The organism is Georgenia sp. AZ-5 (assembly GCF_043952095.1).
Classification (GTDB): domain Bacteria; phylum Actinomycetota; class Actinomycetes; order Actinomycetales; family Actinomycetaceae; genus Georgenia.
Map to the genome: position 1 here is coordinate 2,712,247 of NZ_JBINOU010000001.1, position 114,021 is coordinate 2,826,267.

General features: G+C 71.9%; 103 protein-coding genes and 5 tRNA genes (2 of these 108 cut by a window edge). 45 read left to right on the forward strand and 63 right to left on the reverse strand.

The genetic code is table 11. The annotated features are described in order from the left end of the window. The 3 genes from uidA to ACF0H8_RS12710 all read left to right on the forward strand — a co-directional run. Positions 1-362 carry the end of a beta-glucuronidase gene (gene uidA / locus ACF0H8_RS12700; protein WP_395289268.1) on the forward strand. It extends 1,408 nt beyond the left edge of the window, so the window shows 362 of its 1,770 coding nt (coding positions 1,409-1,770); its start codon lies beyond the left edge, outside the window; it ends in the stop codon at positions 360-362. A gap of 76 nt (positions 363-438) precedes the next feature. Further along, complete coding sequence (locus ACF0H8_RS12705; protein ID WP_395289269.1) at positions 439-981, forward strand: hypothetical protein; 543 nt, start codon at positions 439-441, stop codon at positions 979-981. Further along, the gene (locus ACF0H8_RS12710; RefSeq protein WP_395289270.1) at positions 978-1,385 is read left to right on the forward strand and encodes a hypothetical protein; all 408 of its coding nucleotides are present in this window, start codon (positions 978-980) and stop codon (positions 1,383-1,385) included. Before ACF0H8_RS12705 ends, ACF0H8_RS12710 begins: the two co-directional genes overlap by 4 nt. A gap of 159 nt (positions 1,386-1,544) precedes the next feature. Here the strand turns inward: ACF0H8_RS12710 and ACF0H8_RS12715 are convergent, their stop codons facing one another. Continuing rightward, positions 1,545-2,687, reverse strand: coding sequence for a hypothetical protein (locus ACF0H8_RS12715; protein WP_395289271.1), 1,143 nt, complete (start codon positions 2,685-2,687; stop codon positions 1,545-1,547). Next, positions 2,684-3,055 carry a DUF2784 domain-containing protein gene (locus ACF0H8_RS12720; RefSeq protein ID WP_395289272.1) on the reverse strand — a complete coding sequence of 124 codons (372 nt, stop codon included), beginning with the start codon at positions 3,053-3,055 and terminating at the stop codon, positions 2,684-2,686. Before ACF0H8_RS12720 ends, ACF0H8_RS12715 begins: the two co-directional genes overlap by 4 nt. 261 nt (positions 3,056-3,316) lie before the next feature. On the opposite strand from ACF0H8_RS12720, the gene ACF0H8_RS12725 reads away from it, so the two are divergent. The 4 genes from ACF0H8_RS12725 (at position 3,317) to ACF0H8_RS12740 (ending at position 6,701) form a co-directional block, all read left to right on the forward strand. Then, a complete protein-coding gene (locus ACF0H8_RS12725; RefSeq protein ID WP_395289273.1) occupies positions 3,317-4,732 on the forward strand; it encodes a hypothetical protein in 1,416 nt (471 codons plus the stop codon). A 117-nt stretch (positions 4,733-4,849) separates the two neighbouring features. Further along, complete coding sequence (locus ACF0H8_RS12730) at positions 4,850-5,356, forward strand: phosphatase PAP2 family protein (RefSeq protein WP_395289274.1); 507 nt, start codon at positions 4,850-4,852, stop codon at positions 5,354-5,356. Then, positions 5,353-6,234, forward strand: a complete 882-nt coding sequence (locus ACF0H8_RS12735; RefSeq protein ID WP_395289275.1) for a decaprenyl-phosphate phosphoribosyltransferase — start codon at positions 5,353-5,355, stop codon at positions 6,232-6,234. The genes ACF0H8_RS12730 and ACF0H8_RS12735 overlap by 4 nt, the downstream gene beginning before the upstream one ends. Beyond that, entirely contained in the window at positions 6,231-6,701 is a 471-nt protein-coding gene (locus tag ACF0H8_RS12740) for a GtrA family protein (protein WP_395289276.1), read from the forward strand. The genes ACF0H8_RS12735 and ACF0H8_RS12740 overlap by 4 nt, the downstream gene beginning before the upstream one ends. On the opposite strand, the gene ACF0H8_RS12745 is transcribed toward ACF0H8_RS12740, so the two are convergent. The 4 genes from ACF0H8_RS12745 to ACF0H8_RS12760 are packed head-to-tail and all read right to left on the reverse strand — an operon-like array spanning position 6,646 to position 11,640. Next, complete coding sequence (locus ACF0H8_RS12745; protein WP_395289277.1) at positions 6,646-7,401, reverse strand: decaprenylphospho-beta-D-erythro-pentofuranosid-2-ulose 2-reductase; 756 nt, start codon at positions 7,399-7,401, stop codon at positions 6,646-6,648. The genes ACF0H8_RS12740 and ACF0H8_RS12745 overlap by 56 nt on opposite strands. After that, positions 7,398-8,747 carry an FAD-binding protein gene (locus ACF0H8_RS12750; protein WP_395289278.1) on the reverse strand — a complete coding sequence of 450 codons (1,350 nt, stop codon included), beginning with the start codon at positions 8,745-8,747 and terminating at the stop codon, positions 7,398-7,400. The genes ACF0H8_RS12745 and ACF0H8_RS12750 overlap by 4 nt, the downstream gene beginning before the upstream one ends. Continuing rightward, on the reverse strand, positions 8,744-10,060 hold the full coding sequence (locus ACF0H8_RS12755) for a glycosyltransferase family 87 protein (RefSeq protein ID WP_395289279.1): 1,317 nt from the start codon (positions 10,058-10,060) through the stop codon (positions 8,744-8,746). Before ACF0H8_RS12755 ends, ACF0H8_RS12750 begins: the two co-directional genes overlap by 4 nt. A 56-nt stretch (positions 10,061-10,116) precedes the next feature. Further along, positions 10,117-11,640, reverse strand: coding sequence for a hypothetical protein (locus tag ACF0H8_RS12760; protein ID WP_395289280.1), 1,524 nt, complete (start codon positions 11,638-11,640; stop codon positions 10,117-10,119). 128 nt (positions 11,641-11,768) lie between these two features. On the opposite strand from ACF0H8_RS12760, the gene ACF0H8_RS12765 reads away from it, so the two are divergent. Continuing rightward, complete coding sequence (locus ACF0H8_RS12765) at positions 11,769-12,830, forward strand: phosphatase PAP2 family protein (RefSeq protein WP_395289281.1); 1,062 nt, start codon at positions 11,769-11,771, stop codon at positions 12,828-12,830. A 201-nt stretch (positions 12,831-13,031) separates the two neighbouring features. Here the strand turns inward: ACF0H8_RS12765 and ACF0H8_RS12770 are convergent, their stop codons facing one another. The 3 genes from ACF0H8_RS12770 to ACF0H8_RS12780 all read right to left on the reverse strand — a co-directional run bounded on the left by ACF0H8_RS12770 (position 13,032) and on the right by ACF0H8_RS12780 (position 17,524). Then, entirely contained in the window at positions 13,032-14,276 is a 1,245-nt protein-coding gene (locus ACF0H8_RS12770; protein ID WP_395289282.1) for a heparan-alpha-glucosaminide N-acetyltransferase domain-containing protein, read from the reverse strand. 523 nt (positions 14,277-14,799) lie between these two features. Further along, positions 14,800-16,218, reverse strand: a complete 1,419-nt coding sequence (locus tag ACF0H8_RS12775; protein ID WP_395289283.1) for a M1 family metallopeptidase — start codon at positions 16,216-16,218, stop codon at positions 14,800-14,802. Positions 16,219-16,636: 418 nt separating this feature from the next. Then, positions 16,637-17,524, reverse strand: coding sequence for an SGNH/GDSL hydrolase family protein (locus tag ACF0H8_RS12780; protein ID WP_395289284.1), 888 nt, complete (start codon positions 17,522-17,524; stop codon positions 16,637-16,639). 633 nt (positions 17,525-18,157) lie between these two features. On the opposite strand from ACF0H8_RS12780, the gene ACF0H8_RS12785 reads away from it, so the two are divergent. Then, positions 18,158-18,892: a hypothetical protein gene (locus ACF0H8_RS12785; protein ID WP_395289285.1), complete on the forward strand. Its 735-nt coding sequence runs from the start codon at positions 18,158-18,160 to the stop codon at positions 18,890-18,892. A 51-nt stretch (positions 18,893-18,943) separates the two neighbouring features. On the opposite strand, the gene ACF0H8_RS12790 is transcribed toward ACF0H8_RS12785, so the two are convergent. The 10 genes from ACF0H8_RS12790 to ACF0H8_RS12835 all read right to left on the reverse strand — a co-directional run bounded on the left by ACF0H8_RS12790 (position 18,944) and on the right by ACF0H8_RS12835 (position 30,656). Continuing rightward, entirely contained in the window at positions 18,944-19,105 is a 162-nt protein-coding gene (locus ACF0H8_RS12790) for a hypothetical protein (RefSeq protein WP_395289286.1), read from the reverse strand. Then, positions 19,099-19,734, reverse strand: a complete 636-nt coding sequence (locus ACF0H8_RS12795; RefSeq protein ID WP_395289287.1) for a class I fructose-bisphosphate aldolase — start codon at positions 19,732-19,734, stop codon at positions 19,099-19,101. Before ACF0H8_RS12795 ends, ACF0H8_RS12790 begins: the two co-directional genes overlap by 7 nt. 170 nt (positions 19,735-19,904) lie before the next feature. Further along, positions 19,905-21,266 (reverse strand): MFS transporter, encoded by a 1,362-nt coding sequence (locus tag ACF0H8_RS12800; RefSeq protein WP_395290884.1) that lies wholly within the window; start codon positions 21,264-21,266, stop codon positions 19,905-19,907. A 537-nt stretch (positions 21,267-21,803) separates the two neighbouring features. After that, positions 21,804-23,300 (reverse strand): glucose-6-phosphate dehydrogenase, encoded by a 1,497-nt coding sequence (locus tag ACF0H8_RS12805; RefSeq protein WP_395289288.1) that lies wholly within the window; start codon positions 23,298-23,300, stop codon positions 21,804-21,806. A gap of 53 nt (positions 23,301-23,353) precedes the next feature. Next, positions 23,354-24,673, reverse strand: a complete 1,320-nt coding sequence (locus tag ACF0H8_RS12810) for a M20/M25/M40 family metallo-hydrolase (protein WP_395289289.1) — start codon at positions 24,671-24,673, stop codon at positions 23,354-23,356. A 58-nt stretch (positions 24,674-24,731) separates the two neighbouring features. Then, entirely contained in the window at positions 24,732-26,474 is a 1,743-nt protein-coding gene (locus ACF0H8_RS12815) for a multicopper oxidase family protein (protein ID WP_395289290.1), read from the reverse strand. A gap of 343 nt (positions 26,475-26,817) precedes the next feature. Continuing rightward, complete coding sequence (locus tag ACF0H8_RS12820) at positions 26,818-27,711, reverse strand: F510_1955 family glycosylhydrolase (RefSeq protein WP_395289291.1); 894 nt, start codon at positions 27,709-27,711, stop codon at positions 26,818-26,820. Between the two features lie 79 nt (positions 27,712-27,790). Further along, entirely contained in the window at positions 27,791-28,429 is a 639-nt protein-coding gene (locus ACF0H8_RS12825) for a DUF305 domain-containing protein (protein ID WP_395289292.1), read from the reverse strand. Positions 28,430-28,818: 389 nt separating this feature from the next. Beyond that, entirely contained in the window at positions 28,819-29,946 is a 1,128-nt protein-coding gene (locus ACF0H8_RS12830; RefSeq protein ID WP_395289293.1) for a sensor histidine kinase, read from the reverse strand. Further along, positions 29,943-30,656 (reverse strand): response regulator, encoded by a 714-nt coding sequence (locus ACF0H8_RS12835; RefSeq protein WP_395289294.1) that lies wholly within the window; start codon positions 30,654-30,656, stop codon positions 29,943-29,945. Before ACF0H8_RS12835 ends, ACF0H8_RS12830 begins: the two co-directional genes overlap by 4 nt. 303 nt (positions 30,657-30,959) lie before the next feature. Here ACF0H8_RS12835 and ACF0H8_RS12840 point away from each other — a divergent pair, with 303 nt between their 5' ends. Further along, positions 30,960-31,361, forward strand: coding sequence for a four-helix bundle copper-binding protein (locus tag ACF0H8_RS12840; RefSeq protein ID WP_395289295.1), 402 nt, complete (start codon positions 30,960-30,962; stop codon positions 31,359-31,361). A 433-nt stretch (positions 31,362-31,794) separates the two neighbouring features. On the opposite strand, the gene ACF0H8_RS12845 is transcribed toward ACF0H8_RS12840, so the two are convergent. Continuing rightward, positions 31,795-32,235 (reverse strand): C40 family peptidase, encoded by a 441-nt coding sequence (locus ACF0H8_RS12845; protein ID WP_395289296.1) that lies wholly within the window; start codon positions 32,233-32,235, stop codon positions 31,795-31,797. A 536-nt stretch (positions 32,236-32,771) separates the two neighbouring features. Here ACF0H8_RS12845 and ACF0H8_RS12850 point away from each other — a divergent pair. The 5 genes from ACF0H8_RS12850 (at position 32,772) to ACF0H8_RS12870 (ending at position 37,778) form a co-directional block, all read left to right on the forward strand. Further along, a complete protein-coding gene (locus ACF0H8_RS12850; protein WP_395289297.1) occupies positions 32,772-33,872 on the forward strand; it encodes a DUF418 domain-containing protein in 1,101 nt (366 codons plus the stop codon). Positions 33,873-34,231: 359 nt separating this feature from the next. After that, the gene (locus ACF0H8_RS12855; protein ID WP_395289298.1) at positions 34,232-35,698 is read left to right on the forward strand and encodes a gamma-glutamyltransferase; all 1,467 of its coding nucleotides are present in this window, start codon (positions 34,232-34,234) and stop codon (positions 35,696-35,698) included. A 419-nt stretch (positions 35,699-36,117) separates the two neighbouring features. Continuing rightward, positions 36,118-36,444: a DUF2382 domain-containing protein gene (locus ACF0H8_RS12860; RefSeq protein ID WP_395289299.1), complete on the forward strand. Its 327-nt coding sequence runs from the start codon at positions 36,118-36,120 to the stop codon at positions 36,442-36,444. A gap of 184 nt (positions 36,445-36,628) precedes the next feature. After that, complete coding sequence (locus ACF0H8_RS12865) at positions 36,629-36,874, forward strand: hypothetical protein (protein WP_395289300.1); 246 nt, start codon at positions 36,629-36,631, stop codon at positions 36,872-36,874. Positions 36,875-37,406: 532 nt separating this feature from the next. Continuing rightward, positions 37,407-37,778 carry a CBS domain-containing protein gene (locus ACF0H8_RS12870; protein WP_395289301.1) on the forward strand — a complete coding sequence of 124 codons (372 nt, stop codon included), beginning with the start codon at positions 37,407-37,409 and terminating at the stop codon, positions 37,776-37,778. Between the two features lie 449 nt (positions 37,779-38,227). On the opposite strand, the gene ACF0H8_RS12875 is transcribed toward ACF0H8_RS12870, so the two are convergent. Then, on the reverse strand, positions 38,228-39,418 hold the full coding sequence (locus ACF0H8_RS12875) for an N-acetylmuramoyl-L-alanine amidase (protein ID WP_395289302.1): 1,191 nt from the start codon (positions 39,416-39,418) through the stop codon (positions 38,228-38,230). A 307-nt stretch (positions 39,419-39,725) separates the two neighbouring features. On the opposite strand from ACF0H8_RS12875, the gene ACF0H8_RS12880 reads away from it, so the two are divergent. Together ACF0H8_RS12880 and ACF0H8_RS12885 are read left to right on the forward strand one after the other, a co-directional pair. Beyond that, the gene (locus ACF0H8_RS12880) at positions 39,726-39,989 is read left to right on the forward strand and encodes a hypothetical protein (RefSeq protein WP_395289303.1); all 264 of its coding nucleotides are present in this window, start codon (positions 39,726-39,728) and stop codon (positions 39,987-39,989) included. A 10-nt stretch (positions 39,990-39,999) separates the two neighbouring features. After that, positions 40,000-40,278, forward strand: coding sequence for a hypothetical protein (locus tag ACF0H8_RS12885; RefSeq protein ID WP_395289304.1), 279 nt, complete (start codon positions 40,000-40,002; stop codon positions 40,276-40,278). Here the strand turns inward: ACF0H8_RS12885 and ACF0H8_RS12890 are convergent. The 3 genes from ACF0H8_RS12890 to ACF0H8_RS12900 form a co-directional block, all read right to left on the reverse strand. Beyond that, positions 40,275-40,514 carry a hypothetical protein gene (locus tag ACF0H8_RS12890; RefSeq protein ID WP_395289305.1) on the reverse strand — a complete coding sequence of 80 codons (240 nt, stop codon included), beginning with the start codon at positions 40,512-40,514 and terminating at the stop codon, positions 40,275-40,277. The two genes, ACF0H8_RS12885 and ACF0H8_RS12890, sit on opposite strands and share 4 nt — an antisense overlap. A 567-nt stretch (positions 40,515-41,081) precedes the next feature. After that, positions 41,082-41,789, reverse strand: a complete 708-nt coding sequence (locus ACF0H8_RS12895) for an SGNH/GDSL hydrolase family protein (RefSeq protein WP_395289306.1) — start codon at positions 41,787-41,789, stop codon at positions 41,082-41,084. Then, positions 41,789-41,911 carry a hypothetical protein gene (locus ACF0H8_RS12900; RefSeq protein WP_395289307.1) on the reverse strand — a complete coding sequence of 41 codons (123 nt, stop codon included), beginning with the start codon at positions 41,909-41,911 and terminating at the stop codon, positions 41,789-41,791. The genes ACF0H8_RS12895 and ACF0H8_RS12900 overlap by 1 nt, the downstream gene beginning before the upstream one ends. A gap of 583 nt (positions 41,912-42,494) precedes the next feature. Between ACF0H8_RS12900 and ACF0H8_RS12905 the strand changes: the two genes are divergently transcribed. After that, entirely contained in the window at positions 42,495-42,821 is a 327-nt protein-coding gene (locus tag ACF0H8_RS12905; protein ID WP_395289308.1) for a DUF2277 domain-containing protein, read from the forward strand. 14 nt (positions 42,822-42,835) lie between these two features. Here ACF0H8_RS12905 and ACF0H8_RS12910 read toward each other — a convergent pair. From ACF0H8_RS12910 to ACF0H8_RS12925, 4 genes are all read right to left on the reverse strand, one after another. Then, a tRNA-Thr gene (locus ACF0H8_RS12910) sits at positions 42,836-42,913 on the reverse strand. Between the two features lies 1 nt (position 42,914). Then, positions 42,915-42,983 (reverse strand) — tRNA-Gln (locus ACF0H8_RS12915). Positions 42,984-42,993: 10 nt separating this feature from the next. After that, positions 42,994-43,066: transfer RNA gene (locus tag ACF0H8_RS12920), tRNA-Arg, on the reverse strand. Positions 43,067-43,443: 377 nt separating this feature from the next. After that, positions 43,444-44,190, reverse strand: a complete 747-nt coding sequence (locus ACF0H8_RS12925; RefSeq protein ID WP_395289309.1) for a DUF4386 domain-containing protein — start codon at positions 44,188-44,190, stop codon at positions 43,444-43,446. Positions 44,191-44,204: 14 nt separating this feature from the next. Between ACF0H8_RS12925 and ACF0H8_RS12930 the strand changes: the two genes are divergently transcribed. The 6 genes from ACF0H8_RS12930 (at position 44,205) to ACF0H8_RS12955 (ending at position 50,490) form a co-directional block, all read left to right on the forward strand. After that, positions 44,205-44,828 (forward strand): malonic semialdehyde reductase, encoded by a 624-nt coding sequence (locus ACF0H8_RS12930; protein WP_395289310.1) that lies wholly within the window; start codon positions 44,205-44,207, stop codon positions 44,826-44,828. 716 nt (positions 44,829-45,544) lie between these two features. Continuing rightward, the gene (locus ACF0H8_RS12935; RefSeq protein ID WP_395289311.1) at positions 45,545-45,787 is read left to right on the forward strand and encodes a hypothetical protein; all 243 of its coding nucleotides are present in this window, start codon (positions 45,545-45,547) and stop codon (positions 45,785-45,787) included. Between the two features lie 506 nt (positions 45,788-46,293). Beyond that, complete coding sequence (locus ACF0H8_RS12940) at positions 46,294-47,271, forward strand: glucosyl-3-phosphoglycerate synthase (protein WP_395289312.1); 978 nt, start codon at positions 46,294-46,296, stop codon at positions 47,269-47,271. Further along, on the forward strand, positions 47,268-48,401 hold the full coding sequence (locus tag ACF0H8_RS12945; RefSeq protein ID WP_395289313.1) for a glycosyltransferase: 1,134 nt from the start codon (positions 47,268-47,270) through the stop codon (positions 48,399-48,401). The genes ACF0H8_RS12940 and ACF0H8_RS12945 overlap by 4 nt, the downstream gene beginning before the upstream one ends. Continuing rightward, complete coding sequence (locus ACF0H8_RS12950; RefSeq protein ID WP_395289314.1) at positions 48,398-49,393, forward strand: Gfo/Idh/MocA family protein; 996 nt, start codon at positions 48,398-48,400, stop codon at positions 49,391-49,393. The genes ACF0H8_RS12945 and ACF0H8_RS12950 overlap by 4 nt, the downstream gene beginning before the upstream one ends. Next, positions 49,390-50,490: a zinc-binding dehydrogenase gene (locus ACF0H8_RS12955; RefSeq protein WP_395289315.1), complete on the forward strand. Its 1,101-nt coding sequence runs from the start codon at positions 49,390-49,392 to the stop codon at positions 50,488-50,490. The genes ACF0H8_RS12950 and ACF0H8_RS12955 overlap by 4 nt, the downstream gene beginning before the upstream one ends. An 8-nt stretch (positions 50,491-50,498) precedes the next feature. Here the strand turns inward: ACF0H8_RS12955 and ACF0H8_RS12960 are convergent, their stop codons facing one another. Continuing rightward, positions 50,499-51,116, reverse strand: coding sequence for a histidine phosphatase family protein (locus tag ACF0H8_RS12960; protein ID WP_395289316.1), 618 nt, complete (start codon positions 51,114-51,116; stop codon positions 50,499-50,501). Between the two features lie 867 nt (positions 51,117-51,983). On the opposite strand from ACF0H8_RS12960, the gene ACF0H8_RS12965 reads away from it, so the two are divergent. Next, positions 51,984-52,646, forward strand: a complete 663-nt coding sequence (locus ACF0H8_RS12965; RefSeq protein WP_395289317.1) for an HNH endonuclease family protein — start codon at positions 51,984-51,986, stop codon at positions 52,644-52,646. Positions 52,647-52,803: 157 nt separating this feature from the next. On the opposite strand, the gene ACF0H8_RS12970 is transcribed toward ACF0H8_RS12965, so the two are convergent. Next, positions 52,804-52,877, reverse strand: a tRNA-Ile gene (locus ACF0H8_RS12970). A gap of 68 nt (positions 52,878-52,945) precedes the next feature. Between ACF0H8_RS12970 and ACF0H8_RS12975 the strand changes: the two genes are divergently transcribed. From ACF0H8_RS12975 to ACF0H8_RS13000, 6 genes are all read left to right on the forward strand, one after another. After that, positions 52,946-53,446, forward strand: coding sequence for a hypothetical protein (locus ACF0H8_RS12975; protein WP_395289318.1), 501 nt, complete (start codon positions 52,946-52,948; stop codon positions 53,444-53,446). Between the two features lie 64 nt (positions 53,447-53,510). Then, positions 53,511-53,586: transfer RNA gene (locus tag ACF0H8_RS12980), tRNA-Asn, on the forward strand. Between the two features lie 990 nt (positions 53,587-54,576). Continuing rightward, complete coding sequence (locus tag ACF0H8_RS12985) at positions 54,577-54,987, forward strand: PRC-barrel domain-containing protein (RefSeq protein WP_395289319.1); 411 nt, start codon at positions 54,577-54,579, stop codon at positions 54,985-54,987. A 423-nt stretch (positions 54,988-55,410) separates the two neighbouring features. Beyond that, complete coding sequence (locus ACF0H8_RS12990; RefSeq protein ID WP_395289320.1) at positions 55,411-55,806, forward strand: hypothetical protein; 396 nt, start codon at positions 55,411-55,413, stop codon at positions 55,804-55,806. Between the two features lie 46 nt (positions 55,807-55,852). After that, positions 55,853-56,750, forward strand: a protein-coding gene (locus ACF0H8_RS12995) for an IS5 family transposase (RefSeq protein ID WP_395290875.1) whose coding sequence is annotated in 2 segments (ribosomal slippage) — positions 55,853-56,188 and positions 56,190-56,750 — 897 coding nt in all. Because the reading frame shifts where the segments join, the coding sequence is not laid out codon by codon here. A 193-nt stretch (positions 56,751-56,943) separates the two neighbouring features. Next, positions 56,944-57,787, forward strand: a protein-coding gene (locus tag ACF0H8_RS13000; protein ID WP_395290885.1) for an IS5 family transposase whose coding sequence is annotated in 2 segments (ribosomal slippage) — positions 56,944-57,275 and positions 57,274-57,787 — 846 coding nt in all. Because the reading frame shifts where the segments join, the coding sequence is not laid out codon by codon here. Here the strand turns inward: ACF0H8_RS13000 and ACF0H8_RS13005 are convergent. The 6 genes from ACF0H8_RS13005 to ACF0H8_RS13030 all read right to left on the reverse strand — a co-directional run bounded on the left by ACF0H8_RS13005 (position 57,784) and on the right by ACF0H8_RS13030 (position 62,916). Beyond that, positions 57,784-58,305 (reverse strand): hypothetical protein, encoded by a 522-nt coding sequence (locus tag ACF0H8_RS13005; protein ID WP_395289321.1) that lies wholly within the window; start codon positions 58,303-58,305, stop codon positions 57,784-57,786. The two genes, ACF0H8_RS13000 and ACF0H8_RS13005, sit on opposite strands and share 4 nt — an antisense overlap. Before the next feature lie 50 nt (positions 58,306-58,355). Further along, positions 58,356-59,894 (reverse strand): phosphatase PAP2 family protein, encoded by a 1,539-nt coding sequence (locus tag ACF0H8_RS13010; protein WP_395289322.1) that lies wholly within the window; start codon positions 59,892-59,894, stop codon positions 58,356-58,358. 13 nt (positions 59,895-59,907) lie between these two features. Further along, the gene (locus tag ACF0H8_RS13015; RefSeq protein ID WP_395289323.1) at positions 59,908-60,801 is read right to left on the reverse strand and encodes a metallophosphoesterase; all 894 of its coding nucleotides are present in this window, start codon (positions 60,799-60,801) and stop codon (positions 59,908-59,910) included. 85 nt (positions 60,802-60,886) lie between these two features. Further along, complete coding sequence (locus tag ACF0H8_RS13020) at positions 60,887-61,651, reverse strand: hypothetical protein (protein WP_395289324.1); 765 nt, start codon at positions 61,649-61,651, stop codon at positions 60,887-60,889. A 64-nt stretch (positions 61,652-61,715) separates the two neighbouring features. After that, entirely contained in the window at positions 61,716-62,195 is a 480-nt protein-coding gene (locus ACF0H8_RS13025; RefSeq protein ID WP_395289325.1) for a hypothetical protein, read from the reverse strand. Between the two features lie 211 nt (positions 62,196-62,406). Continuing rightward, complete coding sequence (locus tag ACF0H8_RS13030; protein ID WP_395289326.1) at positions 62,407-62,916, reverse strand: hypothetical protein; 510 nt, start codon at positions 62,914-62,916, stop codon at positions 62,407-62,409. Positions 62,917-63,219: 303 nt separating this feature from the next. On the opposite strand from ACF0H8_RS13030, the gene ACF0H8_RS13035 reads away from it, so the two are divergent. The 3 genes from ACF0H8_RS13035 to ACF0H8_RS13045 all read left to right on the forward strand — a co-directional run bounded on the left by ACF0H8_RS13035 (position 63,220) and on the right by ACF0H8_RS13045 (position 65,899). Next, positions 63,220-63,888: a response regulator gene (locus tag ACF0H8_RS13035; RefSeq protein ID WP_395289327.1), complete on the forward strand. Its 669-nt coding sequence runs from the start codon at positions 63,220-63,222 to the stop codon at positions 63,886-63,888. Between the two features lie 131 nt (positions 63,889-64,019). Next, on the forward strand, positions 64,020-65,336 hold the full coding sequence (locus ACF0H8_RS13040) for a sensor histidine kinase (RefSeq protein ID WP_395289328.1): 1,317 nt from the start codon (positions 64,020-64,022) through the stop codon (positions 65,334-65,336). Continuing rightward, positions 65,333-65,899, forward strand: coding sequence for a GerMN domain-containing protein (locus ACF0H8_RS13045; RefSeq protein WP_395289329.1), 567 nt, complete (start codon positions 65,333-65,335; stop codon positions 65,897-65,899). Before ACF0H8_RS13040 ends, ACF0H8_RS13045 begins: the two co-directional genes overlap by 4 nt. Positions 65,900-66,007: 108 nt before the next feature. Here the strand turns inward: ACF0H8_RS13045 and ACF0H8_RS13050 are convergent, their stop codons facing one another. Then, positions 66,008-66,376, reverse strand: coding sequence for a PRC-barrel domain-containing protein (locus tag ACF0H8_RS13050; protein ID WP_395289330.1), 369 nt, complete (start codon positions 66,374-66,376; stop codon positions 66,008-66,010). A 22-nt stretch (positions 66,377-66,398) separates the two neighbouring features. Between ACF0H8_RS13050 and ACF0H8_RS13055 the strand changes: the two genes are divergently transcribed. The 3 genes from ACF0H8_RS13055 (at position 66,399) to ACF0H8_RS13065 (ending at position 68,430) form a co-directional block, all read left to right on the forward strand. Continuing rightward, positions 66,399-66,890: a DUF6328 family protein gene (locus ACF0H8_RS13055; protein WP_395289331.1), complete on the forward strand. Its 492-nt coding sequence runs from the start codon at positions 66,399-66,401 to the stop codon at positions 66,888-66,890. 80 nt (positions 66,891-66,970) lie between these two features. Then, positions 66,971-67,270 carry a DUF4193 domain-containing protein gene (locus ACF0H8_RS13060; protein WP_395289332.1) on the forward strand — a complete coding sequence of 100 codons (300 nt, stop codon included), beginning with the start codon at positions 66,971-66,973 and terminating at the stop codon, positions 67,268-67,270. Positions 67,271-67,635: 365 nt separating this feature from the next. Beyond that, positions 67,636-68,430, forward strand: a complete 795-nt coding sequence (locus ACF0H8_RS13065) for a DUF2382 domain-containing protein (RefSeq protein WP_395289333.1) — start codon at positions 67,636-67,638, stop codon at positions 68,428-68,430. On the opposite strand, the gene ACF0H8_RS13070 is transcribed toward ACF0H8_RS13065, so the two are convergent. From ACF0H8_RS13070 to ACF0H8_RS13090, 5 genes are all read right to left on the reverse strand, one after another. Continuing rightward, the gene (locus ACF0H8_RS13070) at positions 68,427-69,275 is read right to left on the reverse strand and encodes a DUF2254 family protein (protein WP_395289334.1); all 849 of its coding nucleotides are present in this window, start codon (positions 69,273-69,275) and stop codon (positions 68,427-68,429) included. The genes ACF0H8_RS13065 and ACF0H8_RS13070 overlap by 4 nt on opposite strands. Positions 69,276-69,373: 98 nt before the next feature. After that, positions 69,374-69,985, reverse strand: a complete 612-nt coding sequence (locus ACF0H8_RS13075) for a hypothetical protein (protein ID WP_395289335.1) — start codon at positions 69,983-69,985, stop codon at positions 69,374-69,376. Positions 69,986-70,442: 457 nt separating this feature from the next. After that, positions 70,443-70,877 carry a YetF domain-containing protein gene (locus ACF0H8_RS13080; protein WP_395289336.1) on the reverse strand — a complete coding sequence of 145 codons (435 nt, stop codon included), beginning with the start codon at positions 70,875-70,877 and terminating at the stop codon, positions 70,443-70,445. 26 nt (positions 70,878-70,903) lie between these two features. Further along, positions 70,904-73,081, reverse strand: coding sequence for a DNA primase (gene dnaG / locus ACF0H8_RS13085; protein WP_395289337.1), 2,178 nt, complete (start codon positions 73,079-73,081; stop codon positions 70,904-70,906). Between the two features lie 43 nt (positions 73,082-73,124). Next, entirely contained in the window at positions 73,125-74,438 is a 1,314-nt protein-coding gene (locus ACF0H8_RS13090; RefSeq protein WP_395289338.1) for a deoxyguanosinetriphosphate triphosphohydrolase, read from the reverse strand. A gap of 56 nt (positions 74,439-74,494) precedes the next feature. Between ACF0H8_RS13090 and ACF0H8_RS13095 the strand changes: the two genes are divergently transcribed. Continuing rightward, positions 74,495-75,727 (forward strand): hypothetical protein, encoded by a 1,233-nt coding sequence (locus ACF0H8_RS13095; RefSeq protein WP_395289339.1) that lies wholly within the window; start codon positions 74,495-74,497, stop codon positions 75,725-75,727. A 7-nt stretch (positions 75,728-75,734) separates the two neighbouring features. Here the strand turns inward: ACF0H8_RS13095 and ACF0H8_RS13100 are convergent, their stop codons facing one another. The 4 genes from ACF0H8_RS13100 to ACF0H8_RS13115 all read right to left on the reverse strand — a co-directional run bounded on the left by ACF0H8_RS13100 (position 75,735) and on the right by ACF0H8_RS13115 (position 81,162). Continuing rightward, positions 75,735-77,351 (reverse strand): glycoside hydrolase family 13 protein, encoded by a 1,617-nt coding sequence (locus ACF0H8_RS13100; RefSeq protein ID WP_395289340.1) that lies wholly within the window; start codon positions 77,349-77,351, stop codon positions 75,735-75,737. After that, positions 77,348-78,223 carry a sugar ABC transporter permease gene (locus ACF0H8_RS13105; RefSeq protein WP_395289341.1) on the reverse strand — a complete coding sequence of 292 codons (876 nt, stop codon included), beginning with the start codon at positions 78,221-78,223 and terminating at the stop codon, positions 77,348-77,350. The genes ACF0H8_RS13100 and ACF0H8_RS13105 overlap by 4 nt, the downstream gene beginning before the upstream one ends. Before the next feature lies 1 nt (position 78,224). Further along, positions 78,225-79,829, reverse strand: coding sequence for an ABC transporter permease subunit (locus tag ACF0H8_RS13110; protein ID WP_395289342.1), 1,605 nt, complete (start codon positions 79,827-79,829; stop codon positions 78,225-78,227). Between the two features lie 91 nt (positions 79,830-79,920). Next, the gene (locus ACF0H8_RS13115; RefSeq protein WP_395289343.1) at positions 79,921-81,162 is read right to left on the reverse strand and encodes an extracellular solute-binding protein; all 1,242 of its coding nucleotides are present in this window, start codon (positions 81,160-81,162) and stop codon (positions 79,921-79,923) included. A gap of 194 nt (positions 81,163-81,356) precedes the next feature. Here ACF0H8_RS13115 and ACF0H8_RS13120 point away from each other — a divergent pair, with 194 nt between their 5' ends. Together ACF0H8_RS13120 and ACF0H8_RS13125 are read left to right on the forward strand one after the other, a co-directional pair. Then, the gene (locus ACF0H8_RS13120; protein ID WP_395289344.1) at positions 81,357-82,415 is read left to right on the forward strand and encodes a LacI family DNA-binding transcriptional regulator; all 1,059 of its coding nucleotides are present in this window, start codon (positions 81,357-81,359) and stop codon (positions 82,413-82,415) included. A 195-nt stretch (positions 82,416-82,610) separates the two neighbouring features. Continuing rightward, entirely contained in the window at positions 82,611-84,392 is a 1,782-nt protein-coding gene (locus ACF0H8_RS13125; protein WP_395289345.1) for a glycoside hydrolase family 13 protein, read from the forward strand. Between the two features lie 25 nt (positions 84,393-84,417). Here the strand turns inward: ACF0H8_RS13125 and ACF0H8_RS13130 are convergent, their stop codons facing one another. From ACF0H8_RS13130 to ACF0H8_RS13145, 4 genes are all read right to left on the reverse strand, one after another. Then, on the reverse strand, positions 84,418-85,341 hold the full coding sequence (locus ACF0H8_RS13130) for an ornithine cyclodeaminase family protein (RefSeq protein ID WP_395289346.1): 924 nt from the start codon (positions 85,339-85,341) through the stop codon (positions 84,418-84,420). A gap of 31 nt (positions 85,342-85,372) precedes the next feature. Further along, positions 85,373-86,593, reverse strand: coding sequence for a tRNA dihydrouridine synthase DusB (dusB, locus tag ACF0H8_RS13135; RefSeq protein ID WP_395289347.1), 1,221 nt, complete (start codon positions 86,591-86,593; stop codon positions 85,373-85,375). Between the two features lie 4 nt (positions 86,594-86,597). Further along, positions 86,598-87,869, reverse strand: coding sequence for a YibE/F family protein (locus ACF0H8_RS13140; RefSeq protein WP_395289348.1), 1,272 nt, complete (start codon positions 87,867-87,869; stop codon positions 86,598-86,600). A 112-nt stretch (positions 87,870-87,981) separates the two neighbouring features. Continuing rightward, positions 87,982-89,367, reverse strand: a complete 1,386-nt coding sequence (locus ACF0H8_RS13145) for a glycine--tRNA ligase (protein ID WP_395289349.1) — start codon at positions 89,365-89,367, stop codon at positions 87,982-87,984. A 258-nt stretch (positions 89,368-89,625) separates the two neighbouring features. Here ACF0H8_RS13145 and ACF0H8_RS13150 point away from each other — a divergent pair, with 258 nt between their 5' ends. The 5 genes from ACF0H8_RS13150 to ACF0H8_RS13170 all read left to right on the forward strand — a co-directional run bounded on the left by ACF0H8_RS13150 (position 89,626) and on the right by ACF0H8_RS13170 (position 93,412). Then, entirely contained in the window at positions 89,626-90,627 is a 1,002-nt protein-coding gene (locus tag ACF0H8_RS13150) for a metal ABC transporter substrate-binding protein (RefSeq protein WP_395289350.1), read from the forward strand. Between the two features lie 32 nt (positions 90,628-90,659). Continuing rightward, on the forward strand, positions 90,660-91,460 hold the full coding sequence (locus ACF0H8_RS13155) for a metal ABC transporter ATP-binding protein (RefSeq protein WP_395289351.1): 801 nt from the start codon (positions 90,660-90,662) through the stop codon (positions 91,458-91,460). A 23-nt stretch (positions 91,461-91,483) separates the two neighbouring features. Then, positions 91,484-92,371, forward strand: coding sequence for a metal ABC transporter permease (locus ACF0H8_RS13160; RefSeq protein ID WP_395290886.1), 888 nt, complete (start codon positions 91,484-91,486; stop codon positions 92,369-92,371). Next, entirely contained in the window at positions 92,372-92,770 is a 399-nt protein-coding gene (locus ACF0H8_RS13165; protein ID WP_395289352.1) for a Fur family transcriptional regulator, read from the forward strand. 66 nt (positions 92,771-92,836) lie between these two features. Beyond that, positions 92,837-93,412, forward strand: a complete 576-nt coding sequence (locus tag ACF0H8_RS13170) for a DedA family protein (protein WP_395289353.1) — start codon at positions 92,837-92,839, stop codon at positions 93,410-93,412. A gap of 11 nt (positions 93,413-93,423) precedes the next feature. Here ACF0H8_RS13170 and ACF0H8_RS13175 read toward each other — a convergent pair whose 3' ends face one another. From ACF0H8_RS13175 to ACF0H8_RS13235, 13 genes are all read right to left on the reverse strand, one after another. Then, positions 93,424-94,737 carry an ArgE/DapE family deacylase gene (locus ACF0H8_RS13175; protein ID WP_395289354.1) on the reverse strand — a complete coding sequence of 438 codons (1,314 nt, stop codon included), beginning with the start codon at positions 94,735-94,737 and terminating at the stop codon, positions 93,424-93,426. 4 nt (positions 94,738-94,741) lie between these two features. Beyond that, the gene (locus ACF0H8_RS13180) at positions 94,742-95,893 is read right to left on the reverse strand and encodes a substrate-binding domain-containing protein (protein WP_395289355.1); all 1,152 of its coding nucleotides are present in this window, start codon (positions 95,891-95,893) and stop codon (positions 94,742-94,744) included. Next, a complete protein-coding gene (locus ACF0H8_RS13185; RefSeq protein WP_395289356.1) occupies positions 95,890-96,723 on the reverse strand; it encodes an ATP-binding cassette domain-containing protein in 834 nt (277 codons plus the stop codon). The genes ACF0H8_RS13180 and ACF0H8_RS13185 overlap by 4 nt, the downstream gene beginning before the upstream one ends. Next, positions 96,720-97,925 carry an alanine racemase gene (locus ACF0H8_RS13190; RefSeq protein WP_395289357.1) on the reverse strand — a complete coding sequence of 402 codons (1,206 nt, stop codon included), beginning with the start codon at positions 97,923-97,925 and terminating at the stop codon, positions 96,720-96,722. Before ACF0H8_RS13190 ends, ACF0H8_RS13185 begins: the two co-directional genes overlap by 4 nt. 11 nt (positions 97,926-97,936) lie before the next feature. Continuing rightward, entirely contained in the window at positions 97,937-98,908 is a 972-nt protein-coding gene (locus tag ACF0H8_RS13195) for an ABC transporter permease (RefSeq protein WP_395289358.1), read from the reverse strand. Positions 98,909-98,934: 26 nt separating this feature from the next. Continuing rightward, positions 98,935-100,062, reverse strand: a complete 1,128-nt coding sequence (locus ACF0H8_RS13200; RefSeq protein ID WP_395289359.1) for a substrate-binding domain-containing protein — start codon at positions 100,060-100,062, stop codon at positions 98,935-98,937. 110 nt (positions 100,063-100,172) lie between these two features. Next, positions 100,173-101,036, reverse strand: coding sequence for an isoprenyl transferase (locus ACF0H8_RS13205; protein WP_395289360.1), 864 nt, complete (start codon positions 101,034-101,036; stop codon positions 100,173-100,175). Continuing rightward, complete coding sequence (recO, locus tag ACF0H8_RS13210) at positions 101,033-101,764, reverse strand: DNA repair protein RecO (protein WP_395289361.1); 732 nt, start codon at positions 101,762-101,764, stop codon at positions 101,033-101,035. The genes ACF0H8_RS13205 and recO overlap by 4 nt, the downstream gene beginning before the upstream one ends. 61 nt (positions 101,765-101,825) lie before the next feature. Then, positions 101,826-103,583, reverse strand: coding sequence for a 2-isopropylmalate synthase (gene leuA / locus ACF0H8_RS13215; protein ID WP_395289362.1), 1,758 nt, complete (start codon positions 103,581-103,583; stop codon positions 101,826-101,828). A gap of 358 nt (positions 103,584-103,941) precedes the next feature. Next, positions 103,942-106,263, reverse strand: a complete 2,322-nt coding sequence (locus tag ACF0H8_RS13220; RefSeq protein ID WP_395289363.1) for a transglutaminase-like domain-containing protein — start codon at positions 106,261-106,263, stop codon at positions 103,942-103,944. Continuing rightward, the gene (locus ACF0H8_RS13225) at positions 106,260-107,516 is read right to left on the reverse strand and encodes a DUF58 domain-containing protein (protein WP_395289364.1); all 1,257 of its coding nucleotides are present in this window, start codon (positions 107,514-107,516) and stop codon (positions 106,260-106,262) included. Before ACF0H8_RS13225 ends, ACF0H8_RS13220 begins: the two co-directional genes overlap by 4 nt. After that, positions 107,513-108,502, reverse strand: a complete 990-nt coding sequence (locus ACF0H8_RS13230) for an AAA family ATPase (RefSeq protein ID WP_395289365.1) — start codon at positions 108,500-108,502, stop codon at positions 107,513-107,515. The genes ACF0H8_RS13225 and ACF0H8_RS13230 overlap by 4 nt, the downstream gene beginning before the upstream one ends. 35 nt (positions 108,503-108,537) lie before the next feature. Continuing rightward, positions 108,538-114,021, reverse strand: the 3' portion of a protein-coding gene (locus tag ACF0H8_RS13235) for an Ig-like domain-containing protein (protein WP_395289366.1). Its footprint extends 672 nt past the window's final position; the window shows 5,484 of its 6,156 coding nt (coding positions 673-6,156); its start codon lies beyond the right edge, outside the window; it ends in the stop codon at positions 108,538-108,540.

Here is a 114,021-nt window from a genome sequence, read left to right on the forward strand (position 1 = left end):
GCTGGTACGTCGACACCGGCGACCTCGAGGCGGCCGCCAAGAACTTCAAGGCCGAGCTCGACGGCTGGGCGGGTGAGGGCAAGCCGATCATCATCACCGAGTACGGCGCCGACACCTACTCGGGCCAGCACAGCATCCTTCCCGAGCCGTGGTCGGAGGAGTACCAGGTCGCCTACCTCGACACCAACCACGCCGTGTTCGACAGCGTGGAGGCGGTCGTGGGCGAGCACGTCTGGAACTTCGCCGACTTCGCCACCACCTCCGGCATCATGCGGGTGGGCGGCAACAAGAAGGGCGCCTTCACCCGCGACCGCCAGCCCAAGGCCGCCGCGCACGCGCTGCGCAGACGGTGGCAGCGCTGACACCGGCCGTGGTCCGGTGCCATCGGCAGCATCGGCAGCCTTGTCCAGTCGAACGTGTGTTCGATACGATGACCCGGTGTCCCCCGGGCCCACGATCCTGCATGCCGATCTCGATGCCTTCTACGCCTCGGTCGAGCAGCTGCTGGACCCGGGCCTGCGTGGCCGTCCCGTGGCGGTGGACATCCTCGGCGACGTCACACCCGCGATCCAGCGCATCTCGATCGACGAGGCGTTCCTCGACGTCTCCGGCTCCACGCACCTGTTCGGCCCGCCCTCGGCGATCGGTGCCCGGCTCCGTCAGCGCGTGCGCGTGGAGGTCGGCCTGCCGATCTCGGTCGGCGCCGCCCGGACGAAGCACCTGGCCAAGATCGCCTCTCAAGTGGCCAAGCCGGACGGTCTGGTCGTCGTCGAGCCCGAGCGGGAGCGCGAGTTCCTCGATCCGTTGCCGGTCGGCCTGATGTGGGGCGTGGGCCCGGTGACGCAACGTCGCCTGGCCGACCGCGGCATCTGCACCCTCGGCGACCTCGCGCATTCACAGGCCTCCACGTTGGAGCGACTCCTGGGGCACGCGACCGGCGCCTGCACGCCCTCGCGCTCAACGAGGACCCGCGCCGAGTGACGACCGCCCGCCGGGCGGGATCGCTCGGCGCGCAGTCGGCGATGGGGCGCTGCCGGCCCACGCCCGAGCTCGTCCGCACCATCCTCGGGCACCTGGCCGAGCGCGTGGCGGGCCGACTTCGGGCCAAGGCCCGGGCGGGGCGCACGATCACGGTGCGGGTCCGGTTTCCCGGGATGCGTTCGGTCACCCGTTCCCACACCCTGCGGGCCGCCGTCTCGGCGACGCTCACCATCACCGAGGTGGCCGAACAGCTCGCCTGGCAGGCCATCCGAGACCAGCGCGCGGCCGCCGTCGAGATCACCCTGCTTGCCGTGTCCGTCTCGAACCTCACCCTCGAGCGCGGCGTCCAGCTCGAGCTCGACCTGCCGCCCCAGGACCCGTGGCGCCCCGGCTCGACGGAGTGATCGGCACGGCGGGCCCTCGACCGATCCATGGACGACCTGCGCGCCCGGTTCGGGCGCGAGGCGGTGGGCTACCTGCCCTCCACCCTGCGGCGCCCGGGCGGCGTCCCCGAGGGCTTCCGCGAGCTCGCCGAACGCGATCTCTGACGGGCGCGTCCCGAGCTACGACCGTCGGCCGCCGCGGACGGATGCTGCGGCACCGCGCTCAGGCGGGGCTTCGTGTGGCCGAGCTGCAGCGCGCGCCCACCGTCTGGCATCGATGGGGAACACCCACCGGCGCCCCGGCCACTCGGTGACGCACCACAGCTCCTCGCCAGGGCGCGACCAGTCCAGGTCCTCCGGGCCCGTCGGCAGCACACCTCGATGGCGGTGGAGGTGCCCCGGGGAGCCGACGTGGAGGTCACCGGGGTTGCCCTCGCCGGTGCTGGCGGTGACGAACCAGGTGGTCCCGTGGACGGCGACGCCCTGCATGCGGTGCGGCTGGTGCTCGTACACGTCCAGCGGCGCCCAGCGGCCGTGGTCGTCGAACGCGGGCGACCCGGTCACGGGGTCCAGAGGGTACCTGGCCAGCCGCGGCATCGTGCCCGTGCGGCCGTACTCCCCGACGACCAGGTTCAGGCGTCCCTCGACCTGCCCCACGGACAGGAACGAGTAGCGCAGCCGCCGCGGTCCGGCACGCGGCCGGACCCGCAGGCGCAGCGCCTCCGGCAGCACGTAGTCGTACCCGAGGGCCCCGCCGGTGGGTCGCAGCCCCAGCGTGCGGGTCCCCGCGCCCGACCAGGGCAGCACCTCGTCCAGGCGGCGCCGGGGCGCGCGCATGACGTCGTCGAGCCGGAAGATGCGCACCCCGTGCAGCGTGTCCGCGACGTACAGCAGGCCGCCGACGACGGCGATCCCGCCCGCGTGGACCCGGACGCCGCCCAGGGTCAGGACCCGCAGCCGCCGGCGCGCCGAGACGAGCAGGACGTGCCGGTACCGGGGCCACTGGGGGTCGCGCCGGTCGACCACCGAGATGCGTGAGCCTTGGGTGCGGACGAGCCACCGGCGCCGGGCGTACCAGCTGACGAGCAGCACATCACCCGACCGGGTGCATGCCACGCCCTGCGGTGTCCACGACGGGTCGTCGCCGTCCCGGTCGGCCCAGGTGAACCCGTCTCCGGCCGCCCCACCCGGCACCTCGCAGGGTCGCGCGGCCTGGTTCAGGTCGCCCAGCACGCCGTCGAGCCCGACCCGCGGCAACCGCCCCGACAGCGCGGCCACCGTGCGGTCCCGCGGCGAGGTGCGCCGCAGGGCGTACCGGTTCACGCAGGGCCGGCTGGTGAGCCACGCCCGTGCCGACGTCTCAGCACGACGACGTACGACGTCAGAACGAGGGCAAGCATCGTCAGCCACACGGCGACCTCGTACTGCGCAGGGTAGAGGGCGTCCCGCAGGTAGTGGGCGGTGAAGCTGCCCTCGTACGGTGTCCGGCCGGCGCGGCCGAGCAGCCACTTCTCGGCTGCGGTCAGCGGGCATCCGATCTGCGTCGTCGTGACCACCACCGACCAGACGGTCGAGACGATGTGCGGCCACAGCCAGGCACGCCGGCGCAGCGCCAGGAAGCCGCCGAACGCGGCGTAGGCGAGGTAGGCCAGGTGCAGGACCACGACTCCCGCTGCCAGCGACGCTGCCACAACTGGAAATGTACGCCTGTGGCCGCCCGGGACCCAGACCCACGATCGGTGGGCCGACCGACCGATGACCCGAGCGCGGCACGGCTCGTCGCGGCGGACCCGGGGCGCTTAGATCGGGGTGTGACCGCGCCGAGGCGACCATCCGCCGTCGGGCTGCCGTCAGGGCCCGCTGTGCGGCCCGGGCGCCCGGTGGCCGGCGCCACCACGCCCCGGTTCCTCGTACCGCTGTGCCTCTGCGTGGTGCTGGCGCGGGCAACGTACGTGCTGCAGCCGCTCCGCAACGACGAGGCGGGATACCTGCTGGTGGCGCGCCAGTGGCACGCGGGCGGGGAGTTCCTGTACGGCGACTACTTCGTTGACCGGCCGCCGCTGCTCATGGCGATCTTCCGGCTGGCTGCGCTCACCCAGTGGGACGCCGCGATCCGGGTGTTCGCCATCCCCTTCACCCTGCTGTTCGTGCTGGCCGCCTGGCACGCGGGCACGCTGCTCGCCGGCCGGTCCGGTGGGCGCTGGGCGGCGTCCGCCGGCGCCGCGGTGATGTGCTGCCCGATGATGGCCGCCGACCACGCGGACGGCGAGCTGTTCGGCGCCGCGCTGGTGATGGCGAGCCTGGCGCTGGGGCTCGCGGCGTGGCGGTCGGGCCCGACGAGGCGTCAGCCGTGGCTCGCCGGATGGGCCGGTGCGCTCGCGGCGGCGGCCCCCCTCGTCAAGCAGAACCTCCTCGAGGGCGTGCTGTTCCTGACCCTCCTCGTCGTCGTCGCCGCCGTGGCGCGGCGCCGGGTCGGGCGGCGCGAGCTGCGCGTCGCGACGGCGGCGGTCCTGGGAGCGCTCGTCCCGACCGGCGTCGCGGGCCTGCTCGTGGTGGCCGCCGGCGTCGACCCTGGCGCGCTGTGGCACGACCTGGCCGGGTTCCGTCGTGCCGCGCTCGAGGTGATCTGGTCCAACCGGCCCCGGGCCACGATCGACCGCGCAGTCATGCTCGTCGCCGTCGGTGTCGTCACCGGGCTCCTGGGCATCGTCGGGACCTGGTGTGCCGCGGCTCGCCCGGCACTGCGCCGAGCCTCGCCGGAGCACTGGGCCGTCACCGGGCTCCTGCTGTTCGGGCTCGCCGCGATCGCCGCCGGCGGGAGCTACTGGCCGTCGTACCTGCTGCAGCTGGGGCCCGCAGCGGTGCTCGCCGTCGCGATGGTCGCCCCCTCCCCGTCCCGCGGCGGCCGCTGGATGCGGACCACGGCCCGGATGCTGGTCGGCGCCGCCGTCCTGGGGACGCTGGTAGCGGTCGTGGCCTACGCGGTCGTCCCCCGCCTCTGGTTCCAGCAGCGGACGGGCGAGTGGCTGGCCGCCTCCGCGTCGCCCGGGGACACGGCGTTCGTGGCCTACGGGAGCCCGTCGGTGCTCGAGGCGGCGGACCTCGCGTCGCCCTATCCCTATCTGTGGAGCTTGCCGATGCGCACGCTCGACCCCGACCAGGAGCGCCTGCGAGCCACGCTTCGCGGCCCACAGGCACCGGCGTGGATCGTGGAGATCAACGGCTTCAACTCCTGGGGCATCGACGCCGGCTCGAGGCTGCGCGACCTGGTCACCGAGCGCTACCGCGTCGTGGCGGACGTCTGCGCCAGTCCGGTGTGGCTGCGGGAGGACCTGACCAGGCGGCTGGCGCCACCACCGCGCTGCTGAGCCGCGGGCGCGGCTACGGGCCGCGACACCTCCCGCCGGCGCCGGCGAGGCATCGAGACTGACGGGCGGCCGGCCGCCGGACGTGCGATATCCGCCGGGAGGGCCGATGGTTGGTGCGTGTCCGACGACGGGGTCAACACGGAGCTGCGGCTTCTGCTGGGCGTCCAGCGTGTGCTCGGCGTGCCCGGCGCTCTCACCGCCGCGCGCGTCCTCGGCGCGGCGGGGGAGCACGCCGCAGTCTGGCTCGCCGTGGGGACCCTCGGCGCGCTCGCGGACGCCCCACGCCGGGCGGAGTGGGTGCGTGGGACGGGCGTCGTTCTCGCCGCCCACGCCGTCAGCGTCCTGGCCAAGCGGCTGGTCCGGCGGGCCCGCCCGGTGCACGCGGACCTGCGGGTCCACCCCGGTCCGGGCGGGCGCTGGGGCATGCCGTCGTCCCACGCGGCCTCGACGACCGCGGCCGCCGTCGTGTTCGGGCGCCTCCTGGGCACGCGCGCCACGCTGGCCCTGCCCCCGGTGATGGGTCTGTCGCGGCTGCTGGTAGGCGCGCACTTCCCCAGCGACGTGCTGGTCGGGTCTGCCGTCGGCGCGCTGGCCGCCGCCGCCCGCGGGACGGTGACCCGGTGACCGCCACCGGCTTGCAGGTCACGAGCGGGCTCCTCGCGGCGGTGCGCGTCCGGCACTGGACCAAGAACGCACTCGTGCTGGCGCCGCTGCTGCCGGCTGCCGACCGGCTCAGCCCCCAGGCCCTGCTCGGCGCGGCGGGTGCGTTCGTCATATTCTGCCTGATCTCCTCGGCGATCTACCTGGTCAACGACGTCGTGGACGTCCAGACGGACCGGGCGCACCCGGTCAAGCGGCACCGGCCCATCGCGGCCGGCACCGTCTCCCCCCGGACGGCGCTCGGGGCAGCCGGCGCACTCGCGGTCGCCGGCCTCGCCCTGGCGTCCGTGCACAGCGTGGAGCTGCTGCTCGTGGCAGCGACCTACGTGGCCGTCCTGCTGGCCTACTGCCTGTGGCTCAAGCGGGAGCCGGTGGTCGAGCTCGGGATCGTGGCCTCCGGCTTCCTGCTCCGCGCCCTCGCCGGAGCCGTCGCCGCGAGCATCCCGCTGTCGCCCTGGTTCCTGCTGGCCGCCGGCTTCGGTTCCCTCTTCGTCGCCGCCGGCAAGCGCTACGCCGAGGCACAGCGGGCCTACCAGGGCGCGGAGACAGTACGCACGGTCGTGCGGGCCTACAGCCGCAGCTACCTGCGGTTCGTGTGGACGACGGCGGCCGCCCTCGTCATCGCCACCTACGCGCTGTGGGCGTTCCAGGTGCACAACCAGCGGGACTCCGCGTGGAGCATGGTCTCGACGGTTCCGTTCGTGGTCGCCGTCCTGCGCTACGCGATCAACGTCGATGCCGGGCACGCGGAGGAGCCGGAGGACGTCATCCTCCACGACCGCATGCTGCTGGCACTCGGGGCGCTGTGGGTGGTGCTGCTCCTCCTGGCGGTCTTCGCGTGATCACGGGCCGTCTCGCCGGGGAGGCCGGCCGCTTCTGGGTGGTAGGCGGGCTCGCCTACGCCGCCGACCTGCTCGTGTTCAACGTCCTCCTCCTCCAGGCGCACGCGCCCTCCGTCCCGGCGAAGGTCGTCTCCAGCGTGGTCGCGATCGCCGTGGCGTACTCCGGCAGCCGCTGGTGGACCTGGCGTGACCGGCGCAGCCCCGACCTGGCCGGCGAGCTGCTGCGCTTCGTGCTCGTCAGCGCGGTCGGGGCGGGCCTGCAGGTGCTCTGCCTGGTCCTGGCCCGGGAGCTCCTGGGCCTGCGCAGCCCGGTCGCGGACAACATCTCCGGCAACGTGGTGGGCATGGCGGTCGCGACCGCTTTCCGCTTCTGGGCCTTCCGGACCGTCGTCTTCCGCGGAGGAGACGAGCTCAGACCGGCAGACGGCGGAACACCGGTCCGGGAAGGTGGCGCAGCAGGGCCATGACGGCCCGCAGCGCCGGGGGCGCCCAGATCGTCTCCGGCCCGTGCTGCAGGCGCCGCACCACGAGCGCCGCCACGTCATCGGGGTCCACGGCGAGGGGGGCCGGCCTCCGCCCCCGCGTCATCGCGCTGCGGACGAACCCCGGCCGGACCACGAGCACCCGCACCCCCGCCGGGCGCAGCGCCTCCCGCAGCCCCGTGTAGAAGGCGTCCATCCCGGCCTTGCTCGCCCCGTAGACGAAGTTCGAGCGACGGGGCCGTTCCGCCGCGACCGACGACATGGCCACGACGACGCCGTGCCCCTGCGCCTCCAGCCGGCGGGCGAGCAGGACTCCGACGCTCACCGCCGCGGTGGTGTTGACCCCGACCAGCCGGACCGCTGCGGCGTGATCGCGCCAGGCGAGCTCCTGGTCCCCCAGGATGCCGAAGGCCACGAGGGCGACGTCGATGTCCCCGCCGGCGAAGGCCGCCTCGATCACGGCCGGGTGGGACGCGACGTCCTCGGCGTCGAAGTCGAGCGCTACCACCTCGTGCCCGGCGCCGGACAGCGCCGCCACCGCCTCGTCCCGGCGCGGGGAGGGGCGCGCGGCCAGCACGACCCGGGCCGGACGCCGCGCGACGAGCGCCCGCACCAGCGCCAGCCCGATGTCGGAGGTCCCGCCCAGGAGCAGGACGGACTGCGGGGTGCCCACGGAGTCGATCACAGGCCCAGTCTCCTCGACAGGTCGGAGGCGAACACGCCGTCGGGGTCGACCTGCCGGCGCACCTGTCGCCAGCGGTCGACGTCGGGGTACATGCGCTCGAAGGTTCCCGGGGCGACCCGGGAGTCCTTGGCGAGGTACAGCCGGCCACCGGCACCGAGAACCAGGTCGTCGAACCGGTCCAGGAGCGTGGCCAGCCCCGGTACGACCGGCAGGTCCAGGGCGAGCGTCCAGCCGGGTGCGGGGAAGGACAGCGGAGCGGGGCTGCCCTCCCCGAACCGCTTGAGCACCGCGAGGGAGACGACCACGCGTTCGCGGTGGAGCAGCTCCAGGACGTGCCGGACGACGGCGTGCCGTTCGAACGGGACGACGAACTGGTACTGCACGAACCCGCGCGGGCCGTACAGCCGCGGCCAGGACTGCACGACGTCCAGGGGGTGGAAGAACGGTCCGATGCCCTGGAGGGCGCGTCGTCGTCGAGCGGGAGCCTTGTGGTACCAGGTCTCGTTCAGCGCGCGCACGCTGGCCCGGTTGACCAGCGGGGTCGGGACTGTCACCGGCACCGCCGGCGCCCGGCGCGGACCGAACCCGAGCGCACGGTCCTGCAGTCGGGCGGGCAGCTGGTCCCGTCGGGCCGGCCAGCCACGTGTCAGGACCGACCGGCCCATCGACGCCCCCCGCGCCAGGCAGTCCACCCAGGCGACGGAGTAGGTGTAGCGCTCGTCGTCGTCGGTCATGCGGACCATGAGGTCCTCCAGGTTCGCGGCGCGCTCGGAGTCCACGACCACCCAGGAGGTCTCCACCGGCATCATCCGCAGGGTCGCACGCAGGATCACCCCGGTCAGCCCCATCCCGCCGACCGTGGCCCAGAACAGATCGGCGTCCTCGTGCGGGCCCACGTGCCGCACCGAGCCGTCCGCGAGCAGCAGGTCCAACCCCTCGACGTGGCGGGAGAAGCTGCCGCGGACGTGGTGGTCCTTGCCGTGGATGTCCGCGGCGATCGCCCCCCCGACGGTCACCTGCCGCGTCCCTGGGGTGACCGGGACGAACAGCCCCAGCGGCAGCAGTGCGCGCAGGAGGTGCTCCAGGGTGACGCCCGCCTGCACGGTGACCACGGCGTGCTCGACGTCGACCGACAGCACGCGGTCCAGGCCCACGAGGCTGACCACGGTGCCGCCGGCGTTCTGGGCGGCATCACCGTAGCTGCGCCCCAGGCCCCGGAGCGCCACCCCGCGTTCGCCACGCTCCCCCAGCGCGGCGACGACGTCGTCGACGTTCCGCGGGTGCACGACCCGCGCGACGCTCGGCGCCGTCCGGCCCCACCCCGTGAGGCTCTGCCTGGTCGTCATCCCTCTCCTCGTTCCCGCGCCACGCCCTCGTCCGGGGGCTGCCGGGGACCTCGTCCCGCCGACCACCCGAGCCCCAGCATGGCCGGACCAGCCCGGACGGCAACCCATGCGCACGTGAGCAGGAGCAGGAGCCAGCCCCACAGGGGCCGCAGCGCCAGCACGGAGTCGAAGGTTCCGCCAAGGCCTGGCGAGGGCCACTCCCCGGCGCTCCAGAGCGCGTAGACGCCCGCCCAGGCGGGCCAGGCCCGGACCAGGCTCCCGGGCAGTACGACGGTCACCAGGAGCGGCAGCAGGTACAGAGAGTAGTTCGCCCAGCTGAACGACGACGCCAGCAGGCCGCCGAGCAGCAGCAGCGGCATCACCTCCAGGGGCGCCAGCGGGCCGTGACGACGCCGCCAGCCGAGGCCCACGGCGACGGCGAACGCTGCGACCCTCAGCACGCCACCCACCGGTCCAGGCAGACCCAGCTCCTCGACGGCGGCTTGCAGGGAGCGGTCGTAGCGGTGCAGCTCGGGGCGGTTGCCGTCGCCCAGCATCGGCAGCACGTCGGTGAGGAAGACCCTGCCGTCCGGGACGAGCAGGAACCCGAGCACCGTCAGGACGGCCCCGACGCCGACGGCCACCAGCGTCACCCGCACCCGCCGCAGCAGGAGCGCGCCGAGGACCAACGGCGTCAGGGTGGGCTTGACCGCGCAGACCACCCCCAGGAGGGCGCCGGCCGCGACGTCCCGGCGGGCGACGAGCGCCCGGATCATGACCACCTGGGCGAGCGTGAGGAGGACGTCGAGGTTGCCCTGGTGCAGCAGGCCCTGGACGGGACGGCTGAGTGCGGCGGCCAGGAGCACGCCGGCGGTCAACGGGGACCGCCACGCGACGCCCACCAGGCCGAGGACCAGCACGACCGCCGCGACCAGGGCCGCGAGGCTGACCAGCGTCATCACGACGACCGCACCGCGGAAGGGCAGGACGCCCAAGGGCGCGAGGGCCCAGCCCGCCAGCGGCGGGTAGATGAAAGCCAGGTCGGGGTCGTACAGGGGCCCGCCGGACAGCAGCCGGCGCGAGCCGCTCCACAGGATGTGCAGGTCGTGGGCCGGGCCGACGGCCCCCACCCAGCCCGCGTGCAGCAGGACGAGCACCGCCGTCGGCCAGAGCACGACGCCGGCAGCCCGCCGCCCGCCGGTCCCGACCTTGGGCTCGGGTCCCGCCCTCCGGTCGGACTCGGCCCGCCCGCTCGCCGCCGTCCGCCGGCCCGCTGCCCCCGGGGAGCTGACGTCGGTCGGGGCGGTCCCGGGACCCTGCCCTTGGCCCTTCATGCGGCGACGTCCGTGCCCAGCGGGCCGTGCGCCCCCCTTACCTCCGAGCCCCGCACTCACCGGGCGAACACCATGAGGTGGTAGCCGCAGCGGAGGTCCCCGCTGGCGACGTGCACCAGCGAGAAGTCCTCGCCCTCGGGGTGCGTCCGCAGGGCGTTCTCCGTGGGGTACGCGGGGTCGAACCGGTACGGGTCCCGGCTGGCCAGGATCAGCAGGTCCGGCCGGCGTTCGTGGACGACCTCGGCCCGCTGCCGGGGAGTGAGCGGCCCGGTCCGCTGGATGAGCGGGTCGTTGAGCATGAAGTTGTCGATGGCCGTCCTGCCGCCGGCCCGGGCGGGCACGTAGCCGGCGTCGGAGATCGCGAAGGTGGTGTCCGGCGGGGTGCTGGTGACCAGCCAGCCGACGACGTCCTCGCGGGCGCCGACCCGGCAGGACATGTAGCCCTGCTGCCAGCGGTCGACGTCGCGGAGCGCGCCGGGCAGCACGACCGATGCCGCCGCGGCCACCACAGCGGCCAGGGCCGCCGCTGCCGCCGTCCGGCGGCGCGCATCCATGACCAGGCGAGCGGCCAGGGCAGCGACGGCGACCCCGGCAAGTAGCGCCACCTGGGGCCAGACCGGCATGAAGAAGCGGCTGAACGCGTTGGCGCTGTCCCGGGTGCCGATGGAGCCGGCGAGGTAGACGACGACCGGGACCGCCAGCAAGAGCCGGCGTCCACGCAGCAGGACCGCCCCCGCGAGCGCGAGCACGAGGACCAGGATCGAGTGATCGAGGAACTTCTGCAGGACGCCGAAGGTCTCCCCCGTGCCGGACTTGTACAGCACCGAGTTGGGCAGGAGGTGACCGTAGACGCCGAGCCGGACCGCCTCCAGGACCGCCTGGGAGAGCACCGGCAGACCGCCGACGACGGCGAGGTGGCGCATCGCCGTGCCGCGGGTGCCGCGCCGCAGGAGCCCGGGTGCCTCCCCCAGCGCGGCCAGGGCGAGCCCGGCGACGAGCCCCTCCGGTCGTAACCAGGGCAGCACCGCCAGCAGGGCACCGGCGAGGAGGGGCCGGCCGCCGTCGGGACGAGCCAGCTGGATCGCGGCCGCGGTGAGCACGGCGGCGGTCATCGTGGTCTCCAGGCCGCCGACCGCCCACAGCGCGAACGGGGCGCTGACCCCCGTCAGGACGGCGCCGGACACCGCGGCCGGCTCTCCGACCACCGCCCGTCCGGCCCGGTGCACCAGCACGATGCACGCCAGCCCCGCCAGCACACCCAAGGCCCGCGCCGCGGACACGGCGGACCACCCGGCGACGTCGGCCAGTGCCTCGACGTAGACCAGGAGCGGGTTGCTGAAACCCTCGACGCGCGGGCCGTCAGGGTTCCACGCCGCTCCGGCGCCGGCAGCGAGGTTCTCGGCGTAGCGCACGGAGATCCAGGAGTCGTCGGTGACGAAGCCGCGCAGCACCCAGCAATAGACCGCGAAGACCGCGCAGGACAGCGCCGTGACCGCCGGGGCCAGGAGCGGCCGAGGTGGGCCGGGCCCGGGCGTGGCGCTCCGGGACGACCCTTCGCGGGCTGCGGAGACAGCGTGCACGGCGGCTCCTGCTGGTGGCGCCCTCCCGCCCGTGCAGGATCTCGGCGGTGACGGGAAGGTCGAGAAACTGGTAACCGGATCGCGTTGTAGTGGCCGTCTTCCGGCCGTCGACGGGATACAACTTAACCATGGTGATCCAGACCGGGCCTGAGCGCCTGTCGTGGAGGCGGCTGTTCGGCGTGGGGCTGCTGGTGGCGTCGACCTTCGGGGGGCTCACCCTGACCACGGCCGCCCTGACCGGTCTGCCCCTGCGGGACCCCGAGGGGCTGTTCGGCCCGAGCTACGTCCGCCTGCCGTTGATCGTGCTCGGGATGATGGCGCTGGACGTCCTCCCCCGCGTGCTCCTGAGGCGACCCGGCGCTCGGGGTCTCCTCACAGCGACCCGGCAGGTGGTGCGCGAGCGGTGGCACGGGTCCCGGCTCGCGATCGTCGCCGCCGGTCTGGCCACCTTCTACGTGGCGTACGTCGCCTACCGCAACCTCAAGAGCTACCTGCCGTTCCTGCGGACCCACCTCGAGGACACCTGGCTGCTGGTCTCGGACCGCTGGCTCACCGGGGGCATCCATCCGGGGGACCTGCTCCACGAGCTGCTGGGCACCGGCGTGGCCGCCGAGGTCCTGTCGTTCGTGTACATGTTCTTCCTGTTCTTCGTCCCGTTCTCGCTCGGCCTGGCCCTGGTGTGGTCCGACCACCTGTCCCGGGGTGCCTGGTACGTCAACGCGCTGAGCTTCAACTGGATCATCGGCACGCTCACCTACTACGCGCTGCCCTCCCTCGGCCCGATCTACGTGGAGTCATTCCGGTTCGCCGACCTCCCCGAGACCGAGGTGTCAGCCCTGCAGCGGGGCTTGTGGAACAACCGGTACGAGGTGCTCGCCGACCCCCACGCAACACTGTCCGTGCACGGCATCGCGGCGTTCGCCTCGCTGCACGTCTCGATCGTCTTCACCGCCGCGGTCGTGGCGCAGCTCGCCCGCCTGCCGCGAGTCGTGCGGTGGGCCATGTGGCTGTTCGTCGTGCTCACCGCCCTGGCCACGGTCTACTTCGGCTGGCACTACCTGCTCGACGTCGTGGCCGGCTTCGCGGTCGGCGCGCTGGCGGTGTGGCTGTCGGCGCTGGCGGTGGGATGGCGACCGGGACGACCTCTGCCCGGCCGTGAGAAGGAGCTGCCGGTCGCCGCTCAGAGGTGAGGAGCGCCGAGCCGGCGACGTAGGGCCGGCGCCCGGCGCTGGCCGTGCGGCCCAGGTCCACCTCCGCACCCGCCTCGTGCAGCGGCCGCGCAAGCGCTGCAGGGCCGACGGCCGACGGGGCAACGAGGTCGGGGACGGGCAGCGGCATCGGCTCGCCCCCTTCCCGTTGTCGATCGACGCTGCTGGCGGGGCGGTGGGCGTTCAGGCTGGCCGCGGTCCGGTGCCGGCGGAGGTGCCCATGATGCGCTCGCGGGCCCGCGTCGTGGTCCACCACACCGCGTGCTCGAGCGGTCCGCGGCTGAACCGTCGGGTCCACAGCAGCGCGAAGGCCACCACCGCGAGCACCTGGAGGGCGTACTCGGCGGCGTCGTGCTCGGGCAGGGACACTGCGACGAGCAGGAGCAGGTGGGCGGTGTAGAGGGTGAAGGTCATGGCACCCGCCTTGGCGAGCGGTGTGAGGAGCCCGCCGACCATCCGGCCCAGCAGGATCGCCCCGCCCAGCACGGCCAGTGAGGTGCCGATCGTGTACACCAGGTCCACCGGCGTGGTCGCGTGGGGCGCGAGGACCGCGAGCCACCACGGCGAGGACGTCGGGAGGGTGCCGCTGGCTCCCCACACCAGCAGCTCGGCGTAGTCCTCGAGGCTCATGTTCATCTCGCCGAGGGCGTCGGCCTCGAGCTGGGCGCGCCCGCCCAGACCGTCCAGCAGGACCCAGGAGGCGGTCGAGGCGGCCAGGGCGAGGCCGACACCGATGGCCGTGATGCGCAGGACGACCCCGCGAGAAGACAGCCGGGACCGGCCCACCGCCATGCCGACGCACAGGTAGGCGACCCAGGGCAGCGCGGGGTACATCCCGGTGAGCAAGAGCTGTGTCGCCACGCCCGCCGGGTCGGCGAGGAGCTGGTCGAAGGTCGGGTTGACCTTGGGCCACGGCGGCAGGCCGGCGCGCCAGACGTGGCTCAGCACGGGGACGGCGACCGCCGAGAGCGCGCCCAGCAACGCCAGCCAGCCCACCCGCAGCCGCAGCAGCGGGATCGCCAGGACGAAGAGCACGGCGTAATAGGGCAGGATCACGGCGGCGGTGGGGAGCCGGACCACCGCGCCGAGCGCGAGCCCGACCGCGCCGATGATCAGCGCGCGGACCACCAGCGACACGGCCGCGGCCGTCCAGCGCCGTCCGCGCGGCAGCCGGTGACGCCCGCTGGCGAAGGCGATGCCCACGCCGGCGACCACGGCGAACAGGGCGGCGGACTTCCCGGCGGCGATGACCCAGGGCAGCGACATGTTCCCGTCGGGGGAGGCGGGGTCGAGGATGTGGATGGCCATCATGCCCAGCAGGGCGATGCCGCGGGCGATGTCGATGCCGACAAGCCTCCCGGTGGACCGGTCCTTGCTGGGCTCCTCGACCGCACCGGTCGCGGGATCGCACGCGTGCGGAATGTCCACGCCGACGGCCGGCGGAGCCGCAGGCTCAGGCCCGGCGTGCGGCGGCGTGCCCGGCCGCGTGGCCGACGTCGGATGCGGCCCCATCAACGCGCCGCCTCCGGTTCGCCGATGCGGCCGTAGCCGCCGACGACCACCCCGATCCGCCGTACCGAGCCGCTCACCGGCGGCTCCACACGGGGTGCGTCGAAACCCCGCCCATAGCCTGGCACTGCATGTAGCTCCGTCACGGCCGCCTCCCGTCTCCAGGCCGTCGGCAGGAGCCAGCAGTGATCCCCGGAGCCGCCGACAGTGCCTCGTGGTTTTCCGAGTCCGTCACGAAAGATAGATGGCACGGCTGGCGATTTGAGTAAAAGCTGCAGAAGATTAGGGCCGCATTACGGGGTGAAGGTTAGGGGTGACCGGGAAATCGTGCTCCCAACCCAGCATGTGTTGAGGACCCCAACGAGGCAGCGAGGGACCACGGTGTGCTCGGCCTTCGGCGACCGATGAAGGGAGCGTCGTGCTAAGAGGGCCTGGCACTCGGTCAACCCTCGCGCGCGCCGCCGAGGACGGAGGGCTTCTCGGCGGTGAAGAGCCACATCTCGAAGAAGTCGTCCAGCTCCTTTCCCGAGACGCGCTCGGCGAGCTTGGTGAACTCGGCGGTGCTGACGCGGCTCCCGCGCTGGTCGCTGATCCACTCGTGCAGGATGTCGAAGAAGACGTCATCGCCGACCTCGGTCCGGAGGCCGTGGAGCGTCATCGCGCCGCGCTGGTACACCGAGACGTCGGCCATGAGGTCAGCGCCGGGGTCGCCGATCGTCACGTGCCAGAACGGATCGTCCGGCGGGAGGGCCGAGATCTCGTCGAAGATCTCCTGAGCGGTGATGACGCCCTCTTCCTCGACCCACAGCCACTCGGTGTACGTGGCGAAGCCCTCGTTGAGCCACATGTGCCGCCAGTCCCTGACCCGCAGGAGGTTGCCCACCCACTGGTGCGCCAGCTCGTGCACGACGACGGCCTTGGCGCTCATCTCTTCCGAGAAGATGGCCGGGCCGTAGATGGGCCGGGTCTGGGTCTCGAGGGCGAACTCCAACTCGCGGTCATCGACGATCGCGCCGGCGGCCTCGAACGGGTAGGGGCCGAACAGCTCCTCCAGGAAGGCGATGAGGTCCGGCTGGCTATCCAGTGACGCCTCGATGACCGCACCGCTCGGCTCAATGCTCCCTCGGCCGCGGTTATCCTCGTCAAGGAGGTCCGGATCCACGGCGTCCCAGTACCGCAGCCCGTCTGTCGTGTACTCCCGCACGTCGAACTCCCCGACCGCGAGCACCGTGAGGTACGGGGCCATCGGCTCCCTCGCCCGCCACATCCAGGTGGTCCAGCCCTCCCTGGTGGCGCTTCCGGTGAGCACACCGTTGGAGATCGCCTCCAGGCCCTGCGGCACGGTCACCTCGATGGTGTACGCGGCCTTGTCGACGGGGTGGTCGTTCACCGGGAACCACATGGCCGCCGCGTGGGGCTCACCCGCCACGATGGCGCCGTCGTCGGTGTGCATGAATCCGGACGTCCCGAGCAAGTCACTCTCGAACGTGCGTGGCACGCCGTCGTAGGTCACGGCGACCTCGAACCTGCGGTCTTTCTTCAGGCCCTCGGCGGGCGTCACCGTGAGCTCTTGGCCGTCGCGCCTCCACCTGACGTCCCGGCCGTCGACGTTGACGGACCGCACCTCCATCCCGTCGAGGTCGAGGTTGAAGCGTGAGAGATTGTGGGTTGCCGTCGCGGTGATGGTGGCCTCGCCGGTCAATACGTCGGTCGCCGGGTCATAACCAACTTCGAGGTCGTAACGCCGCACGTCGTAGCCGCCGTTGCCGCTCTGCGGGAAGTACGGATCCCCTATGCCCGGCGCGCCCGCGGTGAACTTCGGCCGATCGTCCGCCAGCGCGGCGGCCGGCAGCGACAGCAATGGGATGATAAGACCCGCGAGAACCGCTGTGGGAAGTCTGGCCCGTGACATGGTTGCCCCCTCGCAGGACGGGCTGCCCCACCGTAGGAACGGCGCTCTCGACCGCACAAGCCCCATTCGTCGCCACGCTGGGTTGGGGCAGTTTCTGTTAAGGCGCCACCATGATGAAGTCGCAATACGCCGCAACAGACGACCACCGATCCGCCCAGGCCCAGGGCGACGCACCGCTCCCCCACCTCGGTCCCGTACCTGGGCCGTCGGTCGCCGCACCGTGAACCGCGTCGCGTACGTGTTCGGCTCAGACGGCCGGTGGCCGCCGAACCCGCCACCGGTGAGACGATCCGGTGACGACCTGGACCGCCGACCGCCTACGCCTGGCCGCCCGCCCCCGCTCGCTGAGGCCAGGGCGGTGCGGCGATCAGTCGGGGCGCGCCCCGGCCATCACCTCGTCCAGGTATGCCTGGGCCACCGCGGCCCCGATGACCGCGTAGCCGGCGTCGTTGGGGTGGATGTCCTGGTCGGTGCACATCCAGGTCCACGCGCAGATGAGGTTGACGTTCCGGGGCAGGGGCGCGGACTCGGCGGTCACGCTGAGGTCTGTGGAGGAGAAAGCGCCGCCCACGTCAGCGACCGCGGCGCCTACCGCGGCCGCCTCGGCGGCGATCACCGCGTTGAGTGCGCCCTGGAGCGCCACCGAGGCCGTGGCGGCCTGCTGCCCGGCGGCGCCGAGCAGCCAGGAGGCAAGGACCGGGTTGTAGTAGTTGAGCACCACGATGTCGGTCTTCGCCGCCGCCGTTCGCAGGGAGTCGAGGATGACGGCCAGTCCGGCGGCGTAGGCCTCGAGCGGGGCGGCGAGACACTCCACGGTGGCGCATCCCCCCCGGACGAGGGGCAGGATGTCGTTGGCTCCGACGACGACGGTGACCAGCCGGGTCGTGCGCGCGTGAGCGTCGAGAAACTCCACCGCCTGGGCGAGCTGGCTCCCCGCGTCGTAGCGGCAGGCGCCGCCGCCCTCGATCATCGTGACCGTGGTGGCGCCGGGGCAGCCCAGATTCACCAGTGAGGTCTCTGGCTCCCGGGACCGCACCGCCCGGAGGACCTCGTCCGCGTACCCGCCGGCAGGGTCGACGCTCGAGGCGCCCGGGGCGGGCTGGAACCCGGCAGCGAGGGAGTCACCGAGCTGCACGTACCACCCGCCGGCGCCCGCGTCGGGGGGCGCATAACCCTCCGTTGCCGGGACGACGAAGAGCAGAAGGAACGCCAGCGCCGCCACACGCGCGCCGGCGAACAGTCGGGTCTGCGTCATGCCTGTCCTTGTACCGATACCCCGGGCGGAGCCGGACTCCTGCATCCAGCGCGTCGAGCGTCGCGCCGCCGGAAATCATCGTCGCAACGCTGGCGCTCCCAGGCCACCGCCACAGGAGCCGAGCCCATCCGAGCCACCTCGCTGCTGGTCTGCGGCGAGGGCTCCGCGAAGTGGGCAAGCCAAGGAACTCGGCGTCACGATCGTCAGCCGGACGACTTCGCCCGACGGTTCGGACGCTGACCTGTCGCTACGTGACCGACCGGGCGCCCCCTCACGCCCGGTCGGTCAGTCTCCGTAACGCTCCAGTAACACACGAGTGGTCATGGTGACGCGGCCAGAGCGATGTCGTCGGCAGCGTGGTCGCGGCACCGCTAGAGACGGCGCAGCGCTCGCCTCCGGTGGGACGCCGCGTGGCGACACCCTGGAGCCCTCATGGTGCGAAAGCGCATCTACCTCTTCGTCAGCGGGCTCGCCGTACTCGCAGCGGGGGCGTGTGGTGGCAGTCCGGAAACCGGCGGCGGAGGCGGACCCGGACCCGAGCCCCCGGCGCAGCAGGAGCCCACAACCGTCGAACCCGCACCCACGACGGCCGAGCCGACTGCCGATCCCTCTCCCACAACGACAACGCACATCGTGCTCGAGGGAGAGAAGGCTCCCAGCGATGCTCCCGCCCCGGACACGACCAGCACCCTCGAGCCCGTCCCACTGTCTGATACCGCTCCACCGCCCGCGGCGAGCAGCACCACGCAGTACACCCCAGAGGAGTTTTATCAGGACTACAACACCGCCTTGCAGGTGGTGAACGGCTACTGGGCCAACCGCTGGTCCGACTTCTTCACCGGAACCTACAGCCCACCACAGCTCATCACCGGCTCGGAGTTCGGTACCGGGATGTACCTGGGCGGCTCCGACCAGATCCTCTGCGGGAACGGTGCCCGAGCCATCTTCCTCGGCCCGCAGAACGCCTACTACTGCGGGCTGCCGTACGACCCGGACGATGACTACCTCGCCTTCGACGTGAACTTCCTCTGGAGGGCCCGGGAGAACGGAGACATGTTCGTATACATGATCGTCGCCCACGAGTGGGGCCATGCGATCCAGGCCCGGCTCGACACCGCACTGCAACGCGTGGAGTACGAGCTCCAGGCCGACTGCCTCGCGGGCGCCACGCTTCAAGGTGCCGTCAACGACGGGACACTCGTGCTCGAGCAGGGAGACATCGAAGAGGTCAGCATCGGGCTGTCCGACATCGCCGACGAGGGTCCGTGGGGAAAGCCGGGTGACCACGGGAGCCCGGACCAGCGCATCGAGAACTTCACCACCGGCGCTGACAACGGCGTTCTCGCCTGCCTCCCGCAGTTGCAATGACCCTGTTGGTTGGAAGGGCCACGCGCCAGGAACGCGCGGGGACAGACTGATCTAGAAGGAGAAGCTGGCGATGACCCCGTTGTTGCGGGTGAGCCGGCCGTTGGCCTCCGCGCGGCTGTAGCCACCGGAGAAGGCCAGTACGCGGAGCACACTTGGGTGCTCGACGAGGTCCTTGTACGAATTGTCCTTCTCGGGCAACGTCAGCTTCAGCATGACCACCTGGTCGGGAGCCAGCCGGTCGAGCTCGGCGAGGAGAGCGGCCGTGAGTCGCTCTTCCGTCTCGGCCTTGCGCGGGCTCCTGATCTCGACCTCCGGCTCGATGATGGGCACCAGACCCGTCGCAAGAACTGTCCTGGCAATCGCGAGAACTGCTGCTCCACGACCGCGTCCAGGCCCGGCCCCGGCAACGTGATCACCGAGCGGATCTTGGTGCCGAGGACGCCGTGGTCGAGCGCGCCAGCCAACCGGTCCTCAAGGTCCGGGACCGGCCTCATGACCTGGGCGCCCTCAGCGGCATCGGCCAAGCCGTCGTCGATCTTCAGGAACGGCACGACGCCCTTGACGTTCCACAGATAGTCGACCGACGACCGCCCATCGATCTCCCGGTACATCGTGTCCTGGAACAGGATCGCCCCCAGGACCCGGTTCCCGTCAAAGCTGGGGCTGGTAATGATGCGGCTGCGCATCTGGTGCACCAGGGCGAACATCTCCTGTTCGCTGGAATAGGCGCTCTCCTCGATGCCGTACAGGCGCAGCGCGTTGGGGGTGCTGCCCCCGCTCTGGTCCAGAGCGGCGACGAACCCGGCACCGCTTCTGATCTTCTCGAACTGCTGAGCGTTCATCTCATCTCAGCTCCTTATGCGCGAAGTCCGGTTCCTGAAGACCGGGCGATTGTCGTGCCACCCGCAGGCCGGACCCACGCCGCGGGTGGCTTTATCCAGGAGGGTGAGCCCGGTGGGCCGGACGGGCGGCCCGCTCGTGGCAGGTGACCGCCCGTCCGGCCCACGCTCCCTCAGTGGTGGCGGTGGTCGACACGCGCCGACTCGGTGACGAGCCCGTGATCATGCTCAGCGGGCTGATCTACCTTGCCCGCGCGGTCGGCAGCCGACTCCCCGTGGCCGCCGCGGCTCGCGTGCCCGTCGGGGGCGGTGGAGCGGCGATCCAGCAGGGCCCAGGTCAGGACGGCCACGATGAGTCCGGCCGTGGTGATCAGGCCCCCGACCCAGTTCACCGATGTCAGGCCGAGGCCTCCGTCGATGGCCGCGCCGCCGAGGCTGATGCCGATGGCACTGCCGAGCGTGAAGGCCGAGATGTTGGCCGCCGAGGCCACGTCGAGGGCGTGCCCGGCGGCGTTCATGACGCGCAGCTGCAGCGGGGCCACGACGGAGAACGCGGCCACCCCGAAGAGGAACATCCCCATCACGGTGGCAACCGGGTTGTGGAGAGCCATCGTCATCGCGAACAGCACCAGCGCCAGGACGGTGAGGGTGCCCAGCACGGCGGGCATGACGGCCCTGTCGGCCAGCTTGCCGCCGAGGGTGTTGCCCAGGAACAGGCCCACGCCGAACAGCAGGAGCAGCGGGGTGATCCAGACCGTGTCGAAGCCGGTGACCTCGGTCAGCTGAGGGGCGATGTACACGTAGCTGGTGAAGACGCCGCCGTAGCCGAGCATGGTGGTCAGCAGCGCACCCCAGGCCGCCGGGCGCGTCAGGGCCGCCAGCTGCTCGCGCATGGTCGGGCCCTGCCCGGCCCCGCCGAGGTGGGCCAGGGCGTGGGCGTCCAGGCCCTCGAACTCACTCCCCGCGGCGCTACCGTGGCCGGTGTGGTGCCCTTGGCCAGTGGTGAGCGCCGCCGCGTGAGCGTGCTCGGCGTGGGCGTGCTCCGCGTGGGCCCCCGAGCCGTGCGCCGACACGTGCTGGTGGTCCTCCACAGACTGGTCGGCCGTGGTGGCGGCAGCGGCGCGTGGAAGGGACGCGAGCAGGCCCAGCAGGGCGATGCCCCCGAAGACCACCAGGGTCCAGAAGGTGTAGCGCCAGCCGAGGGCCTGGCCCACCGCCGCACCCAGCGGGGCGCCCAGCACCGTGGAGGCGGTCAGTCCCGAGAACACGATCGCCACGGCACGGCCCTTGCGTGCCGGGTCGACCAGCTCGGCGGCGAAGACCGCGGCGATGCCGAGGAACGCGCCGTGCGCCGTGGCCGAGACGACGCGCCCGGCCATGATCACCTCGTACGTCGGGCCCAGCGCGGAGATCGCGTTACCGACCAGGAAGATCCCGGTGGTCAGCAGCAGCATCGACCGGCGCCCGAAGCGGGTACCGATCGCGGTGAGGACAGGAGCGCCGACCGCGACGCCGAGCGCGTAGACGCTCTCCAGTGCGCCACCTGGCCGTAGGTGACGCCGAGATCGTCAGCGATCTCCCGAACGACCCCAGCGACGATGAACTCGTCGGCTCCCATCGCGAACGCACCGATGACCATCGCCCAGATGGCCAGTGGCAGCTTCTTCATCGGAGGACTCCCTCCTGTGACGCAGCGTGGTGGTGGCCGGGTCGACGTCGATCGGCTCAGCGCGCCAATGACGCCGCCGTCAACGGCATACCCCCCTGGGGTATTCCCGCGAGCCGCGGCCGGTCGAGAACCGTCCCCGGGGTATGTTCCCGGCGACGCGAAGGAGCTACCAGCGATCTCCGAGAAGCCGTTATGGCACACGTCATCCGCAGGCCGGGCCTCATCGCCGGGCCCTGGCCAGCGGGCTTGTCTATGCCAGCCAGCCCCTGCTCATCGTCGCCGCCCAGGAGGCCCCTGCCCACGCTCCGGCCGCAGCCGCCGGGTCATCGGCGTCGGCCACGCCCTGGCCTGCCTGCTCCACATCACCTGCAGCGCCGTGCAGGACCTGTCCCCGCTGCCTTGATCACCGCTCGCGCGCCGAGGGGGAGGCAATGACGGGTGCGCCGCTGGTCGACGCGGCGGGACCTCCGCGGAGCAGCCGAGGGCCGTTGCTCCCGGCTGGGTACTCCTCCAGCGGCACCGTTCCGGCCTGCCATGCGGCCAGGACCGGCTCGACGATGCGCCAGCATTCGTCGACGATGTCGCCGCGGACGGAGAGCAACGGGTCGCCCTCGAGGACGCCGAGGAGCACCTCGCCGTAGGCGGGCAGCTCACCGCTGCCGAAGTCGGTCGACAAGACCACTCGGTCGAGGGTCCACGGGTCCCCTGAGCCGTTCACATCCAGCTCGAGGTCGAGGCACTCCGGGCCGAGTCCCAGCCGCAACCGCGTCGGCTGGGACGTCCCCCGGAACCCGGCGGGCAGGTGCGGCACAGCCTTGAAGGTGATGAGCGCCTCTTTGCGGGCCACGCTCACCCCCTTGCCCGACCGGAGCCGGAACGGCACGCCCTTCCAGCGCCAGCTGTCGATGAAGCACGTGACCTCGGCCAGCGTCTCGGTGCCGCGAGCGGGGTCGACCCCCGGTTCGTCGGTGTACGACGGCAGCTCCCGATCACCGAGAACGCCCGCGGTGTACCGCGCCCGACAGCTGTGATGCTGCGGGTCCCCCGCCCTCGTCGCCCGCAGCACCTCGGCGATGCAGTCCCGGACATTGCGCTCCCCCATCGTGGCGGGCGGGTCCATCGCAATCAGGGCCAGCACCTGTAGCAGGTGGCTCTGGATCATGTCGCGCAGGGCCCCGGCGGAGTCGTAGTAGCGGGCACGGTCCTCAAGCCCGAGGTTCTCGTCGTAGACGATGTCGACCCGGTCGATGTGCGAGGCGCTCCACACCGGCTCAAAAATGCGGTTCGCGAAGCGGAATCCCAAAATGTTCAGCACCGTGCTCTTCCCCAGGAAGTGATCCACGCGGTGGACCTGTTCCTCAGGCACGAGCCGGCCGACGACCCCGTTGAGCCGGCGCGCCGACTCCGCGTCCGTTCCGAACGGCTTCTCCATGATCAGGCGAGTGCCGTCGGGGACACCGATCTCCTGCAGGGCGAGGCAGGCCCGCTCCGTCACGGCTGGCGGAAGGGCGAAGTAGATGGCAACCGGGGGCCGGCACGTAGCCAGGGCCCGGCGCAGGTCGTCGGCCCGGGTGACGTCCGCCCGCAGGTAGACCGACTCGCGCTCCAGCCGCCGCAGCGTGTCGGCCCCGGGGTCCTCCCGGGTGGGTGGAGCAAGGGATTCCCACGGCGCCACCTCGATGCTCGGCGCGACGGTGAATGCCCGGCGCAGCCGGTCGCGCCAACGCTCGTCGTCCCAGTCGTCAGCGCCCGCCCCGACCAGCCGCAGGTGCGGGGCCCCGCCGCTTGCGAGCAGCCGCCCCAGTCCCGGGAGCAGCAGCCGGCCCGCAAGGTCACCGCTGCCACCCAGGACCAACAAGGTGCGGACCCCTTGACCAAGAGTGGCGTCCACGTGCGCCATGAAAGTCTTCCCCTCCTCGTGGCCCCGCCGTCACCGGGCGCCCTCGTCGGACCTCAACCACTCGTGGCCTGTCGAACGACGTCCGTCATCACCGCCACGGCGCGACGGAAGTCCTCCAGAGGCACACGCTCGTCGTCGCCGTGGATGGTCCCGAGCAGGTCCTGGTCCAGGACCAGGGGGCACCAGCCGTACGCCGTCGCGCCGCGAGCCCGGAAGAAGCGCAGGTCTGTGATCGCGGGCGTCAAGGAGATGGTCGGCACGGCACGCGGGGCCAGCTCCGCCGACGCCCGGACCAGGGTCTCGTACAGGGGCCCTTTCCCGCTGACCGGACCGTGGCCCTTCTGCACGGCGGTGGCCACCCGCGCTCCCCGACGGTGGGCGCGCCGGTCCACCGCCCGGACGAAGGCCCGCACGTCCGTGTCGGGCAGGAGCCGGCAGTCCAGCAAGGCGCGCGCCTGCGCCGGGACGACGTTGGCCTTGTAGCCGGCCGACACCATGGTGGGCGTGAGGGAGTCCGCGAGGAGCATGCCCAGGCTGCTCCGCCTACGCAGTTGCGGTGCCACCGCCCGGGCCACGGCGCCGCCGAACCGGGAGGCCAGCGCACGGAGGACTGCGGCGAAGCCTCCAGAGGTCACTCCCGCCAGAGTCCCGAACTGCTCGCGGATGACGGGATGGACCCGTGGCGTGCCAAACCCGGCGACTGCCTCGAGGGCCCCGGCGAGCGAGACCACCGCCTGCCGGGACGGTGGCAGACCACCGTGCCCGGATCCGCCCTCGGCGACGATCTCCAGCCAGACGGCCGTCTTCTCCCCCGCCGCGATGGGGATCACGGGGCGCTCGAGCGTTCCGGCGATCCCGTACGCGCCCTCGCCCAGCACTTCGGGCGGCGGGCGCCCCTCGCCCAGACCGACGCGCTCGGCGTGGCTGTCGATGAGCCATCGGGCACCCTCGCCGCCGCCGTCCTCCTCGTCGGCCGTCATCGCCACGACGATCTCCCGCTCCGGTGTCCGGCCGGACCGGGCCTGCTCGGCGGCCGCCACCGCGTGCATGACGGCGATGCCCTTCATGTCCAGGGTCCCGCGGCCCCACAGCACCCCGTCGGCAACCTCTGCGCCGAACGGGTCGTGGCTCCATGCCTCCTCCCGGACCGGCACGACGTCGCTGTGGGAGAGCAGCACCAGGGCCGGGCGGTCCCGGGGGCCGGGCAGCCGGGCGACGAGATTCACCCGTCCCGTGGGAGACACCAGGGTCTCGGTCCCCAGGCCGGCTCCGGACAGGTAGGCGCCCAGCCGGTCGGCGACCTCGGCCTCGTCACCAGGAGGGTTGACCGAGCGCACCCTGACGAGGTCCCGCAGGAGCTCGACCGCGTCCATCAGCGGGCCCCGATGTTCTGAACGGCCCCCTGCTCTCCACCGTTCGCCCGGCGCGTCGTCATCGCTGCGCCCGCGCGCGCACCTCGAAGGTGAACATCATCCCGCTGCCCATGTGCTCCGGGATGTGGCAGTGCGCCATCCACCGTCCCGGGTTCGAGGCCTCCAGCAGCAGATCGACGGTCTGACCGGTGCGGATGAGCACGGTGTCCTTCCACACCAGGTTCGGCTCGACAACGCCGTCGCGGGCCAGGACCAAGAAGCGCTGACCGTGGACGTGGAACGGGTGGTGCATCGGATGGTCGGACTCCATCTCGTTCACCAGCTGGATCTTCACGAAGTCCCCGACCGTGAGAACCCAGTCGATCGCCGCGTTGGCCTTGCCCGAGTCCCGGTCCACGATCATCCAGCGCACGCTCGCCGGGGTCGTCGCCCGGTTCAGATCCGGCATCAGGTCTTCCCACTCGATGCCGTCGGCCATCCCGGCGGAGTGATCGTGCCCAGCAGATGCGGGCATGCGCTCGTGGTGGGCGGGGGCAGCGGCGTGGTCGTGGCCGGCGAAGTGGCTCCCGGGAGCATCGCCGTGTCCATGACGAGCAGCGGCGGACGCGCCCGCGCCCGTCGTGTACCCATGGCCGTGGTGACCGGCAGGCGCCCCGGAGACCAGCTTCATCCCGCACCGCGGGCACCGCCCCGGTTCGTCGCTGACTACCTCCGGGTGCATGGGGCAGACGTAGCGGACCGGCCCGGCCGGCTCCTCGACGTCCATCTCGGCCACCAGGGCGAGGTTCCTGCCTGGCGGCGCGTGCAGGCACCGCTGTGCCCGCTTGCGCTCGGCGGCCATCTCCGGGTTGGCCCGCAAGCTCAGGAAGATCTCCGCAGCGTGCCCGTGCCCCCCGCCGTCGACGTCGATCGTCGCCAGCGCGTAGATCCGCTCAGGGGTGACGTGCTCGAGGGCGAACGTCCCGGGCTCCTCGAAGAGCACGTCGACGATCATGCGTTCGGACGGTGCGATCACGACGTCGTCGACCCACTCCTCCCGCTCGTAGCGCCCAGCGTCGCCGCCCACCAGCTTCGTCCGCGCACCGGCCACCCGCACGCGGAAGACCCGGGTGTTGGCGGTGTTGGTCAGGTACAGCCGGACGACCTCCCCGCGGTGGGCTCGCAGCCGCTTCTCGGTCTCACCGTCGACGAGGAGGACGTTCCCGAACCGGCCCATCGCGGCGTGCGTCGGGCCGTGGGGGTCGAAGGGGGCCACCCTGCCGCCCTCGACGAGGATGTCGTCGAGCGTCAGGACGACCTCCCGGTCGGCCGGAGGCCAGTAGGAGGGGTCCGCCGGCTCCACCAGGATGTTCCCGTACAGGCCCAGCTCCTGGGCGACGTCCTCCCGGATGTGCGGGTGGTACCAGTACAGCCCCGCGTCGGGAAAAGTCAGGCGGTGAGTGTAGCGCCCGCCCGGCGGGATCGGCGCCTGCGTCTCGTGCGGGACACCGTCGTAGCGGTTGTCCACCCGCAGCCCGTGCCAGTGGACGGTCGTCGCCATCGCGGTCTGGTTGACGACGTCGAGAAGGACCTCGGAGCCCTGGCGCACCCGGAGGGTGGGCCCCGGGATCGAGCCGTTGTACGAGAGCATGGGCAGGACCGCGTCACCGATCCGCTTGGCCACGCCCTGGACGCGCATCTCGAACGTCCCGCCGGGACCCACGTCCACGACGGCGGGGCGGGCGGCCCCCGGCAGACCCATCGCGTCGGCCGGGAGGGCGTCCGGCCCGTGGCCGATGTCCGTGTGGTGGGCCTCTGCCACGACGCCACCTCCGTGCGCTGGATACTCCGTCGGGTCCGCCGGACGACGACGTGCGGCGGACGGCAGGCGCGTGCGCCGCCATTGTCTGCCCCGGCTGAAGCGGTGATCAATACCCGTCCGCCCAGCAACCGCGTCACCGTGCCCAGTTCAATGGACCGGCACGCCGCGCCCGACCCTTCTCGAGGACCTTGGTCGAGGCAGACTCCAGCCCTGGTGCTGGAGTCAGCGCGGCTGGAGCGGGGTGAACCGGTACACGCGGCATGGACGATGGCGTGATGGCCGCACTGGAGCCACCGCTTCGCTTCACGGACGACACGCACGCCCGGCGAAGGCCGGCGCGCTGCTAGTCCTGCGCTGCGGAGATGGACTCCCAAGACCTGCCGCCGTCCTCGGTGCGGTAGACCACCATGTTGAAGGCGGCGAGATAGGTGTCCTCGTCCACGGCGGTGAAGGCTTCGGGGGCTCCGTTCTCCGGTCCGGCCGACACCCAGCCGCCCCCTCCCGTGCGCCACAGCACCCCGGCAGCGTCAAGACCGACGACCGTGCTGCTCGTGTCCGTGGTACCGGGAAGGTGGTCGATGACAACCAGTGGCTTGGGCGGTTGGCTCTCTGCCGGCCGGAATGAGGCTCCGGCGTCCTCACTGATCGCCAGGCCATCGGCGGTCGTGGCCAGGACGCGCTCGGGTGAGGACGGGTCCGCGTCGATGTCGCGGGCCTGGATGACCGCCATCTCGCGCCACGTACTTCCTCCGTCGGCGCTGTGCTTGACCGCGCCGGTCGTGGAGTCAAGACCGTAGATCTTGTCGTCGACCGCCGTCAGGGCGTGGAAGTCGCTCTGCCCACCCAGAGACACTTCCGTCCAGGTCTCACCAGCGTCTGTGCTGCGCAGCAACCCAAGGTTCGCGGGCGCATCGTCGTCGGGCGCGGGGTGCCCGCTGGCTAGGAAGGTGTCCGGGCCGACGACGGTGAACCCCATCGTGTCGTATCGAGCCTCGCCCGCAGGGTGCGCCATCTTCCCCTCGAGGAAGTACAGCCCGTGATGGGTAGCGACGTAGACCCGGCCCTCGGCGGGGTTGAGGCCGAGATCGTGGATGTGCCCGAACGAGACCGCTCCCCCTGCGTCTACCCTCTCGCCGGCGGTGTCTTGGTCGGTGGTGGCGGGGGCGGAGCAGGCGGTGAGGAGCAGGCTCAGCGCGAGGACGGATCCTGGGCGCAGCGAGGCGGAGAGGGGCGACACGGCTTCCTTCGTTGGCGCGAGGAGACGTGCCGGTGACTGGCCTGAGGGAGGGTCCGTCACCGGCACGTCGAGGGTGGGCTTACAGGCTCTGGAGCATCTGCTCCATCTGCGTGATCTCGGCCTGCTGGTCGCCGATGATCTTCTGTGCGAGCTCCAGCGCCTGGGGGTTCTCGCCGTCGGCAAGCTCGGTCTGGGCCATCTCGACGGCGCCCTTGTGGTGCTCGATCATCAGCTCGAGGAAGCGGCGGTCGAACTCGGTACCGGAGAGGCCCTCCAACTCGGCCATGGCCTCCTCCTGGCTCATGCCGCCCATGTCCATGCCGCCGTGGTCCATGTGCCCCGTGTCGCCGGATGTGTCCTCGCCCCACACCTCGAGCCAGGACGTCATCTGTTCGATCTCGGGGCCCTGCGCGGCGGAGATGCCCTCCGCGAGGTTGCGCACCTCCTCGGACTCAGCCTTCTCCACGGCCAGGTCGGCCATCTCGATGGCGCCCTTGTGGTGGACGATCATCATCTGGGCGAACATCGTGTCGGCGTCGTTGTGCTGCTCATCTACCTCGCCTCCCGTCGACTCAGCAGTGGTCGTCTCCTGAGCCGCCGTCGTCTCGGCGGTGGTGTCGCCGGGCTCGGCTGCCTCCTCGCCGGTGCCGCAGCCGGCAAGCACGAGGGCGAGGACGACGGCGCCGCTGGCGCTGGTCAGGCGGGTCTTGAGCTTCACAGGTCCCTCTCCGAAAGCGGTCTTCATGGCCCTGCGAGTCAACAAAACCGTGAGGTGCCGCCGCCAGCCAGGACGGCGATCTTCATCGACTCTTCATCAATTCCATCGATTCTTCAGGGCTGGTCCATGCGGTAACTGGGACGCACGACCACACTCGGTAAAGCAGCGATCGGAGGTGGCAGGTGGTGGCTCAGGTGTGGCTCGTCCTGGCGTGCATGTCCGCGCTCTTCCTCGCCCTGGCCGTCTGGGCGGTCTCATCGCTCTTCCCGGGCCCTCGCCACGACGGCGGTGCCGAACACCCCCAACGCTGCCGCCCGCGGCGAGACGAGTAGCTTGCCGGGCACCGCGGGCTCCTACCCGTCACCGGAGCGGCGAGACGCTGACCCAGGTCAGCGGCGTTCCCGCTCGGCCACGGGGAGCTCGACGGTGAAAATCGCACCGCGGCCCGGTCCCGGACTGCTCGCGGTCACGTCGCCACCGTGCGCCCGGACGATCGACCTGGCGATGGCCAGGCCGACGCCCGACCCGCCGTGCGCCCGATCGCGCGCGGTGTCGGCGCGGTAGAAGCGCTCGAAGACGTGCGGCAGGTGCTCGGCGGCGATCCCCTCCCCGTCGTCGCCGACCCGAATCCGCACGCCGCCGTCCACCCGATCTGCGCCCAGGCGTACGGTGCCACCCGCCGGGGTGTGGCGCAGCGCGTTGTCGAGCAGGTTGGTCAGGACCTGGCCGATCCGGTCCACGTCTGCGGACAGGAGAACCTTCTTGGCGTCGTCGGGCATCTTCGCGACCAGGCGCACCTGCTGGGCGGCATAGCGGGCTGAGGCCTGGGCGAGCGCGGCGTCAACGATCTGGCCGACCTCGACCGGCTCCCGGTTCATCGTCAGGCGCCCCTCCTCCGCCGTCGTGACCAGGGCGATGTCCTCCGCCAGGCGGGCCAGCCGCGAGACCTGGTCGCGCAGCATCGCCATCGTCCCTTCGTCCGCCGGCACGACACCGTCCTGGATCCCCTCCAGATAGCCGTCGAGGGTGGCCACCGGTGTGCGCATCTCGTGAGCGAGATCGCCCAGCAACCGCGTGCGGGTCTCCTCGATCCGGCCCAGGTCGGCCGCCATCGTGTTGAACGCGGTGGCCATGTCGTCGAACTCCGCGCCCATGCTCACCGCTGGCACCCGCACCGTGTAGTCACCGGCGGCAAGCCGCCCCGCGGCCTGGCGGACGCGAGCCAGGGACCGGCCGATCCGCCGGGTCAGGAACACGCTGACGATCACCGACGTCACCAGCGCCGCCAGCAGGGCAAAGCCCAGGGAGTACCCCGAGGCGGTGGCGAAGGCCTCCTCGGAGTGGCGGAGAACGCCGGGATCCGACGTCCCGCTTCGTTCGATGATGTGGACGTGGAAGACGGCCGGGCCGATCACCGAGGCGACCGCCCACGCCGTTGCCGAGCCCGCGAGGACGACCACCACGATGGCCGCGAGGAGCCGCGCGGCCAGGCCCCAGCTCGCCCGCGAGTGGGTCATCGCCCGGGACCCATCCGGTAGCCGACACCCCGGACCGTGCGGATGAAGGCGGGGTCGGCCGGGTCGTCGCCAAGCTTGCGGCGTACATGTCCGACGTGGACGTCAACCAGGTGCTCATCTCCCACCCAGCCCGGTCCCCAGACCTCTTCGATCAGGCGCTGCCGGGAGAACACCATCCGTGGCCGGGCGGCGAGTGCGGCCAGGACGTCGAACTCGGTGCGCGTGAGCTCGACCGGCGCCCCATCGAGGTGAACCTCCCGGGCCGCGACATCGATCGTCAGCGGCCCGAAGGAGGTGGTCGTGTTCTGAGCGACTCCCTCCGATGGTCCCCTTCTTGGGCGGCGCAGGAGCACATGCACGCGAGCGACGAGCTCACGGGGGCTGAACGGCTTGGTGAGATAGTCGTCCGCCCCCACCGACAACCCGATGAGCTTGTCCACCTCCTCGGCACGGGCGGTGAGCATGATGATGTAGCAGTCGGAGAACGTGCGAACGCGCCGGCACACCTCGACCCCGTCCACGCCGGGCAGACCGAGGTCCAGCACGACCACGTCCGGGTCCCACTCCAGCGTAAGGCTGAGCGCATTCGCGCCGTCTCCCGTGGCCTGGACGTCGAACCGGTCTCGCTCGAGGTAGGTCGCCACCAGCCGTGCCAGCGGTTCCTCGTCCTCGACGACAAGAACACGAGGAGCAGGATCGGTCGGGTTCATGGGCTCATCCTGCCCGTGCCGCTGTCGCACATGCGGCAGCGTTCCGACCACTGTCGTCCCCGCCCGGACATCGGTGTGGCTAGCACGTCGGACCTGTTCGCTGTGCCGTTCACCCTTCTGCCCGGCGGTACGTGGGTGGAGGGCCACCCTTCCTGCAGGCCGGCGGGATTTTCGCCTTCATCAGATCTTCATACTTTGGGCCCACGTCGTCAGGTGCGGGCATGGATTGGTCTCGTTAACGTCAAGGGCGCCCGGACGGCGGTCCGAGAGCCCGCCGTCGCCCGCGAAGGACCGGAGGAAGCGATGAAGACCACCGAGATGATGGAGACCTATCCCGCGGAGATCAACCTCGACCGGGAGCTGCTCGCCCGTGCCGTCGAGACGCTGGTCACCTGTTCCCAGGCCTGTACCGCCTGCGCGGATGCCTGTTTGAGCGAGGAGATGGTGGCGGAGCTGCGCAAGTGCGTCCGCTCCAACCTGGACTGCGCCGACATCTGCGACGCCACCGCTCGGGTGCTGTCCCGGCACACCGGCTACGACGCCAACATCACCCGGGCCCAGCTCCAGGCCTGCGTGCAGGCCTGCAGGTCCTGCGGTGATGAGTGCGAGCAGCACGCCGGGATGCACGAGCACTGCCGGGTGTGCGCCGAAGCGTGCCGCAGCTGCGAGCAGGCCTGCAACGAGCTGCTCGCCGCCATCGGCTGACAAGCATCAGGGGCTGTAAGCGTCCCCAAGGCCGGGCTGCGGGTGAGGTGCCCGTGCGCCTCACCCGCAGCTTCGAGCGCTGAAGAGAGGATGGGCCGAGGCGTGGGTGGCTGGCGTCCGTGCTCGGCGGCAGTGTCGTGGCCACCGTGCCGTGGGACGTCCTCGACACCCCGTGGCACCCCGCGGACAAGGCCGCATCAGTCACGCGGGTCCGGGCAACCGTCTGGTGGCTCACCCGCCGACTCGGGCACCGGGTGCGCCAGCTCTCCGGCCCGCTCACCATGGTGGGCCTCATCGGTACCTGGGGCGCCCTGGACGTGCTCGGCGGGGCACTGCTCCACTGGCCGCACCTGCCAGCGGCGTTTCAGCTACGGCGCCGGCCTCGGCCCGCTGGCCCCGGGGAGGGTTCCCTGACGCCGTCCATCTTCCTTGATCACGGGAATCCTCCGTCCGCGGTGGCGACTCCCGCCGGTGCCATGGACACCCGACTCCTTCCTTGTTTCGGACACCACTGGCAGTGCAAGTCGGGGCGGGAGACGTGGTCGCTGTCGCGCCTCGGCAGCGGACACTCGCTTCCCGACGGTGGACGGGCACTGGAGGAGCGCGGCAAGTTGATGCCGGACGTGGCGTAGACGTGCTGAGTGAACCCCGAGCAGTCGAAGCCGGCCGGCGTGGACCCACCCCACACATACGGCGTACCCGGGAACTGGCGAGCGTAGTCAACGATGGCGCTCCCCGACGCCGCCGGTGCGGGGGCCGGTGCTGTGGCCGGCTCGGCCACGGCGGCAGTGGCCAGTTCGGCGACTTCACCCCAAGCTGTCGGGCCGCGAGCACTGGTTCCCCCGCCCCTGCCGCTTGGTCGAGCTGGACCCATGGGCGGCGGCAGCGTTCGGACTGCGCCCAGAAACTTCCGGGCGGGGGGTGCCCAGAAGCGCGGCCACGTTACAGAACGGCAAATGACAAAGTCACGTCCCGATAAGGGTCTTCGTCCGATGTTCAGTTGACCGCGCCACCCTGCTGGGGGCGGTCCCTCACAGCGGCCGAGAAGCCCGTTGTGCACGCCGAGTTCATGAAGAATCGATGAAGGTCGTTACTCGAACGTGACATTCGAGGCGAGCACGACCTACCTTGTCAGCGCCTGCGTCGTTCCGCCGCGGAGCGGTCGGCACACACCCCTATCGGCCGCAGCGCTTCCCCGCTACGCCTGCAACGGCACAGGAGCAGCAGGGCCGATCAGCGCCTCGAAGGCAGCGCCATCCAGGTCGGTGCACGGCTGTCCCGCGTGCGCCGGCCCGCGTGCGCCGGCTACAGCGGCCACACAGCCGAAGAATCGGAGTCAGAGTGACGGCAGGCAGTTCAGCCTCCGCGGTCCCCGCAGGCGCGGGCGCCGTGCACGGTGATCGGCGGATCTTGGCGATCGATGCGGCACGTGCGGTGGCTGTCATCGGCATGATCATCGTCAATGTCGGTCCCCGAAGCGGCGAGGGTCTGGCTGACGTCCTTCACCGGATCCCTCTTGGCCGAGCGTCACTACTCTTCGTGTTGCTCGCCGGGATAGGCATCTCGTTGTTGACCCGAGGGGCCCGCCGACCCGGCTGCAGCCTTCGGTCGGGCACCTTGCTGTGGCGGGCAGGTCTTCTGCTGGTGAGTGGTCTAGCGCTCCAACTGCTGGATCACGGGGTCAGCGTGATCCTGCCAACCTATGCGCTGCTCTTCCTCATAGCCTTGCCCCTGGTCCGCGCGACGGAACGCTTGCTAGCGATCCTTACGGTGGTCCTGCTGGCGCTCGGTCCGCTGGTCTGGATCGCCGTGCAGATGTTGCAGGGGGTGAGCTATACCGTTGAAACGCCTACGCTCGTCGACCCGCCGTTGAGCATCTTGCACAGCGTGCTCCTCTCGAGCCCCTATCCGGTGATCACCTGGGTTGGGCCTTTCGTGCTCGGTATGTGGCTGGGTCGGCAGGACCTTAGCGACCGGGCTCTTCAGGTGCGGATGATCGCTGCGGGAGCAATAGCCACTGTTGGGGGTCGTGCGGTCTCTCTCGTCCTCGTAGCGCTGTTGGGTGAACCGGCACGTGAGGTGGGGTTCGATCGTCTCGTGACGTCCGTGGCGCACTCACAGATGCCGTTGTGGCTGTTGAGTGGGACCGGCAGCGCGGCCCTTGTTCTTGGCTTGCTCTTGCGCGCCGGTGGTTTCGTTGACCGGTGGCTCTGGCCGCTCGTGGCGACTGGACAGCTGGCATTGACAATCTATGTCGCCCACCTGCTGGTTCTGGACCTGGTCGTCAGGCCCGAGCCGCAGGTCCTCATCGAAGGCGTGCTCATCAGCATGGCTCTGTGTGCGGGTGCGGTTGTTTTCGCCACGGTCTGGCGTCGCCACTTCGACCGGGGGCCTCTGGAGGTGCTGCTTCGCGCTCCCCGGTTGAAGGGAGCTGGGCTCCATGACAGGCGGAGCACCGCCTGGCATCCGCGCGTTTCGCCGCGGCCAAGGAGGGCCCAGCTCACCAAATGATCGGCCCGTCGGAAGAAATCGTCCCCGAGCAGGACAGCACCGGACACCGAAGGCCAACCCCTTCTAGGCACCAAGGACCTCATGCCGTGGGCAAGCGAGTGCTTCATCGTCGGTGGCGAGCAGTGATGACCCTGCTTCGGGGTGGAGCAACCACTCGTACAGCCGGAGCCGTCGCGAGCCTGGTTCTGCTCGCGGGATGTTCCGACGGCCTGGCGCCGACCGCGCCGCCCATTGCTTCGGGTGCTACGGACGCACCCACCACGTCGGGTGTGCCGGCGCCCCCCGAACCGACAGCCATGGACGCCGCACTTGGCCAGCACGGCGTAAGTGCGGCGCATCCAGCCGCTGTGGAAGCTGGGATGAGTGTGCTGGACGGCGGCGGGAACGCCGTCGACGCCGCGATCGCGACTGCCTTCGCCGTGGCGGTGGTCGAGCCCTTCGCCTCTGGCCTCGGCGGGGGCGGCGCCGCGATCGTGGCACCCACGGGCGGAAGGCCGCAGGCCTACGACTACCGGGAGGTCGTCGCCCGGGACGGGGTCATCCCTAGGTCCGGCACCGGCATCCCCGGCTTCGTCGCCGGCATGGCCGCGCTGCACGAGGACCATGGCGAGATGGAATGGGCCGAACTATTGAGTCCCGCCATCACCTTGGCTTCGCAGGGCTTCGAGGTCTCGGAGTTCCTCGCCCTGCGCCTGCGCAGCGACAGTGGCCCCGACGCTATCTCTGGATTGCCGCAGTTCATCGGCCCGGATGGTCTCCCGCTCGAAGCGGGCGACCAGCTCGTGCAGATGGACCTCGCCGCCACCATGACGGCCCTCGCGGAGAAGGGGTCGCAGGACTTCTACACAGGAGAGGTCGCCGCCCGGCTCGACGCGGTCGACGGTATCGACGCCGCCTCTCTGGCTGCCTACGAGGTGGTGCGGGCAGAGCCGGTTCGCGGCCCCGTTGGCGACTATGAGATCGTCTCGGCCGCTCCTGCCTTGCCGGGAGTGGCCTTGATCCAGATGCTCCAGGTCGCTGAGGCCCTCGGCATCGCTGGAGTCGAACCGGGCTCAGCGGATTACGTCGAGAAACTCTCCACCAGCTGGCAGGTCGCCGACGCGGCCGTGACGGAAAAGCTCGGAGACCCTGCCTTCGTCTCCGTCCCGGTTGATGAACTGACCGACCCCGCCCGCAACGCGGCCCTCGCCACGGCGCTCGACGCATCCGCGGCGCCGGCCCCTGGTGACGGTGGCGGCGGTTCCGGCGAAGCCGTCACCCCGGGGAACACCACGCACCTGACCGTGGTGGACTCCGACGGCCTGATGGTGTCGATGACGAACACCATCACCAACTTCTGGGGTGGTAGCAATGCGCAGGTCGTTGGAGGCTTCTTCCTCAACAATCAACTCTCGAGATTCGCTTCCCTGGCCACCCCGCAGAACCAGCCCGAGCCTGGCCGACGGTCGGTGAGCTGGGCTGCTCCGACAGTTGTGCTGGACGACCAGGGACGCCCTGTTCTCGGGATGGGCTCCCCCGGTGGGCGCCAGATCCCCAACATCCTTGCCAACGTGCTCGTCCGGTGGGGCCTTCACGATCAGCCGCTCGCCGCCGCCGTCACGGCAACCCGGTTCCACCTTCAGGAAGGCGAGCTCTCCACGGAGGAAGAGCCCTCCGAGCCGGTTGCCGCGCGGTTGCAGGAACTGGGCTGGGCCGTGGATGTCGTCGCTGGCGAGGAGGCCGTTTTCGGGTCCGTCCAAGCCCTCGAGGTCAACCACGAAACGGGCGAGATCACCGGCGCGATAGACACGCGCCGCGAGGCGACGTTCAAGGTCGACCAGCCCTAGGTGGTTGCCCCGCGTCAGGGCGGAGCAGTCCCCGGTGGTGTGGGCCTCGGTCCGGGCCCTGCGCTCCGCCAGAGTTCTCCCACCGCCCTGGACACCGGACCCATCCTCGCCGCCGCAGCCCAACGAGACGAGTTCTGACGTGTGAGCTCTCGGTGATCGTCCTTTTCGGAGGTAGTGGTCCCGATGCGGCGGCGCCGATGCCGCCCTTACGTTGGCCGTCCGACGGCCACCCCAGGGGAGGACCATGCCCACCAACGACCAGGTTCAAGACCTCATCAGCAGCAAGGCCACCGTTGTCGGCAGCGACGGGGACAAGCTCGGAGCGGTCGGCCTGGTTTGCCTCGACGACGTCAGTGGCCAGCCGGCGTGGAACATAGAACACCGTCAAGACCGGCCTGTTCGGCTCCTCCGAGTCCTTCGTGCGGCTGCGGCCGGCCACGGTCGAGGGCGACACCGTCCGCGTGCCCTACGACAAGGACATCGTCAAGGGCGTACCGCGCGTCGACGACGACGGCAACCTTCACCCGCCGAGGAGGAGCAGCTCTGCCGCCGGCACGCTGACGCTCTGCTGCCGCGAGGAGGTCCGCCTCGAGCGCGAGCCCATCACCGACGCGAACGTGGGCGCCGCGATGGACGGCCCCGCCATCTCCGAGGAGGAGCACGAGGTCGTCCTGCACCAGGAGGTCCCCGTGGTCTCCAAAGAGGCACGCCCGGTCGAGGCGTCCGGCTGGACACCGAGACCGTGACCAGCGAGCAGCAGGTCACCGAGGGCGTCCGCAAGGAGCAGATCGAGATGGAGGGCGACGAGGGCACCAGACGCAGCGACTGACACCGACTCCCGAGGTGCGGCGCACCCAAGGCAGCGGTGCCGCACCTCGGGTCTACTCCGTCCGCGGAGCAGGGCCGAGAGGGTACGGAAGGGGAAGAGAAATGCCAGCTGGTCAGGGCAAGAACATCCGGCGCGTCACCAGCGTGGACGTGGTGCGCAGCAAGCAGGAGGAAGGAGCACCGGGCAGTTACACCTTCGAGCTGACTCTGGACGACGGCGTGGAGGAGTACCTGTTGGTCGTCCCGGACAGCGAGGCCAGCACCGTGGCCCGGCTGATCCAGCACAGCAGCTCCATGCAGCTGGACAAGAACACCGACGACCTCATCTTCGAGAACTACGGCAGCTGACCGGAGGACGCGGGGCTGGTGCCGCGGTGCGGCACCAGCCCTGATCGTCGCGTCGTGTCGCCCGCCGGGACGCCACGCCGGCCAGGGACAGCTGGTGTCTTGAACGAGTGCGCGCCGGTGAGAACTAGCGCCGCGGCCGCCGCCCGGCGACGGGGCGCTGCTGCTCCCCTTGCTGAGCACCCAGGATGACCAGCGTGCCGACCAGGAGCGGGATCGCCCCCTGCAAGGCATCGAGCTGCTTTTGCGCCGCCGTCAGGCATGGCCGTGGCGCCCCCTGACCGCCAGACTCTCGTACGAGCGGGGGCGGGATCACTCGCCCTGCCTGCCCTCTGGGCCGCTCCGACACCTCCGGCTCCTTCGAGATGGCGACGAGCAGTGCTCGCGCGACACGAAGCCGGAGGCCGGACACCCTTCCCTACCGCACGCTGAGCAGCCGGCGGTAAAATTTGTGTCGCCCAGAAATCGAAGCCGGTGAGCGACTTTTCACCGGCCCGCGGAGATTGGGGACGTCATGCCACAGGTCAAAGATCTGATGACGGAGAACGTGATCACCGTCGAACCGTCCACCACCATCGTCGACGCGGCCAAGAAGATGGTCGAGTCCCGGCACGGGCCACTCCCGGTCGTCGAGGGAGAGCGCCTGGTCGGCATCATCACCGACCGCGACCTGGTTGCTCGGGTGGTCGCCGAGGGACGTGACCCCACCGGCCTCACGGTCAACGACATCGAGACCCGCGAGCTGGTCACGATCGCGCCAGACGCGGACCTCGAAGAAGCCATAGTGCAGATGCGCAAGCATCAGCTGGATCGGCTGCTGGTCGTGGAGGGCGAGCGGCTCGTCGGAATCATTTCCGAGGCCGACCTTCCCGGCAAGGACGAGGTCCGCCCTGGGGGTGCTCCGTAAGTCGGCGCGAAGCTCGGGGCGCCGATCCCGCCTGCGCCTGACCTTCCACCGCGCCGTGCGGAGCTGGCGGTGCGGCGGCTCCTCCGTGCTCGTCCTCCTTCAGCCGCTCGAGCACGATGCGCACGTTCTGCTTCGGGGGCGACGTTCCACGACGGCTCGAGCTCGGGGTCGCGCGCGTCCTGGACGTGAAAGGCCTGCGATCAGGTCGGAGAGTGGCGCCGGAAGTTCGCGTAGCGGCCACAGATGAAACCGGGTCTGTCGCGCCCGTGCCGGACAACAACGGCTCGTGACCGGTTCGAAGACGGGGTAGCCCGCGGGGGCGGACGACCGCTACTGCCCGACGGTCGCGCTGCGGCGTTCGAGGAGGGTGTCGCGCCACTGTCCGGCCAGGAGGGCCGGTGGTCATGCGGGCGACGCGGCCCTGGTGCCGATCGCCGCGACCGTTCCACTCACTGTCGGGCCGCCGCCGGGACGCTCGGGGCATTGTCCCTAGACATCGCCATCTTGGTGGCGACGTTCTCCCTGATGCCGGGAAGCTGACCGTAGAGGCGCTCGCCCGGGCAGTCCGTGCCCGCATGGTCCCGGTGGCCCCCGATCGTGTCGACCGTCGCCCGCCCGCCGCTGACCGGGTTCACGTAGTCGACCTTGGCCAGGGGGTCGAGACCATGGCGCAGCGCCAGCTCGGCGAGCAGGTCCTCCAGGGCGTTGACCGCCCCGGGCGTGGGATCGGCACCGCGGCTGGGATGGTCGGTGAACTCCCCGAGCAGGGCGACGCCGAGATGCCCGGCGTTCCGGCCGGCGGTGTGCGCTGCGGTCACCACGCGGTCGGTACCGTCCTCATGGGCGAAGTCGGAGCCGTCGGCGCCCACGGCGCCTTCGCACGACGCGCTCGTCGTGCCCGACCATCGGCCCTCGTAGACGACACCAGCCTCGTCGATCAGATAGTGGTAGCCGATGTCGCCCCAGCCCCGGTCGACCGCGTGGTACCGGTAGATCGCCCGAACGGTGGCCTCGGGGTCCGGATCGTCATTGCTGGTGACGGTGTGGTGAACGGTCATCACCTGGGTGTCATGGAACTCCGGTGGCCACTTCGCATCGCCGTCGGCGCCCAGGCGCAGGGTCTCGTCGGCGCCCCAGTCAGCGCGGGACCGGCACATGGCAGAGTCGATCGCCCGCGCCGCGCCGCCCGCTTGCTCCCCCACCTGCACGAGCGGCCCGCTCGTGGTGTTGATCGGCACCGCCTGCGGGTCGACCGCCTCGGGCGGGATGCCTCGCACCTGGTAGGCATCGGCGCCGCCTCCCGGCATCAGGGCGCTCGCCCACTGGCCGTCGTCTTCAAGGCCGTCCCCTGTCAAAGGAATCCACGGTCCCCATCCGCCGCCCGTGCGGAAGCGAACCTCCCCGTGGGGCGTGGTGGCGCCGGCGGCCGCCGCGTTGTCATCGCCGCCGGCGGCGTCCCAAAGCACGCCGAGGTAGTCGATCGGGAAGCCGGGTTCCACCGGACCGGCCCGCACGGGTTCGCGATCGGCGAGCGTCTCCGGCGCCATCCGGGCCATCGCGGGTTCTGGCCACACCACTAGCAGCGAGGCGACGAAGCCGATGACCGCGATGTGCGCAGCGGGTTTCCGGAACAGGTGCATTGGGAGGTTCCTCTCGGGAGGTGTTGTTCCGACGCGGACCGTGCGCCCGAATCCCTCCGCGCCGAGGATCCCCGCCCCATCCGTCAGACCAGTCTGAGCGGATGGCCCGCCTGGGGCAACCCTCCGCTGCTTGCTCGACCGGGCTTTGTCCGCCGCGGCCCTGAAGCCTCGACACCCTGCTCATGGGCTGCTGCGCATGCAGGAGGCCGCTCGCGCGCCTGCACTCTGAGAGGAATATGCACGGCTCCCGACAACTGGCGCCGTAGGCGGGCAGGCCCGCCTGCGTGGGAGTCACTGACGGGATCGGGTGCCGTACGACAAGGACACCATCAAGGACGCTCCGCGCGCCGATGACGACGGCCACCTCGATCTCGCCAAGGATGAGGCGGCTCTACCGCTGCTGCGGCGTGAGGGACGACTACACGCGAGCGGTATCGGCGAACTGGCCACCGACACCACGGACGTAGGCAGCAGCGAACGTGAGGGCTGGCACTCCGGACGTGGAATCACCGCCGGGGGGATGGGTCACCATGCGGACAACCCCTCCCGCTCGTCCGTAACGAGCCCCTAACCTCAAAACCATGGCCGCCCCCCGCCCCGAGGACGAGCTCGAACGCACCCTCGACGCCCTGAACGAAGCCGGACGCCACCTCGCCGCCACCAGCACCGACCACGACCACGCCATCCCCAGCACCGACCGGATCATCAGCCTCCACGCCGAGACCACCCCCGCCGGACGCGTCTATTCCGTCGCCCTCACCGACCCCGTCGGCGACCAGCCCACCGCCAACGCGACCACCGGGGACCTGGACGAAGCCGTCACCCTCGCCCGCGACTACGCCACCGACCCGATGGACTAGCGGTCCTCGTGCACCGTGATGACTCGCAAGGCCGGGACCTGCGCGGCGAGGACCAGCCCGACCGCAGCCATGACCCCGGACGTCCACTCCGGGCTCTTCGACACCGCCCTCAACGACGTCGCGAACCGGATCAACGGCGCGGCGCCGCCCTTGCTCCGCAGCTGGAGCACCAAGGGAAGCACTCGTCCGAAGACCCGGACGAGTACGAGGAAGCTCGCGGCGAATGGCCGAACCATAGCGGACGGCGCAGGTTGCGGACTTTTTGGGACTAGCGGCCAGGCGGCGGCCGGCGAGAGCCCCCGCGCGAGGCACTGACCTGGCAGAAGTCCCGCGCTCCCGGCAGGACTTGAACCCGTGACCGACGAATCATGAGGGGATTCAGCGCCCCGTATCGGCTCTGGTCAGAAGCGTAGTCTGCTGCCTGACCAGCGAAAAACAACCCGGACGTCTCTGGTCCCCTCCAGTAGCTTTCCGATTTATTGCGGACTCAGTGCGGACTTGGATGAGTAAGCGGCTGCCCCTTCTTCTTGGGGCGACTGCTGATCCTTTGATCCCAGCATTGATCGGGGCCTGAAATCCTCTCCGGCCCACCTGACATCAAGACCCAGAGCGTCCTCACGGGAGCGGCGTGGGTCATCAACCTCGTGGCCGAGTACGTCATCCACCGTCGTGCTCGCGTGCCTCCCCTCTCTGGAACGGTGCGTCACGCCAAGAGCGCCGCCTGCCGACGCAGCCCGGCACCCAGATCGTTTGAGCAAGCGGCGCTCGTACCGGAACTGATGCAAGAGGGGGAACCGGCGTGATCAACGGCTGACGAGGAAGGGCACGACCTCGGCGGCCCACCGGCGATACCCCTCCGGTGAGGGATGCATCCCATCGGCGGCCAGGAAGTCACCGGTCAGCTCAATGTGGTCGATCGGTACATAGACCGCCCCTGCTGCTCGGGCGGCTGCATGCGTGACCGCGGCCATACGCTGAGCACGGGCCACGAGGAGTGGCAGCAGGCCCCGGGCCAGAGCAGGGATCCCGTGCAGGTCGGGCAACCCGCTGACGATCACACGCGCGTCCGGGCAGCGACGGGCGAGGTCGCCGAGCAGGGTCCCGATGTGGCGCTCCCAGGTCCGCCGTCGCCACGTGCGCTGAACATCGTTCATCCCGATCAGCACCACGACGTGCGTAGGGGTCCAGCCATCCTCGATGATCCGGGGCACCAGCTCTCGGGTCACCCGACGCGCGGTGGCGCCGTTGCGGCCCAGCACCCGCCACATCACCTCGCGTCCGTCTCGCTCATGCAGCGCCCGAGCAAGGTGACCAGCCATTGACGTCTCATGGGTGGGCGAACCGGTACCAGCGGCAGTGGATTCACCCAGGATCGCGATGCGCACCGCGGGCCCGCTTCCGGGCACGACACCCATGAGCGGTTCAGCAGCCGGTGGAAGTGCACGCACGAGCCCATCATCCACGGTCCCGGCACCGGCCCCGGGTTGTTGCGCCGCGCCGCCGATCTGCATTACCGAACGCGCAGCTGACGATGTGCCGGCTCCTCCGGCTCTTCCGTCTTCAGCCGCTCGAGCACGATCCGCACGTTCTGCTGCGGCGCCACGTTCCACGGCTCCAGCTCCGGATCGCGCACGTCCTAGACCCTGAAGGCGTCGATCAGGTCGGCATCAGGCTGAACATTCGCGTAGCGGCACACATGCCACCGAGTCTGCCGTCATGACATGCGCTGATTTGCTGCACACACCGCCAGCTGCAGTCCCTTGTCGCCGAGGCGAGGCATCCCCGGCCATGCGTGCAAGTGTCCGTGCGCGAGAAGTTCAGAAGGACCCGGGGTGACGAGGCCGGTCTCGTAGGCGAGGACGACGAGTTGGGCACGGTCGCGGGCGCCGAGCTTGTCAGGAGGCGGCTGACGTAGGTCGCCGTCGACAAGCGGCTGGGCCGGCCCACCCCGAACTGGGTCGTGAAGCTCTCCCAGGCGGAGCGCCGCCCCGCCTGACCCGCGGGGCCGACGTTCCCGTCTTCCTCGCCGACGAGCCCGTGCTCCGGCGACCAAGGGCTTCCACCTCCATCGCGGCGACCGGTGCCGTGCCTCGACCGGCGACCGACGGCGGGGGCCTGGGCCTGGGCCTGGGCCTGGGAGGCCGAGAAGATCCGCTCCGCCGTCGTCCCTTTCGACCCCCTTCAGTAGCGTGCGGCGCCGTGGCACGCTGGGCGACATGTGCCGAAACATTCACCCTCTGCACAACTTCACCCCGCCCGCCACCACGGACGAGGTGCGCGCCGCGTCGCTGCAGTACGTCCGCAAGGTCGCCGGCATGACGAAGCCGTCCCAGGCGAACCACGAGGCGTTCGACCGGGCGGTCGAACGGGTCGCCGTGGCCACCCAGGAGTTGCTCGACTCCCTGGTCACCGCCGCGCCGCCCAAGGACAGGGAGGTCGAGGGCGAGAAGGCCCGCGAGCGGAGCCGTCGCCGCTTCGCCACACAGTCGGCTGATCCACCTCGGGGAGCCGCCGTCCACGCCGTCGTGGCCGCCGAGAGGTGAGCCGCGAAAATGCATGGAGCCGGCTGCCGGGATCGAACCGGTGGCGCCTTCCGCTTACGGGGCGGACGCTCTGGCCATCTGAGTATGCCGGCATGGCGCCGAGCGCAGGAATCGAACCTGCGAGCACGGGATCCAAAGTCCCGCTGGCCGACCAGCAGACCACCCGGACCGGCGCCGCCGGCAGGACTCGGACCTGCAACCGTCGGGGTAGAAGCCCGCTGCGCTTCCGATGGCGCCACGGAGGCGTGGAACACCGTGTCGTGGCTCTCGGTTGCCCGCATGCCTTGGGCGTCCCAGTTGTGCACCGTGGTGAGGCCGGGAGCACTTGCCGGGCCTGACCTACGACGTAAGTCGTGCCTCGGGCAAATTCGAACTGCCGACACCCGCTTTAGGAGACCGCTGAAACCTCGCCCATCGCGGTGTCCCGGTGTCCGGCCATCATGCTTCGTCCAGCCCTGAGGAGCGCTCAGCACCCGCCACTGATCATTCACTGACCATGGTCCTTGCGCTCATGACCAGATTGACCTCTGCCACTCCCGCCGGCAGAAGTCGAGCTGCTGTGAATATCAACCGCCTAATAACTAACGACACGCAACACTAGGACCTCGCTTGCTACGGCCGACTACGAATTCGCGCCCCCGGCAGGTCCGCTATCTACCCCAGCCAGAATCGGAGACGGCTTGAATCCCTTGACGATGAGGTAGATACCGAACGACAACTCCCAGATGAACTCCGGAATCGTCGCGACGCCCTGCAGCGCGGACCCACGCTCGATCACGTCGAACATGACGGCGACTCCCGAGGCGGCGACCAGGGGACCTCCGATGAGCCCCAACATCGCCATGCCTCGCGGCACCAAGCCGGACCGATACATCAGGTAGCCCAGGATCATTCCGTTCGCGACGCCGGCGAAGAAGCCTGGCCCGATCAGGAAGGCCCGATCATAGATCGCGACGAAAGCCTCGCCGAGAGCGAGGTCCGTCGCAGCCGTGCCTTCCTGCCGCATGAACAGGAACGCGAGAAGGCTGATGATCCCGATGGCGACGAACGTGCCCTCGACGAGACGCGCTGCGACGTAGCCCAGAGCTAGCCCTTCGCTATACCGCTTGAAGACCGCATACGGCACCACGGCTGTGCCGACGTTGGCGATAATCAGGATGAGTTCGAGAACGGCTCCCAAAGCCACGCTCGCGGTGGGGTCGGGGCCGGCTCCGGTGGTCCCGTTGGGACCACGACCGCCGACAGTTCCTCCAGGAAGCCAGACGCCCAGACACTGCCCGACGAGGACCAGTCGCTCAAACAGGACGTCTGACGTCCCCGACGTGTGACCCGACCCACGCCCGACCCGGAAACACCACGCGTTGGTCACCGGTTCAACCAATCGTGACTGCAACCGCTGAGCACCAGACCCGGGACGCGCTCCTCCTCGACGAGCACGCGCAGGACCTGCTCTTCCGCCAGGCCCGCACGGCCAACGCGTTCACGGACGAGCCCGTCACCGACGAGCAGATCGCCGCCATCTTCGAACTCGTCAAGTGGGCACCCACGTCGATGAACACCCAGCCACTGCGCGTCGTCGTCGTCCGATCCGCCGAGGCCAAGGAGCGCCTCCTCCCCCACATGGCCGAGGGCAACCGGGCGAAGACGGCCGCCGCCCCCGCCACCGCCCTTCTGGCTGCGGACATCGACTTCCACGAGGAGCTCCCGCGGACCTTCCCGCACTTCCCCGGCGCCCGCGACATGTTCGCCGGCGACGACGAGTCGCGCGCCCGCACGGCCGAGCTCAACACGGGCCTTCAGGTGGGCTACGCGATCATCGGCATCCGCGCGGCCGGCCTCGCCGCCGGCCCGATGACCGGCTTCGACGCCGACGCGATCGCCCGCGAGTTCTTCCCGGACGGCCGCCACCGCGTGCTCGTCGCCATCAACATGGGCAAGCCCGCCGAGAACGCGTGGAGGGACCGCCTCCCCCGCCTTGCCTTCGACGAGGTCGTCACGGCCCTCTGAGCTCGATGGACGGGCGCGGCCCCCGATCGGGGACCGCGCCCGTCCTGCTTTCATCGGCCGGCACCACTGTCGCTCCGCGGGCGCAAGACCCTCCTCAAGTCGTCGCCACCGCAGCCACCCACCCCGCGCCGACCTTCACCACCCCGCCACCCTCCAGTCACCACTCCCTGGCACCGTCCAGGGTGAGGACGGGACGGCCATCCCGCTGCCACGATGAGGCGCATGTGGACTGACCGCGCCCGTGTCCTGACGACCCCGCCCCCGGGGCCTGGCTCCAACGGCGCCTGACCGGGCCGCTCGGTAGCGTCACCGGCACCGCCCCCGCCGGGTACGGCGCCTATGCCCGAGTTCTCTACCCCGTCGACTTCTGGGATGGCCACGCCACACCCGCCACCTGGGCGCACGTCGCTGACACCACCGGCCGGACGGTCCACCCCCTCGTGCAGTGGCACGCCCTCATCGGCGCCCCCGACCCCTTCGACCGCACCTCCGATCTGTGGTCACGGGGTGCGCCGGACGAGGCAACCTCTCCCTGCCCCAGCTCTTGGGTTTGTGCGCCCTTCTCCCGAGCTCTGTCGCGACCCCGGCGGTGACTGGCGCGTCACCGCCGGGCGCACCACCTCCGCAAAATGCAGGGAGTTCGTGCCGCGGTCGGGGCACGCCGCCGCGCCGGGGCCCGTAAAGTGGCGCCGGTCACACCACCGAGAGGAGACACCATGTCGGATCAGGCTCACACCGAGACCGGTGAGGTCACCGGGACCAAGGACAAGGACTACAACCTGCTGTGGTTCACCGAGGCGTGCCTGTCCAACGCGCTGCGGTTGGAGACCTACATCGCCGACGCCGAGCGGGACGGGGACACCGAGCTCGCGGAGTTCTTCCGCAAGGCCCAGCAGGAGAGCCGTAAGGGCGCCGAGCAGGCCAAGGCCCTGCTCGCCCAGCGCCTGACCGGCGGGTGAGCGCCGTGGCCGCCTGCCAGGCGTGCGGCAACGACTACGACGACCCGATCCGTCACCCCGGGTGAGCGGACCGGGGTCTTCGACAGCGTCGAGTGCGCCGCCCAAGCCATGGCCCCAACCGCGGCCAACTGCGGGTGCCGGATCCGCCTGGCCACGGCGTCCGGGTCGACCCCGCCGTGTACTGCTGCGCGAGCTGCGCCCCTACCGGCACCGGCGAGCTCGCCGACCGCGTGTGAGGGGCACGCATGGTGTGGGCTGAGGAATTGATTCACCGAGGACAACGGGTTCGGGTTCATCGCCCGTGACGAGTCGCCACCGACGCGAGGAGGTCCCCCGCCGTCACGATCGCCCTTGCCAGCAGCAGGATCACCCCGATGACGTCCTGACACGGCCACCTTCGCCGCGGTCACCAGGGCGCTCACGAGCAGACACACGTTCGGTCTCACGATCGCCCCCTGTCTCCCACAGGTATCCGGCGGCACTATCGGCACGGAGGAGGAGTCCCGGTGCGCCCATCCGTACAGGCCTGGTTCAAGCAGCGGACATCAGCGGGGGTGGACTGGAGCCGCCACCGGCTCGTGGACCTCAAAGGCGGGGACCGCATCAGCGTGGTGCTACCGGCCCGGGACGAGGAGGCCACGGTAGGGGCCATCGTGGCGACACTGCGCCGCGAGCTCGTCGAGGCGGTGCCCCTGGTGGACGAGGTGGTGGTGATCGACTCGGGCTCGATGGACGCCACGGCCGCCGAGGCGCGGCGAGCGGGTGCGCGTGTGGCGCAGCAGGACGAGGTCCTGCCCCGGATCGGCAATCTCGCGGGCAAGGGGGAGGCGCTGTGGAAGTCGCTGTTCGTGGCCGGCGGCGACATCGTCGTGTTCGTCGACGCGGATCTGCATGAGTTCGACGAGCAGTTCGTCGTCGGCCTGCTTGGCCCCTTGCTCACCGACCCCGACATCGCCTTCGTCAAGGCCTTCTACGACCGTGCCCTGCACACCGGCGAACGGGTCCTCCCGGCCGGTGGCGGAAGGGTCACCGAGCTCGTCGCCCGCCCGCTGATCAACTTGCACTGGCCCACGCTGGCCGGGTTCGTCCAGCCCCTGGCCGGGGAGTACGCCGCCCGACGCACCCTGCTCGAGCGCATCCCGTTCGTGTCAGGTTATGGGGTCGAGATCGGCATGCTGATCGACGTCGTCGAGGAGGTCGGCCTGGGGGCGATGGCGCAGGTCGACCTTGGGCACCGCGCGCACCGCAACTCCTCGGACGCGGCGCTGGGCCGGATGGCCGCTCAGGTGCAGCTGGCGATGCTCTCCCGGCTGCACCGGCACGGCCGGGCCCTGCTGACCGGTGAGCCGGAGATGACCATGACGCAGTTCACGCGGCAGGGTTCCGCCTTCCTGCCCCAGACCCACGATGTCCGGGTCACCGAGCGGCCGGCAATGGTAGAGGTGCCCGAGTACCTGCACCGACGGATGAGGGAGTGGGCGTGACGCCGACCGTGCTGTTCAACGTAGGGCCGTGGCTGCCCGTGCCCCCGCCCGGGTACGGCGGCATCGAGACCGTCGTCGCGACCCTCGTCCCAGAGTTGCGGCGGGCGGGCGTGCGGGTGATCCTCGCGACGGTCGGCCCCAGCGATCTCGAGGCCGACGGCTACGTCCGCCCGCTGGACGAGCCGCGGTTCCGCTCGATCGCCGCCCCCTACAACCAGGTCTCTGGCATAGCCCACGCCCACATGCACGGTGTGGTGGCGGCGCTGCGCGACGACCCGTCGATAGATCTGGTGCACGACCACCTCGAGGTCGTCGGTCCCGCGGTGCTCGCGGCGATGGGCCGCGGCGCCCCGCCGACCCTGCAGACCTTGCACTGGGACCTGCGCAAGCACGCGGACTTCTACACGATGTTCGATGGTGGGGGCCGGGTCGCGTTCGCCGCCGTCTCGCAGTCCCAGCTGGACCGCGCCCCGGAGCGGCTGCGCTCACAGACCCTCGGCGTGGTGCCGTTGGCGGTACCGCCACCGCCTCACATCACCGTCGAACCGGGCGAGCATGCCCTCGTCCTGGCCCGGATCACGGCCGACAAGGGTCAGGACGTGGCGGCTCGGGCCTGCCGGCGGGCCGGCGTCCCCCTGGTGCTGGCCGGGCCTGTGGCCGGGATCAACGACCCGCAGGAGCTCGAACGCCGTCTCACCGAGGGCGACCAGCAGTTCGAGCAGCACCCGGACGTGCGCTTCTTCGTCGACCGGGTCGCCCCGCTGCTCGACGGCACGCAGGTGCGGTGGATCGGTGGCGTCAGTGGCCTGGCCAAAGAGCAGCTGCTGCAGTCGGCGCGCGTCCTGCTGGTGCCGAACCGGTGGGCCGAGCCGGGCGCCACCGGCGTCGTGGAAGCGCTGACCCGCGCAGTCCCGGTGCTGGCCACCCCCTTGGGCGTCCTTCCCTCCCTCGTCGAGCACGGCGTGACCGGATATCTCGTCGACGACGAGGACGGGCTGGTCAAGCACCTCGCCCTGGTAGAACGCCTGGACCGGGAGGCCTGCCGAGCCTCCGCCGCCGCCTGGACCCCGGCGGTGATGGCAGCCAGGTACCTGGAGCTCTACGACCGGCTGCTGACGGAGGCCCGATGACCACCCGGATCGCACTCATCGGCGCGGGGTCGGTGGCCCGGCGCCACTCGGCCGTGCTGGCCGGGCTGGACGACGTAGAGGTGGTGGCCGTCGCCGACCCGGCCCCTCAGGCGGCCGAGACGTTGGCGCGGGAGTGCGATGCCGCCGCGTTCACCGCCGCCGAGCACGCGCTGGACCACGGCAGGATCGACGCCGCCTACATCTGCGTGCCGCCCTTCGCCCACGGCGCCCTCGAGAAGGAGGTCCTGGCCCGGGGGCTGCCGATGTTCGTGGAGAAGCCCGTGGCGGCGGACCTGGCCACAGCGGAGGAGTTGGCGGACCTAGTGGCGGCGGCGGGCGTGGTGACAGGAACCGGGTACCACTGGCGCTGCCTCGACGTCATACCCGAGGCACAGCAGATGCTGGCAGACGCGCCGCCCTACCTGGCCACCGGCTACTGGCTGGACAAGCGTCCCCCGGTCAGCTGGTGGGGTCACACAGAGCGCTCCGGCGGGCAGGTGGTCGAGCAGCTCACCCACGTGCTCGACCTTGCCCGGGTGCTGCTCGGGGAGCCCGTCGAGGTCTTCGCCGCGGGCGTTCGCCAGACAGTGCCGGACGCGGCCGTCGCGGAGAATTCCGGCGACGTGGACGACGCGACGGCGGCCACCGTGCGGTTCGGCTCCGGAGCGGTGGCGACGTTGGCGGCCACGTCCCTGCTGCGCGCCAAGCACCGTGCCGCCCTGCACACGTTCAGCTCGGGGCTCGTGCTGGAACTGTCGGAGACCGGCATGGTCCTCGACGACGGGAGCTCACGTCGGGAGTGCGTGCCCGCTGAGGACCCGAAGGTAACCGTGGACCGGGAGTTCGTCGAGGCCGTCCGCGGCGAGCGAGAGGAGACCCGGGCACCGTACGCCGAGGCCGTGCGCAGTCATCGGCTCAGCTGCGCCGTCGCCCAATCAGCCCGCACCGGTGTGCCCGTACTGCTGTCCGCATCCCTTGGTGAGGCGCCATGAGACGACGCAACCTGGTGGTCCACGAACCCGGACGGGTGGAGCTGGTCGAGGAGGAGCTCCCACCGGTGCCGGCAGGCGGCCTGCTGCTGCAGACCGTGGCGACAGGCTTGTCCGCGGGCACCGAGCTCACCTTCGTCAAGGGGGACCACCCGGGGCTGCACTCCCAGCTGGACCCCGAGCTGGGCCTGTTCGTCTCCCGCGCGGCCGGTTCGGGGTACCCGGTGCGACGCCTGGGATACATGGAGGTGGCCCGCGTTGCCGTGAGCCGCACGGACGCCTTTTCCGTCGGTGACCTCGTCGCCTCCGCGTACGGGCACGCCACCGCGCACGTCTCCGACCCGGTCACGGAGCACGTCGTGCCGCTGCCCGACGACCTGGACCCCGTGCTCGGGGTGTATGCCGCACACCTGGGGCCCATTTGCGCCAACGGGTTGCTGCACGCGGCGGCCGACGCCGTGCACCCCGTTACGTCTCTGGGGCAGGGCGTGCGCGGACGACACGTGCTGGTCACCGGCGCGGGTCTTATTGGGCTGCTGACCGCCCTATTCGCGACCGAGCTCGGTGCCGAGGAGGTCGCCGTCGTCGACGCCGACCCGCGGCGGCGACGTCTCGCCGAGACGCTGGGTTTCTGGGCCCTGGACGCCGACGGCGACCCGGCGCTGACCCTGAAGACCCGCTGGCGCCACGGGCCCGGCGACCACGGGGCCGACGTGGCCTTCCAGTGCCGCGGCCGACCCCACGCCCTGGCCACCGCCCTTCGGGCGCTGCGCCCTCAGGGCACCGTGATCGACCTCGCGTTCTACACCCACGGCGCCGACGAGGTACGGCTGGGCGAAGAGTTCCACCACAACGGGCTCACCCTGCGCTGCGCCCAGATCGGCCGAGTACCCCGAGGGTTGGGGTTCAGCTGGGACCGCCAGCGGCTCTCGGCGGAGACGCTGCACCTGCTCCGTGCCCGTGGCGACGACATCCGTCGCCACCTGGTCACCGACGTCCTCGACCTGGACCAGGCGCCGTCGTTGCTGGCCGAGGTGGCCGCCCGCCGACGGCACGTGCTCTCGGCGGTCTTCACCGTCGACGGGGCAGCACACCCCTGAGCGAGTCCTCACAACTGGCCCATACCGGTGCGGGGCCGCAAGGCCGCTCCGGCGAAGGGATCGCCCTCATCCGTGAAGCCGCCCGCCGTCACGGTCAGCTGACGACCATCGGTGTTGGCGACGGCGGCGTCCACGCCGCTCCCACACAGGTGCCCGACCACGCGGAACAGGCCAGCATGCCCCACCACGAGCACCGTCGGGCCCAGACGGGCCGCCGCCCGCAGGCCTCGCTCCACCCGGACGGCGAAGGCGCCGAACGGCTCACTGTCGCCCGGCAGCCCGGTGGCCGGCCCGTGCCGCCACGCGGCGAGGCACCCCGGATACCGCTCCTCGATCTGATCCTGGGAGAGGCCCGTCAGTGTCCGGCTCCACCGTTCCCGAAGATCGGTGATCCGCTGCGGCGCTGCCAGGCCCAGCAGGGCGGCCACGATCGTCGCCGTCTCCTGGGCTCGGAGCAGGTCGGAACAGGCCACCGCCGTGACGCCGAGGCCACTGCACGCCCGCGCCAATTCCACGGCCTGCTCGCGTCCCAGGTCCGTCAGCGCCGGGTCAGCCTGTCCCTGAAACAGGTGATCGCGGTTCCAGGTCGACTGCCCGTGGCGAGCCAGAATGACCGTGCCTGTCATGACGCCCATCCTGCCTTCCGCTGCCGCCGCCGGGGAAATCCGCAGAATAGCTCCGAGACCGCTAATAGGCAGGCCTTATGCCAGTATTACTCTGCGTATCCGCGGGGCGACACCCTCCCCTCCCGCGCCGACCGCGCAGCGGTGCTCGAGAGGCTCCGCGCCACGGTTCCCGGCTTCCCGGCTTCCCGGCTTCCCGGGCGAGCGCTACCAGCAGGAGCTCGACGCGGCGCGAATCCGGATTGAACCTAACCGGGAACGTCGCCGGCGACGGCAGGCGGAGATGGTTGCGGCGACCGGACAGAGGACGTGCTCAACGCGGTCTTCGCTCTGCACTACTTCAACTGCCGATACGCGAACCACATGGCCGAGTACGGCCTACCTGGGCCCCATCGACCGTACGAAGCGCTGGGCGACCTCTACACCCGCGAGCAGATCGAGAAATGCGCGCTGACCCCGTTCCGAGGCCTGATCCAGGACGGCACGCGGGGCGGCTTCGGCGTCGGAAAGAGCCACGACGAACAGATGGAGCAGCTCGCCGCCGAAGTTGCGTCCGGGATTCAGTTGTTACAACCTCGGAGATGCGCTCCACTGGGGCTACTTCTACAGCCGCTGACTAGCCATCTTTCCCCAGCGCGACAGTGCAGAGCCTTGCGACCGCCGGTAAGCCGATGAGGGCGAGGTCCCCAGCATCGGAAGCGACGATGCAAACCGATTCCACGAGGACAATCACCCATCGCTCACGGCAACTATGCGCATAGCTGTCGGTGACCAACTGTTCTTCGTTCCGAAACGAATAGTTTGCCCCACCGGCACCGGTTTCCCAATAGCGTGCTCCCTGCATCCAATACCTGGGGGACCCAAAAAGCCATGCACCGTCTTCGACTCACAGTCGCCGCCTTCCTCGCCTCGCTCCTGACCGCCCTCCTACTGGCGCCCGCGCAGGCGGCCACGACCACGGCCGCCGACCTGTTCGGCTCGCTCACCGTGGCCAGCGAGGGCGGCTCGACCACCTACGACCGCAACTACTTCAACCACTGGATCGACAACAACGGTGACTGCCAGAACACCCGGCACGAGGTGCTGATATGGGAGTCGCAGGTGACGCCGACCTACACGAGCTCGAGCCGCTGCTCGGTCTCCTCCGGCCGCTGGTACTCCTACTACGACGGCGCCAGCTGGACACTGGCCAGTGACGTCGACATCGACCACATGGTGCCCCTCAAGGAGGCCTGGGAGTCCGGCGCACGGAACTGGTCCGCCTACGACCGCGAACGCTTCGCCAACGACCTGGGCTTCGACGCCTCTCTCGTAGCGGTAACGGACAACATCAACCAGTCCAAGGGCGACCAGGACCCGGCCTCATGGCTGCCGCCGCGCAGCGCCGCCCGTTGCACCTACGCCATCGAGTGGGTGCAGGTGAAGTATCGGTGGCGGCTGAGCATCAACGCCGCCGAGCGGGACGCGCTCAGCTCGCTGCTCTCCGGCAGCTGCGGCTCGACGTTGGTCACGGTGCCTGCCCGGGCCCGCTGATGCCGGCACCGCGGCGGATTTCCGCTTCTTGGCCGATGAACTGTGGTGGCCCCCGCCCCCCACGGGGCGGTGCGGCGCCCGCACTTTTTGCGGACTAGCGACGAGGCGGCGGCCGGCGAGAGCCCCGCCACGAGGCGCTGACCTCCACAAACACCGGTGCCCCCGGCAGGACTTGAACCCGCGACCGACGAATTATGAGTTCGCTGCTCTGACCAGCTGAGCTACAGGGGCGCGCCGCGCACCTGGGTGCTGCGGCGGCGTCCAGCCTACCCGTGCCGGACCGGACTACCGTGGTCCACATGATTTTCGGCCGCCGCACGAAGTTGCCGCGCGACGTCGCGTCGCACGTCACCGTCCAGGTGCTCGCCTCCGCGGAGCTCGCCGACGGGAGGTGGGCGGTCGTCTCCCCCGGCGCCCTCGTCGTGGCCGACGCCGACGGCGTCCGGGGCCGGCACCCGTGGCACGAGATCCAGCACGGCAGCTGGGACGGCGAGGCCCGACGGCTGACCATCACCTGGGTGGACGGCGCCCGGGCACCCCTGGTGCTGGCCACGGCGTCGGAGGACTTCGAGCGCTTCACCACCGCGCTTCGCGAGCGGGTCCAGTCCTCGGTCGTGCACACCGAGACGGCGGAGACCGCCAGCGGCGCGCTCGTGCGGGCGCAAGTCCGGCGCGACGAGAACGGCGAGCTGTTCTCCCAGCTTACGGTGCAGGGCCGGCTCGACGGCGACGCGGAGGAGCGCCGCCTCATCGACGCCCTGGAGCGGCGGGTGCGCGCGGCTGTGGGGCTCCCCACATAAGCCCCGGGACGGGGACTCTCGGTCCGGGGCAGCCCGGAATGTTTGCTAGAGTCCTATCTCGCGATCCCGCGTAGCTCAATTGGCAGAGCATCCGACTGTTAATCGGACGGTTACTGGTTCGAGTCCAGTCGCGGGAGCCACGGAAGCCCCGGACCCCAGCGGTTCCGGGGCATGTCTGTACCGGCGTGCAGGATACGTGCAGGAACTCCCATACCTACCCAGGTGGCCGCCGTATCCCCTAACACCGGCACGTTCCGACACTTGAGCGCCGTGAAGGTAGCGTTCCGATCGGAGCCGGCCCATCGGCCCCAGCAACTCCCCCAGGGCTCCGAGGGGGTGACATACCACGCAAGGGTCGCGGACGCTCTGGACGTCGACCGGCACACGCTCGAGCACTGACCCGGGAGCCACTCCCATAGGTACACCAGGCTCGTCTCGATGCGAGCCGGCCGCGGCGATGGCGTCCCCGCGCTCGTTCGCTCCGACCGCATCGGCGGCCCACGGCGGGTCCAAGCGTCTGTAAGAGCCGCGCGCCCAGACCAAACACAGCGAGGGCGACGCCCGGCCAGCGGCGGGAGACCGGCGAGAACGCCGACGACCGCGATCCCGAGCCCGGATGCCACGAGGCTGCCCGCGACAAGCGGATTGTGCTCCTGTGACGCGGCCGGCGCCGTCGCACTGCCAAAGGAGGACGGCGATGTTTGCAAACCCCACGAGCACGCCGACCGTCCAGTCGTCTTGGCCCGCGGCCACGGGCACGACCGGCACGTAGGAGCCGAGGGTCCCCTTCCACAGTCCCGTGGCCCCGTTCATCCAGCCGCCGGTGGCGACGCCTCCGCGCATCCTGACGAAGCGCGGACCGTCGGCCTCCTCCGGTCGAACGTCTCGAGCTTGAGGAGCGCTCGTGCGGGCGGCAACCCAACAGACCCCCAAGCGACGCCCATCGCGAGGGCGTGCGTGGGCGCGTCACCACAACACCCCTCCCCGTCACGAACATGACACCGGTGTGACGGTCCGGTGACGTTCCGGCCGTCGTCGCCGCCAGGGGGTGCCCGCGGGCACCGGCAAGGGCGAGGGTGGTTGGGCAAGCCACAGGCTGGCCCGGTCGGGCCATGACTCAAAGGAGCACCATGATGGAGACGCGCCCCGGAGCCAACCTGGTACCGGTCTCGGAGACCCGCCACACCGTCGCCGACCCCGACCTGGACGTCCGCGGCCGCGACATCGTCACTACGGACGACGAGAAGATCGGCACGGTCGACGAGATCCTCATCGACGACGAGCAGCTGCGGGTGCGTTTCCTCCGGGTGGGCTCCGGTGGATTCCTCGGCCTCGGCAAGCACCACTTTCTCGTCCCCGTCGACGTCATCATCCGCATCGAGCCCGAGCGGGTCTGGGTCGACCGCGACCGTGCAGGGATGACCGACGTGCCCGCCTATGACCCCGAGCTCGTCCAGGACCCGGACTACTACCCCAACTTGTACGGCTGGTGGGGGGCACCGCCGTACTGGGGGGCGGGCTACGTCTATCCGTACTACTGATCAGCCGTGACCTCAGCCGTGACCTCACAGGGCGAGTTGGTCCTCGTCGCCAACAGCGTCAGCCCGGTCAGGCTCGCTGAGATGAACGCCACCGATTAAGGCCGTCACCCATGGCCAACTGGCGCCACTGTGGCGCCACCAGGCGGCCTCCGCAGGACGACTGTGTCCGAAAGCCGTGGGAGCCATCAAGGTCCACGGCGAGGCCATCCCCAAGCCGGCCCAACCTGGCGCGGCAACGCTGGACGCGTCGGCTGGCGTGATGGCCACAGGGCCAGCATCGGCCTACCGATCGGCGCTTCCCGTAGGCGAACGGCTCGCCCCCCAGGGCCAGGGACCGTTGCCCGGGCGGGGCGGGCAACCAACCCGCTTAGCGGCTGCATCGAAGCCATTTCTGGCTTCCCGGGAGGGGAGGGGGTCGAAGGCATGACATGGCGGCGACTGTACGGACGAGACGTCGGCCTCGGGGGAGGCGCCGTTGCCCTCAGTGAGCCCACCGACTGGCGCCCGGGGGCGCTTGACCGGCTCGGCCTAATCCGGTGGCGCCCCGACCTGGACGTGCCCCTGCTCAGCGCCGTGACGGCCGACCTGACCGCCCCGCGGTGGGTCATCATCGAACAGCGTCGGCCGGGTGCTGACCCCGACATGCTGGCCGCGGGTCTCTTCGCCGACCACCACCCTCCGGGGTGGGAGGAACTGATCCGTCACGGCGGTGGCCTGATCATCGCCGTCCAGGACGCCACCTCAGTGCTGCCAGGGGCGCGTTGGCGCACCTGGCGCGCGGGGAGGGTGCGCGCCCACGTGCACCGACCCGCACCCTAGGGCGTGTCTCCCAATAGTCGAGCCGTTGGGCTGAAACGCTGCGGTGGTGTCACGTTATGCCGTGCTGACGGATGCCCAGTGGGAGTTGATCGAGCCGTTGATGCCGTCCTCGGAGGGCCGTCGGGGACGGCGGTTCCGGGACCACCGCGCGGTGGTGGAGGGCATCGTCTACCGCTACCGCACCGGGATCGCTTGGCGGGACCTGCCCGAGTGCTTCGGCCCGTGGCAGACGGTGTGGAAGCGGCACCGCCGCTTCAGCGGCGACGGGACCTGGGACAAGATCCTCACCGCCCTGCTCGCGCAGGCGGATGCGGCCGGACTGGTCAACTGGGAGGTGTCGGTGGACTCCACGATCAACCGTGCCCACCAGCACGCCACGAACCTCCCGAGGGACACAGGGGGAGCTGTCGAATTACATGAAACCCGGCGAGGAGCCGCTTGACCACGCCATCGGCCGCTCCCGCGGCGGACTGAGCACGAAGATCCACCACGTCTGCGACGGCAACATGCGCCCGCTGGTGATGGTGCTCGGACCCGGGCAGGGCGGGGACTCGCCAATGTTCGAGCACCTGATGAACTCTGTGAGAGTGCCCCGGCTGGGTCCTGGGCGGGCCCGGACCACGCCGGTGCGGGCCCTGGCCGACAAGGCCTACTCCTCCAGGGCGAACCGGGCGCTGCTGCGCCGGCGCGGCATCCAGGCCGTCATCCCCGAACGCTCCGACCAGATCGCCAACCGCAAGGGACGCGGGTCCAAGGGCGGCCGGCCCGTCACCTACGACGAAGAGGCCTACAAGCGGCGCAACGTCGTCGAACGCTCCTTCAACGTCTTCAAGCAGTGGCGCGCCCTGGCCACCCGCTACGACAAGCTCGCCCTGACCTACCGCGGCGGCGTCGTCCTGCGAGCGATCACCATCTGGCTCAAGGCATTAAGAGACACGCCCTAGCGGCAAGCTTCTCGGCCTCCCCCGCCGGCAGCAGCAGGCGTCACGAGCCCGCCTAGGCAGCTGGCCTAGCCGGGTCCCGGCGGACAGGGCTAGGGCGTGTCTCCCAATAGTGGGGCCGGTGGACTGAAACGCTGCGGTGGTGTCACGTTATGCCGTGCTGACGGATGCCCAGTGGGAGTTGATCGAGCCGTTGATGCCGTCCTCGGAGGGCCGTCGGGGACGGCGGTTCCGGGACCACCGCGCGGTGGTGGAGGGCATCGTCTACCGCTACCGCACCGGGATCGCTTGGCGGGACCTGCCCGAGTGCTTCGGCCCGTGGCAGACGGTGTGGAAGCGGCACCGCCGCTTCAGCGGCGACGGGACCTGGGACAAGATCCTCACCGCCCTGCTCGCGCAGGCGGATGCGGCGGGACTGGTCAACTGGGAGGTGTCGGTGGACTCCACGATCAACCGTGCCCACCAGCACGCCACGAACCTCCCGAGGGACACAGGGGGAGCTGTCGAATTACATGAAACCCGGCGCGGAGCCGCTTGACCACGCCATCGGCCGCTCCCGCGGCGGACTGAGCACGAAGATCCACCACGTCTGCGACGGCAACATGCGCCCGCTGGTGATGGTGCTCGGGCCAGGGCAGGGCGGGGACTCGCCAATGTTCGAGCACCTGATGAACTCTGTGCGAGTGCCCCGGCTGGGTCCTGGGCGGGCCCGGACCACGCCGGTGCGGGCCCTGGCCGACAAGGCCTACTCCTCCCGGGCGAACCGGGCGCTGCTGCGCCGGCGCGGCATCCAGGCCGTCATCCCCGAACGCTCCGACCAGATCGCCAACCGCAAACGTCGCGGGTCCAAGGGCGGCCGGCCCGTCACCTACGACGAAGAGGCCTACAAGCGGCGCAACGTCGTCGAACGCTCCTTCAACGTCTTCAAGCAGTGGCGCGCCCTGGCCACCCGCTACGACAAGCTCGCGCTGACCTACCGCGGCGGCGTCGTCCTGCGAGCGATCACCATCTGGCTCAAGGCATTAAGAGACACGCCCTAGTGGTCCGAAGTCGGCGACAGGTCGATGACGATCGCTTCGATGTACGGGCCACCGCTCCAGGCCTGGTGGAGGTCGTCGTCCAGGTCGGTCTTGAAACGTTCCTCGACGGCGGTGATGTCGAAGGCGTCGTGGACGGTTCCGGTGACGGAGACGACCATGTCCTGTTCGAGGCCGCCGGTGGCCTCGAGGCTGACGATGAGCAGCGGTCCGACGTCGGTGTCTTCTGTGCCGGCGATCGTGAACGACGTAGGGGAAACAACCTCGGCGACCTCGCCGATGACCGTGACCTCCTCGCCTTCATAGGCGCCCAGGGCGTCGTAGAACTCCGAGTCGTACGGTCCGTCGTACCGGCCGTTGTCGTCCTCGGGCTCCGCCTCGGGGGCAGATGTCTCTTCGCGCTCAGCGCCGGCGTCGGTGTCCTGGTCGGGATCGGTGCCGCCTTGTGAACAGCCGACCAGCGCTGTGGCGGCGGCCGTGGCCAGTGCGGTGGCAAGGGGTCGGTGAGGTGTCCTGGACATGTCGTTTCTCCATCTGTGGTGACGCGGCCGGCCGGCCGCATGGGGACTCTCTACGATGCGCCGCCGACCCGGGTCTTGGGCATCTCGGGCGCCTCTGCTCTGGTGACGCGCAGGTGGTGGCGGAGCCCGGACAGCCAGAGGAGGCCGAGGAGCAGCCCGGCGAGGGTGTCCGTCGGATAGTGAGCCGCGAGGTATATACGGGACGCCATCGTTGCCGCGATAAGCAGTACGACCACACCCACCACTGCCCACTGCCAGCTACCGCGGAAGTAGGAGAGCAGCAAGACGCACAGGGCTCCGTATGCGGCGGTGGTGGCGGCGACGTGGCCGGACGGGTAGCTGGCTGCGGCGGGCAGGCCGGCGGTGAGGTCTTGCACGTCGGGCCGGGCGCGGCTGATGACCTCGCTGGCGACTGCGTAGATCAGCACCTCGCCCGCTACGGCGGCCAAGACGAAGAGCACCGGCCGCCAGCTGCCCCGGTAGGCGTTCGCCAGCACCGCCACGGCGACCGTGGTTGCCACGATCGCCCAGAGCCCGCCCAGCATGCTGATCGCGTCGACGACCTCGGTGAGCTCGGGCGAGCGCAGCGTGAGAGCCGTCTGCACCACCTGTCGGTCCCACCGGCCCACGGCCGTCTCGGCGAGCGGTCCGGTGACCAGCAGGCCGAGTCCGATGACCAGGAGCAGGGTGCCGACGCCGGCCAGGGCGATCCGAGCGGCCGACCGGGCACCGTCGGGGAGGGCGGCTTCGTCGCGCGGCGCGATCCGCATTCCCAGGGACGGTCGCTCGCCCAGCCCGACCGGGGTGATTGAGTCGTGGCGGTAGCGCAGCCACCGGCGGAACGCCGCCGTGGTGACCGCGAGCCAGGCCGTGCCGAGCGCCCAGCCGGCCAGGACGTCGGAGACGAAGTGGACACCCAGAGCCAAGCGGGTGAACCCCACGATGGCGACGAGCAGGGCGGCGGCCTTGAGGAGCAGGCGGCGACGCCAGGGCGGCAGCGCCGACAGCCCCACGAGAGCCAGTGCCCCCCACACCACGACCGACGCCATGGCATGGCCACTGGGAAAGCTGGCGTTCGTGGGCAGCTCCACGACCCGCAGCGGCACCTCGGGTCGGGAGCGGCCGATGAGCGCCTTGCTGATGGGCACCAGCACGCCGAGGCCGATGCCGGTGACTGCGCCGTAGGCGGCCAGGCGCCGCTGCCGGCGGATGAGGAGCCACAGCACGGCCAAGGCCATGATGAAGCCCGCCGTGGCACCGCCTCCGGCCTCGGAGGCGATCCCCAGCGCCTGCACCGCCACCGGGTGTGGCGCGATGAGGTCGTTGAGGCCCTGCGCGACCGCTGTGTCGAGCTCACGCAACGGCGGCCACCGCTGTTCGACCAGGGCGAGCAACGTCAGGAAGGGCAGCGCGCCCAGCACCACGGCCACCAGGCCCACCAGGTTCAGGCCACCGAACCGGCCGGCACCGTCGAGCTCCTTCGCACCGCCGGACGTCTTCCGGATGGCCTGATCGCGCCCTGCCGCATGGGGAGACCGTCGCGGCGCGGATGGTGCCTCGCCGCCGGTCACGTGGTCGCCCTTTCCCATCAAGGTCTACCGGTCAGTCGCCCACGGCGAGTTCGAAGAAGACGAGCTGCGGGGCGGCGCCGATTCTCACCGGGACCAGGCTGAACCCGATGCCACACGTGACGAACAGGACGTTGCCCCGCTGCCCGTAGGCCGTGGGTGCGAACCCGTCCGCGACAACCTCTTCCTCCTCCGTGAGCCCGAGGTAGGACCACCGGGGAAGACCGGGCACCGCCACCTGGCCGCAGTGGGTGTGTCCGGCCAGGGCCAGCGGCGCCGTGCCCGCCGGGAGCCGGGGAAACGCCGTCGGGTTGTGCATCAGAACGACCCTCGCCGCGTCCGCGGGCAGCGCGGCCAGGGCCTTGTCGATGTCGGTGAGTCCAGGCCGCGTCGGCGCCAGCCCGACGACGTACAGCGGCTCGCCGGTCGTCCCGTGGGGCGCCGGGATCCGGGCCGCCCCGTTGTGCAGGACCCTCACCCCGGCGTCGCGCAGAGCCGCCGTGAGGGGGTCCGCGCCGCCGACGGCGTAGTCGTGGTTGCCCAGGACCGCGAAGGTAGGGATCCCCGCGGTCCGCAGTGTCTGGAGAAGCCGGACCACCGTGTTCAACTGCTGGGAGATGCTCGGGCTGTCGCCGTAGAGGAAGTCCCCGGCCACCAGGGCCGCCGCGGGCCGTTCGTCGACGACGCGGTCAACGACGCGCTCCACCATGGCGGTGTTGTCCCACCACATGCCCACCTGCAGGTCGGAGAACACGGCGATGTGGGTTCCCGCCCACTGCTGCCCCAGCTCCGGGAGCTTCGCCCGGTAGCGCCGCTCGTCCAGCACAAGCCGTGGCTCGATCGCCACCCCGTACACCAGGACGGCCATGACCACCATGAGGAGCACGGAACCCGCCCGCACCAGCGTCCGCTTGACCCTCGCACTCATCCGGCAGCCTCTCACTCGTGCCCTGGTCGGCGCCGGCTCGGGACGGCCCGGTGGTGCACCGACTCACCACCGGGCACCGGGTCCCTCACTGGGTCGGCTCGGTCACCGGCTCCGCCGCGGTGACCTTCTCGGCCACGAGCACAAGGTCACCCGTGTACGCCTCGTACAGTTTGTCGTCGAGGTCCAGGCCGAACTCCTCCTCCAGCTCGGCAAGGTCGAGCTGTCGCACGGTGCCTTGAACCTGGACGTAGTCACCGCTGTCGACCTGAGCGTGCTGGGCGTCCAGGACGACCACGGTCCAGCCGGCACCGGCCAGCTGGAACGCCACGGTGCTGAGCACTGCGGTAACCTCACCGGCGATCGTGATGCCCTCCCCCGCTAGCGTCGAGACCTGGTCCGCCACAATGACGACCTCGCCCTCGAACTGCTCGTAGACCTCGTCGTCGTAGTCGACGCCGAACTCTTCCTCGAGGTCGGCGAGGTTGAACTCGCGCACGGTGCCGGTGACCTGGAGCACGGTGTCGTCCTGCACCATGTTCTCGGCGATGTCCGCGCCCATGTCCTGGAAGTTGCCCGTCGAGCTCATGACCGTCACCGAGTCGCCGCCAAGGTCGTCCCCGCCGATGCGGAAGGCGCCCTGGTCGACGATCTCGCTGACCTCACCGCTGACGGTCACGGTCTGACCGACGAGCTCGGCGCCGGGGTCGTTTTCGTCGGGATCGGCCTCGCCGACGTCCTCGACGTCGGTGCCCTGATCGGGACCGGCGCTGTCGTCGGCGCATCCGGCCAGCGCAACAACGGCGGCCACAGCCAACGGGGCGGCGAGGGCTCGGTTTCGGATGGTACGCATGTCAAACTCCGATCCAGATTGGTGAAACCGTGAGTCCGGTTCTCCCGTCAGCTGCCTTCTTTGCTCAGTGACGGTCGAGGTACCGGTCGTAGGGCGGCAGCGTGCCGTCGAGCACGGGGATGTAGACGGGGTAGACGTCGCTTCCCTCGGCCCAGATGGCGGAGGTGAGGGTGGCGCCGGGGGGTTCGTCGACGCTTGGGACGATGACCTGGGTGTCGCCGAAGTTGACCAGCTCGTTGGCGGGGACCTCCACGCGGATGGCAGGCCCGTCCACGCCGAGGACGACGGTGACCACGACATCCTCGACGGCGCCGTTGTCGATCGCCCCGAGCAGGTGCCCCGGCGCACCCGCACCGCGGGTGAGAACCATCAGGTTCTCGGCCGTGACGTCCTCGGTCAGGTCGAGCCGGACGCCGTCGCCGGGGGCGTACTCCTCCAGGGTGTTGATCGGGTTGAGGAAGGAGCACCCGCCAAGCATCAGCGCGGCGCAGCACAACCCGCCTGCCAGGGTCGACCGAACGCGCGTAGGGCCGACGAGGTTCATCGTGTGCCCTCCCCCGGGATCGCCGGTTGCCGGGACCAGTCCAGCCAGATGGTGTTGACCGCCGCGAAGAGCGGAATGCCGAACCCTGCGGCGACCAGGGTCGCGGCCCGCCACACCCGCGGCGCGGCGGGCCGTCGCGCCCGGCCGGCCGGCCACCGGCGCGTCCGCGTGTGGCGGGCGCGCCTGGTCCAGAGGGTCGAAGCGCGCACGGCTACTGGTCCGAGGCGACGGACGTGTCGACGCTGCTGGCGTCGATGTACGGCTCCCCGTCCCACACGTCGAACAGTTCGTCGTCGAGGTCGGTCCCGGCCTGCTCCTCCAGCGTGGCGAGGTCGAAGGCCTCATGGACCGTGCCCGTGACGGAGACCGTCATGTCCGGCTCGAGCCCGCCGACCTCCGTAGTGCTGACGACCAGCAGCGGCGCGACGTCGGTGTCCTCCGTCCCGGCGATGGTGAACGCCGTGGCCGACACGATCTCGTCGACGTCGCCCGAGACGGTGACCTCCTGACCGGAATATGAGTTGATGTCGCTGTAGAACGGCGTGTCGTACGGGCCGACGTACGGGTCGACGACGGCGTCGGCCCCTTCCTGGGTGCCTGCGTCGGCACCCGTCTCAGGGCCGGCAGTGTCGTCCTCGTCGCAGGCGGCCAGCGCCAGGGCTGCGGCCACCGCGAGGCCGGCCGCGGCGAGGCGTCCGGACGTCCGGTCCTTGAGTGCCATGATCTCTCTCCTGCAGTGGACGGCCGGTTCGCGGATCGAACTCTGCGGCCGTCACCACCGTGCGCCTGCGCCGAGCGGGTCCGCGAGCACGGGAAGCCACCCGAGGCGGAACGTCCCTGGACCGCCACCTGCGCGTCACGTTCGTGACGCGCAGGTGGCAGATTCGCTACAACCCCGAGGCTGCCTCCGGGTCCGGGCTCCGGCGCGCGGCGGCCGCGACCGTCGGCTGGCGCAAGGCGCGGACAGCGGGGCCAAGGGTGGCGTCTGGCGCCGGTCGGGGCGGAGACTGCGAGGGTGCGGCGGATGGTGCTCATCATCGAGGACGACGCGCGGATACGCCGGGTCGTCAACCTCACCCTCAGCGCCGAGGGCATGGAGGTCCACGAGGCGGCCACGGGTGAGGAAGGCCTGGCCCTGCTCGGCCAGCGGTCCTTCGACGTCGTCCTGCTCGATCTCATGCTGCCCGGCCGGGACGGTTTCGACATCTGCCGGGAGATCCGGCGAACAAGTGAGGCGCCGGTCATCATGGTCACGGCCCGGTCGGACAGCCACGATGTGGTGGCCGGGCTGGAGGCCGGCGCGGACGACTACATCTCCAAGCCGTTCGTCGCCAAGGAACTCTCGGCCCGGATCCGCGCCCTGCTTCGGCGGTCCGCCGCCTCCCCGGCCCAGCGCAACGTGATCGTCGGTGACCTCGACATCGCCCCGCACAACGGCCTGGTCCTCAAGGCAGGGGTGCCCCTGGACCTGACCAAGACCGAGTTCCGGCTCCTCAGCGAGCTCGCCTCCACGCCCGGCCGGGTGTTGAGCCGCGAGGAGCTCCTCGAGAGGGTCTGGGGCTACGACTATTTCGGGGACATCCGCCTCGTCGACGTCCACATCCGGCGCCTGCGGAAGAAGGTCGAGATCGACCCGACGAACCCGGCGGTGGTCATCACGGTGCGGGGCATGGGATACCGGTTGGGGACATGACGGGCAGCGCCCACGGCCAGGCGGAAATGACGTCACGGGGCCCGGCTGGAGCGCGGGGTCCTGACACCCCTGGCTTCCTCTCCCGGGCCCGTTGGCGCAGTCTTCGTGGCCGCGCCACGATCACCTTCGCCGTGCTGGCGCTGGTGCTCTCGGCCGCGATGGCGCTGACCGTGTGGCTCACGGTGTCCCAGTACCTCCTCATTCAGCGCGAGCGGTCTACCGTGGCGCAGGTCGTGGCCAACGTGGAGCAGGTACAGCGGTCCTTGCAGACCCAAGGCCTCAGCACACCGGAGGTGCTCTCGCAGCTAGGCCGGGAGACCGGCTCGACCTCCCTGCTGGCCGATGGCGGGGAGTGGTTCACCACCTCGTTGCGCATCGGTCGTGACGATCTCCCCGCCGCCTTCCGGGAGACAGTGATAGACGGGCAGGCCTCGCGCCAGCGCATCGAGGTCCACGGCCGCACCATGATGGCGGTCGGAGTGCCGTTGGCCGGCCTGGGACAGGCCTACTTCGAGGTCTTTCCCCTCGATGAGCTGGACAAGACCCTTCGGATCCTCAGCCTCGTGCTCGTGAGTGGGGCCACGGTGGTGCCGGTGGCCGCCCTGGCGCTGGGCTGGTGGGTCACTCGTCCGGCCCTGCGGCCGCTAACCGGCGTGGCGGAGGCGGCCGCGGCCATCGCGGCCGGTGACCTCGACGCCCGGATCGATCCAGGGCGCGACCCCGAGCTCCTCCCTATCGCCGCGTCGTTCAACGCCACCGCGGCCGCACTCCAGCGTCGAGTACGGGCCGATGCCCGCTTCGCCGCCGACGTCAGCCACGAGCTGCGCAGCCCGCTGACGACCATGGTCAGCGCCCTCGCCCTGGTTCAGGATTACCGGGAGCGCCTGCCCGAAGATGGCCGAGAGGCGCTGGACCTCCTCAAGTCCGAGGTGGACAGGTTCACCCGGCTCGTGCAGAACCTGCTGGAGATCTCCCGGACCGATGCCGGCAGTGACGACCTGGCCCTCGCCGAGGTCCGGCTCGCCGAGTTCGTGCGATGGACCCTGAAACCACGGCTGCGACACCATCTCCACGTCGAGGCCGACGCTGCCGACCTCACCGTCCGGATCGACAAGCGGCGCCTGGAACAGGTCCTCGCCAACCTCATGGACAACGCCGAGCGGCACGGCGGCGGACTGGTCTGCGTGACCGTCACGCGCGACAACACCGCCGCAGTGGTCGCCATCGATGACGCCGGCCCGGGCGTCCCGGCCGCCGACAGACAGCGCATCTTCGAACCCTTCGCACGCGGCCCCGGCAGCGACCGGGAAAGAAGCGACGGGGCCGGCCTGGGCCTTGCCCTGGTGGCCCGGCACGTCCGTCTCCTCGGCGGTGAGATCAGGGTCGAGGACAGCCCACAAGGTGGCGCCCGCTTCGTGCTCACCCTGCCCCTGGAGGGACCCCGATGAAGCAACTGATCTCAGCCGTGCTGACACTCGCGGTCATCCTGCTGCCCGGCTGCGGCGTCCTCCCCGAGCAGGAGCCGACGGCGATCGAGATCGCCCGCTCCGCCACCCCCGCCCAAGCGGCGCCCGACGCCGGCCCCTTCACCATGACCGTGTACTACATCCACGACGACCGGCTCAAACCGGTGCCACGCGCCGTCTCTCAGACCTCCGCCACCACCGCCCTGTCCCTCCTCACCACGGGCCCGACCCGTAGCGAAGTCGCCACCGGCCTGCGCACCGCCCTCACCCCGCAGACCCTCACGCTCACCACGGACGAGGAGAGGCCGGATACCGCAGACGTCGCCGTCACGCCGGACTTCACGAGCATCACCGGCGAGAACCAGCTGCTCGCCGTGGCCCAACTCGTGTGGACCGTCACCGAACTCCCCGGCGTCAGCCGTGTCCGACTCTCCGTGGATGGCGAACCCCTCGAGATCCCCACCGACCGCGGGCTCTCCCGGGCACCGGTGGGACGACCCGACTACACATCCGTGGCCCCGAGCGCACGGCCGAAGTTCCCGTAGCAGCCATCGGCTCCGGCTGACCGGAGCGCCACCCAGGGTGCTCGCCCGCGCCCCCACTGTCGACGTCACAAAGAAGGCCGCACTGGCGTAACCAAGGTGACACCAGGCTTACGATCCCATGACGTTCTCTCCGGCGCGGCACCTCATGCTGTGCCCCCGCGCCGAGCAGAGAGACGCTGGTGTAACCACCCGGCGGCGCCGCCTGGCGACGGGCCGGCCCCCATAAGGAGCGCGCCATGACCCAAACGAGCCCTGGTGCCAACTTGGTTCCGCTCTCGGAGACCCGCCACACCATCGCCGAACGTCGACGAGGACGCGGAAGTGGTCCTTGCCGAGGCCGAGGAATCCACCGGAGCAGACCCGGAGGAAGCGCACGCGCAGCTGCTCGTCGTCGATGAGGATCTCGTCGACCGTGCCGATCTTCTCGTCGTCGGTAGTGACGACGTCGCGACCGCGGACGTCCAGGTCGGTAACCACTCAGGTATGAGGAGGCACCGGCATGTCCGACTACGACAGCCGCGGCGATGCTCGCGACCCGCAGTACCGCGACATCCTGACCCTGGACCGAGAGCTCGGCGAACTGACCGCCGAACTGAGGACGGTCATCCCCGGAGTGACCGTGCTCCTCGCCTTCCTCCTCACCGTCCCCTTCTCATCCGGATTCCCCGCCCTCGGCGGGATTCAGCAAATCGCTTACTTCACCGCATTCCTCTCCACCGCCCTCGCCCTTGTACTCCTGCTCGGCGAGGGCGCCTACCACCGCATCCGGGGCAAGCCTTACGACAAGGGACTCCTCCTGAAGACGGCGACCCGGCAGACAGTGACAGCGTTGGTCCTCGTCGGGATCGCGCTCGGCGCCGTCATCTCCCTCGTCACCGACCTGCTCTACGGGCCGGGCGCCTCCGTCCCGCTCACCGCAGCGGTGCTCGCGCTCGTCGCCATCACGTGGTTTGGCCTCCCCCTCAAGCGGCGCCTGCGGGGCGAGCCGTGAGAGGTCCATGCCGCGGTGAGAAGCGGCTCCACAACCGGTGTCCCAGGTCCCGGCAGCGGCCGCCATCCCTGGAGGTAGCAATGACCGTCAACTATGACGCACCCCGCGACGACGAGGAACAGTTCGAAGGATCGCTGGAAGCACTGGCCACCGAGGCCGACGCGAAGAACTCGAACGTGATCGACGCCGAGGACGAGATGAAGTCCACGGACGGCCCCGAACTACCGTACGCAGACCTCTCCAGCGAAGAACTGACCGTGCGTGTGCTGCCGCCGCAGGCAGATGAGTTCACCTGCTCTCACTGCTTCCTGGTTCACCACCACAGCCAGCTTGCCTACAGGGACAACGGCCATCCGGTGTGCGCCGAGTGCGCCGCCTGAGCTGCGCCATAGCCAAGGTGGCGGAGCACCGCGAGGACCACCAGACCAACCGACCACGACGGCGATGACCATCGCGACCGACAGCGCCACACGCATGTCATCCGTTACTGAGGTGCCTTCCTCCGGCTCACCGAGGCCACCGCCACAACGGGTGTGTGCCCGCTTACTGCGTCTCGATTCCTTCGTTCACACATAGCCAGAGACTGAGCCCGCAATACCCGCTTGACACCCGCGCACCACAGCGCTGCTCGACCGCAAGCACCCTGCTCGACCGGACGTTTCGGAAGGATCACTCCCTATGCAGAAGTAATGGTGCCGGACCTACGTCAACCGTGGCCGTATTCCATACCCGCAGGAGAGCACCAATGATCACCAACGACCAGGTTCAAACCCTTATCGGCACCAAGGCCGCCGTCATTGGAAGCGATGGCGAGAAGCTCGGCACCGTCGGTCAGGTCTACCTTGACGACGTCACCGGCCAACCCCAGTGGGTCACCGTCAACACCGGGATGTTCGGCACGTCGCAGTCCTTCGTCCCTCTGGACAATGCCACCATCGAGGGCGACACCCTGCGTTTGCCCTACGACAAGGACACCGTCAAGGACGCCCCCCGCGTAGAGGACGACGGTCACCTCGAACCCACCGAGGAGGAGCAGCTATACCGCTACTACGGAATGAGCGACGCCTACGCGACCACACAGGCCCAGGACGACAGCGCAATCCTCAGCGGCACCAGTGGCGATGACACCACCACGGGGTACGACACTTCCGGCCCCACCACTGACACCGCGATGACACGCTCCGAGGAGGAGCTCAACGTCGGCACCGCGCGCCGGGAGGCCGGACGCGCCCGGCTGCGCAAGTACGTCGTGACCGAGCAACAGACCGTCAACGTACCGGTCAGCCACGAAGAGGTCCGGGTCCAACGAGAGCCCATCACCGACGTCAACGTCGAAGCGGCCACGGACGGCCCCGCCATCTCCGAGGAGGAACACGAGGTCGTTCTCCATGAGGAGGTCCCGGTCGTGTCCAAGGATGCCCGCCCGGTCGAACGAGTCCGGCTGGACACCGAGACCGTCACCGGCGAGGAGGAGGTCACCGAGGACGTCCGCAAGGAGCAGATCGAGCTCGAGGGCGACGAAGGCGCCGGCCGCGTCTAACTCCAAGCCCGAGGCGGGGCGCACCTGGGCGGGCGCTGGCCCGCACTCCGGTGCGCTCCAACCGCAGTGCGCCGGCCGGCGGGAGGCCGCCGGCCTGCCCGCGGCAAGACGTTCGACTCCTGGGCAGCACGACCGACGGCGGGTACACAGCCGAATAAGCCCGTATCCCCGCCGGGGTGCGCAGGGGCGGAGCTAGGACTCCTTGTGTGCCTGCCCTTCGGCCAGGGACGCGGAGACGTGCTCGGCTCGGGGAGGAAGACTTCCAGGTGGCGGGGTTGGTGGCCCGCGGCGCGAAACGCCTCGGCCAGCAGCGGGACGTGCCCGCGCAGCGCGGCCCGGAGGGGTCCTTCGCCAGCGCGATCGCCGACACGCTCAACCAGCGTGAGCGCCACGTGCATGACCGACGGTGAGCCGGACGCGTACCACCGCAGGTTGTCCAGGACCGAGGAGGTCACTGTGACGACGTCCGGATACGGAGCGTGCACCCGCACGACGTGCTGCTCTTCGAACCGGGCCGGTGAGGGCATCTTCCGGCTCGCGAGCAGGGACAATCCAGCGGAGAGGTCGTCGACGGCGTTGATGGCGGTGTATGGGTCATTCGTGCCCGGCGACAACGCCCGCACCGCGAGCTCTGTGAGCTGCTGGACAGCGAAGCCGGCATCTTGGTGAGGGTTGCGGGCGTCACCGGCAACAACGACCGAGCGCACCCGCGCCTGGCCAGGGCTTCGGTAGTGCCTCAACGCTTCTGTTTCACGCGGCGCAGCCACCATCACCCTCAGCTCGGCGTGGCCGCAGCACCGCCAACGACCAGCCCACAATGAGGATGACCGGTGAATGAGCTGCATCCCGTGACAAGGCGCGCTGGCGTCCTTACCCGCATGTCGGCGGCGCCTGTGGTCCCAGAGCAGAGGCCCGGCTCTGTACCGCCGGCTTCGAGGGACTGTCAGACCCGGTCGTGCTGGCCCGCCCGGTCGACCTTGCGGTGATAGTGCATACCGGCCCTGCCGCCGAGGACCGCGCCGACCAGGGTGATCAGAGCGATGGCCAGCAGGCCCACGATCCCGGTGAGGGTCAGGTCGTCCATGGCGATCGGGAGTCCTAGGGTGTCGAACTGCGCCCCGATGTCGAACCGGTCGCCCGCAGCGGCGGCGAGCACGCCGACCACGACGGCGAAGAGCACCGCCCACAGCCACACGGCCAGCCCTTGCTTGACCCCGTCCAGACGTGCCATCCGCCCGGCCACGTACCCGCCGCAGAAGTAGGCGATAAAGAGGACGACGAGCAGGACGATGCCGCCGACGGTACTCAGGGACTCCAGGTTCTGGTTCGCCCGGTCGGCAGCGTCCTCGACGCTGGTGGACTGAGCCGCTCCAGCGCCCACCCCGGCCGCCGCGGCGATCGCGAGCAACAGCGCGGCCGTGCCGGTGGCAGCGAGCCAGCCGAAGAATCCCGAGCCGAGCTTCATGCCCCCGAACGCCTCCTTCTCGCGGGCAAGCCTGCGCCGGTGGTTATCGATCGGCTCTTGAGCGTCGTTCGCCTCTGGTGTGGTGCCCACGGTCGCCCCTTCGCTCACCCGTCACCCTTTACTACGACGGTAGGGCGTGCAGGTACCACCCGCCATGCGAGGCCGAAATCGTCAAACTGTGAACACGCCTTCCATTGCCGGTTCCCGGAAGTAGGGAGGTCGACCGCTGGATGTACTCAGGCACAAAGTGAGTTGATCGCGGACGCAGTGGTTCTCCGGTCGCACCGACAACAGGCCCGGGCAGCAGCGAACGGTGCACGAACGTCGCCCGATGAGGTAGGCGGACCGCTCCGCGGAGGGACGCCACCATCGTCCCGCTCGTCCGGCAGGTCGCGATACCGCGATGCATGATGGCCGGGTTGAGACCACCGATGGCCGTCGATGCATGGGAGCTCCCGCCCATCGAGCCGAACCAGCTCGGTATCGGCGCCCTGGTCATCGTCGGTGGCTGGGCGGTCTCGCGGCTGGCCCGCACGGCCCTGCTCCGCTACTGGTCCTGGCGGGGACGCAGCCCCAGCTTCAGCAGGGTGTTCTCCTCGATGGCGGCCTGGGTCGTCGTCGCCCTGGCCGTCGGCAGGGGCCTGACGATCGCCTTCCCCAGCGTGAGGCCGATCAACATCCTGAGGATTCCGCGTCGCAGCACACTGATCGTCCCGGTCGGTTCCAGGATGACAGCAGCCACCTCACGATCGCTTCTGATGCCCGACTGGCGAAGTCGGGCGCGCAGCTCCGCCTCCGTCACGCGGAGTCGGTGCAGCTCGTCGCGGAGCACCGTCGGCCCTGCCATGAGCAGCACCGCCTGGCTGTTGACCAGACGTTCCCAACCGCCGCGCCCAGTGCCGCGCCCCGGCGCGATGCCGCCGGTATTCCGGCAACGCACGTGTCCGGCACCCACGAACGCGGCAGCCGTGCCGCCTCGCACCCGGAGAGCGTCCGGGACGGCGCCCGTCACTCCGGGCTGAGGGACCGCCGGCGGTTCTCGAGGGCCATCAGCTCGGCGAAGATCTGCGCGTAGCCGGGGTCGTTCGGGTCGGTACGCTGCAGCCGGCCCTTGACGTCGGCGATCTCGCGGGTGAGTCCCATCCGGATCAGGGCGACCAGCACCCCGCGCGCGTAGCCGGAAAGGGCGTCGGGCCGGTCCTCGGGCAGCGGCGCGACGGCGAGCTCGGTGATCACGCCGGCCACCGGCCCGACGGCGTTCTCCCGCACCTGTTCCGCCCACCACGCGGCCGCGTGCCGCGCGGCGTCTCCCCCGCCGCGCTCGGCGGTGAAGCGCTCCACCTCCGCGCCGTAGGCCCGGGTGCCGCCGGCGGCACGGATGGCGTCGTGCACCCCGCGGTAGGACGGCACGGTGAAGGTGTCGGGCGCGAGCTCGTCGAACCCCGCCGCCAGCGCGTGCTGCGGGAGCTGCAGGACCACCTCGAGCACCTGCCGTTCCAGGCGCGCCACCGGGTCCTCCCGCGGCGGCCGCTGCCCGCCCGGCATGAGACCCGCCTCCTCGCGGCGGTGGACGCCGCCCGGCTCCCGGCCGCCGTCGCGCCAGCCGGGCCGCGTCTCGCGCCGGTCCTGCCGGCCGCCCTCGCGGGGGCCGGGGCGCGACTGGCGCCAGTCCTGCCGGCCGGCCGGCCGGTCGGACCGGCCCGCCCACGTGCCGCCCGGGCGCCCGTCCGAGGAGCCGCGCCCGCGCGGGTCGTCGCCGGCGCCGCCGTCGTCGCCGGGATCGGCTGGCAGAGGCTCGCCCTCGCGGCCCGGGTGCGCGGCGGCGCGCTCGGCGGCCTGGACGGCACGGCGCACGGTCGGCTCCTCCATGCCCAGCCAGCCCGCCAGCTCGCGGGCGTACTCCCACCGCAGCGCCCGGTCGCGGATGCCGGCCACCACGGGGGCGCCGGCCCGCAGCGCCGCCACCCTGCCCTCGGCCGTGGACAGGTCCAGCTGGTTCAGCACCGAGCGGATGGCGAAGGCGAAGAGCGGCTCCCGCGAGGCGACGAGCTCGCGCACCGCGGCGTCCCCGCGCTGGAGCCGCAGGTCGCACGGGTCCAGGCCGTCCGGCCCGACGGCCACGAACGTCTGGGAGGCGAACCGCTGGTCCTCCTCGAAGGCGCGCAGGGCCGCCTTCTGCCCGGCGGCGTCGCCGTCGAAGGTGAAGATCACCTCGCCGCCGCGGGTGGCGCCGGAGGAGAAGATCACGCCGGCCGCCGCGTCGGCGGAGTCGCCCAGGAGCCGGCGGACGATCTTGATGTGGTCGGTGCCGAACGCCGTGCCGCAGGTCGCGACGGCGGTGCCCACGCCCGCCAGGTGCGCGGCCATGACGTCGGTGTAGCCCTCGACCACGACGACGCGCCGCTCCTTGGCGATCGCGCGCTTGGCCAGGTCCAGGCCGTAGAGCACGTGGGACTTCTTGTAGATCGGCGTCTCGGGCGTGTTGAGGTACTTCGGCCCCTGGTCGTCCTCGTACAGCCGCCGCGCGCCGAAGCCGACGGTCTCCCCCGTGATGTCCCGGATGGGCCAGACCAGCCGGCCGCGGAAGCGGTCGTACACCCCGCGGTTCCCCTGGGAGACGAGGCCGGAGGCGGTGAGCTCCGCCTCGGTGAACCCGCGGCCGCGGAGGTGGCGCAGCAGGTGGTCCCAGCCCTTGGGGGCGTACCCGACGCCGAACGTGGCGGCCGCGGCGCGGTCGAAGCCGCGCTCGGCCAGGAAGCGGCGGGCGGCCTCCGCCTCGGGGGTGTCCAGCTGGCCGGCGTAGTACTCCTCGGCCACGCGGTGGGCGTCGACGAGGCGCTGGCGTCGCCCCGGCTCCTCCCGCCGCCGGCCGTTGCCGCCGTCCTCGTAGCGCAGCTGCACGCCGACCTTGCCCGCGAGGTGCTCGACGGCCTCGGTGAAGGGCAGATGGTCAATCTTCTGGACGAACGCGATGACGTCCCCGCCCTCGTCGCACCCGAAGCAGTGCCACAGCCCCAGCTGGGGGCGCACGTGGAAGGAAGCGGTGCGCTCGTCGTGGAAGGGGCACAGGCCCTTCATGGAGCCGACGCCGGCGGGCTTGAGGGTCACGTAGGTGCCCACGATCTCCTCGATGCGGGCCCGTTCGCGCACGGCGTCGATGTCCTCGCGACGGATCAGGCCTGCCATGGCGCCAGTGTAGGTGTCCCCGCCGACGCGCCCCGTCCGCCACTCAGTAGGTGGTGGAGAGCATGCCCCGCAGCCGCGCGTGCCAGTGGTGCGCCGAGGTGTCGGTCAGCGACGCGACCTGGTCCACCACCACCCGCAGCCTGGTGCCGTCGTCGCCCGCCTCGCGGAAGTCGGCGGCGAAGGGCGGCTCGAGGTGCCGGGCACCCGTCTCCATCAGCACGTCGACGAGGTCGAACAGCACGGTGCGCTGGGAGAGGTACAGCGGCTCCGACTCGCGCGGCGCCATGACGTACAGGGCGGCCACGCCCTTGAGGACGACGATCTCCGCCAGCGTGCCGTCGGGCACGACCAGGTCCGCGGCGTACCGGGTGAGGCGCCCCGCGCCGTACCGCTCCCGGGTGGCGTCCTCGGCCGCCCCGCAGAAGCGGCCGATGAGCTGGCTGGTCATGTCCTTCAGCGCGGCGAGGTCGCGCCGGGACCCGTCGTAGGAGGGCACCCAGATGGGCAGCGCGACGAGCCGCTCGATCGCCGCGCCGAGCTCGTCGTCGGACACCGGCGGGTCGTACCACTCGCGCACCTGGCCGACCACGCGCTCCTGCTCGCCCGCCGCCCGGAGCCGCGCGAGCTCCACCCGGCCGCCGACGATGGCGTCCTCCACGTCGTGCACCGAGTACGCGATGTCGTCGGAGAGGTCCATCACCTGGGCCTCGAGGCACCGCCGGCCGGCCGGGGCGCCGTCACGCAGCCAGCTGAACACCGGCAGGTCGTCGGTGTAGACGCCGAACTTGCGCGTGGTGGTCCCGTCGGGGCGGACGGGGCCCCCGCTCCGCGGCCACGGGTACTTCGTGGCGGCGTCCAGGCTGGCCCGGGTGAGGTTCAGGCCCACGCCCGTGCCGTCGTCGGCGAAGGTCTTCGGCTCCAGCCGGGTGAGCAGGCGCAGCGTCTGCGCGTTGCCCTCGAACCCGCCGATGCCGTCGGCCACCTCGTTCAGCGCGCGCTCGCCGTTGTGGCCGAACGGCGGGTGCCCCAGGTCGTGGGAGAGGCACGCGGCGTCGACGACGTCGGGGTCGCAGCCCAGCGCCTTGCCGAGCTCGCGGCCCACCTGCGCGACCTCGAGGGAGTGCGTGAGCCGGGTGCGGACGAAGTCGTCGCTGGAGGGGCCGAGCACCTGGGTCTTCGCGCCGAGCCGGCGCAGCGCCGAGGAGTGCAGCACCCGGGCCCGGTCACGCTCGAACGGCGTGCGGCGGGGGTTCTTGGCCGGTTCGTGCCACCACCGCTCCCGGTCCCGGGCGGTGTAGGCGCGGGCCTCCACGGCGGCGTCCGCCTCCCGGTCGAGGGTCGAGGGGTCGTCGGGCACCCCCCGAGCCTACGGGATGGCGTGTGCCACCCGGCGGGGTGGGTCACAATGGCCGCGTGACCGAGCCCAGGACCGCCGCGGCGTACCCCGAGCGGGCCGCGGCCGGGAGAGCCGGCGCCGCGCCGCTCGGGCCGGCCGTCCGCCTCGGCCGCGTCACGACGACGACCCTGGTCCACAAGCACAGCCGCGCCCCGGAGCCGTGGTGGCACCACGCCGCGGTGTACCAGCTCCGGGAGCCGCTCGACCTCGCCGGCGCGCAGACGCTCGCGGCGGAGATCTCCCACGTCTCCAGCCTCGGGGCGGACGCCGTGCAGGTCCGCTGCCCCGATCTCGACCCCGCCGCCGCCGACGCCGGAGAGGTCCTCGGCGCCCTCGTGCACCGGGCGCACCAGCGCAGCCTGCGGCTCGTCGTCGAGGTCGCCGGCTCCGACGCACCGCCCGGCGTGTCCGACACCGCGGCCTGGCACCGCGGGCGCGTGGCCGACTGGCTGCGCCTGGGCGCCGACGGCGTGGACCTCTCGGTCGCCGGGCCGGTCGAGCCCGGGCCGCACGTGCACCCGGACATCGACCTCGGCGCGCTGCAGGTGATGGTCGCGGAGCAGGAGAGGGACGCCGTCCTCACCGGCGCTGCCAGCGCGATGGATCTCGAGAGCCTCTCCGCCCACCTGCACGAGGACTGGCCGCACGTGGCCAGGGACGACCGGCTGGTCACGACCCCCTGGCGCGCCGCCGACCTGCGCGCCGCCATCACCGACGCCTACGTGCGGCGGGACCCGCTCGGCGCCGCCGCCGGATGGGCCATGCCGCGGGCCCGGGAGGGCTCCGGCCCGCCCGCGTGGGCCTCGCCGTCGCGGGAGGTCCTGCGGGCGCGGCTGCGCGCGGCCACCCTGCTGATGCTCGCCCTGCCGGGCTGCGTGTACCTCCGGCACGGCGAGGAGGTCGAGCTCGTGCCGCGCGGCGGCGTGGCGGAGTCCGTGCCGGAGGTGACGGCGCGGGCCCGGGAGCAGCGCGGCCAGGCCGGCTCGACCTTCGAGCGCTACCGGCTCGCGATGCGGCTGCGGCACGAGCTGCGGCTCGGCACCGGACCGCTGGCGTGGATCGACGACGCCCCGCCGGGCACGCTGGCGCTGGTCAACCGCCACGTCATGGTCCTGGTCAACGTCGCCGCCGAGGCTGTGACCATCCCGCCCGAGCGGGAGGTCCTCCACACGAGCGGGGACCTGCTGGGCCCCGCCGACGGCGGGCTCACCGTGCCCCCGGACACCACGGTCTGGGTCGCGCTGGAGTGACCGCGGCTCACCAGGCGGGCACCGCCCAGACCGCCGTGCCGGGGGCCAGGAGTGACTCGGTGAGCGGTTCGCTCGCCAGCAGGACGTCCCACCCGTCCAGCGCCACGGCTGCGTCCGAGAAGTTCACGGCGCAGCGAAACGCCCCGGGCCGATCGAACGCGAGCACACCCGGCGCGACATCCACCCACGTCAGCTCCTCACCCCGGCCCGCCGTCAGTGACCGGCGCAGGTCGAGGGCTCGCCGATAGAGAAGCAGCATCGAGCCGGGGTCCCGGCGCTGGGCGGCCACGGTAAGGGCGGCCCAGCCGGCCGGCTGCGGCAACCAGGTCCTCGTGCCCGCTCTGCTGAACCCGTACGGTGGGGCGTCGCCCTCCCACGGCAACGGCACACGGCACCCGTCGCGCCCGGGGTCCGTGCCTCGGGTCTGGGCGAAGATCGGGTCCCGGCGCTCTTCCGGAGAGAGCTCCTCGACCTCCGGAAGCCCGAGCTCGTCGCCCTGGTAGATGTACAGGCTCCCCGGCAGAGCGGCGACCAGCAGTGCGGCGGCCCGCGCACGGCGGGTCCCCAGCGTGACGTCTGTGGGTACACCCGCGCGCCGGCGCGCCGGGTGGAAGGCGGTCTCGGCGCGACCGAACCGGGTGACCGGTCGGGTGACGTCGTGGTTCGACAGGACCCAAGTCGCCGGCGCTCCGACGAGGCCGTGGTGCGCGAGGGTCGCGCTGATGGAGGCGCGCACGGCTTCGGCGTCCCACGGCTGCGACATCAGGTCGAAGTTGAATGCGGTATGCAGCTCGTCGGGGCGCAGGTACGCGGCCAGCCGACCGCCGTCGCCGAGCCACACCTCGCCGACCAGGATCCGATCGTCACCGAACTCCTCGACGACCCGGCGCCACGAACGGTAGACGTCGTGCACCGCGTCGCGGTCGACATAGGGGTGCTCACCCGGACCCGGCCGCGCCGGCACGGGCGGCAGGGCCGGATCCTTGGCGATCATCGTCGCGGAGTCCACGCGGATGCCCGAGACGCCGCGGCGCAGCCAGAAGCGGAGCACGTCCTCGAACTCCGCACGGACGTCCGGGTGCTCCCAGTTGAGGTCCGCCTGGGCTGGGGCGAACAGGTGCAGGTACCACTCCCCCGGCGCGCCGTCGGGCTCGTGGACGCGACTCCAGGCGGGACCGCCGAAAGCCGACTGCCAGTCGTTGGGCGGCTCGGCACCGTCCGGGCCGCGCCCCGGCCGGAAGAGAAACCGCTCCCGCGCCCGGCTGCCCGGCCCAGCAGCCAGGGCCTCGGCGAACCATGCGTGCGTCGTGGCGAGGTGGTTCGGCACGACGTCGACGATGGTGCGCAGCCCCTGGGCGCGGGCCTCGGCGATGAGTTGCTCGGCCTCGGCCAGCGTGCCGAGCCGGGGTTCGATGGCCCGGTAGTCCGCGACGTCGTAGCCGCCGTCGGCGCCCGCCGAGGGGTACCAGGGTGCGAACCACACCGCGTCCGCGCCCAGGTCCCGTATGTGCTGCAGGCGGGAGCGGATGCCCGCGAGGTCGCCCTCGCCGTCGCCATCGGCGTCGGCGAAGGAGCGTGGGTAGACCTGGTACACGGCGGCATCACGCCACCACGGCGCCGTCATCCCTTCACGGATCCGGCCGTGAGGCCGGCGACGATGTAGCGCTGGAGGAACTGGAAGAGCACGACGATCGGGACCGCCGCGAGCACGGCTCCTGCCGCGAACAGGCCCCACGGGGCGTTGCGCTCGTCCGAGGCCCACTGGTAGAGCCCGACCGCCAGGGTGAACCTGTCGTTGGTCTGCAGCACCACGCGCGCGATGACGAACTCGCCGTAGGCGGTGATGAAGGACAGCAGGCCCACCACGGCCAGGATCGGCGCCACCAGGCGAAGGATGATCGTGAAGAAGATCTGCGCGTGCGAGGCGCCGTCGATCTTCGCCGCCTCGTCGAGCTCGCGGGGGATGGTGTTGAAGAAGCCGTACATCAGGAAGGCGTTCACGCCGAGCGCGCCGCCGAGGTAGACGGCGATGAGCGCGAGCTGGTTGTTCAGGCCCAGGACCGGGAATACGTCACCGATGCTCAGCAGCAGCAGGAAGATCGCCACGAACGCGAGCATCTGCGGGAACATCTGGACCAGAAGCAGCCCGGTGAGCGTGGCCTCCCGGCCCGCGAACCGGAAGCGGGAGAACGCGTACGCCGCGGCCGCACCCATGAGCACCGTCCCGAGCGCGGTGGCCGTCGCCACCACCAGCGAGTTCATCGCCCAGCTGCCGAAGTCGCCGTCCGCGAGGTCGGCATAGTTCTGCCCGGCGACGGTGCGGAACAGGTCGTTCGAACCGGTCAGGCTGCCGCCGGGGTTGAGCGAGGCCGAGAGGACGTACAACAGGGGCAGCACGCAGTAGGCGATCGTGACGACGCCGACCACGTGGCGCCAGCCGAGCTCCCGCCACCAGCGGCGACCCCGGAGCCGGACGGTGTCCGTGCGATGCGCCATGTCAGATCTCCTCCAGGGTGCGGGTCCGGCGGAAGCCCGACCACGAGACGAGGCCGACCACGACGAAGATCACCAGCGCCATGGCAGAGGCGAGCCCGTAGTCGCGGTTGCCGCCCTCGAAGGCGACGGCGTAGACCATCGAGATGAGGATGTCCGTGGCGCCCACGGGGATGGGAGCCTCAGGGAAGTTGGGGCCGCCGCCGGTCAGCATGTAGATCAGCGAGAAGTTGTTGAAGTTGAAGGCGAAGGACGAGATGAGCAGCGGCGCGGTGGACACCAGCAGGAGCGGCAGGGTGATGGACCGAAAGATGCGCAGCTGCCCCGCCCCGTCGAGCCTGGCCGACTCCAGGACGTCGCCCGGGATGGACTGCAGAGCCCCGGTGCAGACGAGGAACATGTAGGGGAACCCGAGCCACAGGTTCACGCCGATCACGGACGCCCGGGCGAGCCAGGGCTCGGCAAGCCACGGGATCGTCGCGCCGCCCAGCAGCACCTCGTTGACGAAGCCGAAGCGCTCGTTGAGCATGCCGCGCCACACGAGCGCAGCCAGGAAGCCGGGAAAGGCGTACGGGAGGATCAGGAGGGAGCGGTAGATCCGCCGGCCCCGGATCCGCGGGTCGTTGAACACGGTCGCGAGGAAGAGCCCCAGTGCGAAGGTGGTGAGCACGGACAGCGCGGCGAAGGCGAATGTCCAGCCGAGCACCTCGAAGAACGGCCCGGACACCCGGTTGTCGGAGACCATCTCGACGTAGTTGTCAAAGCCGACCGCCACGCGCCAGCCCGGCGTGAGCTCCCTCCCGTCCTCGGAGACGAAGCTGCCGTTGTCGTCCGGCCGGTACACCGTGCCGTCGTCGGTGTTGGTCATCGTGTCGGCGTCGGCGTCGTACGTGTAGAAGCTGCGGGAGACGAAACCGGTCGTGCCGTTCTGGGTACGCACGGCGCCGTCTGCGGGGTCATCGCCGACGGGCACCCGCAGCCCGGTGACCTCCTGCTGGAGCTGGGCGACCTCGCCGAACGTCAGCACCTCCCAGCCCGGCAGGGCGCTGACCCGGCCGCCCTCGAGCTCGGCGCCGTCCACGGTCTCGAGCGGCCGCTCCGCCGTGCCGACGGCCACGTCACCGTCCTCTTCGACGACGGCGAAACCGAGCTCCTCGCCGTCGCGCACCGCGGTCAGCGGCAGGTTCGGCGAGTCAGCCACGCGGCGGTCGTTCTGCAGCAGGATCGCCGCGATGGCGTCTTCTTTTGTGGAGTTGTGCCCGTCGCCGTAGTTCGTGAAGGACACGAAGCCGGTGTAGAGCATCACGAACAGCTGATAGACCAGGAGGAACGCGAGACCGGGGACAAGGTACTTGGCGGGGACCATCCGGCGCGAGAAGTACACCCAGTTGACCACCGCGAGACCCACCACCAGGGAGGCGACGATCCCCCAGTGGCCGACCACCCAGGCGGCAAGGATGCCGTAGACGCCGATGGCGTCCACGATGCCCACGAACAGAAGCTTGACGAGGAATCCGGGCCCGAAGCTGCGAGCGTGCGAGTCTCCTCCCGGCTGCAGGGGCCGGCGGCGGCCGCGAGCCGTCACACGGGGGGCACGGGAGCGGGTCACGTTGGGGCTCCTTCTGAAGCTCGTCGTCGAGCCTTCGGGGTGGAAATGGGAGACAGATGCGCGGCCCCGGACCGGGGCCGCGCATCGTGGGTCAGTTGCCCGAGATGGCGTTGGCGATGTTGGTCGTCATGGTGCTCCACCGCTCCACCGCGGGGGCCGTGCCGTTGATGATGTCGGCTTCGGCCGCGCCCCAGAACTCCCACACGGCGGACATCTCGGGGATAGCCGGCATCGGGGCGCCGGTGGCGCCGGCGGCGTTGAAACCCTGCAGGATCGGGTCGTCGATGCCCTCGGCGGCCTCTGTCATGGCAGGGACGCGGCCACCGAGCTCGAAGAGCTTGGTCTGGACCTCCGGCGTGGCGATGTAGTTGACCAGGAACTCGTTTACGAGCAGCGCGTTCTCGGAGTCGATGTTGGGGAAGAAGGCCTGGACGCCGACGAAGGGCTGGGCCTCCTGACCGCCCGCGCTCGGCACCGGCAGCACCGTGATGTCCATGCCGGCCTCCTCGAACACGGTGGTGTTCCATGGGCCGGTGATCATGTACGGGGACTCGCCGGCCAGGAAGGCCTCCTTGGCGATGTCGGCGGTGATGTTGGTGTCGAGGACTCCCGCCTCGCCCTGCGCCGCCAGGAACTCCGCGAAGGCCTCGCCCTCAGGCCCGGCCATGGCAAGCTCGGCCGTGTAGGAGCCGTTCTCGCTGGCGAACACCGGGGCTCCGAAAGAGGTCTGCAGCGGGTACAGGTGATACGGGTCGCTGGCAGCAGGGTCCTGCTGGATGAGGATCGGGTACTTCGCGCCGGTGGCCTGCGCGGCGGCGATCATCTCGTCCCAGGTGCCGGGGGTCTCGGTCAAGAGGGCGTTGTTGCGCACCAACGCGATGTTCTCGATGGCGTAGGGGACGCCGTAGACCTGACCGTCGTAAGTCACCCCGGTCAGGGCGGCCTCGGAGAACTCCGTGGCCTTGTCGCCCAGCTCTACGGTGCCCACCACGCCGTTCGTCACCCAGCCGCCGAGGCCGTCATGCGCGACCACGACGATGTCCGGGCCCTCCCCTGTGGGAACGGTGGTGATGAACTCGGGACCGATGTCCGCGGAAGCCTTCTGCACGACCTCGATCTCGACGCCGCTCTCGGCTGTGAACTCCTCGCCGATCTGCTCGACGAGGTCGATGCGGGTTTCGTCCGCCCAGATGGTGAGCGTGCCGCCCACGTCGTCCGAGGTGGTCTCCTCCGCGGCCGCGGGCTCCTCGGTGTCCTCCGCCGAGCCGCTGCCGCAGGCCGCCAGGCCGAGGGTCATGCCGACCGCGGCCACAATCGTGATGCTCCGTCGCATCGTCGTCTCCTGGTGTGATGTATGGATTCGATGGCCGACTGGTCCCCCCGCACCAATGCCGGGCGATCCGTTCGGATATCCGGGACAGTAGCCGCGCCGCTGGCCTTTCTGCAAGCGGTTGCTGTAACTTTCAGTTCTCAGTTTCAGCGACGTGCGCAGCGACGCGCGCCATCCCCAGAAGGTCGTGGCAGCCCATGCAAGGACGCACCCGGTTGACCGACGTGGCCGAGCAGGCCGGCGTCAGCACCGCAACGGTCTCGCGCGTGCTCAACGGGAAGCCCGGCGTGGCGGGCGAGACCCGCCGCGCGGTCCTGGCCGCCCTCGACATGCTGGGCTACGAGCGTCCCGACAAGCTCCGCGGCGCCCGCTCCGCCGGCCTGGTCGGGCTGATCGTGCCCGAGCTGTCCAACCCCGTCTTCCCCGCCTTCGCCCAGGCGATCGAGTCCATGCTCTCCACCGAGGGGTTCACGCCGCTGCTGTGCACGCAGTCGCCCGGCGGCACCACCGAGGACGAGTACGTCGAGATGCTGCTGGAGCACGACGTCGACGGCATCGTCTTCGTCTCGGGCCTGCACGCCGACACCCGCGCGGACGTGAGCCGGTACGAGCGCCTGCGCGAGCGGGGCCTGCCGTTCGTCCTCGTCAACGGGCACAACCGGGCCGTCGACGCTCCCTCCTTCTCCACCGACGACCACGCGAGCATGGAGCTCGCCGTGCGCCACCTCGCCTCCCAGGGCCACCGCCGGATCGGCCTGGCGATCGGCCCGGACCGGTTCGTGCCCGCCCGGCTCAAGCGCGAGGGCTTCCTCGAGGCGATGGACCGCTACCTCGGCGAGCCCGACCCGCCCGTGGTCACCACCATGTTCACGGTCGAGGGCGGCCAGAGCGCCGGCTCGGCGCTCGTCGACGCCGGCTGCACCGCCGTCGTGTGCGGCTCGGACCTCATGGCCCTCGGCGTCGTCCGCGCGGCCCGGAGCCGGGGCCTGCAGGTGCCGGCGGACCTGTCGGTGGTCGGCTACGACGACTCGGTGCTCATCCCGTTCACGAGCCCGCCGCTGACCACGCTGCGGCAGAGCGTCACCGCCATGTGCCAGGCGGCGGTCACCACGCTCCTCGCCGAGATCGGCGGGGCCCCCGTCCCCCGCTCCGACCTGCTGTTCGTGCCCGAGCTCATCGTCCGCGGCTCCACCGCCGCGGCGCCCGACGCCCCGCACGGCGCGGCCGCCCGCGGAGAGGACGCCGTGCGCTCCTGAGCGGTGCGCGTCCTCCGGTGCGCCTCCCGACTAGGCAACCGCGCGGCGGCCGTGCCAGCCTGGGGGTCGTCCTCGCGCGGGCCCCACGCCGCCCAGGACCACCCGCCCGGGAGCCGCCCACCCGGGAGCCCGCCCGGGTCCACACGTCCGACCACCGCCCCGGCATGCCGCCGGGACGGCCCCGAAAGGAGCACCGTGACCAGCACCTCCGTGCGCACCGCGCAGGTGCACGCCCCCAGCGCCGACCACGCCGAGTGGTGGCGCGACGCCGTCATCTACCAGGTGTACCCGCGCTCGTTCGCGGACGCCGACGGCGACGGCATGGGCGATCTGCGCGGCATCACCGCGCGCCTGGAGCACCTGCGCACGCTCGGCGTCGACGCGCTGTGGATCTCTCCCTTCTACCGCTCCCCGCAGCACGACGCCGGCTACGACGTCGCCGACTACCGCGACGTGGACCCGCGCTTCGGCACCCTCGACGACGCCGACTCCCTGCTCGCCCGCGCCCACGAGCTCGGGCTGCGCGTGATCGTGGACCTGGTGCCCAACCACACCTCCGACCAGCACGCCTGGTTCGCCGAGGCGCTGGCCGCGGGCCCCGGCAGCCGGGCCCGCGGGCGCTACGTCTTCCGAGACGGCCGCGGCGAGCACGGCGAGCTGCCGCCGAACAACTGGGACTCCGTCTTCGGCGGCCCGGCCTGGACCCGGGTGAGCGACCGGGCCGACGCGCCGGGCTCCGCCTGGGAGCACGACGGCCAGTGGTACCTGCACCTGTTCGACACCAGCCAGCCCGACCTGGACTGGTCGAACCCCGAGGTGCGGGCGGAGTTCGTCGACGTGCTGCGCTTCTGGCTGGACCGCGGCGTCGACGGCTTCCGGGTGGACGTCGCGCACGGGCTCGTCAAGGCACCCGGCCTGCCCGACTGGGCCGGCCGGGTCACGATGGTGGAGGGCGCCGAGGACGCCGGCGACCCGAGCGAGGAGCCCCCGGTTGCCCGCGGCCCGGAGGAGCACCACGCCCGCCCGCCGATGTTCGACCAGGACGGGGTCCACGAGATCTACCGGGAGTGGCGCGAGGTCCTCGACTCCTACCCCGGGAACCGCGTCCTCGTGGCCGAGGCGTGGGTGGACCCGCTCGAGCGGCTCGCCCGCTACGTCCGCCCCGACGAGATGCACCAGGCCTTCAACTTCGGCTACCTCGTCACCCCGTGGGACGCGTCCGAGCTGCGCGAGGTGATCGAGGAGTCCTACCGGGCCAACGACGCCGTGGGCGCCCCCACCACGTGGGTGCTGTCCAACCACGACGTGGTGCGCCACGCCTCCCGGCTGGGCCTGGCCGAGACCGGCAAGGGCCCGAACGGCATCGGCCCGGAGGACCCCCAGCCCGACGGCGCCATCGGGCTGCGGCGCGCCCGCGCCGCCTCGCTGCTCACCCTGGGGCTGCCCGGCTCCGCCTACCTCTACCAGGGCGAGGAGCTGGGCCTGCCCGAGCACACCGCCCTGCCCGACGACGTGCGCGAGGACCCCGCCCACTTCCGCACCGGCGGGGCCGAGAAGGGCCGCGACGGCTGCCGCGTGCCGCTGCCGTGGGAGGCCGCCGCCGCGGCCTACGGGTTCTCGCCCACCGGCGCGGCCTGGCTGCCCCAGCCCGCCGAGTGGGCCACCTACGCCGTCGACGCGCAGGCAGGCGTGGAGGGCTCGACGCTCGAGCTGTACCGGGCGGCGCTGCGCCTGCGCCGCGAGCTCGGGCTCGGCCGCGGGTCGCTCGCCTGGGAGGCCGCCCTCGGCTCGGCCGACGACGTGGTGGCGTTCACCAACGCGGGCCCGGCCGGCGAGGTGCTCGTGCTCGCCAACCTGGGGGCCATCCCGGTCCCGCTGCCCGCGGGCCGGCTGCTGCTGACCAGCGGCGGGCTGCTGACCGGCGAGGAGGGCACCCAGCTGGTACCCGCGGACACCACGGTCTGGCTCCGCCGCTGAGGGTGGCCGGCCGGGCCCCGCGCGGTCAGCCGGCCCGGTAGACGCGCTCGGCCACGGCCAGGTCCTGCCACGGCATCCCGACGCTCTTGAACACCCGCGGGCCGGCCGCGGGCAGCGTCACGCGCCCCGCGACCAGGTCCGCCAGGGGCACGAGCCGCTCGGGCGTCGTCGTGCCGGCCGCCACCGCCTGGACCACGTCCCCGGCCTCGCGCAGCGCCACGGCCCGCGACTCGACCACCACCGCCGACCGCGCCAGGAGCCCGGCGTCCAGCTCGGCGGCCGCGGGGCTGTGCGAGCCCATCGCCACGACGACCGCCCCGTCCCGGACCAGGCCGCCGTCGAACAGCGGGCGCTCGGCGCTCGTGCAGCAGCACACGACGTCCGCCGCCGCGACCGCCGCCGCGCAGTCGTCCAAGCCGTGCGTCGTCACGGGCAGCCCGGTGGCGGCGACCTCCTCGGCGAAGGCCCGCAGGCGCCCCTCGTCCCGGCCGACCAGGGCCACCTCGGCCACCGGGCGCACCGCCCGCACGGCGGGCACGTGGGCACGGGCCTGCGGCCCGGTGCCGATGACGACGAGGCGGACGGGCCCGGCGTCGCCGGAGAGGTGGCGCACGGCGAGGGCCGAGAGGGCGGGGGTGCGCAGCGTCGTCAGCGCCGTGCCGTCGAGGACGGCCGCGACGTCCTGGCCGGGACCGTCGAACAGGACGTAGGCGCCCTGGATGCGGGGGCGGCCGCGGGCGCCGTTGTCCGGCGTCACGCTCAGCACCTTGACGCCGCTCGCGCCGCCAGCGGTCGAGGGCATGAGGAGCAGCTCGCCCGCGGCCGTGGGGACGCTCGACCGGGGCGGGTCCTCCTCCGGGTCGAAGCCGGCGAGCAGGACGGACTCCAGGGCGTCGACCGCCTCCCGCACCGGGGTCGCGAGGATGGTCTCGGCGGGGACGACGCGCATGCCGGCGAGCGTATCGGCCGGCGGGCTCCGCTCAGCCGCCGGAGACGGAGAGCTCGGCCTCGGCGAGCATCGCGTGCAGCTCCGCGTCGACCTCCCGGGAGGTCAGCCAGCCGTCGGGCAGGTGCGGCTGCTTGGGGCTGCCCGCGCGGCCGCGCGGGCCCTCGGCCCCGGCCCCCGGGTAGGGCTGGTCGAGGTCCAGGGCCGCGAGACGCTCGTCGAGGTCGGCCAGGGAGGAGACCAGCCCCAGGTCGTGGCGGGCCTCGCCGCCGACGACATAGCCCTTGAGGTACCAGGCCATGTGCTTGCGCATCTCGCGCAGGGCGCGGCCCTCGTCGCCGAAGTGGTCGACCATGAGCTCGGCGTGACGGCGGATCGTGGCGGCGACCTCGCGCAGTCCGGGGCGGACCCGGACGTCGGAGCCGTGGGCGGCGGCGACCAGGTCGGTGAACAGCCACGGCCGGCCCTGGCAGCCGCGCCCCACCACGACGCCGTCGCAGCCGGTGCGGGCCATCATCTCGGCGGCGTCCTCGGCGGACCAGATGTCACCGTTGCCGAGCACCGGGACGGTGGTCACGGCCTCCTTGAGCCGGGCGACCGCCTCCCACCGGGCCTGGCCCGAGTAGTGCTGCGCGACCGTGCGGGCGTGGAGGGCGACGGCGGCGACGCCGGCCCGCTCGGCCAGCCGGCCGGCGTCGAGGTAGGTGAGGTGGTCGTCGTCGATGCCCATGCGCATCTTCACCGTCACCGGCACCTCGTGGTCGCGGTCGCGCGAGGCCTCGCGGGCCGCGGCGACGGCGTCGGTCACGATGGCGTCGAAGAGGTCCCGCTTCCACGGCAGCGCGCCGCCGCCGCCCTTGCGGGTGACTTTCGGGACGGGGCAGCCGAAGTTGAGGTCGATGTGATCGGCGCGGTCCTCGGCGACGAGGATCCGCACGGCGGCGGCGATGGTGGTGGGGTCGACGCCGTAGAGCTGGACGGAGCGGACCGGCTCCTCGGGGTCCGGGGTGATCATCCGCATCGTCTCGGGCGTGCGCTCCACCAGCGCCCGTGAGGTGATCATCTCCGTGACGTACAGGCCCGCGGGCGCGTGCGTGCCGCGGGCGCCGCCGGGCGCCGCACCGCCCGCGGCGGCCAGCCCGGCGAGGCCCGCCTCGCGGCACAGGCGCCGGAACGGGGGGTTCGTCACGCCGGCCATGGGGGCCAGCACGACGGGGCTCCCCAGGCTCACGGGACCGATCTGCAGCACAGTCACCGGGTCATTCTCCCCGAGGGGCGTCCCCCGCCCAACCGGGACCGCTGTGAGATGGCACCACCTGCCGCGCGGGCGACGTGCTGCCGGGCTCTCCCTCGCCGGCGTGGTGGTCGTGCCCGCGCCGGCCGCCCGTGCGGACGAGGAGCGCGGCGATCGCGGTGGTCGCCGGGATCGCCAGGACAAGGCCGATCGAGGCGACGAGGGTGCCCACCACCTCCGCGGCGATCTCGCCGGCCATCAGGGTGTCCATGAAGGTGCGGTCGACCAGCGCCACGAGCAGGATCATCGGCAGCGCGGTGCCGACGTAGGCGAACGCCAGCGTGTACACCGTCGAGGCGATGTGGTCCCGGCCGATGCGCATCCCCTGGCCGAAGAGTCGCCGCCGGGACAGCGCAGGGTTGGCGGCGTGCAGCTCCCACACCGCGGACGCCTGCGTGATGGTCACGTCGTTCAGCGCGCCCAGCCCGGCGATGACCATGCCGCACAGCAGCAGCTCCGAGAGGGTGAGCTCGGGGAACGTCATCGACAGGGTCACGGCCTGCTCCGACCCCCCGCCCGAGAGGTTCGCGGCGTCGGTGCCCCACATCCCGAGCACCACCGTCACCGCGAGCCCGATGAACGTGCCGAGCAGCGCCGTGGTCGTCCGGATGGAGACGCCGTGCGCCAGGTAGATCGACAGGAACAGCATCGCCCCGGAGGCGACGAGCGCGACCAGGAGCGGGGGCCGGCCGAGCATGAGGCCCGGCACGACGAACATCAGGAGCACCGCCAGGGACGAGGCGAGCCCGGCCATCGCCGCCAGGCCGCGCCAGCGCGCGACCGCCAGGACGCACACGGCGTAGACGAGCGCGAGGATGCCGACCGGCGCCTCGCGCTCGAACTCCCAGAACACGTAGGGGCTGCCGGTCCCGATGGCCTGCGGCGTCAGCAGCAGCCGCAGGTCGTCCCCGACGTCGACGCTGGGCATGACCTCGGGCGGCACCTGGACGGGCACCCGGAGCCCGGCGCCGGCGCCGGTGAGCACCTCGACGCGCACCGAGCCCTCGGCCGCCCCGCCCTCGGGAACCTCCACCACCGTGCCGCTCTCCAGCGTCACGCCCGGACCGGTGAGCGGCACCGACCGGACGGGCGTCTCACCGCGCGGCCAGAGCAGGACCACCCCGGCGACCGTGGCGGCCAGCAGGGGGATGACGAGGAGCGCGAGGATCAGACGCGCGCGGCGGGCGTCCGCGGGAGGCAGGCGGGACTCGTCGGTGTGGAGGTGGGAGTGGGACACCACCCCATGCTCGCCTCCCGCGGGCGGCACGCGCCGGAGCCCACGCCGAGGGCACGGCCATCGGCGCGGGCGGAGGCCGTCCGGGGGCGACGGACCGCCACCCCCGGCGCCGTCAGCAGCCGGGCAGGCGCTCGGCCAGGTAGCCGGCGACCTTGTCCAGGCCGATGCGCTCCTGGGCCATGGTGTCGCGCTCGCGCACGGTGACCGCCTGGTCCTCGAGCGAGTCGAAGTCGACCGTCACGCAGAACGGCGTGCCGACCTCGTCCTGGCGGCGGTACCGGCGCCCGACCGCGCCCGCGTCGTCGAACTCCACGTTCCAGTACCTGCGCAGCTCGGTGGCCAGCTCCTTGGCGACGGGCGAGAGCCGCTCGTTGCGCGAGAGCGGCAGCACCGCCGCCTTGACCGGTGCGAGCCGCGGGTCGAGCCGCAGCACGGTGCGCTTGTCCACGCCGCCCTTGGTGTTCGGCGCCTCGTCCTCGGTGTAGGCGTCCACGAGGAAGGCCATGAGCGAGCGCGTCAGGCCGGCGGCCGGCTCGATGACGTAGGGGACCCACCGCTCGTTCTTCGCCTGGTCGAAGTAGCTGAGGTCCTGCCCGGAGTGCTCGGCGTGGGTGGTCAGGTCGAAGTCGGTGCGGTTGGCGATGCCCTCCAGCTCGCCCCACTCGCTGCCCTGGAAGCCGAAGCGGTACTCGATGTCCACGGTGCGCGTGGAGTAGTGCGAGAGCTTCTCCTGGGGGTGCTCGTAGTGGCGCAGGTTGTCCGGGTCGATGCCCAGGTCCGTGTACCAGGCGGTGCGGGTGTCGATCCAGTACTGGTGCCACTCGGCGTCCGTGCCCGGCTCGACGAAGAACTCCATCTCCATCTGCTCGAACTCGCGGGTGCGGAAGATGAAGTTGCCCGGCGTGATCTCGTTGCGGAAGGACTTGCCGATCTGGCCGATGCCGAACGGCGGCTTCTTGCGCGCGGAGGTCATGACGTTGGCGAAGTTGACGAAGATGCCCTGCGCGGTCTCCGGGCGCAGGTAGTGCAGCCCGGACTCGTCCTCGACCGGGCCGAGGTAGGTCTTGAGCATCATGTTGAAGTCGCGCGGCTCGGTCCACTGGCCGCGCGTGCCGCAGCTGGGGCAGGTGATGTCGGCCAGCCCGTTCTCGGGCGCGTGGCCCTTCTTCTCCTCGTACTCCTCCGCCATGGTGTCGGCGCGGAAGCGCCTGTGGCAGCTGAGGCACTCCGTCAGCGGGTCCGTGAACACGCCGACGTGCCCGGACGCGACCCACACCTGCCGCGGGAGGATCACGGAGGAGTCGATCCCGACGACGTCCTCGCGCGAGGTGACCATCGCGCGCCACCACTGCTTCTTGATGTTCTCCTTCAGCTCCACGCCCAGGGGTCCGTAGTCCCAGGCCGAGCGGGTCCCGCCGTAGATCTCCCCCGAGGGGTAGACGAAACCCCGCCGCTTGGCGAGGTTGATCACGTTGTCCAGGCGCGAGGGTGCGGCCACTTCGTATCACTCCGGTTCCGGTGCTGGGCCCACACCTGGCGGGTGCGGGCTCTCTCAGACCCGCTCCTGGCTGGCGCGGGCGACGGCGGACGGGGGGCTGAGCCCCCAGGTCCGTGCCCCAACCTACCCGGGCGCCGCGGCCCCGGGGCTCACGGGCCCTGTCCGCCCGGCTCACGGGCACCCGCCGGCCGGCGGCGGGCACGCCGGTGCCGCGCCGTATTTTGACATCGATTCTCACTTGCGTTGAGAATCGTGCTCATGAACAAGTCTGCCTGCCGGGCGGGGGCCACCGCGGCCGCCGCAGCCCTGACCCTCGCCGCCTGCTCCTCCTCGGGCGGGGGCGGAGCCACCGACGCCGTGCACGTGCTCGCCTCGATCTACCCGTTGCAGTACGTCGCAGAGACGGTCGGCGGCGACAACGTCGAGGTGGACTCGCTCACTCCGCCGGGAGTCGACGCCCACGACCTCGAGCTCGCCCCGCGCGACGTCGCCGAGCTCGGTGACGCCGGCGTCGTGCTGTACCTCTCCGGGTTCCAGGCCGCCGTCGACGACGCCGTCGCCCAGGCGTCCCCCGCGCATGCGCTGGACGTCGCCGGTCTCGCCGGCACCGCGGGTGCCGCCACGGACGCCCACGCCGAGGACGAGGCCCATACCGAGGAGGGCTCGCACGCCGAGGATGAGGCCCATACCGAGGAGGGCTCGCACGCCGAGGCCGAGTCACAGGACGCCGACGCCCACGACCATTCCGGCGACCCGCACTTCTGGCTCGACCCGACACGCCTGGCCGCGGTGGCGACCGGCGTCGCCGACGAGCTGGCCGAGGTCGACCCCGGCAACGCCGACGAGTACCGCGCGAACGCCGAGAAGCTCGCCGGCGAGCTTGCGGCGCTGGACGGCGAGCTCGCCGACGGCCTGGCCGCGTGCGAGGTCCGCACCATCGTCGTCGCCCACGAGGCGTACGGGTACCTGACCGAGCGCTACGACCTCGAGCAGGTCGGCGTCTCCGGCATCGACCCCGAGTCCGAGCCCTCCCCCGCCCGGCTGGCAGAGGTGGCGGAGGTCGTCCGCGCCGAGGGCGTGAGCACGATCTTCGCGGAGACGCTGGTGAACCCGGAGGTCGCGGAGACGCTCGCCGACGACCTCGGCATCGCGGTGAGCATGCTCGACCCGCTGGACTCCCAGCTGAACGAGGACCTCGACTACCAGGAGGTCATGCGCGCCAACCTCGCGGCGCTGCGCGACGGGCTGCGGTGCGCGTGATGACGTCGGGCCATGTCGGGGAGGTGGCCGGGATGGCACCATCGGGAGCCATGGACCAAGCCCCGATCGTCACCGAGGACCTGGCCGTGGTCCTCGGCGGGTCGACCATCCTGCGCGGCATCGACCTGACCATCGACCACGGCGAGACCGTCGCGCTGCTCGGCGCGAACGGGTCCGGCAAGTCGACCCTCGTCAAGGCCCTCGTCGGTGTCGCCCCGGTCGCACGGGGCCACGTCCGGCTCTTCGGGGTCGACGTCGAGCGATCGCACGGCCAGGTGCCGTGGGGACGCGTCGGTTACGTGCCGCAGCGGGTCGGCGCCGGCGGCGGCGTGCCCGCCACCGCGCTGGAGGTCGTCGTCGCCGGGCTGCTCGACAACCGGCGCCTGCGGCCCGGCCGGGCCGCGCGCGACCGGGCGATGGCGGCCCTGGAGCAGGTCGGCCTCGCCGACCGCGCCGGGGACAGCGTCCAGGTCTTCTCCGGCGGTCAGCAGCAACGCGTGCTGATCGCGCGCGCGCTGGTGCGCGGCCCCGACCTGCTGGTGCTGGACGAGCCGTTGGCCGGCATCGACCGGGGCTCGAAGGAGGCGCTCGCCGCCACGCTGGCTTCGCTGCGCGGGACGGGCACGACGCTGCTCGTCGTGCTGCACGAGCTTGGCGAGCTCAGCGGGCTCATCGGGCGCAGCGTCGTGCTGCGCCACGGCCGCGTGGTCCACGACGGCGCACCGCCCGCCCCCGTGCACGGCCATGACGAGCCCGACCACGACCACGTGCACGCGCACCAGGAGGGCGCCGTGCCGAGCGGCCAGGCACCCGACCTGAAGGTGGAGTGGTGAGCGTGCTCGACAGTCTCCTGGGGATGCTGCAGACCCCGTTGATGCAGCGGGCGCTGGTGGTCGCCGTGCTCGTCGGGCTGTCCGCGCCCGTGATGGGCACCTATCTGGTCCAGCGGCGCCTCGCGCTGCTGGGGGACGGCATCGGTCACGTCGCGCTGACCGGCGTGGCGGTGGGCTGGCTCGCCGGCGCCGCCTTCGGGCTCACCCCCAACGACCTGCTCGCCGTGCCGGGTGCCGTGGTCGCCTCGATCATCGGCGCCGTGCTCATCGAGGTCGTCCGGGACCGTGGCAAGACCAGCGGCGACGTCGCCCTCGCGCTGCTCTTCTACGGCGGCATCGCCGGTGGCGTGCTCCTCATCGGCATCGCCGGCGGCACCACCTCGAACCTCAACGGTTACCTGTTCGGCTCCATCGCCACCGTCTCGACGCTCGACGTGTGGCTGAGCGCGGGCCTGGCGACCGTCGTCCTCGGCGTCGGCATCGGGCTGCGTCCCGCCCTCTTCGCCCTGAGCCACGACGAGGAGTTCGCACGGGCGGCCGGCCTGCCGGTGCGAACGCTCAACGTCCTCGTGGCGGTCATGGCGGCGCTCACCGTCTCGGTGTCCATGCGGGTGGTCGGGGTGCTCCTGGTGTCCGCGCTCATGATCGTGCCGGTGGCCGTGTCGCAGCTGCTCACTCGCTCCTTCGCCAGCACGATGCGGGTGGCGATGCTCGTCGGCGTCCTGGTGACCGTCGTCGGCCTGACGGTGACGTACTTCTACCCGCTCTCCCCCGGCGCGACCATCGTCGTGCTGGCCATCGCGGTGTACGCCGTAGCATCACTCGTGCGTCCGTTGTTCGTCCGGCAGGTCCGCCCCCGGGACCCGCACCTGGACGTCGAGGACGACGTGGCCGTGTCCGAGGAGGCCTGAATGTTGCGCATGACGAAGCAGCGCTCCGCCGTCAGCGACCTGCTCGGGCAGACCGCGGACTTCCGCAGCGCCCAGCAGCTGCACGAGATGCTGCGCACCGAGGGCCAGTCCATAGGCCTGGCGACCGTGTACCGCACGCTGCAGTCGCTCGCCGAGGCCGGCGAGGTCGACGTCCTGCGGACCGACGACGGCGAGAGCCTCTACCGCCGCTGCGAGCGCCAGGAGCACCACCACCACCTCGTGTGCCGGGAGTGCGGGCGCACCGTGGAGGTCGCCGGCGCGCCGGTGGAGCGGTGGGCGGCGCGGGTCGCCCAGGAGAACGGGTTCGTGGGGGTGGACCACACCGCCGAGCTGTTCGGCACCTGCGGGCCGTGCGCCGCGGCGCAGTACGGCCCATGAGGCCGGTCGGTCTCACCGGTGCGACGCGGCGACGTACCGCTCCGGTCCCGGCAGAGGGAGCGCCCTGTGCCTGACTTCCTGGCGAGCTGGCCGTTCTGGCTCGTCTTCGCGTTCCTGTACCTCGGCGCCACACTGCGCGGGCAGGCGATCTACTGGCTCGGGCGGGTCGTCACCGAGCAGACGCTGCGCCACTCCCACCCTGCCGCCGGGTGGCGGCTGCGCGCGTACCGGTGGCTGCAGGGGGAGGGCACCGCGCGCGGCATCGAGGCGCTGCGGCGGTGGGGGCTCGTGGCCGTGCCGTTCGCGTACCTCACGGTGGGCTTTCAGTCCATGGTGATGGCCGGCGCCGGCGTGCTCCGCATCGGCTGGGTGCGGTTCTCGGCCGCCCAGGTCCCCGGCGCGCTGGCGTGGGCGGTCATCTACTCCACGATCGGCTTCGCGGTGTGGGAGGCGGCGCTGGCGGCGGCGGCCGGCTCCCCGCGGGGCATCGCCGGCATCGGTGCGCTCGCCGTGGTCATCGCCGCAACGGTCGTCGTGCACAGGCGGCGGCACGCCGCGGCGGTCTCGGGCCTGCCGGCCGGCCGGCAGGCCGCGCACGACGGCGCCGCCCGCACCACGGGCACGGCCCGCCGCGACGGCTGACGTCGGCCTGTTCAGGCATCCGCGACGCCACAGAAGTCGACGATCGCGACGGCGAGCGTCTTGGTGCAGTCCAGGAGCCCGTCGATCTCGACGTACTCGTCCGGGGAGTGCGCGCCGCCCCCGGTGGGGCCGAACACCACGGCCGGTGTGTCGGTGTACAGATTGAAGATCATCGAGTCGGTGGCGGCGTCCAGGCCGCCGACGGTCGTGGGCCGCCCCGCCCCGGCCGCGAAGGCCTCCAGGAGGCTGTTGACCACCGGATGGTGGGCGGGAACCTCCACCCCGTCGAACGGGCGCATGAGGGCGCGCTCCAGCCGCGGCGGGTGAGCGGCGAGGAAGGGGTCCGCGGCCACCCGGTCGAGCACGAACCGCTCGAACCGGGCGAGCATCGCCTCCCGGTCGTCCGCGGGCAGGACGTCCACCCAGAAGTGCAGCTCGGCGCTGGAGGGTGACGCCATCAGATTCGGGTCCCCCGCCCCCACGTACCAGACGGTGTCCGCCAGGGCCGGGCGCGGGCGCCTCGTCGTGTCGGAGAAGTAGGGGGTGGAGCTCAGCTCCGCCGCCCGGAGTCGCTCCCACGCGACGAGCGCCTCCTTGACCACGATCGCCTTGTCGAACGCGCTCACCCCCTGCCACCACCAGGCGTGGTGGGCGTTGATGCCGGGGACGGTCGCCTTGTAGGTCTGGCCGCCCTTCGTCGCGGCGACCACCTCGAGCCCGGTCGGCTCGGTCACGATCGCCGCGTCGGCGAGGTAGCCCTTGGCGCAGCACGCGACGGTGCCGTTGTAGCCCCCGAGCTCTTCGTTGACGACACTCTCGACGACGACGTCGCCGCGCGGCCGGAGGCCGAGGTCGGCGAGGACCTCGACAGCGACGATCATGGCGGCGAGCCCGCCCTTCTGGTCGGCCGCTCCCCTGCCGTAGAGCCGTCCGCCGCTCACGACCCCGCCGTACGGGTCGTCCGCCCACAGCTGGCGCGGGCCCGCCGGCACGACGTCGCAGTGCCCGTTGAGGATGAGGGACCGCCCCCCGCCCGTCCCGCGGCGCACGCCCACCACGTTGGGCCGGTCGGTGTACTCCAGGCCCGGCCACCAGCCCGGGTGCTCCTGCACCCCGGGCACCGACCACGGCTCGAAGACGTCGACCTCGAGACCCGCCCGGGCGAGACGCTCCTCGATGAAGCGCTGCACGGGTCCTTCGTCCCCTCCCGGCGGGTGGGTCTCCGAGGGGATGCGGACGAGATCCGCGGCGAACCGGACGACGGACTCGCGTCTGCGGTCGACCTCGTCGACGATCTGCCTGACGGTGCGGGCGTCGAGCGCCATGAGGTCAGCCGCCTGCCGCGTCCCGGAGATCGGCGGGGAGCTCCTCGGCGAACTCGGCCTCCCAGCCCTCGGCCAGGTTCTCGGCGGTGGTGGGCACCGGGGCGGTCACCGCCATCTGAGGCGCCTCCTTGCCGAGGACGCCGTACGCGGCCATCGTCGCAAGGTCGCGCCCGGTCTGGACGGCCGAGTTGGCGACCACGCCGACGACGTTGCCCCCGCCCACCATGTCGAGGGTCATGGTCTCGTCGAGATCGTTGGTCACGACGCGCACCTCGGGCCTGCCGGCGGCGCGCAGGGCGGACAGCACGCCGTCGGCGGCCGTCGCCCACGCGACGTAGAGGCCGCTGAGCTCGGGGTTCTGCGTGAGCATCGCCGAGGCGATGTCCTCGGTGCGCGCCGGATCGCTGAAGCCGGCCTCGGCGACGATCTCGATCTCCGGGTAGAGATGGGCCAGCCAGTCCTTGAACGCCTGGTCGCGCTGGTTGGTGAACCAGAAGTCGGCGTCGTGGTAGATCCACCCGACCTCGCCCCGCCCGTCCAGGGCCTCTCCGAGCATCTCGGCCGCGCCCCTGCCGTACGCCGTGAGCTCGCCCGTGACGATGCCCACGATCTCCTCCCCGGCGGTGTAGCCGGCGGGCGGCGTGGTCAGCACCACGATGTGGACGCCCTGGTCCACAGCGGGACGGAAGGCCTCGGCGGCCGTGGTGGGGTCGACCGCGATGGTGACGATGATGTCCGGCGCGTTGGCCATCACGGTCTCGACGTTCGCCGCCTGCTGGGCGGCATCGAACTCGGCACTGGTGCTCGCGACCACCTCGATGCCCAGCTCGTCGAAGGACTCCCGCACCCCGGACTCCACGGCCTGGATGAATGCGGAGTTCTCGTGCCAGACGAACGCCGCCGTGTAGCCACCCTCACGGACCTCCGCGACCTCCTCGTCGCTCAGGGTCAGCTCCGTCGAGGGAACCGGGACCTCACCGTTGGGGCCCCGGAACTCCAGGCTCGGCTCCTCGCCGGGGGCCGCCGTCGTGGCGGTCCCGGGCGGGCTGGCCTCGGTCGTAGGTGCACCGCCGCCTCCGCCGTCCGCGCAGGCCGCCAGTGCCGCCGCCGCGGCGACGACCAGCGCCGCCGCGCGGGGATTGCGTGGTCGACTCATGATGAGCGCTCCTCTGGTTCGCGTCGGTCCTTGGACCCGATCACGGGCGCGCGGTCGGCGCCCCCGACGATGTGGTCGACCAGCAGCCGCTCGCTGGTGCTGTCGACCGGGAGGTCGGCGACCTTCCGCCCGTGCCTCAGGACGACGGCCCGGTCGCAGACCTGGACGACGTGCTGCATGTTGTGGCTGATCAGGATGACCGCCACCCCCTGGCTCCGCAGCGTGTCGATGAGCTCGAGGACGTGTGCCGACTGCTCCACCCCCAGCGCCGCGGCGGGTTCGTCCAGGAGCACGATGTGCCGGCCCCAGGCCACCGCCCGGCCGATGGCGATCGCCTGACGCTGCCCGCCCGAGAGGTAGGTGGTCTCGGTACGGGCGCCCGGGATACGGATCCCGAGCCCGGCGATGATCTCCTCGGACTCCCGGATCATGCGTCGCCTGTCGAGCCACCCCAGCCAGCCCCAGCCGGGCTTGACCAGCTCCCGCTTGAGGAAGAGGTTCGAGGCGACGTCGAGCGACTCCACCAGCCCCAGGTCCTGGTGGACCGTCTCGATCCCCAGCCGCTGCGCGGTGGCCGGGGAGTCGAGGGTCGTCTCCTGCCCGTCGACGACGATGCCCCCCGCGTCCGGCTGGTACACGCCGCTCAGGCACTTGACGAGCGTCGACTTGCCGGCGCCGTTGTCACCGAGCAGCCCGAGCACCTCGCCGGACCGCAGGGTGAGGGACACGTCGACGAGCGCCTGCACGCCACCGAAGGACTTGGACAGGCCCCGGACCTCGAGCACCACCTCGCCGCGCGTGGCCTTCCGTGCCTCCTGCCGGACGGTCATGGCGCCTCCCCACCTCGTGCGGCGCGCCGCCCGTCGGTGGTCCACACGCCCTCGACGGCGACCTGCCCACGGGAGACGCCCGAGAGCGGCACCACGAAGGCCCGCGTGACGAACGCCTGGGCGCGGAAGCCGAAGATGACGGTGTCACCGGTGGCGATGCTCCGCTCCGAGGCGTCGAGCTGGCCGTAGTAGTCGATGGCCGACGGCGGGGGCAGCTGGGCCGCCACCGGGGGCCGGGCGAGGATCTCGTCCGCCGAGCCGCCCACGAGCGCACGGACCTGGTAGGGCTCGAAGACGGGGTCGATGTAGAGCCCGCCGCCGAACACGTACGCGCGAGAGCCGTAGAGGTGCGACACCTCGCTCAGGTAGAGCATGGCAGGGACCTCGGGAAGGTCCCGGACCGCGTGGAGCGGTGTCGTGCCGGTGAGGCCGTGCCCGGGCTCGACCTGGGTGGCTCCGGCGTCGGCCAGCGTGCGCAGCACGTCCGTCGACGTCGTCCCCGGCGCGTTCACCACGGGGCGCTCGTGGCCGGCGGCCTCCAGCTCGAGCCGCGCCCGCTCGAGGGTGCGCAGGTTCGGCGTGGGCAGCACGGCCTGCTCCCGCGGGTCGAACAGCAGTGCCGGGAAGGTCGTGACGCCGGCGAACCGGGCGTTCGGCGTCGCCCCGATCGCTCCGGCGACCCCGACGATCTCGTCGGCCGGGAACCCGCCCTCGTGGCCGGGGTAGAAGACGTCGCCTGGCGCGTGGATCCGGGCCACCAGGTCCTGCGCACGCCCCGCCCGGCCGGCGGCGGCGGCCGCCTCGCGGGCCTTGTCCATGGAGAACACGGTCCACACCGACGGGTGCGCGCGGGCGGCCTCGTCGGCCTCACCGCGCGGTACCTGCACCAGGTGCCCGAGGTGACCCAGGCGGTGCCCGGCGGCGTGCACGGCTCGGGCGCACGTCATGTCGACGGCCACGAACCCGTCGGCGCCACCCCGGACGATCGCGTCGAGGGCGGGGGCGGGGCGACCGAGCTGCTTGGCCATGGCGAGGACCTCGAGGCCGAGCCCGTGAGCGCTCTGGCAGAAGGTCGCCGTGTTGGCCTCGATGGCGTCGAGGTCGAGCACGTAGCTGTTCGCCGGGATCATCCCGCGGCGGTGCAGGTCCGTCGCGGCCCGGAGAAGTGCCTGGTTGCGGCGGGACAGCGCCTCGAGGAACACGGTTCACCCCCTCAGATCCTCTTCGGCTCACGCAGGCTCAGTGCCACCGCCAGCACGATGATGGCCCCGCGCGCGATCATCTGGTCGGAGACGTCGAGCCCCATGAGGATCAGGCCGTTGTTGAGCATGCCGAGGATCAGGGAGCCGAAGAGCGCGCCGATCACGGTGCCGCGCCCGCCGAAGAGGTGCGTGCCCCCCACGACGACGGCGGCGATGACGGTCAGCAGGTCGGCCTCCCCCAGCGTGTAGCGCGCGCCGTGGAGGCGACCGGCGTAGAGCAGGCCGGCGAGGGCCGCGGTCATGGCGCTGATGACCAGGACCGCGACCCGGATGCGGCCCGTGCGGATGCCGACGTACGCGGCCGCCCGGGGGGCGCCTCCCGTCGCCAGCGTGTGACGCCCGAAGCGCGTGTGCTTCAGGAAGACGTGCCCGACGACCACCGCCGCCGCGGTCCAGATCAGCAGGCTCGAGATCGGCCCCACCGATCCGGATCCGAACCAGGAGGTGAAGGTGGCGTCCTGGACGGGTACCGCCTGGAGGTCGGTCACCTTGCGCGCGAGTCCCTGGCCGATCCCGAGGGTCCCGAGCGTGACGAGGAACGAAGGCACCCGGAGCCGGACGGTGACGAGGCCGTTGACCAGGCCCATGACGACCCCCACGGCCAGGCCGCCCACGATGCCGGCGGCGAGCCCGTAGTCGCGCAGGGCGATCGCGCCCATGGTCGCGGACAGCGCCACGGTCGAGCCGATGGAGAGGTCGATCTCGCCGGCGCTGAGGGTGAAGGTCAGGCCGACGGCCATGACCGTGATCGGCGCGGTCTGCCGGACGATGGTGGTGAGGTTCCCGACGGTCAGGAAGCCGCGGTCGCTGAGGATGATCGCGAAGACCACGAGGATGATCAGGAACGCGAGGTAGACGATGTTGCGACCGAGCAGCGCCCCCACACGCTCGCCCAGCGTGGCCGGCGGCGACAGCGCGGTCACTCAGCTCACCTCCGGCGCTGCCGCGCTCACTGGTCCAGCGCCTGGCGGACCTCCGGGGGAAGTTCCCGGCTGAGGGACTCCTCCCAGGCCTCCGCGAGGTTCTCACGGGTCACGGTGATGAACCCGACGGTGCTGAACGGCGGCGCCTCCTTGTCCAGGAGCCCGTAAGCCCCGAGCGTCGCCATGGCGCGGCCCACCTGGTACGGGAGATCCGCGACGGTGCCGTGAACGGCGCCGCCCTGCGCCATGTCGAGGGCGTTGTTGACGCCGAGGTCGTGGGTGACGACGGCGATGTCCTCGCGGCCGGAGGCGCGGATGGCCTCGACGACGCCCTCCGCCGCGACGTCCCAGGCAACGTAGATGCCCTCGATGTCGGGGTGCTGGGAAATCATCGCCGAGGCCACGTCGAACGTCGCCCCTTCCTCGGTGAATCCTTTCGCGTCGACGATCACCAGCTCGGGATGGTTCTGCTCGACGGCGGCCCGGAAGGCGTTGTCCCGGTTGTTGGTCACGAAGAAGTCGGCGTCGTGGAAGATCATGCCGACCTGTCCGCTGCCGCCGAGGGCGTCGCTCATGAGGTCGGCGGCCGCCGCGCCCATGCCGAAGTGGTTGCCGGTGACGATGCCGACGTACTCCTCGCCGGGCCGGTAGCCCTCGGCGTGGTTGTCGGCGAGGACCAGCACGGTGCCGGAGTCGACGACCGGTCGGAACCCCTCCGCGCCCGAGACCGGGTCGACGATGAGGCTGAGGACGATGTCGGGCGCGAGGGCCATGGCCGTCTCGACGTCGTTGGCCTGGGTGGCGGCGTCGAACTGCGCGTCGGCCCTCGCGACGACCTCGATGCCGAGCTCGCTGAACCGGTCCGTCGCGCCGGCGTCGATGGCGTTGTACCACTCGCCTGCACCGGCCCACAGGTGGGCGGCCGTGTGACCGCCGGCCCGTATCCGCTCGATCTCCTCCTCGCTCAGCTGGATCTCGTCGGCGGGAGTCGCCGGATTGCCGTAGGGGTCCATCTCCGTGCCGGACAGGTCGAGGTCGATCGGCTCGTCGAAGAAGGGGGTCGCCCCGCCGGCCTCGGGCTCGGCGGCGTCCTCGGCGCGGTCGCCGGTCGCGCAACCGGCTACGAGCAGCGCGAGCACGGACAATGCCGACAACCGATGAACCCGCATGGTGAACCCCCGACGTCGCAGGCTGGCTCAAGCGTCCTACCGCACCCGGTCACGGGCAAGCCCAGCATCCCGCCGCGAGGGAGCTCTCCGGCGCCTCAGGCCCCCGGCGCCGAGGGCCTGTCCACCGCCCCGCCGTAACGGCGGTCCCGGCGGGCGTAGATCTCGACCGCCCGCCACAGCGTGCGCCGGTCGACGTCGGGCCAGGCATCCTCGAGGAAGACCATCTCCGCGTACGCGGACTGCCAGAGCAGGAAGTTGCTGGTGCGCTGCTCCCCGCCGGTGCGCAGGAAGAGGTCGACGTCGGGCAGGTCGGGCTCGTCGAGGTACCGGGCGAGCGTCCTCTCGGAGACCTTCGCCGGGTCCAGGCGGCCGGCGGCGACCTCGCGAGCGATCTGCTGCGCGGCGTCGGCGATCTCCGCGCGCCCGCCGTAGTTCACGCACATGGTCAGCGTGCACACGGAATTGTGCTTCGTCTGCTCCTCGGCGACCTCCAGCTCGGAGATGACCGAGCGCCACAGCCGCGGGCGGCGGCCCGCCCAGCGCACCCGGACCCCCCAGGCGTCCATCTGGTCCCGGCGGCGGTGGATGACGTCGCGGTTGAAGCCCATGAGGAAGCGCACCTCCTCCGGGGACCGCTTCCAGTTCTCCGTGGAGAAGGCGTAGGCCGACACGTGCGTGATGCCCAGCTCGATCGCGCCCGCCACCACCTCGAGGAGGGCGGCCTCGCCGGCCTTGTGCCCCTCGACGCGCGGCAGGCCGCGGGCGTTGGCCCACCGGCCGTTGCCGTCCATGACGACGGCGACGTGCCGGGGCACGAACCGGCGGTCCATCAGCGGGGCCCGGGCGCCCGAGGGGTGCGGCGGCGGCGGGACGGGCCCGCGGCGCGTGGGGTCGGGCGCGGGGCCGGCCGGGAACACGGGCACGGCCGCGGCGGCGCGCGCGGCGACGTCGTCGCTCATGCGCGCTCCACCATGCGCAGGGACCGCAGCTGGCGCTCCAGGTGCCACTGCAGGTAGGCCGCCACCAGTCCGGAGGCCTCCTTGCGGTGGCGGGGGTCCGAGACGTCCGCCACCGCCCACTCCCCCGACAGCAGCGCCCCGAGCAGGGCCATGGTCTCCGGCGCCGGTGCCGGAGACCCCGGCGGACGGCACGACGGGCACACCGCGCCGCCCACGGCGGGGTTGAACGCCCGGTGCGGGCCGGCGGCGCCGCACCGGGCGCAGTCGTAGCAGCTCGGCGCCCAGCCGGCCACGGACAGGGCGCGCAGCAGGTAGGAGTCCAGCACCAGCGACGGCGCGTGGGCGCGGCTCGCCAGCGCGTGCAGGGCGCCGGCCAGCAGCAGGTACTGCTGCGGCGCGGGCTCGCGCTCGATCTCGGTGAGCCGGGCCGCCGTCTCCACCATGGCCGTGGCCGTGGTGTAGAGCGAGTAGTCCGCGCCGATGGTGCGCCCGTACGGCGCGACGGTGTCCACCTGGGTCACCGTGTCGAGGTTGCGGCCCAGGTGCAGCTGGACGTCGACGACGCCGAACGGCTCCAGCCGCGCCCCGAACTTGCTCGACGTGCGGCGCACCCCCTTGGCGACGGCGCGCACCTGCCCGTGCTCGTGCGTGAGCAGGGTGATGATCCGGTCGGCCTCACCGAGCTTGTGGGTGCGCAGCACCACGGCCTCGTCCCGGTAGAGCTTCACCGGACCATCATCCCAGGTGCCCGGGGCGGGTGCCCGCAGCCCGCGCCGGTGAGGCCGGCCCTCAGCGCTCCGCGCGGTTGACGGCCGAGACGATCGCCTTGAAGGAGGCCGTCATCGTGGACGGGTCGATCCCCACGCCCCACAGCACCTGGCCGTCCACCTCGCACTCGAGGTAGGCCGCCGCGGTGGCGTCCCCGCCCTCGGAGAGGGCGTGCTCGGCGTAGTCGAGCACGTGCACCTGGACGCCCAGCTCGCGCAGCGCGTTGACGAACGCGTCGATCGGGCCGTTGCCCGTGGCCGCGACGACCTTCTCCTCGCCGCCGTCGACGATGGTCACCGTCAGGACGGCGTCGGTCCCCTCGCCGGCGGTGGTGACGGTGGTGCCCTTGAGGGAGAACCGGCCCCAGGGCTCCAGCCCCATGGCGGCGGTGTGGGGCAGGTACTCGTCGGCGAAGATCGACCAGAGCTTCTCGGCGTCGATCTCGCCGCCGTAGGCGTCGGTGTGCTTCTGCACGATGTTGGACAGCTCGATCTGCAACCGGCGCGGCAGGTCCAGGTTCCGGGTGGAGGACAGCAGGTAGGCGACCCCGCCCTTGCCCGACTGGGAGTTGACCCGGACGACGGCCTCGTAGCTGCGGCCGACGTCCTTGGGGTCGATCGGCAGGTAGGGCAGCTCCCACACGACGGCGGTCTCGTCGCCGCCGGCCGCGGCGACCTTCTCGTCGCGCACGGCGAAGCCCTTCTTGATGGCGTCCTGGTGGGAGCCGGAGAAGGACGTGTACACCAGGTCCCCGCCGTAGGGGTGGCGCGGGTGGACGTCCATCTGCGTGCACGACTCCACGGTGCGGCGGACCGTGTCGATGTCGGAGAAGTCGATCATCGGGTCGATGCCCTGGCTGTACAGGTTCAGCCCCAGGGTGACCAGGTCGACGTTGCCGGTGCGCTCGCCCTGCCCGAACAGGCAGCCCTCGACGCGGTCGGCGCCGGCGAGCATCGCCAGCTCGGCGGCGGCCACGCCGGTGCCGCGGTCGTTGTGCGGGTGCACCGACAGGGCGATGTGCTCGCGGCGCGTCAGGTGCCGGCTCATCCACTCGATCTGGTCGGCGTAGACGTTGGGGGTGGCGCGCTCGACGGTGGCGGGGAGGTTGAGGATGATCTCGCGGGCGCCCTCGGGCTGCCAGACGTCCATGACAGCCTCGCAGACCTCCAGGGCGTAGTCGAGCTCGGTGTCGACGAAGATCTCCGGCGAGTACTGGTACCCGAAGACGGTGTCGTCCCCGAGCACCTTCTCGGCGTAGGCGACGACCTCGCGGGTGCCCGACACGGCGAGCTCGCGGGTGGCCTCGCGGTCGTTGTGGAAGACGATCTCCCGGAACACCGGGGCGGTGGCGTTGTACAGGTGCACCGTGGCGCGCGGGAAGCCGACCAGGGAGTCGATGGTGCGATGGATGAGCTCGGGCCGGGACTGGGTGAGCACGGAGACCGTGACGTCCTCGGGGACGGCGCCGTCCTCCACCAGGGAGCGGACGAAGTCGAAGTCGGTCTGCGAGGCGGCCGGGAAGCCGATCTCGATCTCCTTGTAGCCCATGCGGACGAGCAGGTCGAACATCCGCCGCTTGCGGTCCGCGTTCATGGGCTCGATCAGCGCCTGGTTGCCGTCACGCAGGTCGGTCGAGAGCCACCGGGGGGCGCGGGTGGTGCGGCGGGTGGGCCACTGCCGGTCGGGCAGGTCGACCGGGTTGGTGACCTGGAAGGGCCGGTACTTGGTGATCGGCATCCGGGAGGGCCGCTGTGCGTGGATGTGGTCCTGCGTCTTCATCGGTGTCTTCCTCGTCGCTCGTGCGGTTCACGGCCAGGCACGACAACCGCCGCGACGAGGAGCCGGCCTCAGTGGGCCTCGTCGCGGCTCAGAAGGAGCAGCAGGTGCTGCTCGGGGCGGGCCATGCGCACGTGGCGAGGTTAGCGCGCGGCGTCGGGCGCGTCACCTTCCGGACCGGCACGTCTCAGCATCCGGAGCACGACGGCGGTGGTCACGTCGCTCCCCCTGCGTGCGACGTAGCCACCGCCGTCGACCCGCCCGCGTTCCGTCGCGCCCCCTGCGTGCGACGGCCCACCGGCCGAGCCCCGGTGCTGCTCTGCCCTCATTCCTACCCGCCCGCACCGGCTCTTGTCGCCCCTCACGCATGGGGACAACTCCCCACCGGGTGCCCGATAGGCGTCAGTCCGCGGGGTCGCGCGGCCGGTGGCGCCGGAGCGAGCGGAGGGACAGCCGGGCCCGCCACCAGCGCCGGCGGCCGACCGCCGCCCCGATGGCGCCCAGCGTGGCGTCGACCGCGCTCCAGTAGCCGCGGGCGGCCGGCTCGCTGGGGTCCGCGGGCCCGAACACGGCGGCGTCGGCGCGCGCGGCGAGCTCGTCCGCGTCGGCCGCCAGCGCCCGCGCCAGCTCCGCGGCGTTCTCGCGGCGGGTGGCGGCGGGGGTGAGCGCGACACCGACGTCGACGGCGGCGTCCATGACCTCCGCCCACCCGCCGGCGATGCGCTCGGCGGGTGTGCCGGCCCTGCGGCGGCGCGCCGCCCGCCTGGCCTTGAGCAGCAGGACGGCGAGCAGGGGGGGCCAGGAGCACCAGCAGGCCACCGGTGACGGCCGCGGCCACCAGGACGGCCCGCGGCCAGGCGGCGTCCTGGTCCTCCTGGTCCTCGGTGTCGACGTCCTGCCGGTCCGTCGGCGGCACGTCCGGCGGCTCCTGCGCCGGGGGCGGGGGCTGCAGCACCTGGGGCTGGGGCCGGTTCTGCGGCGACGGGGACTCCCCCTGCCAGATCCGGTCCTCGTCCGGCGTCGGGAAGAACGACACCCAGCCGTGCCCCTCGAACGGCACCTCGACCCAGGCGGTGACGTCGTCGCCGGTGAGCGCGACGTGCCCGCCCGCGCCGGGCGGCGCCTCGAGGCCCATCACCACCCGCGACGGGATCCCGACGGCCCGGAGCATCAGCGCCATCGCGGCGGCGTACTGCTCGTCGTCCCCGATCATCGCCTCCCCGCCGAGCAGCTCGTCCACCCGGGCGGCGCCGTGCCCGGGCAGCGACGGCGTCTCCCCCTCGAGCCCGTGGGAGAAGTACCCGAGCCGCAGGCCGGACTCGATCGCACGGATCTGGGTGAGCGGCGTGCGCGCCTGGGCCGTCAGCCGCGCGGCCGCGGCGGTGGCCACCTCCGGGAACAGCGCCTGGGGCTGGGCGACGTCGGCGACCGGGGCGCCCCCGAGCGCGGAGTCCGACGGCTCGGGGGGCAGCGCGGCGAGGAGCTCGTAGGAGTCCCCCGGGCGCAGGCCGGCGACGGCCAGCCCGGTCCCCGTGGTCCGGTTGACGTAGAGGGAGCCCTGCAGGTCGGCCGCGCGAGCCCCGGTGAAGTCGACGTCGTAGGGGCGGCCCACCATGGGCACCCACACGTCGGCGTACTCCCCGACCGTCACGGTCATCCGGCGCAGGCCCTCGCGCAGCTCGGGCTCCACCCGCTCGCCGACCCGCACGAACCGGCCCGACGTCGCCTCGCCCGAGACGGACCAGGCCGTCCCGTCGTAGGCGTCGAGCACCGCCAGGCGCACCCGGGCGCCGCCGGGCAGCCCGTCGACGGCGAGCACCGTCTCGTCGCGGTGGTCCTTGACGTAGCCGCGGAACCCCGCCAGCGGGCTGGGGAAGTCCCGCGGGTCGGGCGGGGGCTCGACGTGGTCGCGCAGCACGAACCGGGGCGAGGCGGGCGGGGCGAGGGCGACACCCGTCCCGGCGACCGCTCCGGCGAGCAGGAGGGCGACCGCCCCGCGCAGACGGCCGGGGTGCATGCGGCCCGTGCGCCAGGTCCCCCACGCGAGCGCGCCGAGCGCCCCGGCGGCGCCGACGGGCACCGCGGCCTGCGCCTCGCTCGTGCCGAGCAGGATGGCCGCGGCGAGCGCCAGCGCCGGCGGGAGGAGCGCCCACGCGGGCCGGGAGGTGCGCAGGGCGATTGTCACCGCCGCCAGCGTGGCGACGAAGGCGAGCAGGTAGGGCGCGGTGAGCACCCCGCCGTGGGCGCCGAGCGGCGGCAGCACGGTGACCAGCTGCTTCCAGGAGGTCACCGCCGCCTGGGCGACCGCGCCGAGCGTCGCCGGGGTGGGCACCGCTCCCCCGAGCGCGGTCGTCGGCGCGCCGAGGGCGGAGCAGGCCGCCAGCGTGACGACGGCGCCCGCCGCGACGGTCAGCGCGCCCCAGCCGAGCAGCGCGCCGACCACGGCGAGACCGGCGCCGAGCAGCGCCCCGCCGACGACGGCGGCCACCAGGTGGCCGGTGGCGAAGACGGGCCACAGCGGGAGGAGGGCCAGGAGCACCAGGGCGGTGAGCACGGCGACGTCGGCGCCGCGGGCGCGAAGCAGCCCGGCGAGCTCGGCGCGCCACGCGCCGGGCCGGCCGCGCGCGCCCTCGGCGCCCCGGCGCCGCGACCGCCGCCCCGGCTGAGCCGTCCGCCCGCTCACCGCACGGCCCTGCGCAGCAGCCGGGGCAGCCTGTCGAGCTCGGCCACCGTCACCACGGTCAGCCCGCCGACGGACGCGACGCCCTCGTCCTGGACGTGCGCGCGGACGGCGACGGCGCGCAGGCCCGCGGGCAGGACGGCGCCGGCGGCACGCAGGTCCCGGACGGGGACGCCCGACCCGCAGACCAGGACGACGAGGGAGGCGTGGGGCAGGTCCCGCGAGACCGCGCGGGCCATCGCGACGAACCCGCGGGGCCCGCCGGCGGTCTCCAGGCGGGTCAGCGCGTCGAGCAGGGCGCCGCGGGAGACCGCCGGCAGGACCTCGTGGGTGGTCAGCGCCGTGAGGTCCTTCTCCTCCAGGAACGACTCGAGCCCGAGGGAGGCGGCGGCCGAGACGGCGAGCTCGAGCTCCGCCGGGTCGCCGTAGTCCGCCTCGTGCCGGCTCAGGGCCACCACCACCTGGCTGCGCCGCGTCTCCTCGAACTGGCGGACCATGAGCGTGCCCGTGCGGGCGGAGCTGCGCCAGTGGACGTGGCGGCGGTCGTCGCCGGCGATGTACTCGCGCAGGGCGTGGAAGGACAGGTCGGAGGCGGTGATGTCGCTCGACGGGCGGCCCTCGAGGTCGTGGAGGAGCCCCGCGGCCCCGGAGGCCAGGCCCACGGTGCGCGGGTGGACGTAGAGCTCGTGGACCTGCGTCCACGACACCGCGCGGCGCACCAGCCCCAGCGGGTCCCCGCGCACCGACCGCACGGGCCCGACCGGGATGACGGCCCGGCGGGCCGTCGGGATCGCGAAGACCTCCTCGTGCTCGCCGCCGCGGGGCAGGCCGGGCAGGGGGAAGGCGACCTCCGCCGTCCCGACCGGCAGCTCCACGCGGGCCGGGAGGACGGGGCGGGCGGCGGTGTTGCGCACCACCACCGCGCCCACGGCGCGCTCCCCCACGACCACCCGCGCGGAGGACAGCCGCAGGTCGACGCCGTAGGGCTGGCGCCCCACGGTGAACACCAGGGCGGCCGCCAGCACGGCGAGGAGCGCCGCCCCAGCGACGACGAGCTCGGCCCAGCCCAGGTGCCGCCCGGCCACGGTCGCCGGCAGCCCGGCGGCGGCCGCCGCCCAGCCGGCGGGGCTCATCCACCGCAACGCCCCCGCCACGGCGGTGCGCGGCGCGCCCGTCCGCTCGAGCGCCATCCGGACGACGAGCAGGGTGCTCAGGCGGTCTGTCAGCCACCGCCCCGGCCCGGGGCCCCCGCTCACGCCCCGCGCACGGCCGGCGGCACGACGGCGGCGAGGACGCCCGCCAGGGCCTGCTGCGCCGTCGCGCCCTCGAACTCGGCCTCCGCCTCCAGCACCAGCCGGTGCGCGAGGACCGGCTCGACCAGCGCCTTGACGTCGTCGGGCACCACGTAGTTCCGGCCGTGCGCGGCCGCCCAGGTCTTCGCGGCCCGGACGAGCGCCAGCGCCCCGCGCACCGACACGCCCACGAGCACGCCCGGCGCCCGCCGCGTCTCCTCCACCAGCCGGGCGACGTAGTCCAGCACGGCGGGGTCCACGTGGACCGTGCCCGCGAGGGCCACCATCTCGGCGACCACGGCCCCGGTCACCACGGGCTCGAGCCTGCCGGCGCGGTCGCGGACCGCCGCGCCGGAGAGGATCTCCACGGTGGCCGCCCGGTCCGGGTAGCCGATGGAGGTCTTCAGCAGGAAGCGGTCGAGCTGGGCCTCGGGCAGGCGGTAGGTGCCCGCCTGCTCCACCGGGTTCTGGGTGGCCAGCACCACGAACGGGTCCCCGACCGGGTGCGCGACCCCGTCGACGGTCACCCGTCCCTCCTCCATGACCTCCAGCAGGGCCGACTGCGTCTTCGGCGAGGCTCGGTTGATCTCGTCCGCCAGGACGACGTTGGCGAAGACGGGCCCGGCGTGGAAGTCGAAGGTCTGGGTCCCGGGGTCGAAGATCGACACGCCGGTGACGTCGGAGGGCAGCAGGTCGGGGGTGAACTGGATCCGGCTGGAGCTGGCCTGCAGGGTCCGGCCGAGGGCGCGGGCCAGCTGGGTCTTGCCGGTGCCCGGGTAGTCCTCCAGCAGCACGTGGCCGCCCGAGAGCAGCGCCGTGACGACGAGCTGCACGACGCGCGTCCTGCCCAGGACGGCGCTGCCCACGTTGTCGACGACGCGCGTGAACGTCTCCCCGAACCAGGCGGCCTGGTCCGGGGCGAGGACGGCCGGTGCGGCGGTCGTGGTCATCGGGCTCCTTAGGGCGGGCGGGGACGGGAGGAACGCTATCCCGCGGGGGCGTCGGGCCAGACGAGCGTGTGCTCCGCCCACACGGGGCCGTCGAGCACCACCCGGACCTCCTCGCGCGGGTAGCCCCGGTACATCGGGGTCTCGAGCCTGCCGCTGCCCTCGAGCTGGTGGACCTGCCCGTTGGCGGTGCTGTGCACGCGCTCGCCGCGGGCGAAGAAGGTCACCCGGTAGGCCCCGCGCGGGAGGTCGTGGTAGTCGGCGTCGAGGAACGCGCACGAGCCGTGCTCGCAGCCGTGCTCGCCCACCGCCTCGCGGGTGCGGCTGACCCGCACGCGCGTGTCGGCGTGCGTCGTGGCGCCCGCCCGCACGCTGGTGGTGCGCTCGTCGCCGGGGACGAGGAGCCGCGTCACCCGCAGCTCCGCGTCGAAGACGGTGCCCTTCGGCGCACGATAGGTGCGCGAGCCCGCGGTCCCGGGATCGAAGCACTCGGAGAGGCCGCCGGTGGAGGTCACGCACAGCTGCTGCCGCACGACCGGCCTGCCGTTGCCGTCCGCACCGGACCACGCCAACGTGACCGAGTTCGGGCCGGCGGAGGCCTGCATCGAGGCGCGCAGCGGCCCGTACGGGCTGGCGGGGTCGGAGGGCCGCGAGGCGTCCCCCTGGTAGGTGTTCACGGCACGCACGCGGAAGCTGTAGAGGGACCCGTTCGTCAGGTCGCGCACCACGCGGTCGGCCGGCAGCGGCGCCCAGCCGCCGCCGTTGACGCTCACCTGGTACCCCTCGACCGGGTCGCCGTTGGGGTGGGCGTCGGTGAACCGGAGCCGGACCTCGCCGTCCTCGCCGGTCGGCTCGGCGGCGGGGACGCCCGGGACGGAGGGCCTGAGGAAGGAGCGGACCTGCCGCGACGCCGGCGAGTCCGCACCCCACCCGGCCTTGTTCCGGGCGGCGACGGTGACGGTGTACGCCGAGCCGGCGGGGGCGTCCTCCGTGAAGGAGCGGGTGGAGGCGGGCACGGTGAACTCGCGGAAGCGGGCGCCGTCGCGGTCGATCCGCACGCGGTACTCCGAGACCGCGTCGCCGTTGGCGTGCGGCGCGTCCCACGTGCCGTGGATCTGGCCGGCCACGGGGTTGTCGACGCGCTGCACGCGCGGCGCCGAGGGGGCGTCGGGGACGCCGGCGGGCACCTCGCCCGCGGACCACGCGGACCAGTCCGAGGGCTCCGGCGCGGAGCTGCGGGCGCGCACCTGGACCCGGTACTCCCGGCCGTTCGTCAGGCCGGTCCACGTGTGACTGGTGCCCGTCACGCCGACCTGCCCCGAGCCGAGAGCCGGTGAGATCCGCAGGTCGTAGGAGGTCACCGGGGACCCGGAGGTCCGCGGCGCGGACCAGTCCACCCGCAGCGCGCCGTCGCCGGACGTCAGCACCGGAGGTGCCGGGCGCTCCGGCCGCACGTCGGGACGGGCGGGGGCCGACGGCGCGGAGGGCTCGGAGTCCCCCGCCTCGTTGGTGGCCGTGACCGTGAAGGCGTGCTCGACGTCGTTGGTCAGCCCGGTGATGGTGCAGGTGGTGGTGGCGCACGAGGTGGTCGTGCCCGGCGCGCGGACGGTGTACCCGGTGATCGGGGAGCCGTTGCTGGCGGGGGCGCTCCACGACAGCACCACGGTGGAGTCCCGGACCTCCTCCACCCGCGGCGGCGCCGGCCGGTCCGGGACGCCGACGACGTCCATGGTCACCCGTCCCTCGACGTGGCGGCTCGGGTCCCGGGTGGCGTCCTGGACGGTGTACCGCACGACGACCCGGCCGACGAAGTCCGCCGCCGGCGTGACGCTGACGGCGGCGTCGGTGCTCGTGACCTCCGCCCGGCCCGCCTCCAGCTGCGCGGACAGCACCTCGAGCGGGACGTCCGGGAAGGGGTTGTACGCGCCCTCGAGCACCGGCGCCGTGACGGTCTCGCCCTGGTCCACCGTGCCGAGGTCCCCCGCGTCCAGCACGGCGAGGCCGCGCGTGGACGGCACCACCGAGACCGAGACCGTGCCCGTCACCGGCTCGTTCACCGGGTCGGCCACCGACACGACGACGTCGCCGGTGGTGCCCGGCCGGGTGCCGGCCGCGGCCGAGACGCTGAGGAACGGCCCGTCGACCGTCGCCTCGAAACCCTCGGGCACCTCGACGACGTCGTACTCGAGCCGGTTGAGGTCCTGCGTGTCCGGGTCCGTGACGGCGTCGCGCAGGTTCAGGCCCGCCGGCCCCTCCGCCGGCGCCACCTCGACGCTGCCGCCGGCGAACTCCGGCGGGGCGTTGTCGCCGTCCGGGAGGACGGTGATCGGCAGCGTCAGCACGGAGGAGGTGCCGTCCTCCGCGGTGGCGCCGTCGGTGACCTCGAACGTGATGGAGGCCGGGCCGGCGTAGCCGGCCGCCGAGGTGAACCGCAGGGTGTCGCCGTCGACCACGGGCGCCCGCCCGTCCGAGTTCGTGGCCGTCACGGACGCCACGTCGGTCAGGCGCACCTCCCTGCCGCTCGGGGCGAGGACGTGGTCGGCCAGGTCGATCTGGACCGTCCGGCCGGTGACGGTCTCCACCGGCTCGGTGTCGGTGCGCAGCACCGGGCCGGTGTCGGCGACGCCGGGCACGTCGACGAACGCGTAGGCGCTGTTCCCGTCGACGTCCTGCACCTGGTAGGTGAGGACGTGTCGGCTGGGCAGCACGGGCGCCCGCACGCGGTCACCCGCCACGGTGGCTCCGTCCTGCCCGGGCAGGGTGACCTCGAGCGCGGCCGCGGTGCCGTCGGGGTCGTCGTCGTTCGCGAGGACCGGGACGGTGACGGTGTCGCGCCCGATGATGTCCGCGGCCTGCACCTGGTCGTCGCGGGCCAGCGGCGCCTGCAGCGGCGCGTCCGGCGACACCCGCACGGTCAGGACGCCGGAGTCCACGCCGCCGCGCGCGTCCCCGACCCGGTAGGCCAGCGAGAAGGTCGTGGCCTCCTCGGGGGTGGTGATCTCCAATCCGCCGTCGACGGCCTCGATCGCCACCCCCTCGACCGGCTCGAAGGGCGCGTCGGCGGGCAGGTGGAGCCGGTCGCCGTCGGGGTCGGTGTCGTTGGCCAGGACGTCCGCCCGCACCAGGCGTCCCGGGCGCACCTCGAGGGTGTCCGCATGGGCCTGCGGCGAACGGTTCGTCTCCGGCGGCGGGACCACCCCGACGCTGACGTCTCCGTGCGCCACCATCCCGAGCCGGTCGCGGACGGCGTAGGTGAACTCGTCGGTGCCGTTGGCGTGCCGGTAGGCCTCGTAGTCCAGGTAGCCCGGCCCCACGTCCACGATGCGGCCCAGACGCGGCGCCTCGTGGGCGCCGAGGAGCTGCACCGAGTCGCCGTCGGGGTCGATGCCGAACATCGGCACCTGGATCCGGACCCGTTCCCCGCCGAACGCCCGCGTCTCGACGGGGACGGGCAGCGGGGCCGAGTTCGTCCCGGCGTCGGCCTGGACGTGGACGGTCACCTGCGCCGAGTCGGCGTTGCCGAGGCTGTCCGTCACGCGGTAGACGGCGTGCACGGTCTGCGGCTGCTCGGGCGCGCGGAAGCGCACCGTGTCGCCGGAGACGAAGAACAACCCCTGCTCCGCGGTCTCGGCCAGCGTCGGGTCGAGGGTGAGCTCCAGCCCGGCCGGGTGGGAGTCGTTCTGCAGCACCGGCACGGTCACGAAGTCGCCGGCGCGCACGTTCGCCACGTCGGGCTCGGCGGCCGGCGGGGGCGGGCTGGCGTCCGTGGCCACGGGGAGCAGGACGACCTCGCCCTGAGCGGTCGCCGTGCCGTTGGAGACCGTGTAGCGCACCGGCGTGGCGGTCGCGGGTGCCTTACGGGCGCTGATCCGCAGGACCCGGTGCTCGACGACGGCGACGACGAGCCCGGAGCCCTCCGGGACGTCGACCTGCTGCACCGCGAGGAGCCGCCCCGACGGGTCCTCGTCGTTGGCCAGGACGTCCACGGCCACGGAGCCGCCCGCGGGCAGCAGGGCGCTGTCGCGCACCGCGACGGGCGGCGCCTCGGTCCTCTCGGTCACCTGGACGCGGACGAGGCCGGTGGCGCCCGTGCCGGAGTCGTCCACCACGACGTAGGTGAGGTAGTGCGCGCCGACGACGTCCGAGGAGAACCGGAAGGTGCCGGCGTCGTAGTCGGCGACGACGCTCGCGCCCGTGGCGCCCGCGACGTTCGCGAGCCGCAGCGCCTCGCCGTCGGGGTCGGCGTCGTTGCGGATCGGCTCCACGACGACCTCCTGCCCGGCCTTGGCGGTGACGTAGTCCGCCAGCGGCACGGGCGGCAGCGCCGCCTCGGCGCGCACGTCGACCTCGACGGTGACGTCCGTGCTGGCGCGGGCGTCGGAGACCGTCACCGTCACCTCCTTCGGGCCCGGCGCCGTGCCGCGGTCCTCGAAGGTGACGACGCCGTCGGGGGTGTGGCGCACGGCGTCGTCGGAGTCCCAGGTGACGTCGGTGACGACCAGCGCGTCGCCGTCGGGGTCGCGCACGTCGGTCAGCACGTCGACGCTGCCGGTCGCGCCGGCCGTCAGCGTCATGCGCGTGGGCCGGACCGGCTCCGGGGCGTTGTTGACCGCCTGCGGCACCACCAGCAGGGTGGCGGTGGCGGACGCCTCCCCGCCGCGGCCGTCGTCGATCGTGTACGCGAAGGACGCGGTGCCGGTGGCGTCCGCGGGAACCTCGGCCTGGAGGGCGCGCCCGCCCATCACCGGCCGGACCGTGCCGACCGCCTCGGGCGGCGCGTCGTAGCCGGTCACGGTGAGCAGGTCGCCGTCCGGGTCGGTGTCGTTGGCGAGGACCTCGAGGACCGTCGTCGAGCCCGGGCGCACGCCGTGGTCGTCGTCCTGGGCGGCCGGGGGCCGGTTCTCGGCCTCCCGGTCCAGCGGGACGGCGTCGGTGACGTCCTGCTGCGACTCCTCCTCGCCGTCGTCCGCCTCCGGCGGGGTGACGTCGTCCCAGTTGTCCACGATCGTCATGGACTCGTTGACGAGGTAGACGCCGCCGGAGAGGGTGTCGTTGAGGACCACGAGGTCGCGGTTGGTCCGGAACGACAGCTCCGTGGCCGTGGCGGTGGTCGGCACCTCCTTGTGCACCGGCTCGCCGTCGCCGCACTGCTGCAGATAGGTGGGGGTGCCGCCGGACCAGGCGGCGTGCGTGCACCCCGCGACGACGACGGGGGCGGCGGGCGGTCCGAGCACGGGCACCGGGGTCACCACGGGGGCGCGGCCGTCGAGCGGGACGCGCACCAGGGCGTCCGCCGCGGCGAGCACGACGTGGTCGGCGTCGCCGCCGGCCTGCTGGAGGGCGACCTGGGTGGCGTCCATCTCCAGGCCGGTGAGGTCCGCGGGCTCCTCCCCCGGACGCAGCAGGAGCAGCCGACCGTCGGTCGTCCGGGTCAGGACCACGGGCTCGCCGCCGACGGCCGTGACCTGGGTCTGCGCGCCGGCGAGCGTGCCGGGCGGGACGCCCAGGCCCAGCGCCTGCGG

Excerpts from the sequence above, each read along its gene's own strand:
- ACF0H8_RS13205 (WP_395289360.1), bottom strand. The coding sequence starts at position 101,036 with ATGAGCGACGACGTCGCCGCGCGCGCCGCCGCGGCCGTGCCCGTGTTC.
- ACF0H8_RS12885 (WP_395289304.1), top strand. The coding sequence starts at position 40,000 with ATGGCCGCCCCCCGCCCCGAGGACGAGCTCGAACGCACCCTCGACGCC.
- ACF0H8_RS13025 (WP_395289325.1), bottom strand. The coding sequence starts at position 62,195 with ATGAACCTCGTCGGCCCTACGCGCGTTCGGTCGACCCTGGCAGGCGGG.
- ACF0H8_RS12935 (WP_395289311.1), top strand. The coding sequence starts at position 45,545 with ATGTCGGATCAGGCTCACACCGAGACCGGTGAGGTCACCGGGACCAAG.
- ACF0H8_RS13120 (WP_395289344.1), top strand. The coding sequence starts at position 81,357 with ATGCAAGGACGCACCCGGTTGACCGACGTGGCCGAGCAGGCCGGCGTC.
- ACF0H8_RS12960 (WP_395289316.1), bottom strand. The coding sequence starts at position 51,116 with ATGACAGGCACGGTCATTCTGGCTCGCCACGGGCAGTCGACCTGGAAC.
- ACF0H8_RS13155 (WP_395289351.1), top strand. The coding sequence starts at position 90,660 with ATGGCACCATCGGGAGCCATGGACCAAGCCCCGATCGTCACCGAGGAC.
- ACF0H8_RS12765 (WP_395289281.1), top strand. The coding sequence starts at position 11,769 with ATGGTGATCCAGACCGGGCCTGAGCGCCTGTCGTGGAGGCGGCTGTTC.
- leuA (WP_395289362.1), bottom strand. The coding sequence starts at position 103,583 with ATGAAGACGCAGGACCACATCCACGCACAGCGGCCCTCCCGGATGCCG.
- ACF0H8_RS12835 (WP_395289294.1), bottom strand. The coding sequence starts at position 30,656 with ATGAACCCGACCGATCCTGCTCCTCGTGTTCTTGTCGTCGAGGACGAG.
- ACF0H8_RS12890 (WP_395289305.1), bottom strand. The coding sequence starts at position 40,514 with ATGGTTCGGCCATTCGCCGCGAGCTTCCTCGTACTCGTCCGGGTCTTC.
- ACF0H8_RS12845 (WP_395289296.1), bottom strand. The coding sequence starts at position 32,235 with ATGGGTCCAGCTCGACCAAGCGGCAGGGGCGGGGGAACCAGTGCTCGC.
- ACF0H8_RS12870 (WP_395289301.1), top strand. The coding sequence starts at position 37,407 with ATGACGGAGAACGTGATCACCGTCGAACCGTCCACCACCATCGTCGAC.
- ACF0H8_RS12865 (WP_395289300.1), top strand. The coding sequence starts at position 36,629 with ATGCCAGCTGGTCAGGGCAAGAACATCCGGCGCGTCACCAGCGTGGAC.
- ACF0H8_RS13060 (WP_395289332.1), top strand. The coding sequence starts at position 66,971 with ATGACCGTCAACTATGACGCACCCCGCGACGACGAGGAACAGTTCGAA.
- ACF0H8_RS13180 (WP_395289355.1), bottom strand. The coding sequence starts at position 95,893 with ATGAGTCGACCACGCAATCCCCGCGCGGCGGCGCTGGTCGTCGCCGCG.
- ACF0H8_RS13055 (WP_395289331.1), top strand. The coding sequence starts at position 66,399 with ATGTCCGACTACGACAGCCGCGGCGATGCTCGCGACCCGCAGTACCGC.
- ACF0H8_RS13035 (WP_395289327.1), top strand. The coding sequence starts at position 63,220 with ATGGTGCTCATCATCGAGGACGACGCGCGGATACGCCGGGTCGTCAAC.
- ACF0H8_RS12795 (WP_395289287.1), bottom strand. The coding sequence starts at position 19,734 with ATGAACGCTCAGCAGTTCGAGAAGATCAGAAGCGGTGCCGGGTTCGTC.
- ACF0H8_RS12790 (WP_395289286.1), bottom strand. The coding sequence starts at position 19,105 with ATGCTGAAGCTGACGTTGCCCGAGAAGGACAATTCGTACAAGGACCTC.
- ACF0H8_RS12810 (WP_395289289.1), bottom strand. The coding sequence starts at position 24,673 with ATGGACGCGGTCGAGCTCCTGCGGGACCTCGTCAGGGTGCGCTCGGTC.
- ACF0H8_RS12830 (WP_395289293.1), bottom strand. The coding sequence starts at position 29,946 with ATGACCCACTCGCGGGCGAGCTGGGGCCTGGCCGCGCGGCTCCTCGCG.
- ACF0H8_RS13175 (WP_395289354.1), bottom strand. The coding sequence starts at position 94,737 with ATGGCGCTCGACGCCCGCACCGTCAGGCAGATCGTCGACGAGGTCGAC.
- ACF0H8_RS13105 (WP_395289341.1), bottom strand. The coding sequence starts at position 78,223 with ATGGCGCATCGCACGGACACCGTCCGGCTCCGGGGTCGCCGCTGGTGG.
- ACF0H8_RS12895 (WP_395289306.1), bottom strand. The coding sequence starts at position 41,789 with ATGCAGATCGGCGGCGCGGCGCAACAACCCGGGGCCGGTGCCGGGACC.
- ACF0H8_RS13115 (WP_395289343.1), bottom strand. The coding sequence starts at position 81,162 with ATGCGACGGAGCATCACGATTGTGGCCGCGGTCGGCATGACCCTCGGC.
- ACF0H8_RS13070 (WP_395289334.1), bottom strand. The coding sequence starts at position 69,275 with ATGCAGCTCATTCACCGGTCATCCTCATTGTGGGCTGGTCGTTGGCGG.
- ACF0H8_RS13020 (WP_395289324.1), bottom strand. The coding sequence starts at position 61,651 with ATGCGTACCATCCGAAACCGAGCCCTCGCCGCCCCGTTGGCTGTGGCC.
- ACF0H8_RS12750 (WP_395289278.1), bottom strand. The coding sequence starts at position 8,747 with ATGACGACCAGGCAGAGCCTCACGGGGTGGGGCCGGACGGCGCCGAGC.
- ACF0H8_RS12755 (WP_395289279.1), bottom strand. The coding sequence starts at position 10,060 with ATGAAGGGCCAAGGGCAGGGTCCCGGGACCGCCCCGACCGACGTCAGC.
- ACF0H8_RS13165 (WP_395289352.1), top strand. The coding sequence starts at position 92,372 with ATGTTGCGCATGACGAAGCAGCGCTCCGCCGTCAGCGACCTGCTCGGG.
- ACF0H8_RS13005 (WP_395289321.1), bottom strand. The coding sequence starts at position 58,305 with ATGTCCAGGACACCTCACCGACCCCTTGCCACCGCACTGGCCACGGCC.
- ACF0H8_RS12990 (WP_395289320.1), top strand. The coding sequence starts at position 55,411 with ATGACATGGCGGCGACTGTACGGACGAGACGTCGGCCTCGGGGGAGGC.
- ACF0H8_RS13030 (WP_395289326.1), bottom strand. The coding sequence starts at position 62,916 with ATGGCACTCAAGGACCGGACGTCCGGACGCCTCGCCGCGGCCGGCCTC.
- ACF0H8_RS12955 (WP_395289315.1), top strand. The coding sequence starts at position 49,390 with ATGAGACGACGCAACCTGGTGGTCCACGAACCCGGACGGGTGGAGCTG.
- dnaG (WP_395289337.1), bottom strand. The coding sequence starts at position 73,081 with ATGGCAGGCCTGATCCGTCGCGAGGACATCGACGCCGTGCGCGAACGG.
- ACF0H8_RS13130 (WP_395289346.1), bottom strand. The coding sequence starts at position 85,341 with ATGCGCGTCGTCCCCGCCGAGACCATCCTCGCGACCCCGGTGCGGGAG.
- ACF0H8_RS12875 (WP_395289302.1), bottom strand. The coding sequence starts at position 39,418 with ATGCACCTGTTCCGGAAACCCGCTGCGCACATCGCGGTCATCGGCTTC.
- ACF0H8_RS12975 (WP_395289318.1), top strand. The coding sequence starts at position 52,946 with ATGATTTTCGGCCGCCGCACGAAGTTGCCGCGCGACGTCGCGTCGCAC.
- ACF0H8_RS12950 (WP_395289314.1), top strand. The coding sequence starts at position 48,398 with ATGACCACCCGGATCGCACTCATCGGCGCGGGGTCGGTGGCCCGGCGC.
- ACF0H8_RS12805 (WP_395289288.1), bottom strand. The coding sequence starts at position 23,300 with ATGGCGCACGTGGACGCCACTCTTGGTCAAGGGGTCCGCACCTTGTTG.
- ACF0H8_RS12780 (WP_395289284.1), bottom strand. The coding sequence starts at position 17,524 with ATGACGCAGACCCGACTGTTCGCCGGCGCGCGTGTGGCGGCGCTGGCG.
- ACF0H8_RS13045 (WP_395289329.1), top strand. The coding sequence starts at position 65,333 with ATGAAGCAACTGATCTCAGCCGTGCTGACACTCGCGGTCATCCTGCTG.
- ACF0H8_RS12905 (WP_395289308.1), top strand. The coding sequence starts at position 42,495 with ATGTGCCGAAACATTCACCCTCTGCACAACTTCACCCCGCCCGCCACC.
- ACF0H8_RS13150 (WP_395289350.1), top strand. The coding sequence starts at position 89,626 with ATGAACAAGTCTGCCTGCCGGGCGGGGGCCACCGCGGCCGCCGCAGCC.
- ACF0H8_RS12840 (WP_395289295.1), top strand. The coding sequence starts at position 30,960 with ATGAAGACCACCGAGATGATGGAGACCTATCCCGCGGAGATCAACCTC.
- ACF0H8_RS13015 (WP_395289323.1), bottom strand. The coding sequence starts at position 60,801 with ATGAGTGCGAGGGTCAAGCGGACGCTGGTGCGGGCGGGTTCCGTGCTC.
- ACF0H8_RS13230 (WP_395289365.1), bottom strand. The coding sequence starts at position 108,502 with ATGACCACGACCGCCGCACCGGCCGTCCTCGCCCCGGACCAGGCCGCC.
- ACF0H8_RS13160 (WP_395290886.1), top strand. The coding sequence starts at position 91,484 with ATGCTGCAGACCCCGTTGATGCAGCGGGCGCTGGTGGTCGCCGTGCTC.
- ACF0H8_RS13010 (WP_395289322.1), bottom strand. The coding sequence starts at position 59,894 with ATGGGAAAGGGCGACCACGTGACCGGCGGCGAGGCACCATCCGCGCCG.
- ACF0H8_RS12985 (WP_395289319.1), top strand. The coding sequence starts at position 54,577 with ATGATGGAGACGCGCCCCGGAGCCAACCTGGTACCGGTCTCGGAGACC.
- ACF0H8_RS13065 (WP_395289333.1), top strand. The coding sequence starts at position 67,636 with ATGATCACCAACGACCAGGTTCAAACCCTTATCGGCACCAAGGCCGCC.
- ACF0H8_RS12965 (WP_395289317.1), top strand. The coding sequence starts at position 51,984 with ATGCACCGTCTTCGACTCACAGTCGCCGCCTTCCTCGCCTCGCTCCTG.
- ACF0H8_RS12855 (WP_395289298.1), top strand. The coding sequence starts at position 34,232 with ATGAGTGTGCTGGACGGCGGCGGGAACGCCGTCGACGCCGCGATCGCG.
- ACF0H8_RS13100 (WP_395289340.1), bottom strand. The coding sequence starts at position 77,351 with ATGACGGCGCCGTGGTGGCGTGATGCCGCCGTGTACCAGGTCTACCCA.
- ACF0H8_RS13185 (WP_395289356.1), bottom strand. The coding sequence starts at position 96,723 with ATGACCGTCCGGCAGGAGGCACGGAAGGCCACGCGCGGCGAGGTGGTG.